This window comes from Microbacterium pollutisoli (assembly GCF_053586795.1).
The window spans coordinates 170613-284500 of sequence record NZ_JBNYWT010000005.1; the positions used below are offsets into that span (position 1 = coordinate 170613).

At 71.2% G+C, this 113888-nt stretch carries 103 protein-coding genes (2 of these 103 cut by a window edge); 38 read left to right on the forward strand and 65 right to left on the reverse strand.

Annotated features, from left to right (window positions below; all coding sequences use genetic code 11):
- Positions 1–930 carry the 3' portion of a homoserine O-acetyltransferase MetX gene (metX, locus tag ACQ143_RS12390; RefSeq protein WP_449571007.1) on the forward strand. 273 nt of this gene lie to the left of the window's left edge, so 930 of the gene's 1203 nt are visible here — the last part of the coding sequence; the start codon falls outside the window, past its left edge; the stop codon is at positions 928–930.
- A 1-nt stretch (position 931) separates the two neighbouring features.
- On the opposite strand, the gene ACQ143_RS12395 is transcribed toward metX, so the two are convergent.
- From ACQ143_RS12395 to ACQ143_RS12410, 4 genes are read right to left on the reverse strand one after another with little or no spacing between them, the layout of a single operon-like run.
- A complete protein-coding gene (locus ACQ143_RS12395) occupies positions 932–1654 on the reverse strand; it encodes an NUDIX hydrolase (protein WP_449571008.1) in 723 nt (240 codons plus the stop codon).
- A complete protein-coding gene (locus ACQ143_RS12400) occupies positions 1651–1959 on the reverse strand; it encodes a thiamine-binding protein (RefSeq protein WP_449571009.1) in 309 nt (102 codons plus the stop codon). Before ACQ143_RS12400 ends, ACQ143_RS12395 begins: the two co-directional genes overlap by 4 nt.
- Positions 1960–1974: 15 nt before the next feature.
- Complete coding sequence (locus ACQ143_RS12405; protein ID WP_449571010.1) at positions 1975–3195, reverse strand: glycosyltransferase 87 family protein; 1221 nt, start codon at positions 3193–3195, stop codon at positions 1975–1977.
- A 30-nt stretch (positions 3196–3225) separates the two neighbouring features.
- Complete coding sequence (locus ACQ143_RS12410; RefSeq protein WP_449571011.1) at positions 3226–4083, reverse strand: ADP-dependent NAD(P)H-hydrate dehydratase; 858 nt, start codon at positions 4081–4083, stop codon at positions 3226–3228.
- Positions 4084–4138: 55 nt separating this feature from the next.
- Between ACQ143_RS12410 and ACQ143_RS12415 the strand changes: the two genes are divergently transcribed.
- The gene (locus tag ACQ143_RS12415) at positions 4139–5224 is read left to right on the forward strand and encodes an NADH:flavin oxidoreductase/NADH oxidase (protein WP_449571012.1); all 1086 of its coding nucleotides are present in this window, start codon (positions 4139–4141) and stop codon (positions 5222–5224) included.
- Between the two features lie 5 nt (positions 5225–5229).
- On the opposite strand, the gene ACQ143_RS12420 is transcribed toward ACQ143_RS12415, so the two are convergent.
- The 3 genes from ACQ143_RS12420 to guaB1 form a co-directional block, all read right to left on the reverse strand.
- Complete coding sequence (locus ACQ143_RS12420) at positions 5230–6282, reverse strand: hemolysin family protein (RefSeq protein WP_449571013.1); 1053 nt, start codon at positions 6280–6282, stop codon at positions 5230–5232.
- The gene (locus tag ACQ143_RS12425; protein ID WP_449571014.1) at positions 6279–7601 is read right to left on the reverse strand and encodes a hemolysin family protein; all 1323 of its coding nucleotides are present in this window, start codon (positions 7599–7601) and stop codon (positions 6279–6281) included. Before ACQ143_RS12425 ends, ACQ143_RS12420 begins: the two co-directional genes overlap by 4 nt.
- Positions 7602–7762: 161 nt before the next feature.
- The gene (gene guaB1 / locus ACQ143_RS12430; protein WP_449571015.1) at positions 7763–9220 is read right to left on the reverse strand and encodes a GMP reductase; all 1458 of its coding nucleotides are present in this window, start codon (positions 9218–9220) and stop codon (positions 7763–7765) included.
- Between the two features lie 177 nt (positions 9221–9397).
- Between guaB1 and ACQ143_RS12435 the strand changes: the two genes are divergently transcribed.
- On the forward strand, positions 9398–13063 hold the full coding sequence (locus ACQ143_RS12435) for a multifunctional oxoglutarate decarboxylase/oxoglutarate dehydrogenase thiamine pyrophosphate-binding subunit/dihydrolipoyllysine-residue succinyltransferase subunit (protein WP_449571016.1): 3666 nt from the start codon (positions 9398–9400) through the stop codon (positions 13061–13063).
- A gap of 28 nt (positions 13064–13091) precedes the next feature.
- Entirely contained in the window at positions 13092–13976 is an 885-nt protein-coding gene (locus ACQ143_RS12440; protein WP_449571017.1) for a diacylglycerol kinase family protein, read from the forward strand.
- A 12-nt stretch (positions 13977–13988) separates the two neighbouring features.
- Here the strand turns inward: ACQ143_RS12440 and ACQ143_RS12445 are convergent, their stop codons facing one another.
- Together ACQ143_RS12445 and ACQ143_RS12450 are read right to left on the reverse strand one after the other, a co-directional pair.
- Positions 13989–14234, reverse strand: coding sequence for an anti-sigma factor family protein (locus ACQ143_RS12445; RefSeq protein ID WP_449571018.1), 246 nt, complete (start codon positions 14232–14234; stop codon positions 13989–13991).
- The gene (locus ACQ143_RS12450) at positions 14231–14890 is read right to left on the reverse strand and encodes a sigma-70 family RNA polymerase sigma factor (RefSeq protein ID WP_449571019.1); all 660 of its coding nucleotides are present in this window, start codon (positions 14888–14890) and stop codon (positions 14231–14233) included. The genes ACQ143_RS12445 and ACQ143_RS12450 overlap by 4 nt, the downstream gene beginning before the upstream one ends.
- A gap of 49 nt (positions 14891–14939) precedes the next feature.
- Between ACQ143_RS12450 and aroA the strand changes: the two genes are divergently transcribed.
- From aroA to bcp, 3 genes are read left to right on the forward strand one after another with little or no spacing between them, the layout of a single operon-like run.
- Entirely contained in the window at positions 14940–16277 is a 1338-nt protein-coding gene (aroA, locus tag ACQ143_RS12455; RefSeq protein ID WP_449571020.1) for a 3-phosphoshikimate 1-carboxyvinyltransferase, read from the forward strand.
- Positions 16278–16293: 16 nt separating this feature from the next.
- Positions 16294–17328 (forward strand): ribosome small subunit-dependent GTPase A, encoded by a 1035-nt coding sequence (gene rsgA, locus ACQ143_RS12460; protein WP_449571021.1) that lies wholly within the window; start codon positions 16294–16296, stop codon positions 17326–17328.
- 23 nt (positions 17329–17351) lie between these two features.
- Positions 17352–17816, forward strand: coding sequence for a thioredoxin-dependent thiol peroxidase (bcp, locus tag ACQ143_RS12465; protein ID WP_449571022.1), 465 nt, complete (start codon positions 17352–17354; stop codon positions 17814–17816).
- 36 nt (positions 17817–17852) lie between these two features.
- Here bcp and ACQ143_RS12470 read toward each other — a convergent pair whose 3' ends face one another.
- Positions 17853–18245, reverse strand: a complete 393-nt coding sequence (locus ACQ143_RS12470; protein WP_449571023.1) for a histidine kinase — start codon at positions 18243–18245, stop codon at positions 17853–17855.
- A gap of 239 nt (positions 18246–18484) precedes the next feature.
- Between ACQ143_RS12470 and ACQ143_RS12475 the strand changes: the two genes are divergently transcribed.
- Positions 18485–18733 (forward strand): WhiB family transcriptional regulator, encoded by a 249-nt coding sequence (locus tag ACQ143_RS12475; protein ID WP_239282073.1) that lies wholly within the window; start codon positions 18485–18487, stop codon positions 18731–18733.
- 28 nt (positions 18734–18761) lie between these two features.
- Here the strand turns inward: ACQ143_RS12475 and ACQ143_RS12480 are convergent, their stop codons facing one another.
- The 3 genes from ACQ143_RS12480 to ACQ143_RS12490 are packed head-to-tail and all read right to left on the reverse strand — an operon-like array spanning position 18762 to position 22153.
- On the reverse strand, positions 18762–20249 hold the full coding sequence (locus ACQ143_RS12480; RefSeq protein WP_449571024.1) for a sensor histidine kinase: 1488 nt from the start codon (positions 20247–20249) through the stop codon (positions 18762–18764).
- Between the two features lie 9 nt (positions 20250–20258).
- The gene (locus ACQ143_RS12485; RefSeq protein WP_449571025.1) at positions 20259–21527 is read right to left on the reverse strand and encodes an AAA family ATPase; all 1269 of its coding nucleotides are present in this window, start codon (positions 21525–21527) and stop codon (positions 20259–20261) included.
- Positions 21524–22153 carry a hypothetical protein gene (locus tag ACQ143_RS12490; RefSeq protein ID WP_449571026.1) on the reverse strand — a complete coding sequence of 210 codons (630 nt, stop codon included), beginning with the start codon at positions 22151–22153 and terminating at the stop codon, positions 21524–21526. The genes ACQ143_RS12485 and ACQ143_RS12490 overlap by 4 nt, the downstream gene beginning before the upstream one ends.
- A gap of 116 nt (positions 22154–22269) precedes the next feature.
- Here ACQ143_RS12490 and ACQ143_RS12495 point away from each other — a divergent pair, with 116 nt between their 5' ends.
- Entirely contained in the window at positions 22270–22551 is a 282-nt protein-coding gene (locus ACQ143_RS12495; RefSeq protein ID WP_449571027.1) for a helix-turn-helix domain-containing protein, read from the forward strand.
- Positions 22552–22557: 6 nt separating this feature from the next.
- Here the strand turns inward: ACQ143_RS12495 and ACQ143_RS12500 are convergent, their stop codons facing one another.
- Positions 22558–23163 carry a hypothetical protein gene (locus tag ACQ143_RS12500; protein ID WP_449571028.1) on the reverse strand — a complete coding sequence of 202 codons (606 nt, stop codon included), beginning with the start codon at positions 23161–23163 and terminating at the stop codon, positions 22558–22560.
- 130 nt (positions 23164–23293) lie between these two features.
- Between ACQ143_RS12500 and ACQ143_RS12505 the strand changes: the two genes are divergently transcribed.
- On the forward strand, positions 23294–23713 hold the full coding sequence (locus tag ACQ143_RS12505) for an Rv3235 family protein (RefSeq protein ID WP_449571029.1): 420 nt from the start codon (positions 23294–23296) through the stop codon (positions 23711–23713).
- A gap of 3 nt (positions 23714–23716) precedes the next feature.
- Here the strand turns inward: ACQ143_RS12505 and ACQ143_RS12510 are convergent, their stop codons facing one another.
- From ACQ143_RS12510 to ACQ143_RS12520, 3 genes are all read right to left on the reverse strand, one after another.
- Positions 23717–24940, reverse strand: a complete 1224-nt coding sequence (locus ACQ143_RS12510) for a pyridoxal phosphate-dependent aminotransferase (protein ID WP_449571030.1) — start codon at positions 24938–24940, stop codon at positions 23717–23719.
- A 47-nt stretch (positions 24941–24987) separates the two neighbouring features.
- The gene (gene secA, locus ACQ143_RS12515; RefSeq protein WP_449571031.1) at positions 24988–27774 is read right to left on the reverse strand and encodes a preprotein translocase subunit SecA; all 2787 of its coding nucleotides are present in this window, start codon (positions 27772–27774) and stop codon (positions 24988–24990) included.
- Between the two features lie 81 nt (positions 27775–27855).
- Complete coding sequence (locus tag ACQ143_RS12520; protein WP_449571032.1) at positions 27856–28542, reverse strand: helix-turn-helix transcriptional regulator; 687 nt, start codon at positions 28540–28542, stop codon at positions 27856–27858.
- Positions 28543–28614: 72 nt separating this feature from the next.
- On the opposite strand from ACQ143_RS12520, the gene ACQ143_RS12525 reads away from it, so the two are divergent.
- Together ACQ143_RS12525 and ACQ143_RS12530 are read left to right on the forward strand one after the other, a co-directional pair.
- Positions 28615–28932 carry a DUF2249 domain-containing protein gene (locus ACQ143_RS12525; protein ID WP_449571033.1) on the forward strand — a complete coding sequence of 106 codons (318 nt, stop codon included), beginning with the start codon at positions 28615–28617 and terminating at the stop codon, positions 28930–28932.
- Positions 28933–29018: 86 nt separating this feature from the next.
- Positions 29019–30347: a hypothetical protein gene (locus tag ACQ143_RS12530; RefSeq protein WP_449571034.1), complete on the forward strand. Its 1329-nt coding sequence runs from the start codon at positions 29019–29021 to the stop codon at positions 30345–30347.
- A gap of 48 nt (positions 30348–30395) precedes the next feature.
- On the opposite strand, the gene hpf is transcribed toward ACQ143_RS12530, so the two are convergent.
- The 5 genes from hpf to mtrA form a co-directional block, all read right to left on the reverse strand.
- Complete coding sequence (gene hpf, locus ACQ143_RS12535) at positions 30396–31055, reverse strand: ribosome hibernation-promoting factor, HPF/YfiA family (RefSeq protein ID WP_449571035.1); 660 nt, start codon at positions 31053–31055, stop codon at positions 30396–30398.
- Positions 31056–31141: 86 nt separating this feature from the next.
- Positions 31142–31813 carry a ComF family protein gene (locus ACQ143_RS12540; protein WP_449571036.1) on the reverse strand — a complete coding sequence of 224 codons (672 nt, stop codon included), beginning with the start codon at positions 31811–31813 and terminating at the stop codon, positions 31142–31144.
- A 90-nt stretch (positions 31814–31903) separates the two neighbouring features.
- A complete protein-coding gene (locus ACQ143_RS12545) occupies positions 31904–33583 on the reverse strand; it encodes an LpqB family beta-propeller domain-containing protein (RefSeq protein WP_449571037.1) in 1680 nt (559 codons plus the stop codon).
- A complete protein-coding gene (gene mtrB, locus ACQ143_RS12550; protein ID WP_449571038.1) occupies positions 33580–35262 on the reverse strand; it encodes an MtrAB system histidine kinase MtrB in 1683 nt (560 codons plus the stop codon). Before mtrB ends, ACQ143_RS12545 begins: the two co-directional genes overlap by 4 nt.
- Positions 35263–35273: 11 nt before the next feature.
- On the reverse strand, positions 35274–35954 hold the full coding sequence (mtrA, locus tag ACQ143_RS12555) for an MtrAB system response regulator MtrA (RefSeq protein ID WP_449571039.1): 681 nt from the start codon (positions 35952–35954) through the stop codon (positions 35274–35276).
- A 169-nt stretch (positions 35955–36123) separates the two neighbouring features.
- Between mtrA and ACQ143_RS12560 the strand changes: the two genes are divergently transcribed.
- The 6 genes from ACQ143_RS12560 (at position 36124) to aqpZ (ending at position 42384) form a co-directional block, all read left to right on the forward strand.
- Positions 36124–37416 carry a glycerophosphoryl diester phosphodiesterase membrane domain-containing protein gene (locus ACQ143_RS12560; protein WP_449571040.1) on the forward strand — a complete coding sequence of 431 codons (1293 nt, stop codon included), beginning with the start codon at positions 36124–36126 and terminating at the stop codon, positions 37414–37416.
- Positions 37413–38054 (forward strand): DUF4129 domain-containing protein, encoded by a 642-nt coding sequence (locus tag ACQ143_RS12565; protein ID WP_449571041.1) that lies wholly within the window; start codon positions 37413–37415, stop codon positions 38052–38054. Before ACQ143_RS12560 ends, ACQ143_RS12565 begins: the two co-directional genes overlap by 4 nt.
- Positions 38051–39193 (forward strand): DUF4350 domain-containing protein, encoded by a 1143-nt coding sequence (locus ACQ143_RS12570; protein WP_449571042.1) that lies wholly within the window; start codon positions 38051–38053, stop codon positions 39191–39193. The genes ACQ143_RS12565 and ACQ143_RS12570 overlap by 4 nt, the downstream gene beginning before the upstream one ends.
- A 50-nt stretch (positions 39194–39243) precedes the next feature.
- The gene (locus ACQ143_RS12575; protein ID WP_449571117.1) at positions 39244–40173 is read left to right on the forward strand and encodes an AAA family ATPase; all 930 of its coding nucleotides are present in this window, start codon (positions 39244–39246) and stop codon (positions 40171–40173) included.
- Positions 40173–41474 (forward strand): DUF58 domain-containing protein, encoded by a 1302-nt coding sequence (locus ACQ143_RS12580; RefSeq protein ID WP_449571118.1) that lies wholly within the window; start codon positions 40173–40175, stop codon positions 41472–41474. Before ACQ143_RS12575 ends, ACQ143_RS12580 begins: the two co-directional genes overlap by 1 nt.
- Before the next feature lie 103 nt (positions 41475–41577).
- Entirely contained in the window at positions 41578–42384 is an 807-nt protein-coding gene (aqpZ, locus tag ACQ143_RS12585; RefSeq protein ID WP_449571043.1) for an aquaporin Z, read from the forward strand.
- A gap of 67 nt (positions 42385–42451) precedes the next feature.
- On the opposite strand, the gene katG is transcribed toward aqpZ, so the two are convergent.
- Genes katG through ACQ143_RS12600 form a run of 3 tightly spaced genes read right to left on the reverse strand, consistent with a single transcriptional unit; the run spans position 42452 to position 46274 of the window.
- The gene (gene katG / locus ACQ143_RS12590; RefSeq protein WP_449571044.1) at positions 42452–44752 is read right to left on the reverse strand and encodes a catalase/peroxidase HPI; all 2301 of its coding nucleotides are present in this window, start codon (positions 44750–44752) and stop codon (positions 42452–42454) included.
- Positions 44749–45225, reverse strand: a complete 477-nt coding sequence (locus ACQ143_RS12595; protein WP_449571045.1) for a Fur family transcriptional regulator — start codon at positions 45223–45225, stop codon at positions 44749–44751. Before ACQ143_RS12595 ends, katG begins: the two co-directional genes overlap by 4 nt.
- Positions 45226–45278: 53 nt before the next feature.
- Complete coding sequence (locus ACQ143_RS12600; protein ID WP_449571046.1) at positions 45279–46274, reverse strand: stage II sporulation protein M; 996 nt, start codon at positions 46272–46274, stop codon at positions 45279–45281.
- A gap of 16 nt (positions 46275–46290) precedes the next feature.
- Here ACQ143_RS12600 and ACQ143_RS12605 point away from each other — a divergent pair, with 16 nt between their 5' ends.
- The gene (locus tag ACQ143_RS12605; protein ID WP_449571047.1) at positions 46291–47157 is read left to right on the forward strand and encodes an RDD family protein; all 867 of its coding nucleotides are present in this window, start codon (positions 46291–46293) and stop codon (positions 47155–47157) included.
- 203 nt (positions 47158–47360) lie between these two features.
- On the opposite strand, the gene ahcY is transcribed toward ACQ143_RS12605, so the two are convergent.
- Entirely contained in the window at positions 47361–48818 is a 1458-nt protein-coding gene (gene ahcY / locus ACQ143_RS12610; protein ID WP_449571048.1) for an adenosylhomocysteinase, read from the reverse strand.
- A 44-nt stretch (positions 48819–48862) separates the two neighbouring features.
- Positions 48863–49069 carry a DUF3499 family protein gene (locus ACQ143_RS12615; protein WP_449571049.1) on the reverse strand — a complete coding sequence of 69 codons (207 nt, stop codon included), beginning with the start codon at positions 49067–49069 and terminating at the stop codon, positions 48863–48865.
- Positions 49070–49227: 158 nt separating this feature from the next.
- Here ACQ143_RS12615 and ACQ143_RS12620 point away from each other — a divergent pair, with 158 nt between their 5' ends.
- Complete coding sequence (locus ACQ143_RS12620; RefSeq protein ID WP_449571050.1) at positions 49228–49665, forward strand: metallopeptidase family protein; 438 nt, start codon at positions 49228–49230, stop codon at positions 49663–49665.
- A gap of 14 nt (positions 49666–49679) precedes the next feature.
- On the opposite strand, the gene ACQ143_RS12625 is transcribed toward ACQ143_RS12620, so the two are convergent.
- Positions 49680–50387 (reverse strand): DsbA family protein, encoded by a 708-nt coding sequence (locus tag ACQ143_RS12625; protein WP_449571051.1) that lies wholly within the window; start codon positions 50385–50387, stop codon positions 49680–49682.
- A 98-nt stretch (positions 50388–50485) separates the two neighbouring features.
- Here ACQ143_RS12625 and ACQ143_RS12630 point away from each other — a divergent pair, with 98 nt between their 5' ends.
- Genes ACQ143_RS12630 through ACQ143_RS12640 form a run of 3 tightly spaced genes read left to right on the forward strand, consistent with a single transcriptional unit; the run spans position 50486 to position 51910 of the window.
- Entirely contained in the window at positions 50486–51211 is a 726-nt protein-coding gene (locus ACQ143_RS12630; RefSeq protein WP_449571052.1) for an NAD-dependent deacylase, read from the forward strand.
- Between the two features lie 9 nt (positions 51212–51220).
- Complete coding sequence (locus ACQ143_RS12635) at positions 51221–51565, forward strand: DUF2200 domain-containing protein (protein WP_449571053.1); 345 nt, start codon at positions 51221–51223, stop codon at positions 51563–51565.
- Between the two features lie 3 nt (positions 51566–51568).
- Entirely contained in the window at positions 51569–51910 is a 342-nt protein-coding gene (locus ACQ143_RS12640; protein ID WP_449571054.1) for an HNH endonuclease, read from the forward strand.
- 18 nt (positions 51911–51928) lie between these two features.
- Here ACQ143_RS12640 and ACQ143_RS12645 read toward each other — a convergent pair whose 3' ends face one another.
- The 4 genes from ACQ143_RS12645 to manA form a co-directional block, all read right to left on the reverse strand.
- Positions 51929–53326 carry a DUF5719 family protein gene (locus ACQ143_RS12645; RefSeq protein WP_449571055.1) on the reverse strand — a complete coding sequence of 466 codons (1398 nt, stop codon included), beginning with the start codon at positions 53324–53326 and terminating at the stop codon, positions 51929–51931.
- On the reverse strand, positions 53323–56163 hold the full coding sequence (locus tag ACQ143_RS12650; RefSeq protein WP_449571056.1) for a glycosyltransferase: 2841 nt from the start codon (positions 56161–56163) through the stop codon (positions 53323–53325). Before ACQ143_RS12650 ends, ACQ143_RS12645 begins: the two co-directional genes overlap by 4 nt.
- A 54-nt stretch (positions 56164–56217) precedes the next feature.
- On the reverse strand, positions 56218–56535 hold the full coding sequence (locus ACQ143_RS12655) for a WhiB family transcriptional regulator (RefSeq protein ID WP_449571057.1): 318 nt from the start codon (positions 56533–56535) through the stop codon (positions 56218–56220).
- 134 nt (positions 56536–56669) lie between these two features.
- Positions 56670–57824: a mannose-6-phosphate isomerase, class I gene (gene manA / locus ACQ143_RS12660; protein WP_449571058.1), complete on the reverse strand. Its 1155-nt coding sequence runs from the start codon at positions 57822–57824 to the stop codon at positions 56670–56672.
- Positions 57825–57862: 38 nt separating this feature from the next.
- Between manA and ACQ143_RS12665 the strand changes: the two genes are divergently transcribed.
- From ACQ143_RS12665 to ACQ143_RS12680, 4 genes are all read left to right on the forward strand, one after another.
- Entirely contained in the window at positions 57863–59263 is a 1401-nt protein-coding gene (locus ACQ143_RS12665) for an O-antigen ligase family protein (RefSeq protein WP_449571059.1), read from the forward strand.
- The gene (locus ACQ143_RS12670) at positions 59260–60582 is read left to right on the forward strand and encodes a hypothetical protein (protein ID WP_449571060.1); all 1323 of its coding nucleotides are present in this window, start codon (positions 59260–59262) and stop codon (positions 60580–60582) included. The genes ACQ143_RS12665 and ACQ143_RS12670 overlap by 4 nt, the downstream gene beginning before the upstream one ends.
- Positions 60583–60658: 76 nt before the next feature.
- Positions 60659–63046, forward strand: coding sequence for a CDP-glycerol glycerophosphotransferase family protein (locus ACQ143_RS12675; protein ID WP_449571061.1), 2388 nt, complete (start codon positions 60659–60661; stop codon positions 63044–63046).
- 36 nt (positions 63047–63082) lie between these two features.
- Complete coding sequence (locus ACQ143_RS12680; protein ID WP_449571062.1) at positions 63083–64483, forward strand: SDR family NAD(P)-dependent oxidoreductase; 1401 nt, start codon at positions 63083–63085, stop codon at positions 64481–64483.
- Positions 64484–64490: 7 nt separating this feature from the next.
- Here ACQ143_RS12680 and ACQ143_RS12685 read toward each other — a convergent pair whose 3' ends face one another.
- From ACQ143_RS12685 to ACQ143_RS12715, 7 genes are all read right to left on the reverse strand, one after another.
- Positions 64491–64742 carry a hypothetical protein gene (locus tag ACQ143_RS12685; protein WP_449571063.1) on the reverse strand — a complete coding sequence of 84 codons (252 nt, stop codon included), beginning with the start codon at positions 64740–64742 and terminating at the stop codon, positions 64491–64493.
- Positions 64739–66313, reverse strand: coding sequence for a class I SAM-dependent methyltransferase (locus ACQ143_RS12690; protein ID WP_449571064.1), 1575 nt, complete (start codon positions 66311–66313; stop codon positions 64739–64741). Before ACQ143_RS12690 ends, ACQ143_RS12685 begins: the two co-directional genes overlap by 4 nt.
- A gap of 71 nt (positions 66314–66384) precedes the next feature.
- On the reverse strand, positions 66385–68388 hold the full coding sequence (locus tag ACQ143_RS12695; protein ID WP_449571065.1) for a glycosyltransferase family 2 protein: 2004 nt from the start codon (positions 68386–68388) through the stop codon (positions 66385–66387).
- Between the two features lie 31 nt (positions 68389–68419).
- Positions 68420–69712 carry a nucleotide sugar dehydrogenase gene (locus ACQ143_RS12700; protein ID WP_449571066.1) on the reverse strand — a complete coding sequence of 431 codons (1293 nt, stop codon included), beginning with the start codon at positions 69710–69712 and terminating at the stop codon, positions 68420–68422.
- A gap of 95 nt (positions 69713–69807) precedes the next feature.
- Positions 69808–70980 carry an acyltransferase family protein gene (locus tag ACQ143_RS12705; RefSeq protein WP_449571067.1) on the reverse strand — a complete coding sequence of 391 codons (1173 nt, stop codon included), beginning with the start codon at positions 70978–70980 and terminating at the stop codon, positions 69808–69810.
- 94 nt (positions 70981–71074) lie between these two features.
- On the reverse strand, positions 71075–72133 hold the full coding sequence (gene wecB, locus ACQ143_RS12710) for a non-hydrolyzing UDP-N-acetylglucosamine 2-epimerase (protein WP_449571068.1): 1059 nt from the start codon (positions 72131–72133) through the stop codon (positions 71075–71077).
- Between the two features lie 42 nt (positions 72134–72175).
- On the reverse strand, positions 72176–73318 hold the full coding sequence (locus ACQ143_RS12715) for a glycosyltransferase (RefSeq protein WP_449571069.1): 1143 nt from the start codon (positions 73316–73318) through the stop codon (positions 72176–72178).
- A gap of 107 nt (positions 73319–73425) precedes the next feature.
- On the opposite strand from ACQ143_RS12715, the gene ACQ143_RS12720 reads away from it, so the two are divergent.
- The gene (locus tag ACQ143_RS12720) at positions 73426–74751 is read left to right on the forward strand and encodes a glycosyl transferase (RefSeq protein WP_449571070.1); all 1326 of its coding nucleotides are present in this window, start codon (positions 73426–73428) and stop codon (positions 74749–74751) included.
- Positions 74748–75188, forward strand: a complete 441-nt coding sequence (locus tag ACQ143_RS12725) for a hypothetical protein (RefSeq protein ID WP_449571071.1) — start codon at positions 74748–74750, stop codon at positions 75186–75188. Before ACQ143_RS12720 ends, ACQ143_RS12725 begins: the two co-directional genes overlap by 4 nt.
- 18 nt (positions 75189–75206) lie before the next feature.
- Here ACQ143_RS12725 and ACQ143_RS12730 read toward each other — a convergent pair whose 3' ends face one another.
- The 11 genes from ACQ143_RS12730 to ACQ143_RS12780 are packed head-to-tail and all read right to left on the reverse strand — an operon-like array spanning position 75207 to position 87644.
- Positions 75207–76409 (reverse strand): hypothetical protein, encoded by a 1203-nt coding sequence (locus tag ACQ143_RS12730; RefSeq protein WP_449571072.1) that lies wholly within the window; start codon positions 76407–76409, stop codon positions 75207–75209.
- Positions 76406–77575 (reverse strand): glycosyltransferase, encoded by a 1170-nt coding sequence (locus ACQ143_RS12735; protein WP_449571073.1) that lies wholly within the window; start codon positions 77573–77575, stop codon positions 76406–76408. The genes ACQ143_RS12730 and ACQ143_RS12735 overlap by 4 nt, the downstream gene beginning before the upstream one ends.
- 50 nt (positions 77576–77625) lie before the next feature.
- Complete coding sequence (locus ACQ143_RS12740) at positions 77626–79428, reverse strand: ABC transporter ATP-binding protein (RefSeq protein ID WP_449571074.1); 1803 nt, start codon at positions 79426–79428, stop codon at positions 77626–77628.
- Positions 79425–80564: a glycosyltransferase gene (locus ACQ143_RS12745; protein WP_449571075.1), complete on the reverse strand. Its 1140-nt coding sequence runs from the start codon at positions 80562–80564 to the stop codon at positions 79425–79427. The genes ACQ143_RS12740 and ACQ143_RS12745 overlap by 4 nt, the downstream gene beginning before the upstream one ends.
- Positions 80564–81550: a Gfo/Idh/MocA family oxidoreductase gene (locus ACQ143_RS12750; RefSeq protein ID WP_449571119.1), complete on the reverse strand. Its 987-nt coding sequence runs from the start codon at positions 81548–81550 to the stop codon at positions 80564–80566. Before ACQ143_RS12750 ends, ACQ143_RS12745 begins: the two co-directional genes overlap by 1 nt.
- Complete coding sequence (locus ACQ143_RS12755; RefSeq protein ID WP_449571076.1) at positions 81547–82644, reverse strand: DegT/DnrJ/EryC1/StrS family aminotransferase; 1098 nt, start codon at positions 82642–82644, stop codon at positions 81547–81549. Before ACQ143_RS12755 ends, ACQ143_RS12750 begins: the two co-directional genes overlap by 4 nt.
- Complete coding sequence (locus ACQ143_RS12760) at positions 82641–83252, reverse strand: acyltransferase (RefSeq protein ID WP_449571120.1); 612 nt, start codon at positions 83250–83252, stop codon at positions 82641–82643. The genes ACQ143_RS12755 and ACQ143_RS12760 overlap by 4 nt, the downstream gene beginning before the upstream one ends.
- 46 nt (positions 83253–83298) lie before the next feature.
- The gene (locus ACQ143_RS12765; protein WP_449571077.1) at positions 83299–84492 is read right to left on the reverse strand and encodes a glycosyltransferase family 4 protein; all 1194 of its coding nucleotides are present in this window, start codon (positions 84490–84492) and stop codon (positions 83299–83301) included.
- On the reverse strand, positions 84489–84932 hold the full coding sequence (locus ACQ143_RS12770) for a DUF2304 family protein (RefSeq protein ID WP_449571078.1): 444 nt from the start codon (positions 84930–84932) through the stop codon (positions 84489–84491). Before ACQ143_RS12770 ends, ACQ143_RS12765 begins: the two co-directional genes overlap by 4 nt.
- Positions 84929–85678 (reverse strand): glycosyltransferase family 2 protein, encoded by a 750-nt coding sequence (locus tag ACQ143_RS12775; protein WP_449571079.1) that lies wholly within the window; start codon positions 85676–85678, stop codon positions 84929–84931. The genes ACQ143_RS12770 and ACQ143_RS12775 overlap by 4 nt, the downstream gene beginning before the upstream one ends.
- A 22-nt stretch (positions 85679–85700) precedes the next feature.
- On the reverse strand, positions 85701–87644 hold the full coding sequence (locus tag ACQ143_RS12780) for a DUF6541 family protein (RefSeq protein WP_449571080.1): 1944 nt from the start codon (positions 87642–87644) through the stop codon (positions 85701–85703).
- Positions 87645–87732: 88 nt separating this feature from the next.
- Here ACQ143_RS12780 and ACQ143_RS12785 point away from each other — a divergent pair, with 88 nt between their 5' ends.
- A complete protein-coding gene (locus ACQ143_RS12785; protein ID WP_449571081.1) occupies positions 87733–88587 on the forward strand; it encodes an NAD-dependent epimerase/dehydratase family protein in 855 nt (284 codons plus the stop codon).
- 1 nt (position 88588) lies between these two features.
- Positions 88589–89287: an IspD/TarI family cytidylyltransferase gene (locus ACQ143_RS12790; protein WP_449571082.1), complete on the forward strand. Its 699-nt coding sequence runs from the start codon at positions 88589–88591 to the stop codon at positions 89285–89287.
- Between the two features lie 24 nt (positions 89288–89311).
- Here ACQ143_RS12790 and ACQ143_RS12795 read toward each other — a convergent pair whose 3' ends face one another.
- From ACQ143_RS12795 to ACQ143_RS12835, 9 genes are all read right to left on the reverse strand, one after another.
- On the reverse strand, positions 89312–90049 hold the full coding sequence (locus ACQ143_RS12795; protein ID WP_449571083.1) for an ABC transporter ATP-binding protein: 738 nt from the start codon (positions 90047–90049) through the stop codon (positions 89312–89314).
- Positions 90049–90924 carry an ABC transporter permease gene (locus ACQ143_RS12800; protein ID WP_449571084.1) on the reverse strand — a complete coding sequence of 292 codons (876 nt, stop codon included), beginning with the start codon at positions 90922–90924 and terminating at the stop codon, positions 90049–90051. Before ACQ143_RS12800 ends, ACQ143_RS12795 begins: the two co-directional genes overlap by 1 nt.
- A gap of 93 nt (positions 90925–91017) precedes the next feature.
- Positions 91018–93528 (reverse strand): cell wall-binding repeat-containing protein, encoded by a 2511-nt coding sequence (locus tag ACQ143_RS12805; RefSeq protein WP_449571085.1) that lies wholly within the window; start codon positions 93526–93528, stop codon positions 91018–91020.
- Between the two features lie 102 nt (positions 93529–93630).
- Positions 93631–94755, reverse strand: a complete 1125-nt coding sequence (locus tag ACQ143_RS12810) for a glycosyltransferase (RefSeq protein ID WP_449571086.1) — start codon at positions 94753–94755, stop codon at positions 93631–93633.
- 19 nt (positions 94756–94774) lie between these two features.
- Entirely contained in the window at positions 94775–96172 is a 1398-nt protein-coding gene (locus ACQ143_RS12815) for an LCP family protein (protein WP_449571087.1), read from the reverse strand.
- Between the two features lie 56 nt (positions 96173–96228).
- Complete coding sequence (gene purE, locus ACQ143_RS12820) at positions 96229–96696, reverse strand: 5-(carboxyamino)imidazole ribonucleotide mutase (RefSeq protein ID WP_449571121.1); 468 nt, start codon at positions 96694–96696, stop codon at positions 96229–96231.
- Between the two features lie 134 nt (positions 96697–96830).
- Positions 96831–97955: a 5-(carboxyamino)imidazole ribonucleotide synthase gene (locus ACQ143_RS12825; RefSeq protein ID WP_449571088.1), complete on the reverse strand. Its 1125-nt coding sequence runs from the start codon at positions 97953–97955 to the stop codon at positions 96831–96833.
- Between the two features lie 91 nt (positions 97956–98046).
- On the reverse strand, positions 98047–98601 hold the full coding sequence (locus ACQ143_RS12830) for a PH domain-containing protein (RefSeq protein ID WP_449571089.1): 555 nt from the start codon (positions 98599–98601) through the stop codon (positions 98047–98049).
- Between the two features lie 62 nt (positions 98602–98663).
- The gene (locus ACQ143_RS12835) at positions 98664–99446 is read right to left on the reverse strand and encodes a biotin--[acetyl-CoA-carboxylase] ligase (RefSeq protein ID WP_449571090.1); all 783 of its coding nucleotides are present in this window, start codon (positions 99444–99446) and stop codon (positions 98664–98666) included.
- A gap of 169 nt (positions 99447–99615) precedes the next feature.
- Here ACQ143_RS12835 and ACQ143_RS12840 point away from each other — a divergent pair, with 169 nt between their 5' ends.
- Together ACQ143_RS12840 and ACQ143_RS12845 are read left to right on the forward strand one after the other, a co-directional pair.
- The gene (locus ACQ143_RS12840) at positions 99616–101187 is read left to right on the forward strand and encodes an acyl-CoA carboxylase subunit beta (protein WP_449571122.1); all 1572 of its coding nucleotides are present in this window, start codon (positions 99616–99618) and stop codon (positions 101185–101187) included.
- The gene (locus tag ACQ143_RS12845) at positions 101184–101405 is read left to right on the forward strand and encodes an acyl-CoA carboxylase subunit epsilon (RefSeq protein WP_449571091.1); all 222 of its coding nucleotides are present in this window, start codon (positions 101184–101186) and stop codon (positions 101403–101405) included. The genes ACQ143_RS12840 and ACQ143_RS12845 overlap by 4 nt, the downstream gene beginning before the upstream one ends.
- Positions 101406–101639: 234 nt before the next feature.
- Here the strand turns inward: ACQ143_RS12845 and ACQ143_RS12850 are convergent, their stop codons facing one another.
- From ACQ143_RS12850 to ACQ143_RS12865, 4 genes are read right to left on the reverse strand one after another with little or no spacing between them, the layout of a single operon-like run.
- Complete coding sequence (locus ACQ143_RS12850; RefSeq protein WP_449571092.1) at positions 101640–102716, reverse strand: hypothetical protein; 1077 nt, start codon at positions 102714–102716, stop codon at positions 101640–101642.
- Positions 102713–103951, reverse strand: coding sequence for an ATP-binding protein (locus ACQ143_RS12855; protein WP_449571093.1), 1239 nt, complete (start codon positions 103949–103951; stop codon positions 102713–102715). The genes ACQ143_RS12850 and ACQ143_RS12855 overlap by 4 nt, the downstream gene beginning before the upstream one ends.
- Positions 103941–104609 carry a response regulator transcription factor gene (locus ACQ143_RS12860; protein ID WP_449571094.1) on the reverse strand — a complete coding sequence of 223 codons (669 nt, stop codon included), beginning with the start codon at positions 104607–104609 and terminating at the stop codon, positions 103941–103943. Before ACQ143_RS12860 ends, ACQ143_RS12855 begins: the two co-directional genes overlap by 11 nt.
- Positions 104610–104614: 5 nt before the next feature.
- Entirely contained in the window at positions 104615–105976 is a 1362-nt protein-coding gene (locus tag ACQ143_RS12865) for a class I SAM-dependent RNA methyltransferase (protein ID WP_449571095.1), read from the reverse strand.
- A 31-nt stretch (positions 105977–106007) separates the two neighbouring features.
- Here ACQ143_RS12865 and ACQ143_RS12870 point away from each other — a divergent pair, with 31 nt between their 5' ends.
- The 3 genes from ACQ143_RS12870 (at position 106008) to ACQ143_RS12880 (ending at position 109015) form a co-directional block, all read left to right on the forward strand.
- Positions 106008–106664 (forward strand): Maf family protein, encoded by a 657-nt coding sequence (locus tag ACQ143_RS12870; RefSeq protein WP_449571096.1) that lies wholly within the window; start codon positions 106008–106010, stop codon positions 106662–106664.
- A 77-nt stretch (positions 106665–106741) separates the two neighbouring features.
- Positions 106742–108508 carry an acetyl/propionyl/methylcrotonyl-CoA carboxylase subunit alpha gene (locus ACQ143_RS12875; RefSeq protein WP_449571097.1) on the forward strand — a complete coding sequence of 589 codons (1767 nt, stop codon included), beginning with the start codon at positions 106742–106744 and terminating at the stop codon, positions 108506–108508.
- A gap of 39 nt (positions 108509–108547) precedes the next feature.
- Positions 108548–109015, forward strand: a complete 468-nt coding sequence (locus ACQ143_RS12880) for a hypothetical protein (RefSeq protein WP_449571098.1) — start codon at positions 108548–108550, stop codon at positions 109013–109015.
- An 8-nt stretch (positions 109016–109023) separates the two neighbouring features.
- Here ACQ143_RS12880 and ACQ143_RS12885 read toward each other — a convergent pair whose 3' ends face one another.
- Entirely contained in the window at positions 109024–111243 is a 2220-nt protein-coding gene (locus ACQ143_RS12885) for an FG-GAP-like repeat-containing protein (RefSeq protein ID WP_449571099.1), read from the reverse strand.
- Positions 111244–111376: 133 nt separating this feature from the next.
- Complete coding sequence (locus tag ACQ143_RS12890) at positions 111377–112828, reverse strand: NAD(P)H-quinone dehydrogenase (RefSeq protein WP_449571123.1); 1452 nt, start codon at positions 112826–112828, stop codon at positions 111377–111379.
- Between the two features lie 61 nt (positions 112829–112889).
- Here ACQ143_RS12890 and ACQ143_RS12895 point away from each other — a divergent pair, with 61 nt between their 5' ends.
- A complete protein-coding gene (locus ACQ143_RS12895; RefSeq protein ID WP_449571100.1) occupies positions 112890–113720 on the forward strand; it encodes a purine-nucleoside phosphorylase in 831 nt (276 codons plus the stop codon).
- Positions 113717–113888, forward strand: the 5' portion of a protein-coding gene (locus ACQ143_RS12900) for a phospho-sugar mutase (RefSeq protein ID WP_449571101.1). 1502 nt of this gene lie beyond the right edge of the window; 172 of the gene's 1674 nt are visible here — the first part of the coding sequence; its start codon is at positions 113717–113719; its stop codon lies off the right edge, out of view. The genes ACQ143_RS12895 and ACQ143_RS12900 overlap by 4 nt, the downstream gene beginning before the upstream one ends.

Here is a 113888-nt window from a genome sequence, read left to right on the forward strand (position 1 = left end):
CGCGGACCGGCCGGCCCGGGGCACCCCACCGACGGCTGGTGGGGCGACGTCGTCGGTCCCGGCGCCCCGGTCGACACCGACCGCTGGTTCGTCGTCGCCCCGAACATCCTGGGGGGATGCCAGGGCTCCACGGGCCCTTCGAGCATCGCCCCGGACGGCTACGAATGGGCCGCCCGGTTCCCGTACCTCACGATCCGCGACCAGGTCGCCGCGCAGGTGCGCCTGGCCGACGCGCTGGGCATCGAGCGCTGGGCCGCGGTGATCGGCGGTTCGATGGGCGGCATGCACGCCCTGGAGTGGGGCGTCGGCCACCCCGACCGCCTCGAGCGCCTCGCGGTGCTGTCCGCGCCGCCGGTGACCACGGCCGACCAGGTCGCGCACAACTCACTGCAGGTGGCCACGATCCAGATGGACCCGCGGTTCGTCGGCGGCGAGTACTACGACGCCGGTGACGGCGACGGCCCCCACCGCGGCCTGTCGCTCGCCCGGCGGGCGGCCATGCTCAGCTACCGCAGCGACACCGAGCTGAACCAGCGGTTCGGCCGCACCTGGCAGTCGGGCAAGAGCCCGCTCGGGCACGGCGGCCGGTTCGCCGTGGAAAGCTACCTCGACTTCCACGGCAACAAGTTCACCCGCCGCTTCGACGCCAACTCGTACATCACCTTGGTCGAGGCGATGAGCTCGCACGACATCGGCCGCGACCGGGGCGGCATCGACGACGCCCTCGCGCGGGTGACCGCCCGCACGCTCGTGCTCGGGGTCGACAGCGACCGCCTCTTCCCCGTCGACGGGCAGCAGCGCATCGCCCGCGGCATCCGCACGACCATCGACGACGACGCCGTCGTGCTGGCCAGCGACTACGGCCACGACGGGTTCCTCATCGAGACCGACGCGGTCGGCGTCCACCTGCGGCGGCTGCTCGAGAGCTGAGTCAGCTGCGGGTGTAGACCCAGGGCAGCGCGGACATATCCAGCCGATGCCGCTCCGGCGCGGTGGCATCGGCGGGATCTGCCACCGCGTCGTACTCGCCGTCGCCCTGCCACAGCAGCACCGCCCCGGCCGCCCCCTTGCGGGCCACGGTCTCGAACTCGCGCACGCCGCTGAGCCGGGCCGCCGCGACGATGTCGGCCACGGTGTCCTGCCCGGCGAGGTCGTGCAGCGTCACCCATGTGGGCGGGTACAGCGTCAGTTCGCCCCGTCCGTGACGTTCCAGCGCGTCGGCCGGCCGCATCCACTCCGCGCGCACGGCCTCGTCGGCGGCGAGCACCGGCTCCCCGCCGGGGTCGGGCGCCACGAAGAACCAGGTGCGGATGCGCAGGGTGACGCTCGTGGGCGGCACCCACCTGCTGAACGGCTGCAGCGCATCGCGCGTGAGCGTGAGACCGGTCTCCTCGTGGGTCTCGCGCACGCCGGCGGATCGGGCCCGCTCCTCCTCGCCGGCGCCGGCGTCCTGCGATTCGATCTTGCCGCCGGGGAACACCCATGCCCCGGCGAAGCTGCCCCGATCGGGGCGCTCGATCATGAACACCTCCGGACCGGCCGCCGTGTCCCGGGCGATCACGACCGTGGCGGCCACCGGGATCTCCCGCGCCTCGGGGTCGCCGGCGGTGTCGGTCATGTCGGCCAGCACCCGCGCGACGCGGTCGACGGTCACGGCGCCTCCTCGATGGCCTGTTCCAGCCGGGCGATCTTGCCGTCGAGCTCCCCGGTGTAGCCGGGGCGGATGTCGGCCTTCAGCACGAGCGAGACCCGCGAACCGTACGGCAGGACCGCGTCGGTGGCGGCCTTGACGACACCCATCACCTCGTCCCATTCGCCCTCGACCTCGGTGAACATGCTCGTCGTGCGATGCGGCAGTCCCGACGCGCGGACGACCTGCACGGCGGCGGCGACCGCGTCGTGGACCGAGCCGTCGGCGCGTCCGGTGCCGCTGGGGGCGACGGAGAAGGCGATGAGCATGGGAACCTCCGGTTCTCAGGGGATGGATGCCGGGCGCGCGGCGCCCAGCCGGGGGCGGACGGGCACGCGCACCAGGCGCACGACCATCCACGTGAACAGGACGATGAGCAGCGCGTTGCGCAGCGTGAGAACGCTGACGGCGACCGGCTCGGGGTCGAGGAGTCCGGCGTACAGCAGCGGATACACCAGGTGGGTCAGCAGGGCGATGGCCCCGCCGAGCACGGCCGGGCGGAGCCAGCGGCGCCGGTCGATCACGAGGCCGATCACCAGCGGCGGGATCAGCCACGACGCGTACTGCGGCGAGCCGACCTTGTTGCACACGATGAACCCGGCCGTCAGGGCGAGCGACAGGGTCGGGAACAGCCGGGCGAAGCCGGCACCGCGCAGCGCCTGGATGCCGCCGGTGACCGCGACGGCGGCCACGACGGCGATCAGCACCGGCGTCATCGCGGCGATCACCGGGTCGATGTCGGTGCCGGTCACCTCGAACGTGAGCAGGTCGTTCGAGTAGTACACCCAGAATCCGTCGATCCCCGACAGCGCACCCCACAGGTACGGCGTGCTCACCGGCGCCTCGATCTGCAGCCCGCGCGTGCCCTGGTCGGCGATGAAGCCGAACAGGTGCGCGCCGCCACCGGCGAGGATGACCCCGGCCATGGTGAACACCGTGACCAGCGCCGCCCCGCCGACCAGGGCCGCTCGGCGCCGCGCGGCGACGACGGCCGCGGCCAGCACGGCCGCCGGCCACACCTTGATCCAGGTCGCCACCGCCAGCAGCACCGACGCGATCCAGGGCCGGCCGATGAGCCACAGGCACGCGACGATGACCAGCGGCACCGTAAACGCGTCGAGCCGGTACATCCCGATCGGCCCGAGCAGGGCGAGGTAGCCGAGCCAGAACGCGGCGGCGGTCGTGCGCCCGCGGGAGTGCGCGCGGCCGACCAGCACCGCGAACCCAGCCGCGTCGACGAGGGTGATCAGCAGCGCCCAGGCGACGGTGTACCCGCCGAGGGGGGCCAGCAGGTGCGCGAGCAGCAGGGGTGCCAGCGCCAGCTGCGGGTAGACCCAGGGGCTGTCGATGCCGACGACGCCGGTGCCGGCCAGCGCCGCGGCCGACCACGGCTCGTACACCCGGTACACGTCGCCCATCGGCTCGTTGGGCAGCACGAAGCCGAGCACGGCCACCCACACGTGGACGATGACGAACGCGCTCCAGAGCAGGGCGCGTCTCGACATGACCCCCATCCTACGAAGACGTCCGCCGCCTCACGCCGACCCGTCCTGCCGGGCGGACAGCAGCGCGCCGACGGCGGCGGCCACGTGGTGCGCGACATCGAGCGCGACGACAGGGCCGCCGGCGTGCGCGGCCGAGGCACGCTGTGCCGCCGCGCCGTGCAGCAGCGCCGCCGTCGCCGCCGGCGCACCGAGATCCTCGACCGTGAGCCGCCCGCCCTTCTGCTCGGCGGCCGCCTGCGCGCCCGCCACGAGCGCGCCCACGATGCCGCCCAGCACGTCGCCGGTGCCGGCGGTGGCCAGCCAGGAGGTGGGTGCCGCCACGTGCGCGATCCAGCCGCCGGGGGTGGCCACGAGCGTGTCGGATCCCTTCAGCAGCACCGCCACACCCAGCTCGGCCGCCGTCTGGACGCACGCGCGCACCCGGTCGTCGTCGGCGGCCAGGCCCGCCTGGCGCCGCAGGCGCGCGTGTTCGCCGGCGTGCGGCGTCACCAGCACCGGTGCGGTGGCGCCGGGCACCAGGTCGAGGGCCCCGGCGTCGACGACGACGGGCACCTCCCCGGCGAGGATCTCGCGCAGCGCCGCGGTCTCGGCCGGGGTGCGATGGTCGGCATCCGTCCCCGAGCCGATGAGCCACGTCTGCACCCGCCCGGCGACGGTGACCGTCTCCGGGCGCCGCGCCAGCACGAGCGCGGACGCCGGCCCCGTGTAGCGCACCATGCCGAGCCCGGTCCGCCACGCTGCCTCGACGCCGAGCACCGCCGCGCCCGGATACCGCTGTGACCCGGTCCGGACGCCCAGCACACCCCGCGAGTACTTGTCGTCCGATGCCGTCGGCGCCCGCAGGTGCCGCGCGGCGACGGCTGCCGTGAACAGCGGGAGGGTGGCCATGGCGTTACCCTAGCGGCGCGACCATCTCCCCCGACACCGCCGTGAAAGGCCCCGTATGAGCCTGCTGATGTCCCCGTTCGACCTCGGACCCCTCACCGTCCGCAACCGCCTGTGGGTGGCGCCGATGTGCCAGTACTCGGCGGTCGACGGGATGCCGGGCGACTGGCACCATGTGCACCTCGCCCAGTTCGCGTCCGGCGGCGCCGGGCTCGTGCTCGCCGAGGCCACCGCGGTGCTGCCCGAGGGGCGCATCTCCCCCGACGACACCGGGCTGTACACCGATGCGCAGCGCGACGCGTGGGCGCCCATCGCCGCGGCGATCCGTTCGCGCGGTGCCGTGCCCGGCATCCAGCTCGCCCACGCCGGACGCAAGGCCTCGACGTGGGCGCCGTTCGCTCCCGAACACGGTTCGGTGCCCGCCGCGCGCGGCGGCTGGCAGACCGTGGCACCGTCGGCGATCGCCTTCGAGGGGCTCGCCGAGCCGGTCGCCCTGGACCTGGCCGGCATCGACGCCGTCGTGGCCGCCTTCGCCGCCGCAGCCCGGCGCGCGGTGGCCGCGGGGTTCGCGGTGCTCGAGATCCACGCCGCGCACGGCTATCTGCTGCACCAGTTCCTCTCGCCGCTGTCGAACCACCGCACCGACGAGTACGGCGGCTCGCTGGAGAACCGGGCCCGGCTGCTGCTGCGGGTGGTGGAGGCCGTGGCCGCGGCCGCTCCGGAGGCGACGCTTTTCACGCGGTTCTCCGGCCGGGACTGGGCCGACGGCGGCTGGGACGAGGCGCAGACCGCCATCGTGGCCGGTTGGGCGGCGGAGCGTGGTGTGCGTCTGTTCGACATCTCCAGCGGAGGCCTCGTGGCCCACCAGCGGATCACGACCGGCCCGGGGTATCAGGTGCCGATCGCCGCCGAGGTGCGGCGCCGCACCGGCCTGCCGGTCAGCGCCGTGGGCGAGATCACCGACGGCCCCCAGGCCGAGCAGATCCTGGCCGCCGGCGACGCCGACGCGGTGCTCGCGGGCCGGGAATGGCTGCGCGACCCGCACTTCGCGCTGCGCGCGGCCACCGAGCTGGGTGAGACCGACGCGGCGCCGTGGCCGCCGCAGTATCTGCGGGCACGGCCACGGCGCGTCGCGGTGGGGTGAGCGGGTCAGAACCCGCGGCGGGTCGCGTCGTGCACCTCGCCGACGAGCTCCTCGATGATGTCCTCGAGGAACAGCACCGCGGTCGTCTCGCCGGCGGCGTTGCGCACCTGCCCGAGGTGACGGCTGGCCCGGCGCATCAGCGCGAGCGCGTCCTCGAGGTCGGTGGTCTCGGTCAGCGGCACCATGCGGTGGATCCGCTTGGGCTTGACCGGCTCGGTCGCGACCGCGGCATCCGCCCCCTCGGCCTCGCGCAGCACGTCCTTCAGGTGCACATAGCCCAGCGGTGCGCCCTCGTCGTCGACGATCACGTAGCGCGAGAACCCGTGCTTGGCGACGGCCCGCTCGATCTCGTCGGGCGTCGTCGTGGCCGGCAGGGTCACCAGCTGCGACAGCGGGACGGCCACGTCGGCTGCCTTCTTGTCGGTGAACTCGACCGCCGCCGCGACCGCGCCCGACGCGTCGTCGAGCACGCCCTCGATGCGGGACTGGTTCACGATCGTGGCGACCTCGTCGAGCGTGTAGGTCGAGGCGGCCTCGTCCTTGGGCTCCACGCGGAACAGGCGCAGGATGTGGTTGGCGATCCAGTTCAGGCTCGCGATGACCGGGTGGAAGAGCTTCGACACCCACACCAGCGGGGTCGCCAGCAGGAGCACCGCCCGGTCGGGCAGCGAGAACGCGAGGTTCTTCGGCACCATCTCACCGAACACGACGTGCAGGTAGGAGACCAGAACCAGCGCGATCGCGAAGGCGACGCCGTCGATGACCACCTCGCCCCAACCGGTCAGTCCCAGCGGGACGGCGATGAGGTGGTGGATCGCCGGTTCGGAGACGTTCAGGATCAGCAGCGAGCAGATCGTGATGCCCAGCTGGCTGGTCGCCAGCATGAGCGTCGCGTGCTCCATCGCGTACAGCGCGGTCTTGGCGGCCTTCGAGCCGTTCTCGGCGAGGGGCTCGATCTGTGAGCGCCGCGCCGAGATGACGGCGAACTCGGCGCCGACGAAGAAGGCGTTGAGGACCAGCAGGACCACCAGCCATGCGATTCCGGCCCAGTCGTTCATCGCTGGTCACCTCCCTCGGGCTCGTCGGGGCGCGGATGCGGGGTGAACCTCACCCGGTCCACGCGGCGCCCGTCCATGCGCTGGACGGTGAGGGTGCCGTCCTCGATCTCGACGTCGTCGCCGACGACGGGGATGCGTTCCAGCACGGACATCAGATAGCCGCCCACGGTGTCGTACAGGTCCCCTTCCGGGACGCGGATGCCGGTGCGGTCGAGCAGCTCGTCCGGGCGCAGGTCGGCGGGGAAGACCACCCCGTCCGCCAGCCGGACGATCCCGGCCCGGCTGCGGTCGTGCTCGTCGAGCACCTCGCCGACGATCTCCTCGACGAGGTCTTCGAGGGTGACGACACCGGCGGTGCCGCCGTACTCGTCGACGACGACGGCCATCTGGTACCCGCGGGCCCGCAGTTCGGACATGAGTGAGTCCAGGTGCACAGCCTCGGGCACCCGCAGCGGCTCCTCGGCGATCGCGGCGGCCGGCACGTCGGCGCGCCGCTCGCGCGGCACGCTGACGGCCTGCTTGAGGTGCGCGATGCCGATGATGTCGTCCAGCGACTCGCCGTAGACGGGGAAGCGGCTCAGGCCCGTGCGCCGGGCCAGCTGGACGACGTCCTCGACGCTGTCGCCGGCGGCCACCGCGTGCAGGCTCGGGCGCGGGGTCATGACGTCGGCGGCGCTCAGGCGCGCGAAGTTGAGGGTCCGGTCCAGCAGCGACGCGGTGTCCTGCTCGAGCAGACCGGCGTTGGCCGAACGCCGCACGAGGCTGGACAGCTCCTCGGCCGTGCGGGCACCCGACAGCTCCTCTTTCGGCTCGACCCCCATCGCACGCAGGATGCCGTTCGCGCTGCCGTTGAGCAGCGAGATCGCGGGGCGGAACACCGTCGTGAAGGCCACCTGGAACGGCAGCACGAGCTTGGCGGTCTGCCGCGGCACCGCCAGCGCGAAGTTCTTGGGCACCAGCTCGCCGATGATCATCGAGAAGATCGTGGCGATCGAGACGGCGATGACGGTGGTGATCGGCCGCACGGTCGCCTCCGGCAGGCCCCACCCGATGAGCAGCGGAGCCATCAGGTTCGACAGCGCCGGCTCCATCGTGTAGCCGGTCAGCAGCGTCGTCAGAGTGATGCCCAGCTGGGCGCTGGACAGGTGCGTGGAGGTGATCCGCAACGCTTTGATCGTCAGCGCCAGCCGCGACTCACCGGCCGCCTGGCGCGACTCGAGGTCGGCACGGTCCAGGTTCACGAGCGCGAACTCGCTCGCGACGAACAGGCCTGTGCCGACGGTCAGAAGGAGCCCCACGCCCAGCATCACATAATCCATGACGCGTCACCCCCGGTCATCTCGGGGAAGGGGCGGTGGGGCGGGCGTCTACTACTGGGAGGGTCGTCCATTGTGCGACAGATCCTACGGCATGCGACTGTGTATTCCGCGCCCGTGCGGGCGTGCGCGGGCGGCACCCGCGCGCCCGCGGGCGCGACCGGTCACCAGCTGACCGGGAGCGCCTTGCCCTCCTCGTAGCCGGCCGCCGATTGCAGGCCGACGACGGCGCGTTCGTGGAACTCGGGCACCGTGGCGGCACCGGCGTACGTGAACGACGAGCGGACGCCGGCGGTGATCATGTCGATCAGGTCCTCGATGCTCGGCCGCAGCGGGTCGAGGTAGATCTTCGACGAGGAGATCCCCTCGGCGAACAGCTCCTTGCGCGCCCGTTCGTACGGATCGAGGCGACCGAACCGCTCGTGCACCGCCTTGGTCGAGGCCATGCCCCACGACTCCTTGTAGACCCGGCCCTGCGGGTCGGTCAGCAGCGTCCCGGGCGCTTCGATCGTGCCGGCGAACCACGAGCCGACCATGACCGAGGCGGCACCTGCCGCCAGCGCCAGTGCGACGTCGCGCGGATACCGCACGCCGCCGTCCGCCCACACGTGGGCGTCGGCCTTCGCCGCCGCCTCGGCCGTCTCGAGCACGGCCGAGAACTGCGGCCGGCCCACGGCGGTCATCATCCGCGTCGTGCACATCGCGCCCGGACCGACCCCGACCTTGATGATCGTGGCGCCCGCGTCGGCGAGGTCGTAGACGCCGTCGGCGGTCACGACGTTGCCGGCCGCGATCGGCAGTCGCAGGTCGAGGCCGGCGACCTGACGGAGCGCGTCGAGCATGCCCTCCTGGTGCCCGTGTGCGGTGTCGACCACGAGCACGTCCACGCCGGCGTCGGCGAGCGCCTGCGCCTTGGCGGCGACGTCGCCGTTGATCCCGACGGCGGCGGCCACGATGAGCCGCCCGTCCGCGTCGACGGCGGGCCGGTACAGCGTCGACCGCAGCGCGGTGCGGCGGGAGAGGGTGCCCACGAGGAAGCCGTGGTGCAGCACGCACACCGTCTCCGCGTCGGCGGCGACGATGAGGTCGAAGGCGTGGCGGGCGTCCTCGATGTCGTCGGCGTCGATCGAGGCGGTGCGCCCGCGGGTGAGGTCGCCCAGCTGCGCGTCGGGGAGCGCCGTGCCCAGCCGGGTGGCCGAGACGACGCCGAGGATGTCGTCGATGTGGATGCGGGGGCCGGTGGCCGCGGTCACCACGATGCCGTAGCCCTCGGCGGGCGGCAGCAGTCGTGCCGCGTCGGCCACGGTCGCCTGCGGGGGCAGCACGAGCGGGGTGTCCCACGCGACCGGCTGGTCCTTGACCCACCGGATCGCGGCGTCCAGCTCCTGCAGCGGCATGTCCTGCGGGAGCACGGCCAGCCCGCCCCGCCGGGCCAGGGTCGCCGCCAGCCGGGCGCCGGTGACCGAGTTCATGTTGGACGCCACCAGCGGCAGGGTCGCCCCGGTGCCGTCGTCGGGTGCGAGATCCACATCCAGGCGGCTGCCGACCCCCGATCGGCGCGGCACGAGGAACACGTCGGAGTACGTGAGATCGACCGTCGGCCGTGCGTCGAGGAACTGCATGTTCCCACGGTACTTCCTGCGCTGCCGATCCTCACCGGAATCGGTGGATGCCGCGTCCGCGCACGCGCGCTGCGGAAGTCGGCACGGCAAACCTGGGATACCCTTGAAGGACGCGTGCACGGGGGCGGGAAAGTGCCCCGCACGAACTGATCTTCACAGATGAAAGCAGGCGAAACCGTGTCCAGTCCGACGACCGGCGTGGGTACTTCGAGCGACGGCGAATTCGGGGCCAATGAGTGGCTCGTCGCCGAGATGTACGAACAGTACGTGAAGGACAAGAACTCCGTGGATCAGGCATGGTGGCCGATCCTGGAGTCCTACCGTCCCGACCAGCCGACGACGACGGCGCCGGCGACGGCCGAGGCACATCCGGTGACCGCCCCGATCCCGGTCGTGGGTGCGCAGCCGGTGGCCCGCACGACGGCGCGGCCGGCCGCCCCGCAGCCCATCCCCGCGCAGGCGCCGAAGGCGGCCCCCGCCGAGGAGAGCGAGGCCGGTGAGGATGTCGTCACCCCGCTGCGCGGGATGACCAAGACCCTCGCGGCGAACATGGACCAGTCGCTCACGGTGCCCACCGCGACCAGTGTCCGCACCATCCCGGCGAAGCTGATGATCGACAACCGCATCGTCATCAACAATCACATGTCGCGCACGCGCGGCGGCAAGGTGAGCTTCACCCACCTGATCGGGTGGGCGCTCATCCAGGCGCTGAAGGTCTTCCCGAGCCAGAACGTCGCCTACGCCGAGGTGGACGGCAAGCCGTCGGTGGTGGCCCCGGCCCACGTGAACCTGGGCATCGCCATCGACCTGCCCAAGCCGGACGGATCGCGTGCGCTCATGGTGCCGTCGATCAAGCGCGCCGAGTCGCTCACGTTCAACGAGTACCTCTCCTCGTACGAGGACCTGGTCAAGCGCGCCCGGGCCAACAAGCTCACCGCCGCCGACTTCGCCGGCACGACCATCTCGCTGACCAACCCGGGCGGCATCGGCACCGTGCACTCGGTGCCCCGCCTGATGAAGGGCCAGGGGTGCATCATCGGCGCCGGCGCCCTCGAGTACCCGGCCGAGTTCCAGGGATCGAGCGAGAAGACGCTCGTCGAACTGGGCATCGGCAAGACCATCACGCTGACCAGCACCTACGACCACCGCGTGATCCAGGGCGCCGGGTCGGGCGAGTTCCTCAAGATCGTCCACGAGTTGCTCATCGGGCAGCGGGGCTTCTACGAGGGCATCTTCGCGGCGCTGCGCATCCCGTACGCCCCCATCCACTGGGGCACCGACATCAACGTCGACCTCGCCGAACGGGTCGACAAGACCGCCCGGGTGCAGGAGCTCATCAACTCGTTCCGCGTCCGCGGGCACCTCATGGCCGACATCGACCCGCTCGAGTACGTGCAGCGCACGCACCCCGACCTGGAGATCGAGTCGCACGGCCTGACCTTCTGGGATCTGGACCGCGAGTTCGTCACGAACGGGTTCGGCGGCAAGCGCCAGATGAAGCTGCGCGACATCCTGGGCGTCCTCCGCGACTCGTACTGCCGCACGATCGGCATCGAGTACATGCACATCCAGGACCCCGCCCAGCGCAAGTGGTTCCAGGACAACGTCGAGGTCAAGTACGAGAAGCCCAGCCACGACGAGCAGCTGCGCATCCTCGGCAAGCTCAACCAGGCCGAGGCGTTCGAGACGTTCCTGCAGACCAAGTACGTCGGCCAGAAGCGGTTCAGCCTGGAGGGCGGCGAGTCGCTCATCCCGCTGCTGGACGAGATCCTCCAGGGCGCGGCGGCGAGCGGCCTCGACGGCGCGGCCATCGGCATGGCGCACCGCGGACGCCTGAACGTGCTCACCAACATCGCGGGCAAGACCTACAGCCAGATCTTCCGCGAGTTCGAGGGCTCGGTCGCGATCGGCTCGAAGAGCGGTTCGGGCGATGTGAAGTACCACCTGGGCACCGAGGGCACCTTCGTCGCCGACGGCAAGGAGGAGCTGCCCGTCTACCTGGCGGCCAACCCCTCGCACCTGGAGACCGTGGACGGCGTCCTCGAAGGCATCGTGCGAGCCAAGCAGGACCGGATGCCCATCGGCTCGTTCTCCTGGCTTCCGATCCTCGTGCACGGCGACGCCGCGTTCGCCGGCCAGGGCGTCGTGGTCGAGACACTGCAGATGTCGCAGCTGCGCGCCTACCGCACCGGCGGCACGGTGCACATCGTCGTCAACAACCAGGTCGGATTCACGACCCTGCCGCAGGACGGCCGCACGTCGGTGTACGCCACCGACGTGGCCAAGACGATCCAGGCGCCGGTGTTCCACGTCAACGGCGACGACCCCGAGGCCGTGGCCCGGGTCGCCGAGCTCGCGTTCCGCTACCGCCAGGAGTTCAAGCGCGACGTCGTGATCGATCTGGTCTGCTACCGCCGTCGCGGCCACAACGAGGGCGACGACCCGTCGATGACCCAGCCGCTGATGACGAACCTCATCGAGGCGAAACGCTCGGTGCGGCGCCTGTACACCGAGGCCCTCGTCGGTCGCGGTGACATCACCGAAGAGGAATACGAGCAGGCCAAGCGCGATTTCCAGGACCGCCTGGAGGTCGCCTTCGCGGAGACGCACGCCGCCGAGACCGGATCCTCGGGGATCGTCACGGCCGCGGACACCGGCGCCGTGGACGTCGCCGTGGGCGAGCCGGAGACCACCGGCATCCCCGCCGACACCATCGCCAAGATCGGGGACGCGTTCGTCAACAAGCCCGAGGGCTTCACGGTGCACACCAAGCTGCAGCAGCTGCTCGACAAGCGCCGCGACATGAGCCGCAACGGCAGCATCGACTGGGCCTTCGGCGAGCTGCTCGCGTTCGGGTCGCTGCTGATGGAGGGCACCAACGTGCGGCTGGCCGGCCAGGACGCCCGCCGCGGCACGTTCGTCCAGCGCCACGCGATCATGCACGACCGCGCGAACGGCCAGGAATGGCTGCCGCTGGCGAACCTCGTCGAGGGGCAGGGCCGGTTCTACGCCTACGACTCGCTGCTGAGCGAGTACGCCGCGATGGCGTTCGAGTACGGGTACTCGGTCGAGCGCGCCGACACCCTGACGCTGTGGGAGGCGCAGTTCGGCGACTTCGCCAACGGCGCCCAGTCGGTCATCGACGAGTTCATCTCCTCGGCCGAGCAGAAGTGGGGCCAGCAGTCGAGCGTCGTGCTGCTGCTCCCCCACGGCTACGAGGGCCAGGGCCCGGACCACTCGTCGGCGCGCATCGAGCGCTACCTGCAGATGTGCGCGCAGGACAACATGATCGTCGCGCGGCCGTCCACGCCCGCGTCGTACTTCCACCTGCTGCGTCGGCAGGCGTACTCGCGGCCGCGGCGCCCCCTCGTGGTGTTCACACCGAAGGCGATGCTGCGACTGCGCGGCGCCACCAGCGCCGTCGAGGACTTCGTCTCGGGCCGGTTCCAGCCGGTGCTGGACGACAACCGCGGCATCGACCGGTCGGCGGTCACGCGCGTGCTGCTGCACGCGGGCAAGATCCACTGGGACCTGCGCAGCGAGCTCGAAAAGCGGCCCGATCCCTCGATCGCCCTCGTCCGCCTCGAGCAGTTCTACCCGGCTCCGATCGAGCAGCTCAACGCCGTGCTCGACCAGTACCCGAACGCCGAGCTGGTGTGGGTGCAGGACGAGCCCGAGAACCAGGGCGCGTGGCCGTTCATCGCGCTCGACGTCATGGAGCACCTGAAGGGCCGCACGGTGCGGCGCGTCTCGCGCCCGGCCGCCGCCTCGACGGCGACAGGTTCGGCGAAGGTGCACGCGGTGGAGCAGGCGGCCATCATCGAGCAGGCGCTCGCGCGGTAACCCCGCGAGCGGCGCCCCACGCCCAGGCATGCGCGTCGCGCTGCTGGTGAACCCGACCGCGCGCAGCGGCACGGGTCGCAGCGCGGCGCGCCGCGCCGAGGACCGGCTGCGCGCGCACGGCATCCACACCACGACGATCGCCGCGGCCGGTGCCGCCGAATCGGACCGCCTGCTGCGCACCGTGCTCGACGACGGCGTGGACGCGGTGCTCGTCGCCGGCGGCGACGGCACCGCCCACCTGGCGATCCAGCAGCTCGCCGGCGGCGACGTGCCGCTGGGGATCATCCCCGTGGGCACGGGCAACGATCTGGCCACCACACTGGGGCTGCGCGACCTCGACGCCGTCGGTGCGGCCGACGCGGTGCTGGCCGGGCGCACCCGCACCATCGACCTGGCCCGCGTGAGACGCGCCGACGGGAGCGTGCTCCGGTACGGCACGGTGCTGGCCGCCGGTTTCGACTCCCGCGTGAACGACCGCGCGAACCGCATGCGCTGGCCGCGCGGCGCGATGCGGTACAACATCGCGCTGCTGATCGAGTTCGCGCTGCTGCACGGCGTGCGCTTCACCCTCGAGATCGAGGGCGCCGACGGCACCGTCGAGCGTCTCGAGGACGACCTGGTGATGGCGACCGTCGGCAACGGCCGCACCTACGGCGGCGGCATCCCCATCTGCCCGGATGCGGACCTGGGCGATGGGCTGCTCAACCTCGCCCTGGTCCGCCCGGCCGGGCGTCTCCACCTGCTGCGACTGCTGCCGCGGGTCTACCGCGGGACGCACACCTCGCTGCCCGAGGTCTCGACCCGCCTCCATGCACGCGGGGTGACCGCGTACGCCGACGGCGATGCGTTGGGCGATCTGCCCCTGTCGGTCGAGGTCGAACCGGCGGCGCTGACGGTGTTCACCCCGGCGTAGGAGCCGGCGGGCTCAGTGGTGCGTGGCCTGCTCGGCGCGCAACCGGGCCAGCACCTGCGTGCGCAGCTCCTCGGGCGCCGTCTCCTTGCAGGCACGGGCCACCACGTCGGTGAGGGTGCGCGCCACCAGCGCCTCCTGCTGGCACTCCGGGCAGCTCTCCAGGTGCTCCCGGATGTCGGAGTGCTCGGTCTTGCAGACCTCGTTGCGCAGATACTCCTCCAGGTCCTTCTGCGCCTTCTCGCAGCCGCAATCGCTCATTTCCCGCTCCCTGTGGCCGGCACCTCGATGCCGCGCTCTCGTGCATAGTCGGCCAGCAGATCACGCAGCATCCGCCTGCCACGGTGCAGACGGCTCATGACCGTGCCGATCGGTGTCTTCATGATGTCCGCGATCTCCTGATACGCGAACCCCTCCACGTCGGCGAGATACACCGCCAGACGGAAGTCCTCGGGGATCGACTGCAGCGCTTCCTTCACGACGGATGCCGGCATGTGGTCGATGGCCTCGGCCTCGGCCGACCGGGAACTGGTCGCCGTGGTGATCGACTCGGCGCCGCCGAGCTGCCAGTCCTCCAGCTCGTCGATCGTGCCCTGATACGGCTCCCGCTGCTTCTTGCGATACGTGTTGATGTAGGTATTGGTGAGGATGCGGTACAGCCACGCCTTCAGATTGGTGCCCTGGGTGAAGGAGTCCCACGCCGCGAACGCCTTCACGAACGTCTCCTGCACCAGGTCGGCGGCGTCGGCGGGATTGCGCGTCATGCGCATGGCCGCCGCGTACAACGGGTCCATGAAGGGCAGCGCCTGCTCTTCGAACTGGGTGCGCGGATCTTCGGCCGCCTGCTCGTCCATCACCGACCAGTCTATGTCCGGGTGCGGATCGACCCGCAGGGGCCGCTCGACCGTCGCGATCATGACACTCCCTCCGGTCGACCGACGCATACCTTCAGTAGGCTAGGAACCGATGACAGCCCCCGGGTATTCCCCTCAGCCCTCGGTCGCCGGCACCACGTGGCCCGCACCGTCCGCCACCGCGCCCGTGCACGCCACGGTGACCGTGCCCGGTTCGAAGTCGCTGACCAACCGCGAACTCGTCCTGTCGGCCCTCGCCGACGGCCCGAGCCTGCTCGTCTCGCCGCTGCACTCGGACGACTCCGAGCACATGATCGCCGCACTGCGCGCCCTGGGCGTGCAGATCGAGACGGTGCCCGGCGAGGGTGAGTTCGGCCCCGACCTGGAAGTCACCCCGCTGGCCGCCTTCGCCGGCGACACCACCGTCGACTGCGGCCAGGCCGGCACCGTCATGCGCTTCGTGGCTCCGCTGGCCGGCTACGCCGTGGGCGACGTGGTGGTCACCGCCGCCGAGAACGCGCTGCACCGCCCCATGGGCTCGATGATCAAGGCGCTGCGCGAGATCGGCGTCGACATCGACGACGGGGGCAGCTGGACACTGCCGTTCACGGTCCGCGGACGCGGTCACATCCGCGGCGGCGAGGTCACCATCGACGCGAGCGCCTCAAGCCAGTTCGTGTCGGGACTGCTGCTCAGCGCGCCGCGGTTCGACGTCGGCCTGCGCCTCACGCACGAGGGCGAACGCCTGCCCAGCCAGCCGCACATCGACATGACGATCGAGGCGCTGGCCCGGCGCGGGGTGCACGTCGAGCGCCCCACCCCCCACGAGTGGCTCGTACCGGCCGGGCACCTCCGCGGCAAGGAGATCGCGATCGAGCCCGACCTGTCCAACGCGGCGCCGTTCCTGGCGGCCGCGGTGGTCACCGGCGGCGCCGTGACGGTGCCGGGCTGGCCCGCACACTCGACCCAGCCCGGGGGCCTGCTCTCCGACATCCTGTCGCTGCTGGGCGCCCGCACCTCCCGCCGCGGGGGCGCGCTGACGGTCACCGGCTCCGACCGCATCGCCGGTGTCGACCTCGACCTGTCGGCCGCGAGCGAGCTGACGCCCGTGCTGTTCGCGATCGCCGCGTTCGCCGACGCGCCCACCACGCTGCACGGCATCGGCCACATCCGCGGGCACGAGACCGACCGCATCGCCGCGCTGACCACCAACCTGCGGGCACTCGGCGGCGAAGCCGAAGAGCTCCCCGACGGGATCCGCATCCTCCCCCGCCCGCTGCACGGCGGCGTGTGGCGCGCCCACGACGACCACCGCATCGCGCAGGCCGGTGCCGTGATCGGACTGCGCGTGCCCGACGTGGCCGTCGACGACATCGGCGCCACGGCCAAGACGATGCCGCAGTTCCCCGAGCTGTGGCAGCGCATGCTCGCCGGAGACGCGGCACGGTGACCACAGCAGGCTCGGCATGAGCTGGTTCGACGTCGATGACGACGAACCCGAGTTCGATGAGTCCGATGTCCGCGTCCGGCCCAATCCCAAAGCGAACCGGCCGCGCACCAAGCGGCGCCCCGCGCACGCCGATGCGCACATCGCCCGGGTGCTGGGGGTCGACCGCGGCCGCTACACGGTGCTCGTCGACGAGGACGGCCCAGCCGAGCGCCGGGTGCTGGCCAGCCGCGCCCGGGAGCTGCGCAAGCAGCCGATCGTCAACGGCGACCGTGCCCGGGTCGTGGGGGACGTCTCCGGCGACGAGGGGACCCTCGCGCGCATCGTCGGCATCGAGCCGCGCACGTCGCTGCTGCGCCGCAGCGCCGACGACACCGACCAGGTCGAGCGCATCATCGTCGCCAATGCCGACCAGATGCTCATCGTCGTGGCCGCCGCCGATCCCGAGCCGCGTCCGCGCCTGGTCGACCGGTACCTGATCGCGGCGCTGGATGCCGGCATCCACCCGCTGCTGGTGGTCACCAAGACCGATCTGGCCGATCCGGCGGATTTTCTCGCGAACTTCGAGGGCCTCGACGACCTCGAGGTGCTCACCAGCGGCACGGGGCGGATGCCGGTGGCCGAGATCGGGGCCCGACTGGTCGGCCACGCGACCGTGTTCGTGGGGCATTCCGGCGTCGGCAAGTCCACGCTCGTCAACGCGCTGATCCCCACCGCTGCACGGGCCACCGGGCATGTGAACGAGGTCACCGGGCGCGGCCGCCACACCTCCAGCTCGGCGGTGTCGCTGCGCTATGAGGGCGAGGGCGGGCGGGGCTGGGTCATCGACACCCCGGGGGTGCGCTCGTTCGGCCTCGGGCACGTCGATCCGGCGAACATCCTCAAGGCGTTCACCGACCTCGCCGTCGTGGCCGAGGACTGCCCGCGCGGCTGCACGCACCTGCCCGACGCCCCGGACTGCGCCATCGCCGAGGCGGTCGCCGACGGGCGGTTGGGCGACCGCGGCGCGGCGCGCCTGGACTCGCTGCAGCGCTTGCTGGCGACCTTCTCCTGACGGCGAGCTCCTAAGCTGGGGGCATGGCTGAGCTCACGACCGGATCCCCCGCGCCCGATTTCACCCTCGTCAACCAGGACGATACGCCCGTGCGTCTGTCCGACCTGCGCGGCGGCGGCGTGATCCTGTTCTTCTACCCCGCTGCCATGACGCCCGGCTGCACCACCGAGGCGTGCGACTTCCGCGACTCGCTCGCGCCGCTGCAGGCGGCCGGCTACACGGTGCTGGGCATCTCGCGCGACGAGCCGGCCAAGCAGCGGGCGTTCCGCGAGCGCGACGGTCTGACCTACGACCTGCTGAGCGACCCCGACCACTCGGTGCACGAGGCGTACGGCGCGTGGGGCGAGAAGATGAACTACGGCAAGACGGTCGAGGGCGTCATCCGGTCGACGTTCGTGATCGACGCCGACGGCACGATCGCGCACGCGCTGCGGAACGTGAAGGCGACCGGCCATGTGGCACGGCTGCGGCGGCTCCTCGAGGTGTGACCGCTCAGCCGCCGGCCTGAGGCCGGAGACGCCGGCTCAGTCCGGCGACGACGCGTTGCGTGCGCCCGCGGCGCGCACCCCCAGCACGAGGCACACCAGCACCACGACGGCGGGGATCGCCAGCTGCAGCCCGAGCACGGGCTGGCCGTACGATCCGGTCGCCGCCCCCAGGGCGACGGCGAGGATCAGCAGCTGTGTGACGATGCCGCCCGACCGGCCCCACGACGATCCGCGCCAGGTCGCGACCGCGAAGGCGAGCACGGCCGCCGCGCCGATGGCCGTGAGCACGATCAGCGCGAGCGAGGTCGACAAGAATCCGGCGTCGCCGCCGACCAGCGCGACCGTCTCCCAGCCGACGATGATCAGCAAGGCCAGGCCCTCGAGTGCGAGCAGAACGGCGGCGATGCGTTCGGCGGGGGTGATCCGCATGGGGCTCCTCGAATGGGGAGGCGACCAGGGAACACCCAGCGAAACCCTAGGATTCCGCCGAATTAACCCTTGATTCACCTCACTGGGCGTGCGACGATTGAGGGAGCGTGTGCTCCCACAGCGCAGTGGGGCGAGCCTGGGCTCGCACACCCACCAGGGTATCGGACCTCACGTCATGTGATGTTCGCTCCCATCACCCGAATTCCCCACTTCCCCATCCCGCATCAAGGAGCACCCCTATGGATTGGCGCGACAAAGCCGCCTGCCTGACCGTCGACCCCGAGCTGTTCTTCCCCGTGGGCAACACCGGCCCGGCGGTCGACCAGATCGAGAAGGCCAAGGCGGTGTGCGCCCGGTGCACGGTCACCGAGGTCTGCCTCCAGTACGCCCTGGAGACCGGTCAGGACTCCGGCGTGTGGGGTGGCCTGTCCGAGGATGAGCGTCGCGCCCTGAAGCGCCGCGCCGCGCGCGCCCGCCGCGCCAGCTGACCCCGGCCGGCGGTGACCGCCGCGGCGGTCACGACCTCGAGATGTACCGCAGCGGGATGTCGATCGTCACCTCGGTGCCGCTGCCCACCAGCGTGTGCCAGTCGATGGTCCCCCCGAGCTCACCCTGAATGAGGGTGCGGACGATCTGCGTCCCCAGCCCGCGACCGACCTGTCCCTCCGGCAGCCCGACTCCGGTGTCGCGCACACTGACCGCCAACCGGTCCTCCGTACGATCGGCGACGATCTCCACGTCGCCCTCCTTGTCGGCGAGCCCGTGCTCGACGGCGTTGGTGACCAGTTCGGTCAGCGCCAGCGCCAGCGGTGTCGCGTACTCGCTGGGCAGCGTGCCGAACTCGCCCGTCTTGTGCGTGCGGGCGCGTGTGTTCGGCGCCGCCGCGACCTCGGCGACGAGTTTGAGCACCTGGTTGAACACCTCGTCGAAGTCCACGTCCTGGGCCAGCCCCGACGCGAGGGTGTCGTGCACGACCGCGATGGCCGAGACCCGCCGCATCGCCTGCGTGAGCGCCTCGCGGGCCTCCTCGGAGTGCGTGCGCCGCGCCTGGATGCGCAGCAGCGACGCCACCGTCTGCAGATTGTTCTTCACCCGGTGGTGGATCTCGCGGATCGTCGCGTCCTTGGTGATGAGCTCCTGCTCCTGGTGGCGGATCTCGGTGACGTCGCGGCACAGCACGATCGCACCGATGCGCGTGCCGTGGTCCTTCAGCGGGATCGTGCGCAGCGACACGGTCACCCCGCGGGCCTCGAGGTCGGCGCGCCACGGCGCGCGGCCGGCCATCACGATCGGCAGCGACTCGTCGAACTGGCGGGAGGCGGGTAGGATCTGCGTGGCGACCTCGATGAGCGACTCCCCCTCCAGTTCGTCGTCGAAGCCGAGCCGGTTGAAGGCGGACAGGGCGTTCGGGCTCGCGAAGGTCGTCACCCCGTCCACGTCGATGCGGATGAGCCCGTCCGAGGCGCGGGGGGCGCCGCGCCGCGGCGACGTGGGCGCGGCCAGATCGGGGAACTCCCCCGACGCGACCATGCCGAACAGGTCGTCGGCGCAGTCGTTGAAGGTGATCTGCTGCCGTGACGGCGTCCGTGCCTCGCCGAGGTTGGTGTGGCGGGTGAGCACGCCGATGATGCCCGGCGCCTGACCGTCCGTGGCCGGCTCGCGCACGATCGGCACCGCGCGCACCCGGGTCGGCGTCTCCTCGAACCAGTCCGGCGACGCCGAATCGACGATGCGGGCCTGGGTGAACGCCTCGGTGACCTGCGTGCGCCACTGCGGCCGCACGAGGTCCCCCACGATGTCGCGATAGAACAGGGTCGCGGCACCCGACGGGCGGGTGTGGGCGACGGCGATGAACGAGTCGTCGGGTGTGGGCACCCAGATCACGATGTCGGCGAAGGCCAAGTCGGCCAGGAGCTGACCGTCACCGGCCAACCGGTGCAGCCATTCGACATCGGCTGCGGTGGAGCGGCCCTGGGCGTAGAGGAGATCGCTGAGCGTCGACACGCCTTCAGCCTACGGGGCCCCGGCCGCCGAGACGGCACGCGCCGGGCGTGCGGCGGGCAGTCGCCGACGGCGCTCGCGCCGCTGACCTGCGGCGCGCTCGGGAGCCGCGAGGGTCTCGCCGACGAACCGGCGCACCGCCGCGGTCAGCGACGACCGCGGCGACGTGTGCGCGACCGGCCGCGCCGCCAGCAGCGCGGCGTCGACCGCCTTGCCGTCCCACGGCACGAACCACACCTCCCCCACCCCCGCGAACCGCTCGAGGGCGCGTCGCACCTGGCCGCGGGCGTCGATGCCCAGGGCGCCCGGCCGTGTCTTGTTGACGAGCACGCGCACCGGCGTCGCCCCCACGGCCGCGCGCAGCTCGGCGTGGGCGCGGACGAACCGCGCGACGCTGACCGGGTCGGCGGCGACGACGGCGACGATGACGTCGGCGGTGCCGAGGGCCGCGAGCGTCGCGGCGTTGCGGCGCGGACCGTCGAGGTCGCTGACGATCTCCTCGTCGCGCTCCAGCGGTGCGGCCACGTCGACGACGATGTCGTCGGCCCAGTCGCGGCAGGTGTCCAGCGCCGCGCGCACCCGCCCATCGGACAGCTCCGGCCAGCGCCCGGGCCGGTTCAGCCCAGTGAGCACCTCGACCTCCCCCAGCCGGGTCGAGATGCGCGCGAGCTCGGCGAGCGTCAGCGCGCCGCGCTCCGCCTGGCGACAGGCCGCGGCGAACCCCGGCCCCTCGTCGGCCAGGCCCGTCGCCAGGGCGAGGGACGGGGCGTGCGAGTCGGCGTCCACGAGAGCGACGCGGCGCCCGTCGCGGGCCAGCTCGCATGCCAGTTCCACGGCGACCGTGGTGCGCCCGGGGGCGCCCTCGGTGCCCCACACGGCGATGACGCGGCCCCGTTGGGCCGGCTCCGGGTCCGGCACGGATGCCGGCGGTGCGCGCAGCTCGCCCGCAGACACGTCGACATCGAACGCCGCCAGCCCGAACATCCCGGCCAGGCGCCGGTCGTCGTCGCGGGTGCACAGCGGGGCGATGCGCACGCCGAACCGGTCGCACGTACGGACCAGCTCCGCGGTGAGGGTCGCGCGGCCGGCTTCGACCACCAGCAGATCGGCGCGGGAGAGCTCGGCCAGCAGCTCGGCGGCCTCGGGCCCCGCCATGGCGTCGGCGACCGCGGCGGCGGGGGCGGCGGCATCAACCACCGTCCGCACCTGCGCGCCGTCATCGGTCAGCCGCTGCACGACCGCGCGGGCGCGGGCCGTGTCGACGGCCGCGATGACCCTCATCGGCCGCCCCCGACAATCGGCACCACCGACAGCCGCGCATCGGCGGCGACGGCCGCGAGCGTGTCGGCCACCGCGGAACGGTCGATGACCAGTTCGAGCGCGGTGCCGGCGGTGCCCATCATCGAATCGTCGCGGGTGACCGACACCACCGTCGCGGAGGGCACGAGGATGCGCGGCGTGTCGTACTCGCCGCGTTCGAGCTGCGGGGCGGCCCACACCTCGACCACCGACCCGGTGGCGACGGCACGCGGCACCTCACCGGCGCTGCGCAGGCTGACGGTGGTGGTGGCCGCCTGATCGGCGGTGCCGACGGCCGTCAGCGGCACGAGCTCTCCCACCTCGATGGTGCGCACCGCGACGGCGTCCGGTTCGAGCGTGGCCGGGCCGGCGTAGACCTCCCCCGCCGACCCCAGCGCCACTTCGACCACCCGCAGGTCGGCGGCCGTGATCGGGTCGCCGGGCACGATCGTGTGCGCCGCGGCGAACACCGGGGCTGTCTGCCGCGCGGCGGCCACCACCAGCCACACACCCGCGATCGAGGCGACGATCAGCACGACCCCGAGCAGGAAGCGGGCATCGGCCCAGAACGCGCGCGGTCGGGGGCGGGCGACATCGGCTGCGGTCATGCCCTCATGGTGCCGCAGCGCCGCGACCGGCCGCGGAGGTTATCCACAGGACGGGCTTATCCACAGGCTCGGCGAATCGGCGCGCCGTCCGGTCCGCTCCGACGCATAATGGCCACATGCCCGACACGCCCACCGACGCCGCGCGCATGCTCGCGCCTGCGCAGGTGGCCGACGCGCTGCAGCTCGAGGTGGACGAGGTGATCGCCCTCGTGCTCGACGGACGTCTGCGCGGCGCGAAGCTGGGGCGTCCGGCCCGGTGGCGGATCGAGGCCGCCAGCGTCGAGGACTACCTGGACGACCAGGCGGAGGAGGCGCGTCGCATCGCGCTGTGGCGGGAGTCGAACGCGGCGAGCTTCCCCGAGCTGTGGGGCCGCGGGCCGGTCCGCAACCCGGACTGATCACCGTCAGGCCGGGCTCGCCGCAACATCCCACCGCACGCTCAGCACGGCCGGGTACGGGACCATCCGGTACCCGGTGACCAGATCGGTGCGCCGCGGGGTGCCGGGCTCGTGCAGGGCGAGGTCGAGGTGGTCCTCGCCGGCGCGGTCGATCGTGCCCGCCAGGCGCCGGCCGGACACCGAGACGATGACGGCGGCGCGTTTGCGGACGAGGTCGCGCAGCACGAACCCGAAGCTCATCCGCTCGGCCAGCCGCGACGGCGGCGCCGCCGCATCGCCGCGCGCGCTGCGGAGCACGTCGGCGTGCGGAAGAGTGATCGCGGTGATCGCGGACAGCGGCACGAGCACGCCGTCGGCGCGCCGCGTCTGCTCGGCCACCACGACCCAGTCCGCGCCCACCCCGGTGAGCCGCCCGGCGACCGTGGTGCCGTCGGACAGCTCGAGCACGGGTGCCGCGGCCGCGTCGTCGCCGAGGACGACCAGCAGCCGGTCCCGCAGCCGCAGCCGCGCCAGCCGCAGACGTTCGGCCTCGGTGTCCAGCGCGGCACGCTCGGCCTCCCATTCGGAGTCGAGCTGGTCTTCGAGGTCCTCGAAGAATCGTTGCCACCGCACCTGCCAGACGGTAGACGATCAGCGGCGGGCCGCGCCGCCGTTATCCACAGGTTGGAGGATTCTCATGCGGGCGCCGCGGCCGATGTGCTCTACTCGGGCCCACGGAAAACCCCCTCCAGAGAGGCATCGCATGGCTGCGCCCCGCTCTCCACGCGGATCCGGACTCGCCGCTGAGGAGTACTTCGCCCCGCAGCGGACCACCGCCGCCGAGCTGCCCGACCCCGACCCCCTCCTGCGCAACCTCACGATCGGCGTCCTCGAAGTGCTCGCCGGCGCACGCGAGGTCGAGCAGCTCGCCCGGTGGCTCGGCGAAGACGCCTTCCGCGCGCTGGTGACCCGGGCGAATCTGTCGGCCCGCGCACGCAGCGCCCGGGGCGTGCCGTCGGCCGTGCCGGCCTACCGGGTCATGTCGGTGCGCTGCCACTCGCCGGCCGACGGTGTGGTCGAGGCGGTCGTGATCGTGGCCGGGCCCGCACGCACCCGGGCGGTGGCGATCCGCCTGGAAGGCTGGGATGCCCGGTGGCGGGCGACCTCGCTCGCCCTGCTGTGACCGCTACTGCCGGTACGACGACAGAAAGTTGCCCAGCCGCTCGATGGCCTCGGTGAGCACCCGCGCCTCGGGCAGGGTGACAATGCGCAGGTGGTCGGGCGTGGCCCAGTTGAACCCGGTGCCCGGCACGAGCAGCACATGCTCGGCGACGAGGAAGTCGTAGACGAGCTTGCTGTCGTCACGGATGTCGTGCACGTCGGGGTCGAGGCGTGGGAAGGCGTACAGGGCCCCGCTGGGCTTGACGCAGGTGACACCGGGGATGGCGGTCAGCGTCTCCCATGCGGCATCCCGCTGTTCGTGCAGGCGTCCGGTGGGCGCGATGAGCCCGTCGATGGTCTGCATACCGCTGAGCGCCGCCTGTACGGCGTACTGCGCGGGCACGTTCGGGCACAGCCGGGTGGATGCCAGCAGCTGGATGCCCTCGAGGAATCCGGCCGCGTGCTTCTTCGGGCCGGTGATGACCATCCATCCCGAGCGGTAGCCCGCGACGCGGTACGTCTTGGACAGCCCGTTGAAAGTGAGGCACAGCAGGTCCGGGGCGAGCGTGGCCAGCGGGATGTGCTCGGCGTCGTCGAACAGGATGCGGTCGTAGATCTCGTCGCTCAGCAGCAGCAGGTCGTGTTCGCGGGCGATCTCCACGATGCCCTCGAGCACCTCACGCGAGTACACGGCGCCGGTGGGGTTGTTCGGGTTGATCACGACGATGGCCTTCGTTGCCGGGGTGATCTTGGACCGGATGTCGTCGAGATCCGGCATCCACCCGCTGCTCTCATCGCACGTGTAGTGCACGGGCGTGCCGTCGGCCAGGCTCGTCATCGCCGTCCACAACGGGTAGTCGGGGGCGGGGATGAGCACCTGGTCGCCCTCGTCGAGCAGCGCCTGCATGGTCATCGTGATCAGCTCGGACACGCCGTTGCCGAGGTACACGTCGTCCGGGTCGAACTGCGGGAACCCCTCGAGCTCCTCATAGCGGGCGACCACCGCGCGGCGGGCCGACATGATGCCGCGGCTGTCGCTGTAGCCGTGCGCGTACGGCATGGCCTCGATCATGTCGCGGACGATCTGGAAGGGCGCCTCGAAGCCGAAGACGGCGGGGTTGCCGGTGTTCAGTTTGAGGATCGTGTGCCCGTCGGCCTCGAGCCGGTCGGCCTCGGCCAGCGCTGCCCCGCGGATCTCGTAGAGGACGTCCTTGAGTTTCGACGATTGATCGAGGATGCGAGGGCTCATCCGTTCAGGATATCGCCGCCCACCGGTGGCCGATCGACCACCGGTGGCTACTTGCGGCGCCCCTGGGCCCGGCGCTGGGCACGATTCTGCGGTGCCGGCTGACTGTCACCGGCCACCGGCTGACCGAACGCCCCGCGCTGCTGCTCGGCGGGAGCGGCTGCCGGCGCGGAGGGGGTGGCCGCCCGCACCTTGCTGGTCGCCGCCTGCTGCACCTGACCGCGGTCGTTGCGCACCTCGACCTCGCCGGCGTCGTTGGAGGCGGTGTACTGGAGCTTCTGCGTCTCGACCGTGGGCGTGGCCAGGCCCTTCGCCTCGACCTGACCGTCGCCGGTCTGCCGCACCTCGACCTCGAGGTTGTAGAGGAAGCCGACCGACTCCTCCTTGATCTGGGCCATCATGGCCTGGAACATCTCATAGCCCTCGCGCTGGTATTCGATCAGCGGGTCGCGCTGGGCCATGGCCCGCAGGCCGATGCCGTCCTTGAGGTAGTCCATCTCGTAGAGGTGGTCGCGCCAGCGACGGTCGAGCACCTGCAGCACGACGCGGCGCTCGAGCTCGCGCATCGCCGCGGAGCCGAGCTCCTCCTCGCGCTTGGCGTACGCGATCTTGGCGTCCGAGGTGATCTCGCGCTTGAGGCCCTCGGCGGTGATCCGCCCCTTGTGGCCGCTCTCGGCCACGACCTCGTCGATGGTCACCCCCACCGGGTACAGGGTCTTCAGCTCGGCCCACAGGGCGTCGAAGTCCCAGCTCTCGGTGTGGCCGCTGGCGGTGTGGTCGTCGATGATGGCGGCCACGGCATCCTCGATGAAGTGCTGCACGCGCTCGGAGAGGTCGTCGCCCTCGAGCATCTGGCGCCGGTCGGCGTAGATCGCCTCACGCTGCCGGTTGAGCACGTCGTCGTACTTGAGGACGTTCTTGCGGATCTCGGCGTTCCGCGCCTCGACCTGCGCCTGGGCGCTCTTGATCGCGCGCGAGACCATGCCCGACTCGATCGCGACGTCGTCGGGGAAGTTCGTCCGCGCGAGGATCGCCTCGGCGGCGCCGGACTGGAACAGCCGCATCAGGTCGTCGGTCAGCGACAGGTAGAACCGGCTCTCGCCGGGGTCGCCCTGACGGCCCGAGCGACCGCGCAGCTGGTTGTCGATGCGGCGTGATTCGTGGCGCTCGGTGCCCAGCACGTAGAGCCCGCCGGCCTCGAGGACCTTCGTGCTCTCCTCGGCCACATGGTCGCGCATCGCCGCGTAGACCTCGTCCCACGCGGCCTCGTACTCCTCCGGCGTCTCGATCGGGTCGAGTCCCCGGGACTTCATCTCCTGCACGGCGAGGAACTCGGCGTTGCCGCCCAGCATGATGTCGGTACCGCGGCCGGCCATGTTGGTCGCGACGGTGACGGCGCCCAGGCGTCCGGCGCGCGCGACGATCTCGGCCTCCCGCGCGTGGTTCTTCGCGTTGAGCACCTCGTGCTTGACGCCCTTCTTGGCCAGCAGCCGCGACAGGTACTCGCTCTTCTCGACGCTGACCGTGCCCACCAACACCGGCTGACCGCTCGCGTGCCGCTGGGCGATGTCCTCGACCACCTGGGCGAACTTGGCCTGCTCGTTCTTGTAGACCAGGTCCGGCTGGTCCTTGCGGATCATGGGCTTGTTCGTCGGGATCGGGACCACGCCGAGCTTGTAGGTCGACATGAACTCGGCCGCTTCGGTCTCGGCGGTGCCGGTCATACCCGCGAGCTTCTCGTACAGGCGGAAGTAGTTCTGCAGCGTGACGGTCGCCAGCGTCTGGTTCTCGGCCTTGACCGGAACCCCTTCCTTGGCCTCGATGGCCTGGTGGACGCCTTCGTTGTAGCGGCGGCCCACGAGGATGCGCCCGGTGTGCTCGTCGACGATCATCACCTCGTCGTTCATGACGACGTAGTCGGTGTCGCGCTTGAACAGCGCCAGCGCCTTGATCGAGTTGTTGAGGAACGAGATGAGCGGGGTGTTCGCCGACTCGTACAGGTTGTCGATGCCGAGGTAGTCCTCGACCTTCTCGATGCCCGGTTCGAGCACGCCGACGGTGCGCTTCTTCTCGTCGACCTCGTAGTCGACGCCCGCCTCCAGCGTGCGCGCGATCTTCGCGAACTCGACGAACCACCGGTTGGCCTCACCGGACGAGGGGCCGGAGATGATCAGCGGCGTGCGGGCCTCGTCGATGAGGATCGAGTCGACCTCGTCGACGATCGCGAAGAAGTGACCGCGCTGGACGAGGTCCTCCTTGCGCCAGGCCATGTTGTCGCGCAGGTAGTCGAACCCGAACTCGTTGTTGGTCCCGTAGGTGATGTCGGCGCTGTACTGCTGACGCCGCACCTCGGGGGTCTGCCCGGACACGATGGTGCCGGTCGTCATGCCCAGGGCGCGGTAGACGCGGCCCATCAGCTCGGCCTGGTAGGAGGCGAGGAAGTCGTTGACGGTGATGACGTGCACACCCTTGCCGGCGATGGCGTTGAGGTAGACGGCGAAGGTCGCGGTGAGGGTCTTGCCCTCACCGGTCTTCATCTCGGCGATGTTGCCCAGGTGCAGTGCCGCGCCACCCATGATCTGCACGTCGTACGGACGCTGGCCGAGCGTGCGCTTGGCGGCTTCGCGCACGGCAGCGAACGCCTCCGGCATGAGCTTGTCGAGGCTCTCACCGGCCTCGTACCGTGCGCGCAGCTCGGTCGTCTCGCCCCGCAGCTCCTCGTCGGTCAGCTGCGCGTAATCCTCCTCGAGGGCGTTGACGGCCTTGACGACCTGCTGCAGCCGGCGCAGCACGCGACCTTCACCGGCGCGGAGCAGTTTCTCGAGAGGGTTGGCCACGGAGGATCTCCATCTGTCGGGTTCGGCCGACGATCCGCGCCGACCCGTGCCGGCGCAGGCGCGCGGGCACACCGTCCCATGTTATCCGGCTGTGACCTTGGCGTGCACTGTGGACGCCGCACGCACGTAGAGCGCGCAGCGCCCCGGCGCGATGAAGGGCACCAGGTCGGCTTCGGCGTCCGAGCCGACCGCCTCCAGCACACCGTCGACCATGCCCACGTGCACGGCGCAGACGATCTGTGGATGCCGGACGGCGGCCGCGATGAGCGGGCACCGGTGCAAGGTCACGGCATCCCCGTCGTCCTGCGGGGCGAAGCCCTGCTCGGCCATCACCGCCACGACCCGCTCCCGCGCCTGGGCGTCATCGGCGGCGGGAGTGACGCCGACGCCGATCCCGCGCCCCCACCCGCGCCCGGCGTCACGCGCCTCGGCGACCGGGTCGGCGCTCGTGCGCGCCAGCGTGTCGGCGAGGACACCGGCCAGGGCGGCGTACGGCGAGGCCGGTTCGGGGACGACCGCCCGCCACAGCCAGGCCGGGCGGCCGCGGCCGTCCACGGCCGCCCGCTCCCGCGTGACGTACCCGTCGGCGAACAGATGCTCCAGGTGCCCGCGCACCGTGTTCTCGTGCAGCCCGGCCGCCCGCGCGAGGGCACCGATCGCCACCGGCGCGGCCTGCGCCTCGATCATGCGCAGCAGCATCTCGCGCGTCGACGAATGCCGCCGCCCGGTGGCGGCGGTGCGCCGGCGCGCAACCGAGTCATTTTCCACGGGATTAAGTGTAATAAACTCGGAACACAGACACCGCCGCGACCCGCGGCGCGACAGCGAACAGGAGCAGTCATGGCCGGAATCGAGATCCACACCTCCCGCGACGAGGCCGTCGACCAGCGCCCCGGTGGCGGCGGCTGCGCATGCGGTGAGCACGACGACGAGGTGCCCGTGCTCGACGTGCAGACGATCCCCCACGCCATCCGCCACGCGGCGATCTTCGGCGCCATCGAGGGCCTGGCACCCGGCGGCGCGATGGTGATCTCGGCCACCCACGACCCGGTACCGCTGCTGAACCAGCTCGCGCAGCGCTACGGCGGCGCGTACACCACCGAGTACGGCGAGCGCGGGCCCGAGCACTGGCGCATCCTCATCCGCCGCGCGGCCTGAGCCACCGGACGGCCCGGCCCGGTGGGGATGCGAGTGCTCCGCATCCCCACAGCCGCGACGGCACGGCTTCGACCTAGGATCGATTCATGGCCGGATTCTGGGGAAGACGCAAGCGTGAGACCGAGCAGCAGCAGGCGGAGGATGCCGAGCTGACCCGGCACGCCGACGCCGCCCTCGTGCGTGCCGACGAGCGCGTGCGCCTGGTCTCCGATGAGCTCGCCTACGCCGAGATCGAGCTGGGGCGGGACGCCACCGGCGACCTGCGCGCGGCGCTCGAGTCGGTGCGGCAGCACCTGGGCGAGGCGTTCCACCTCAACCAGCTGAATCACGACGACATCCCCGACACGTCGGAAGAGCTGCGCACCCGCAACGCCCGCATCGTGCAGCTGTGCGAATGGGCCGAAGACCTGCTCGACGACCGGACGAGTGCGCTGGCCGCGCCGATCGAACGCGCACGCCGGGCTCCGGAGATCGTCGCGGGCATCCGCCGCGACGCCGAACGGCTGCGCGAGCGGCTGCCGCACACTCAGGCCACGACCGAACGGCTCGCGACCCGCTATTCGGCGGGGGCCCTGCGGAAGGTGTCGGGCAACGCGGCCGAGGCGGCCCAGCTGATCGAGTTCGCCCTGCACGGGGCCGACGTGGCCACCGACCGCCGCGAGAGCGGACAGCGCGAGCAGGCGAACCTCGCCCTGGAGACCGCCATCGAGGCGGTGCGCCGCGCCACCACCCTCATCGACGCCGTCGACCAGTTCGAAGTCGAGGCGCTGCGGGCGGAATCGACCCTCGCGGCCATCGTCGAGGACTCGCGCGAAGACCTGGCCACCGCCCGGGACGTGGCCGACGTGCCCACCGTCGCCGCGGCGATGGCGGCGCTGGAGACGGCGCTGCAGGAGCTGACGCCGCCCGGTTCGAAGCCCGACCCCTTCGGGGAGCTGACCGCGCTGCGTCAGGCCAATGCGGCGCTCGACGCCGCGGTCGACGCGGCGCGCGAACGCGCGGCCCGTCCGGTCATCCCCGAGGCGCACGTGCGGCACGCCCTCGACGACGCCGACCGACAGCTCGGGGTGGCGCGCAGCGTGATCTCGGGCCACCGCGGCTGGATCGGCGCGGACGCCCGCACCCGCCTGGCCGAGGCCGAGCGCCTCCGTCTCGATCTGGGTGCGGCGGGCGCCCCGATCCCCGAGGAGTCGCGGGAGCGCGCCCTGGCCGACGCCCGGCGCTGCGCGCTGCTGGCCGCCGAGGCGCTGCAACTGGCGCAGCGCGACATCGATCAGTCGCGGCCCGGCGGCCCGGACGACTGGAACTCCGGCTGGGGCGGCCGCGGCGGCCGTCGCGGCGGCGGGGACAACCTGGTCGGCGGCATCCTCGGTGGGCTGGTGATCGGCAGCATCCTCGACGGCATCTTCGATTAGCCGGTGCGACGTGCGGCCGGGAGCGGAGCGCTCCCGGCCGCCGTCGTGTCAGGACGCCAGTTCGGCCGGAGCCGCCGTCGTCGTCAGCGAGATGACCCCGTAGTCCCAGCCCTTGCGGCGGTATACGACGCTGGGCTGATCGGTGCGGGCGTCGATGAACAGGAAGAAGTCGTGTCCGACCAGCTCCATGCGGTCCACGGCCTCCTCCACCGACATCCACTCCGCGTCGAACCGCTTGGTGCGGATGACGACGGGCGTGTAGTCCTCTTCGTCCTCGTTCCCGGTGATGAGCGGGACCTCCCCCGTCGCGACCGCGCGGATCACGTCGACGGATGCGGGCTGGACATCGATGCCCTTCAGCGTGCCGCTGCCCTTCTCGAGCTTGGCGCCGCGGGGGTGGTTGCGGGCGTCGACGCGCTTGTCCTTCGCCCGGCGCAGCTGCTCGGCCATCTTGTCGACGGCCAGGTCGAGGGCGGCGAACTTGTCGCCGTCGACGGCCTCGGCGCGGACGATGGGCCCCTTGCCCGTGAGGGTGAGCTCGACCGTCTCGTCTTCGCGAGTGCCGTTGTGGTAGGCGCGGTGGGTGACTTTGACGTCGAGTCGCTGGGCGCGCGGTGCCAGGGTCTGAATGCGCGTGGACTTCTCCTCCACGACGGTGCGGAACCGATCTGTGATGTTCACACCCACGCCGACGATGCTGGTTTCCATCCCTGACCTCCTTGTTCCGGTCCACCCGGTCAAGGGCGGACCACGTTCGCCTTGTCCCCCCACGGTAGCCCGCCCGCCCCCGTTAGTCACGCACGATCTGCCGGTTCAAATCCCGCGTCCGGCCACCGGCGCTCCGTCGCGGCGACGGTGGCCGCACCGACCACCTCGGCCCCTGCCGCGCGCAGCACCCGTACGGCCTCCCGGAGGGTCGCGCCGGTGGTGATCACGTCGTCCACCACCAGGACGCGCCGGCCCGCGACGGAGCGCGCCCGCAGCGTCCCGCGCACATTCTCGGCGCGCGCGGCACGGTCGAGGCCGCGCTGGTCGGCGGCCACCCCGGCCGGCCGCAGCAGCCGGTGCGGCGCGAGCCCGGCGCGGCGGGCCAGCAGCTCCGCGACCCGGTACCCGCGCCGGCGCAGGGCCGCCCGCGACGAGGGCACCGGGACCACGATCGCGGCCGGGTCGAAGTCGGCGGCGGCCGCGCGCAGCAGCGCCCCCAGGGGCCGGGCCAGACCCGTGCGCCCGTCCTGTTTGCACGCGCGGATCACCCGCGCGGCCACCCCGTCGAACGGCACGCCGCTGCGCACGAGCACGTCATCGACGCGCCGCACCACCGGCCGCGGGCGCAGCCGCCGGCGGCACGCGTCGCACAGGCTCACATCCGGCGCGTCACACCCGGCGCAGGAGACCGGGAACACGAGCGAGAGCGCTTCGGCGAGGCTGGCGCGCACCACAGCGGACACGGTGGGACTCGGCATCACCCCATCGTCGTGGCCGCTGTTGCGCGCGGACCCACCCGGCCCGGATCTGTGGAGACCCGCCCGGTCGGGCCGGCTGGGGAGGAAGGGTCAGTTCAGCGTGCCCTGCTGGGCGGCCAGCACGAGGATGCCGGTGGCCTGATGCTGCCAGTTGGCCCCGCGCTGCACGTACAGATTGCCCTCGGCGTCGCGCAGACGCACCGCACCGGCCTGATTGCCGCCGCTGACGGCGGTGAGGTCGCTGGGCGCCCGCAGCTGGGTGGCGGGCCCGCCGGTGGGCACCTGCACGACGAAGCCCTGTTCGGAGGCCTGACCGGCCACCGCCAGCGTCTTGCCGTCGAGCCAGGCCAGATCGATGCCGGCGCCGGGCAGCTGCGCGAGCAGCTTCGCTTCGCTGAGTTCGATCGGGGTGCCCTGTTCGTCGCGCACGATGCCGGCGACCCACACCGACGGCTGTGTGCCGTCGAGCACGACGGCGGCCACGCGGGTGCCGTCGCGGGCCACCTGCATCGCCCAGACCCGCAGGGCGCCCGGCCAGGCCCCGGCGACCTCGACGAAGCTGCCGTCGGGTGCGCCGGCGACGACGCTGTGCGGATCGTCGGCCGGCACGGTCCAGATGTAGCCGTACGGGTCGATCGTCGGGGCCACGAGGCCGGCGCGGCTGTCGACATCGGTCACCTCACCGCCGGCCTGCACCCGCACCACCGTGCCGGTGCCGGTCTGCACGGCGGCCGTCCGGCGGTCGGCGTTGAGCTCGATCGCCGTCGCGCCCACGTCCAGGATCGTGTCGGACAGCTCGGCGATCGCTTCGATCTGCGTCCCGGACAGGTAGCCGAACTCTTCCTCGGTGAGCACGAGCGGACGACTGTCGATGACCATGCGGGAGACCGGGACCGCCTCGGCGACGAGGATCTGGTCGTCGACGAGCATGTCCACGCCGAGGATGCCGGCTGTCTCCAGCGACTCCTCCAATTGGGTCTGCATGCGGTCGAGGACCTGCTGGTCGAGCCCGCGGGCGCTGCTGCCCAGCGACACCTCGGCGACGCCCGAGCGCTCCGGCACGGCGCTCTGCGCCAGGCCGACGGTGGACGAGAACGCGGACACGACCGCGTCGGCCAGCCACGGGCTGGGGGCGCCGTCCACGAGCGCCTGCGCGATGCGGGTCACCGCGTTGGCCGCCGGGAACCACCGGATGTCGGGGATCAGCCGCGACCAGGACGCGTCGAAGTACATCACCTCGTAGCGGTGGAACACCGACTGGAACCGGTTCTCGTCCAGGATGATGCCGTCGGGCGCCTGTGCGATGCGCCACTGGTCGCCGACCTGCGCGAGGCCGAAGGTGAAGGGGATCTCGCCCTCACCCGAGACGGTGTAGGCGCCCGTGGCATCCACGGTCGCCTCCGCGCTCACCGTGACGGTGATCTGGCCTTCCTCACCTTCGGTCAGGCTGCGAGAGCCGGATTCGTAGATGGTGACACCGGCCTGCGGCTTCCACACCTCGCGGGCCTCGTCGGTGAGGAACTCCTGGGCGATGGCCCAGCCGCCGCGCGGCCCGGAGCCGGCGGCGATGAACCCCTCGACGATCTGCGCCGGGGTGGCGCCGGGGGCGGGGCCGGCCGGCACGAAGGAGACGTCGCCCTGGCCGCTGTCGTCGGTGACCGGGCGCCCGGCGTGCACCGGACCGGTGACCGGCAGCCCCGCGCAGGCGACGAGGGCGAGGGCGGCGAGCGCGGCCAGCATCGCCGCGCCGAGCGTGCGCAGACCTTTCATGAGCGTCCCTCCCATGCTGCTCCGGGAATGTCGATCGGCTGCGTGTGTCCGAGGTCGTCCAGCGGGGCGCCGTCGTCGCCGGGGTCGAGCGGGACGGGCGAGGCCCCGGCGAGGTCGCCGGGCTGGCGGGGCAGGGTCAGCACGAAGTTCGTGCCGCGGCCGGGTTCGGACCACACTTCGAGCATGCCCCCGTGCAGGCGCGCGTCGCCCAGCGCGATCGACAGGCCCAGGCCGGTGCCGCCCAGGGTGCGCTTGCGGGACGGGTCGGCGCGCCAGAACCGGTCGAAGACACGCTCGGCGGCCTCGGCGCTCATGCCCAGCCCGTAGTCGCGCACCCCCAGCGCGACCGCCTGCTGGTTGCTGTCGACGGTCACGACGACCGGACGGCCCTCACCGTGCTCGATCGCATTGCCGAGCAGATTGCGCACGACCCGGCGCACGCGCCGCGGATCCATCTCGACCGGCGAGTACCCGCCGGGGGCGACCAGGCGCACGTCGGTGTCGTGCTGCTCGGCCACCTGCTGCATCGAGGCGATGACATCCTCGGCCAGGTGCGCCAGGCTCGTCGGCTCGTTCTCGAGCTGCACCGACCCGGCGTCGTACCGGCTGATCTCGAGCAGGTCCGTGAGCAGGGTCTCGAACCGTTCGACCTGGGCGTGCAGCAGTTCGGCGGCGCGCGCGGTGACCGGGTCGAACTCGGCGCGCTGATCGTTGAGCATGTCCGAGGCCAGGCGGATGGTGGTCAGCGGAGTGCGCAGCTCGTGCGACACGTCCGAGACGAAGCGCTGCTGCACGAGCGACAGGTCGGCCAGCTCCTTGATCTGCGCGGCGATGCTGTCGGCCATCGCGTTGAACGAGCGGCCGAGGGTCGCGAACTCGTCCTCGCCCTGCACCGGGAGGCGCACCTCGAGGTCACCGGCGGCCAGTTTCGCGCTGGTCTCGGCGGCCTGCGCGATCGGCACGGTCACCGACCGGAGCACGAACCACGACACGGCGCCGATGAGCACGACCAGGGCGATGCCCACGCCCCACAGCGTGACCTGCACGAACTGCAGCGTCGCCGCCTCGGAGCCCAGGTCGTACGCGAAGTACAGCTCGTACGGGCCGGCTTCGGGCACGATGATCTGCTGACCGACCGCCATGCCGGGCAGCTCACCGTCGTCGGTGGGCACCGCGATCGACTGCCACCACTGCTGCCCGGCTTCCGTGCGCACCGCCGCGCGCAGTCCGTCGCTGAGCATGTCGGCGGTCAGCCCGCCGGCCTCGAAGTCCTGCGGGGCGATCGTCGACGGCTGCGTCGAGATGCGGAACGCCGCCATCATGTCGGTGCCGGCCTGGCGGAGCAGGGTCTCGCGCACCCGGTCCATCAGGATCTGCAGCGCCACCGGGTCGCCTTCGACGACGGCCGCGTCCAGCGTGGTCTGCGCCGTCTGGGCCGCGCGCCCCGCCGCGGACTGCACCTGTTGGGCTCGGGAGTCGAACAGGTCGTTCTGGATCGCCAGGGCCATCCACACGAGGGCGACCAGGATCGTCAGCGCGGTCAGGCCCAGGGTCAGGGCGAGGGTGCGGAACCGCAGCGAGCGTCGCCACGCATGGGTGAGCCGGGTGGGCCATGCCCGCCAGTCGCGCCAATCGGTGACGATCGCGCGGCCGGTCGTGGTGACGGTGGCGGTGGGCACGATGCGCCCCGTCACACCACCGCGCCGGCGCGGTACCCGACGCCGCGCACCGTCGTGACGATCTTGGGGTTGTCGGGATCGACTTCGACCTTGGCGCGCAGGCGCTGTACGTGGACGTTCACGAGCCGGGTGTCGGCCTTGTAGTGGTAGCCCCACACCTGCTCGAGCAGCATCTCGCGGGAGAACACCTGCTGCGGCTTGGACGCCAGGGCCACCAGCAGCTCGAACTCCAGGGGCGTGAGGGCGATGATCTCCTCGCCCCGGCGGACCTCGTGCGCGGCGACGTCGACGGTGAGGTCGCCGATGCGCAGCGTGTCGCCGGCGGGCTGGCTGGCCGGCCGCAGCCGGGTGCGGATGCGGGCGACGAGCTCCTTCGGGTTGAACGGCTTGACGATGTAGTCGTCGGCGCCCGACTCCAGGCCCCGCACGACGTCGGCGGTGTCGGTGCGGGCGGTGAGCATGATGATCGGCACGCCCGACTCTGCGCGCACGCGCGTGCAGATCTCGATGCCGTCCATGCCCGGCAGCATGAGGTCGAGCAGGATCAGGTCGGGGCGCTCGGCCTTCCACACGTCCAGCGCCGCGGCACCGTCTGCGCAGAACGCGGTCTCGAAGCCCTCGGTACGCAGGACGATGCCGATCATCTCAGCCAGGGCGGTGTCGTCGTCGACCACCAGGATGCGCGATGCCATAGGTCCCGTTCGTCCTTCGGATGCGGCGGATGCCGGCGCGCCGCACAGGCGCGCCTCCACAGTATCGGACATGCGCGTCGCCGGCGCCGTCGGACACCCGTGAGAGCGGTGCGGGCAGAGCCGGATATGCCACGATAGGACCAGCCACGCCGACCTGCGAGGAGGGACCGTGACGGCCTACCCGACGTGGACGCCTGCGCCCAGGCCGGGCATCATCCCCCTGCATCCGCTCGGATTCGGCACGATCCTGGGCCGTTCCTTCACCGCCCTGCGGCAGAACCCGCGGGTGCTGCTCGGGTTCGCGCTGGTCGTGCAGACGGTGGCGACGCTGCTGGTGGCCGGTGCGATCGTCGGTCTCACCTTCTACTCCCTGTCGCGGTTGGCGGCGGTCGACCCGGGCAGCGAGGACTTCGACACCGTGATGGCCGGTTCGATCGCCTTGATCGGCATCGGCACGTTCGTGCTGAGCGTGCTGTCCACGGTCCTGGTCGTCATCGTGCAGGGCATCGTCGTCGCCGAGGTCGCGCACGCCGTCGTCGCCGAGAAGCGGACGCTGGGACAGCTGTGGCGACAGATCAAGCCGGTCGCCGGTCGGCTCGTCGGCTACGCGCTGCTGCTGAGCCTGGTGGTCACGGTGGTGGCGGGCGTCGCCATCGGCCTGCTGGTGCTGCTGGCCCAGGCGGCGCTGCCTGCGGTCATCGTGCTGAGCGTGCTGCTGTTCCTGGCCGCGATCCCGCTGGTGCTCTGGCTGACCGTCAAGCTGCTGCTCGTGCCGGCGACGATCATCATGGAGCACGCCACGATCCGCGCCGCCGTGGTGCGCTCGTGGGTGCTCACTCGCGGCCGGTTCTGGTCGAGCCTGGGCGTGATCGTGATCATCTCGCTGACCTTCGGGTTCATCGGGCAGGTGGTGAGCATCCCGTTCACGTTCGCGACGGTCGCCGTCACGTCGGTGTTCACCCCCACCGGCGACCCCGACGTCCAGGCGCTCATCGCCCTCGTGCTCGGCTCGCTGGCGACGCAGGCGGTGGTGGTCCTCATCCAGTCGATGGCGCTCGTGGTCACCGCCACGGCCACCGCGCTCATCTACGTCGACTGCCGCATGCGCCACGAGGGCCTCGACCTGGATCTGCTGGCCTACGTCGATGAGCGGGATGCCGGGGGCACCGACCTGCCCGACCCGTACCGCCGGCACATCGGCCGACGGATCGGGCCGCGCCCGCCCGGGTACGGCTACGGCCCCGGCGCGCCGGTGCCGTACCCCGCGGCGCCCGGATACGTCCCGATGCCGCCGTACGGGCCGGGTGCCGGATCCGCGCCGTACCCTCCGGCACCCGGGTCGCCGCCGTCCGGACCGTCCGTCGCAGGACCGGCACCCGACCCCCGGCCGCAGACACCGCCCGCGGGCCCGCCGGCCGCTCCCCCGCCGACGCAGTGGACGCCGCCCGGCGGGCACACGTGACGCCGATCCCGGCGGCGCCGCCGCTGGCGCCCGACGGCGACCAGGCCCGGGAATGGGCAGAGGCCGAGCTGGCCGACCCGGTGTACCGGGCAGCCGAGCCGACACCGTTCGACCGGTTCGCGCAGGCGGTCGGCGACTTCTTCGCGAACCTCTTCTCCGGCAGCCTGCCCGAGTCGTTCGCGCCGTGGTTGGCGGTGGTGGTGGCCGTCGTGATCGTGGCGGTCGTGATCGCCGCGGTCGTCGTCTGGGGGCGGCCACGCCCGGTGGCACGGTCCCGCCGGGCGTCCGCGGTGCTGGCGCACGACGAGACGGTGGCTGCCGCCGAACTGCGCCGCCGCGCGGAGGCCGCCGCCGCTGCCTGCGACTGGGACGACGCGATCGTGCTGCGGTTCCGGGCCCTCGCGCGCGAGCTCGCCGAGCGCACCCTGCTCGACCCGGTGCCGGGCACCACCGTGCACGGCTTCGCACGGGCCGCCGCCGCGCTGTTCCCCGCCGAGAAGGCCGCGCTGGCCGAGGCGGCCGCCGCCTTCGACGACGTGCGATACCTGCGGCGGCCGGGCACCGAAGCCGCCTACCGTCGACTGTCCGACCTCGACCGGCGGATGCGGCGCGCGCCCGCCGAGGCGGTGCCGGCATGACCGTGCTCGAGCGGCCCGCGGTGCGACGCCGCGCCGTCGGCGGGTGGGTGGCGATCGGGGCGGCGCTGCTGGTGGTCGGTGCGGTCGCGGCCGCCATCGCCGGCATCGCCCGGCTGCCCGCCCAGGGCCTGCTCGACCCCGACGCGGCCGGTCCCGACGGGGGGCGCGCGCTCGTGCAGATCCTCCGCGGGCAGGGCGTCGACGTCACCGTCGCCCGCAGCCGCGAGGCGGCGGTCACGGCCGCCGGCGCCGGCACGACGCTGGTCATCACCGATGCGACCGTGCTGGGCGACGCCGATCTCACCGCGCTGGCGGACGCCGCCGAGGACGTCGTGCTCATCGACCCGCGCGCCCGTGATCTGCGGGTCCTGTTCGACGGCGCCGCGCCCCGCGGGATCGGCGACGGCGCCGCCGAGCCCGCGTGCCCGGTGGCCGAGGCCCGCCGTGCGGGGGCGATCAGCCCCGGCCCGGTCTTCACGGCACCGGCGGGGGTGACCGGATGCTATCCCTCGGGCGCCGGCTACGGTCTGCTCGTGCGCGCGACCGACACCGGGCGCCTCGCCGCCGTCGACGGCACCGCCCTGTTCCTCAACGAGCACCTGGCCACGGCCGGCAACGCCGCCCTCGCCCTGGGGCTGATGGGGCGCCACGCCGACCTGGTCTGGTACCTGCCCGACCCGCTCGCCGACGGGGGCGGAGAGCCGGCGACGATCGGCACGCTCACCCCCGAGTGGGTGACCCCCGCCATCGCCCTGGCGGTCCTGGCGGCGCTGGCGGCCGCGGTGTGGCAGGGGCGCCGGTTCGGTCCGCTCGTTGCCGAGACGCTGCCGGTGACCGTCCGTGGCGCCGAGACGACCGCCGGCCGTGCGCGGCTGTACGCCCGGGCCGGCGACCCCGGCCACGCGATCGACGCGCTGCGCATCGCCGCCCTGCAGCGGCTGGCCCACCGCCTGGGGCTCGGGCCCGCGGCATCCGCCCCGGAGATCTCGGCGGCCGTCGCCGCGCGGGCGGGCATCGACCCGCGCATCGCCGCCGAGATCCTCATCGACCGCGTCCCCCGGACCGACCGTGAGCTGGTCGACCTGTCCGACCGCCTGCACGACCTCGAACACGCCGCCACCGAAAGGACCCGCCTGTGAGCTCCGAAACCCCCGCCCGGCCCGCCGACGACGATCAGCTGCGCGAGGCGATGAACCGCGTGCGGCAGGAGGTCGGCAAAGCGGTCGTCGGCCAGGACGGCGCCGTCACCGGACTGCTGATCGCGCTGCTGGCCCGGGGCCACGTACTGCTGGAGGGGGTCCCCGGCGTGGCCAAGACCCTGCTGGTGCGCGCGTTCAGCCGCGCCCTCGGCCTGGACACCGCCCGCGTCCAGTTCACGCCCGACCTGATGCCGGGAGACGTGACCGGCTCGCTCGTCTACGACGCGCGGTCGGGTGAGTTCGAGTTCCGCGACGGACCGGTGTTCACCCACGTGCTGCTGGCCGACGAGATCAACCGCACGCCCCCCAAGACCCAGGCGGCGCTGCTGGAGGCCATGGAGGAGCGGCAGGTCTCCGCCGACGGCGTCTCGCGCCCGCTGCCCGACCCGTTCCTGGTCGCCGCGACGCAGAACCCCGTCGAACATGAGGGGACGTACACGCTGCCGGAGGCGCAGCTGGACCGCTTCCTGCTCAAGCTCGTCATCGACGTGCCCGACCGTGACGCCGAGGTGGCGGTGCTGCGCCGCCATGCGAGCGGCTTCCGTCCGCGCGACCTCGCCGCGGCGGGGGTGGATGCCGTGGTCGACGCCGCGCAGATCCATGCGGCCCAGCGGGCGGCGGCCGCCGTGACCGTCTCGGACGACGTGCTCGGCTACGTCGTCGACCTCGCCCGGGCGACACGGCAGTCGCCGTCGGTGCAGCTGGGTGCCAGTCCGCGCGCGGCGACCGCGCTGCTGGCGACGGCCGGTGCCTGGGCGTGGCTGGGCGGCTACCCCGCGATCACGCCCGATCACGTGCAGACGATGCTCGTGCCCACGTGGCGGCACCGTCTGCGGCTGCGGCCCGAGGCGGAGCTGGAGGCGGTGTCGGTCGACGCCATCCTGACCTCGGTGCGGCAGCAGACCCGCGTCCCGGTGTGATGTTCGTCTCCGGACGTCTCGCGCCGGCCGTGGCGCTCGGCATCGTCCCGGTCATCGTCCTGTCGGCCGCCGGCGTACCGGCCTGGGGCGTGGCCGCGGTGTGGACCGCGCTGGTCGCCGTCGCCGTCGCCGTCGACGTCGCGACGGCGGCGGACCCGCGCCAGGTGGAGGTGCAGCGCCGCATCCCGGCGCGCGCGCTGCGCGACGAGCCCGTGGTGACGACCCTGCTGCTGCGCAACACCGGCATCCGTCGCCTCCGTGGGCAGGTGCGGGACGCGTGGCAGCCGACCGCCGGGGCCGGGGCCGACCGGATCGGCGTGGACCTGCCGCCAGGTGAGCGCCGCGCCGTCACGGTACCCCTGCGTCCCCGCCGACGCGGCGAACTGCGCAGCCCGTTCGTCGTCGTGCGCTCCCGGGGGCCGCTGGGGCTGGCCGGGCGCCAGGCACGCATCGACGCGGTCGGCGCCGTGCGGGTGCTGCCGCCGTTCACCGCGCGCCGGCACCTGCCGTCCCGACTCGCGCGGCTGCGGGAGCTCGACGGCAACACGAGCGTTCAGGTGCGCGGCCAGGGCACCGAATTCGACAGCCTGCGCGAATACGTGCGTGGCGACGACGTCCGCTCCATCGACTGGCGGGCCACCGCCCGGTCGACCACCACGATGATGCGCACCTGGCGTCCCGAGCGCGACCGCCACGTGGTCATCGTCATCGACACCGGTCGCACCGCGGCCACACGCGTCGGCGACGGCACCCGGCTGGATGCCGCGATGGAGGCGGCGCTGCTGCTGGCCGCACTGGCGGCACGGGCCGGCGATCACGTGCACCTGGTGATGTTCGACCGCGTCCTGCGCGCGCGGGTGACGCGCGTGGCCGGCGCGGCGCTGCTGCCCGCCCTGGTCGACGCGATGGCGCCGGTGGAGCCGCAGCTGCTGGACACCGACTGGGATGCGGTGACCACCCAGGTGCGGGCGCTCACGACACGGCCGTCGCTGGTGGTCCTGCTCACGGCCCAGGATGCCCCCGAGGCGGCGCGCGGCTTCCTCGGGTCGCTGCCGGGCCTGACCGCGCGCACCCAGGTGGTCGTCGGCAGCGTCACCGCCGCCGACCCCGGCCGCGCCCGCCCGACGGACGCGGCCGGGGTGTACGCCCAGGCGGCGGCGGCCCGCGCCGACGCCGAAGCCGAAGCGGTGGCTGCCGCCGTGCGCCGCGCGGGCGCCGACGCGGTCACCGCCGGGCCGGACGAGCTGCCGCCGCGCATCGCCGACCGTTACCTCGCCCTGAAGGCCGCCGGGCGTCTGTGACCCCGCCGCCAGGCCGGTGACGAAAACCGTGCGCCTGCAGCGCGAAGGGGCCGATCGGGGGCAGAATCAGCGCGAGAGGTCCGTGACGCGAAAGGACGCACCCATGAGCAACGATCCGGTCCCCGACCGCCCTGCCGTTCCCACGCAGGAAGCACACACGCCACCCCCGGGCGGACCGTCCACGGGCGTCAAGCTCGCCGCCGAGGCGACCGGCACGTTCGTGCTCGTCTTCGGGTCGCTGAGCACCGCGCTGTTCGCCTCCGACTTCGGCACCGGCTCCAACGGCAGCTCGCTGGGCGTCGGCTTCCTCGGTGTCGCACTCGCGTTCGGCCTCACCGTGTTGATCGGCGTCTACGCCTGGGGCCCGATCTCCGGCGGTCACTTCAACCCCGCCGTCACCCTGGGCCTGGCCGCGGCCGGACGCTTCGCCTGGCGCGACACCATCGGCTACATCGTCGCCCAGATCGTCGGCGGCGCGGTGGGCACGACGATCATCGTCCTGATCGGCATGTTCGGGCCGGCCGGCTGGCTGTCGAACGCGCAGGCGTCGGGCTTCGCGAGCAACGGATTCGATCAGCACTCCCCCGGCGGGTTCGGGCTGGGCGCGGCGATCACCGCCGAGATCGTGTTCACGGCGATCTTCGTCCTCGTGATCCTCGGTGCCACGCACCGCACCCGGGGCACCGCCCACGCCGGCATCGCGATCGGGCTGACGCTCACGCTCATCCACCTGGCATCCATCCCCATCGACAACACCTCGGTGAACCCGGCGCGCTCGATCGCCGCGGCCATCTACGGCGGCGTCGACGCGCTCAGCCAGCTGTGGGTGTTCCTCGTGTTCCCGATCGTGGGCGCTCTGCTGGCGGGGTGGCTGCAGCGCGCCCTGTTCGACAGCCGCGCCGCCGGCTGAACCTTTCGGAGACGACCCAGGCCCTGCTCCCCCCAGAGGGAGCAGGGCCTGGTGCTTGTGCGCCGGATCAGCGGTGCAGGTCGAACCGGTCGAGCTCGGTGACCTTGCCCCACGCGGCGACGAAGTCACGCACGAACTTCTCGTGCGCGTCGTCGGAGGCGTAGACCTCGGCGAGGGCGCGCAGCTCGGAGTTCGAGCCGAACAGCAGGTCGACGCGGGTACCGCGGCCGATCAGCTCGCCGGAGCCGATGCGACGCCCCTCAAAGGCGTGCTTGCCCGGGTCGAGCGGCTTCCACTCGTTGCCCAGTTCCAGCAGGTTCACGAATACGTCGTTGCTCAGCACGCCGGGGCGGTCGGTGAACACGCCGTACTCGGAGCCGTCCCAGTTGGCGTCCAGGGCCCGCAGGCCGCCGACCAGCACGGTGGTCTCGGGCGCGGTCAGCGTCAGCAGGCTCGCCTTGTCGATGAGCAGGTGCTCGGCCGGCAGGGTGGCCTCGCGGCTCAGGTAATTGCGGAAGCCGTCGGCGACCGGCTCGAGCCACTCGAAGGACTCGACGTCGGTCTGCTCCTGCGAGGCGTCGGTGCGGCCCGGGTGGAACGGCACGGTCACCTCGACGCCGCCGTCGGCGGCCGCCTTCTCCACCGCGGCGTTGCCCGCCAGGACGATGAGGTCGGCCAGCGACACCTTCTTGCCGCCGGTCTGCTCGGCGTTGAACGCCGCCTGGATCTGCTCGAGCACCGGGAGCACCTTCTGCAGACGGGCCGGGTTGTTGGCCTCCCAGTCCTTCTGCGGGGCCAGCCGGATGCGGGCGCCGTTGACGCCGCCGCGCTTGTCGCTGCCGCGGAACGAGGATGCCGCCGCCCAGGTGGTCGCCACCAGGTCGGCCACCGACAGGCCCGACGCGAGGATGCGCGCCTTGAGGTCGGCCGCGTCGGCGTCGTCGATGAGCTCGTGATCGACGGCCGGCAGCGGGTCCTGCCAGATCAGGTCCTCCTGCGGGACCTCGGGTCCGACGTAGCGGCTCTTCGGCCCCAGGTCGCGGTGGGTCAGCTTGAACCACGCGCGGGCGAACGCCTCGGCGAACGCATCCGGGTCGTCGCGGAAGCGCCGCGAGATCTTGTCGTACTCGGGGTCGGTGCGCAGCGCGATGTCACTGGTGAGCATGCGCGGCTCCTGGCGTCCCTCGGAGTGGGCCTTGGGGACCATGTCGGCGCCGGCGCCGTGCTTGGGGTGCCACTGGTGCCCGCCGCCGGGACCGGTGAACAGCTCCCACTCGTAGGCGTAGAGGATGTGGAAGAACTCGTTGTCCCAGCGGGTCGGGTGGTAGGTCCAGGTGACCTCCAGGCCCGAGCTGATCTGGTCGTCCTTCTTGCCCTCGCCGAAGTTGTTCTTCCAGCCCAGGCCCTGCATCTCCAGGCCCGCGGCCTCGGGGCTCTCCTCGAGGTACGAGTCGGGTGCGGCACCGTGGGTCTTGCCGAAGGTGTGACCGCCGGCGATCAGCGCGACCGTCTCCTCGTCGTTCATCGCCATGCGGGCGAACGTCTCGCGGATGTCACGCGCCGACGCGAGCGGGTCGGGTTGGCCGGCCGGGCCCTCGGGGTTCACGTAGATGAGGCCCATCTGGACCGCGGCGAGCGGCTTGTCGAGGTCGCGCTCGCCCGAGTAGCGCTGGTCGTCGCCGAGCCAGGTGGTCTCCGCACCCCAGTACACGTCGTCGTCCGGCTCCCACACGTCGGGGCGGCCGCCCGAGTAGCCGAACGTCGTGAAGCCCATGTCCTCGAGCGCGACGTTGCCGGCGAGGATGAACAGGTCACCCCACGACAGCGACTGGCCGTACTTCTTCTTGACGTCCCACAGCAGGCGCCGCGCCTTGTCGAGGCCGGCGTTGTCCGGCCAGCTGTTCAGCGGCGCGAAGCGCTGCTGCCCGGTGCCGCTGCCGCCGCGGCCGTCGGTGACGCGGTAGGTTCCCGCCGAGTGCCAGGCCATGCGGATCATGAGCGGTCCGTAGTGGCCGAAGTCCGCCGGCCACCACTCCTGCGAGGTGGTGAGCACCTGCGCGATGTCCTTCTTCACCTCGGCCAGATCGAGCGCCTCGAACGCCGCGACATAGTCGAAGTCGGGGTCGAGCGGGTTACGCGCCTCGCTGTTCTTGGCGAGGATCTTGAGGTTGAGCTGGTTCGGCCACCACACGTGGTTGGCCGAGCCCTGGGTCGGGTGGGGCTGGGCGTGGATGACCGGGCACTTCGTCGCTTCCGCAGCCTGGGCCTGCTCGGTGTCGATGACAGCGGTCGAATGGTCGATGCCGCTGACATCCTCACCGATCGGCGCGGTGGCCGGATCAGCGATCGTGGGGTCGAGTTCCGTCATGGAGTTCCTTCCTCGGGGTGGGTGGATGCCGGTCGCTCGGCCGCGCACGCGGGGCACAGGCCCCAGTACGTGACCTCAGCGGAAGTCAGGGTGAAACCGCGGTCGTCGGCGGGCACCAGACAGGGCGCCGCGCCGATGGCGCAGTCGACGTCTTCGACGGCGCCACAGCCGTTGCAGACCAGGTGGTGGTGGTTGTCGCCCACGCGCAGTTCGAAGAGCATGGGCTTGCCGGCCGGTTCGATCCGTCGGACGAGCCCCGCATCGGCGAAGTCGCCGAGGGCGTTGTAGACCGACTGCCGGCTCGTCCGGGGCAGGCGCTGCTCGATGTCGGCGAACACCGCGTCGGCGCTGGCGTGCGGGTGGCTGGCGAGCGCCTCGAACACCATCGTGCGCGACTCGGTGACGCGCAGCCCGGCCGCACGCATCATCTCGGCGGGAGCCGGGTGCTGTCCGGTCGGGGCAGGGGCGGTCATGCCTCCATCTTATCGGCTTGTTTTGAATAGATCAAAATAAGCCGGGGGCGTGGTCACCCCGCGACGAGACGCGCCGTGCCCGCCTCATACTCGGTGAGATCGCCCGTGTCGCCGGCGCGCGCCGCGCGCCCGCCCACCCCGACCATGTACCCGACGAAGGCCGCCAGCGCCGCGGTGCCGATGCCGATCTTGACCGGCCAGGGCCAGGGCGCGGCGGTCACGAACCCCTCGATCAGCCCGGCCACGGCCAGGGCGAGCACGAGGCCGATCGCGATCGTCGCCAGCGACCGGCCGGCGGCGGCGAGCGCGGCCAGGCGGGTGCGCGGTCCGGGCGCCACCCAGGCCCAGAACAGGTGCAGCCCGGCGGCGGCCGCGACGAAGATGCAGGTCAGCTCGAGCTGGCCGTGCGGCGCGATGTAGAGGAAGAACACGTCGCCGCGGCCGTGCGCGAACAGCACAGCGGCGGCCGTGCCCACCGAGACGGCGTTCTGCATGATGACCATGACCGGCCAGACGCCGGTGACGCCGAACAGGACGCACTGCGCGGCGATCCAGGCGTTGTTGGTCCATACCGTGCCGGCGAAGACCGCGGCGGGGTTCTCGCTGTAGTACGCGGTGAACCGGTTCTCGGCGTAGTCGGCGAGGCCGGCTTCGTCGCCGAGGGCGGCGAGCACGGCCGGGTCCCGCGCGATCCACGTCGCGGCCAGCGCGCCGATCGCGAGAAACCCCAGCGCGATCACCAGGGTGGTCCACCGCACGCGGTAGAGAGCCGCGGGCAGCTGCCGGGCGAAGAAGCGGGAGACCTGGCGCAGCGGGTCGTCGCCGGCGCCGGTCAGCCGCAGCCGGGCCCGGGCCAGTAGTGTCGACAGATGATCGCCGACCAGGCTCCGGCCGGCGGAGGTCTTGATCTCGGCCAGGTCGGCGGACGCCGCGCGGTAGCGGACGACGAGCTCGTCGATCTCGCGGCCCGACAGTCGACGCGTCCGCCCGAGCTCGTCGAGGCGGGCCCACTCGGCGCCCCGCGCCGCCGTGAGCGCGTCGAGGTCCATGCGCTTTACTGTACTCATGCCCGCTCCCCCCGTGCCCGCTGCACCGGGGGCCTCGGCGGCGCCGAGCCGGACGGTCGCGATCCAGCACGATGAGGTGCTCACCGGCGAGGCCGTCGCGCTCGACGTGCAGCCGGTCGGGTACTTTCTGAGCGCCCTCGGTGCCCTCATCGACATGCTGGCCGGGCTCGCGCTGCTGGTCGGGTTCTGGTTCGTGGCCGGCTGGGTCTCCGGGGGGAACCTCGCGCTGTCCCCCGCCTTGGCCATCGGCGCGGTCGCGGTCGTGACCGTGGTCGTACCGACCGCGGTCGAGACGGCCAGCCGGGGCCGCAGTCTGGGCCGTCTGATCGTGGGGTCGCGCATCGTGCGCAGCGACGGCGGGGCCGCCGGTTTCCGCCATGCCTTCATCCGCGCGCTGACCGGCGTGCTCGAGCTGTGGTTCACGCTCGGGGCCGTCGCCGGCGTGGTCGGCGCGTTCACGCCGCGGTCGCAGCGGCTGGGCGACCTGCTGGCGGGCACCTACGCCGAACGCACGCGGGCGCCGCGGCTGCCGGCGCCGGCCGGTGCGGTGCCGCCCGGGCTGCGCGATTGGGCGGCGATCGCCGACGTGGGCCGGCTGCCCGACCGGGTCGCGCGGCGCGCGGCGCAGTTCGTACAGGGCGCCGGGCGCCTCGAGCCCGCCTCGCGGCTACGGGCGGCCGCGGCGATCGCGGACGAGGTGCGTGCTTTCGTGGCGCCGGTGCCGGCCACCGACCCCGAGACGTTCGTGCGGGCGGTGGTGGCGGTGCGCCGCGACCGCGAGTACGCCTCGATCCAGCTCGAGAACGCCCGGGTGGCCCGGCTCACGACGGGTCCGCACGGACTGCGCGGGTTCCCCGAGCGCTGAGCACCTGCATCCGGGCGTCGGCATCCGCGCGCTGAGCGCCGCCGTCCGCCGGCATCCGAACGCCGCCATCCGCCGCCGAGCCGCCTACCTCGGTGCGGGCCGCCTACCCCTGTGCGGTACAAAGCCCGGCGGCTCGCACGCATCTAGGCGGCTCGCGCATCCGGGCGGAGGGGGCGCCAGGGCGCGGATGGGAGGCGAGGCGCTCAGTAGCGGTAGTGGTCGAGCTTGTAGGGACCGTCGACGGGCACGCCGATGTAGGCGGCCTGTTCCTCGGTCAGTTCGGTCAACTCGACGCCGAGCGCCGGCAGATGCAGGCGCGCGACCTTCTCGTCGAGGATCTTCGGCAGCGTGTAGACGCCGACCGGGTACTGGTCGATGCGCTGCCACAGTTCGAGCTGGGCGAGCACCTGGTTGGCGAACGACGCGCTCATGACGAAGGAGGGGTGGCCGGTCGCGTTGCCGAGGTTCAGCAGGCGGCCCTCGCTCAGCACCAGCACGCTGCGCCCGGTGGGCAGCCGCCACTCATGCACCTGCGGCTTGATCTCGACCTTCTCGACACCGGGCACGGCCGCGAGCCCGGCCAGGTCGATCTCGTCGTCGAAGTGGCCGACGTTGCCGACGATGGCGAGGTGCTTGAGCGCGAGCAGGTTCTCGACCGTGACCACGCGCGTGTTGCCGGTGCCGGTGATGAGGATGTCGATCTGGTCGGCGACCGTCTCGAGCCGGGCGACCTGGTAGCCGTCCATCGCCGCCTGCAGGGCGCAGATGGGGTCGACCTCGCCGATGATGACCCGGGCACCCTGGCCGCGCAGCGCCTCGGCGGCCCCCTTGCCCACATCGCCGTAGCCGACGACGTAGGCGACCTTGCCGCCCATCAGCACGTCGGTGGCGCGGTTGATGCCGTCGGGCAGCGAGTGGCGGATGCCGTATTTGTTGTCGAACTTCGACTTGGTCACCGAGTCGTTCACGTTGATGCCGGGGAACAGCAGTCCGCCGGCCGCATGCAGCTCGTAGAGGCGGTGCACACCGGTCGTGGTCTCCTCGGTGACGCCGAGGATGCCGGATGCCATGCGGGTGAACCGCTGCGGGTCCCGCGCCAGCGAGGCGCGCAGCGTGTCGAGCACGACGCGGTACTCGGTGGAGTCACCGGGCGCGGCGTCGGGCACCGCGCCGGCCTTCTCGAACTCGACGCCCTTGTGCACGAGCAGGGTCGCATCGCCGCCGTCGTCGAGGATCAGGTTGGGGCCGTCGAAGCCCTCGGCCGACCAGTCGAAGATACGGTCGGCGAACGCCCAGTACTCCTGCAGCGTCTCCCCCTTGTGCGCGAAGACCGGCACCCCGGCCGGGGCGTCGACCGTGCCGGTGGGCCCGACCGCGACCGCGGCGGCGGCCTCATCCTGCGTGGAGAAGATGTTGCAGCTGGCCCAGCGCACCTGTGCGCCCAGCGCGACGAGTGTCTCGATCAGCACGGCCGTCTGCACGGTCATGTGCAGCGACCCGGCGATGCGGGCGCCGGCGAGCGGCTGCGACGGTCCGAACTCCTCCCGGAGCGCCATGAGACCGGGCATCTCGTTCTCGGCCAGGCGGATCTGGTGACGGCCGGCCTCGGCGAGGGTGAGGTCGGCGACGGCGAAGTCGTGGGTGGTGACGGCGGCGGGCATGCGGCCATTCTCCCACGCGGGCTGCCCCGCTGCGCCGGCCGCGGTCAGGCCCGCAGCGTCTCGTGCCGGACGACGACCCAGCCCCGGGGCACCGAGAGCCGGTCGGTGTGGATCGCGCACAGGTCGTGGGCGTGCGGGTCGTCGCCACCGCCGAGCGGGCCGACGGCCGCCATCTGGTCGCCGTAGTCGTACGTCAGCGTCGTCACGGCCTCACGGGCGCAGCCGACCTTGGAACACAGTCTCTCGAGCATCGCTCCGACGCTATCGGCCACCGCGCCCGGCCGGCGGATGCCGCGCCGGGACCGGACGGCATCCGCCTCGACGCGTCGCGCGACCGGCGTCGACGTCGCCCCGTGCGGCGCCTGCCCGGCATCCGCTCGGCGCAGGCCCGGACACCTAGGATGGACGCATGATGAGGCGGCGGGCACGCACGACTCCGCGGCGCGGACGGCCGGCGCGACACGACCGGCACGGGCGCGTGGGACGCAGCCCCGTCGTCCGGCCCCCGCTGCCGCCCCTCGAGACGCGGATGGACCGGTTCGATCTGACGGTGGCGACCTCGGCGGACTTCCTGCGCAGCGGCTGGCCCGAACTGCGCGACGTGCGGTTCGAGGTGGGCATGATGCCGCCGGCCTCCGACGACGACGGCATCCCCCGTTGGACGGTGCTGCGCGAGCAGAAGCGCATCATCCTGTACCGGCTGCCCATCGAGCGGCTGAGCCGACTGCACCGCGACGACGACCTGCACCGCCGCATGATGATCGAAGGCTGCGTCTTCCGCGCCGCCGCCGAGTACCTCGACCGCGACCCGTGGGACCTCGGTCCCGAGCGCTTCCGCTACTTCTGATCCGGGCGGCCGGCTCAGCCCGCGAGGCCCGCGGCGATCGCCGCGCTCAGCCGCTCGGCGTTGGTCTCCCGGATCTCGAACACCGCCCCGTCGACGACGAGGATCGGCACGCCCTGGACGACCTGGTCGGTGCCGGCGATCGTGCGGCCGATCCAGTGGTCGTTGGATGCGGCGACCCACTCGGCGAAGCGCTGCGTGTGGACGGCATCGGCGATGTCGGCGGTCACGCCCGCCTCGGCCGCCAGCGCGAGGATGTCGTCATCGGTGGGGGCGCCGGCATCCGAGACCTGATGACCTTGCAGCAGCGCGTACAGCGCGGGCACCGCGTCGGCCTGCCCCGCGTCGGCCGCCGCCGCCAGCGCATTGGCGGCACGCGTCGACCAGTCCGTGTCGTCGCCGCGCTTGGCGCTCACGAAATTGAGCGGGTGGATGGTCAGCGTGATGTCACCGGCGGCCACGGCGCCGGCCAGCACATCGCCGGTCTCGGCTTCGAGCAGCGCGCAGTACGGGCACGACAGGTCGGTCCACAGCGCGACATCGACCGGCCCGTCACCGGTGGCGATCCCGTACCCCTCGACGTGCGCGGGGGCGGTCACGGCGGGCGTCGCCTCGCCGGGGGCGGTGGATGCCGGCGGCTCGGCGGTCGCGCCGCAGCCACTCAGGGCGAAGACTCCGACCAGGAGCGCGGTGAGCAGGGCGACGGGGGTACGGCGGTGGCGCATGATCATCCTCAGTGGTCCGACCATTCACGGTACGCGAACGCGTGCGCGGCCCACCGGGCGTGAGGCCGTGTAATTTCGTGTTCAGGTCAGGAGGTCCCATGCCACCGCGCGTCGTCGTGCTCACCGGAGCGGGCATCTCCGCCGAGTCCGGCCTGGCGACCTTCCGCGCCTCGGACGGGCTGTGGAATCAGCACCGCGTCGAAAACGTCGCCTCGCCCGCCGGGTTCGCCCGCGATCCCGATCTCGTGCACGACTTCTACGATCGGCGGCGCCGCGAGGCGGCGGCGGCCCGGCCGAATGCCGCGCATCGCGCGCTGGCCGAACTCGAGCGGCGCCTGCCCGCCCGCGGGCACCGGTCCGGCGTCGTGATCGTGACGCAGAACGTCGACGACCTGCACGAACGCGCCGGTTCGCGGCAGGTCGTCCACATGCACGGCAGCCTCGCGAGCGCCCTGTGCGTCGCCTGTGGGGCCCGCACCGCCTGGCACGACGATCTGGCGCCCCGCCCGCCCTGTCCGCACTGCGGGGCCGCGGCGCTGCGCCCGGACATCGTGTGGTTCGGTGAGCCCGTCTACCACGCCGACACGATCGACGCCGCCGTCACCGCGTGCGAGTCGCTCGTGGTGATCGGCACCTCCGGCACGGTGTGGCCGGCGGCGGGTCTGGCGGCCCTTGCCCGCGAATGCGGCGCCAGGACCACCCTCGTGAACCTGGAGCCGTATCCGGACGACGCCGACTTCGACGAAGTGCGGCTGGGGCCGGCCGGACAGGTGGTGCCCGCGCTCGTGCGTGAGCTGCTCGCCGCAGAGGACCCCACGACGTAGGCTGACGGCATGCATCGCCTGTTCACGATGAGCTTCGGCGCGATCTACCCCCTGTATGTGACCAAGGTGGAGCGGAAGGGCCGCACCCGTCAGGAGCTGGACGACGTGCTCACCTGGCTCACCGGGTTCGACGCCGCCGAGCTCGCCGGCCATGTGGCGGCCGGCACGACACTGGCCGCCTTCTTCGAGAAGGCGCGTCTGCACCCGAACGCGGGCCTGATCACCGGCGTGATCTGCGGCATCCGGGTCGAGGACATCGAAGATCCGCTCATGCAGAAGATCCGGTACATGGACAAACTGGTCGACGAGCTCGCCCGCGGCAAGAAGATGACGTCCATCCTGCGTGCGGCGTAGCCGATGGCCGTCAGTCAGACCCGGCGCGCACGGCTGTCGCGCAAGCGCGCCCGACGGGTGGCCGCGGCCGACAACGACCTGACACCCGACGAATGGGAGTCGCTGCAGGAGGCCTGGGGCGGGTGCGCGTACTGCGGCGCCGCCGGGCCCGGCCTGCAGAAGGACTGCGTGCAGCCCCTCTCGCGCGGCGGCCGCTACACTCTCGGCAACGTGGTCCCGGCGTGCCGCTCGTGCAACGCGAGCAAGGGCAACGGCGAGGTCACCACGTGGCTGCGCCGCAAGCGGCTCGACGAGCGCGCCTTCCTTCTGCGGCACGCGCAGATCCTCGCCGCTTGGTCCCGGTGAGGCCGGGGCCACGCCGCCCTACTGCACGTACACCTCGACGGCCGCCGTCGCGGCATCCCCCGGCTGGACGGGGTATCCGCCCAGTCGCCCGTCGTCGCTGAAGGTGACACCGGCGCGCAGGGCGTCGCCGTCCGGCTGCAGCTGGTACACGGCGCCGGCGCGCAGCGGATAGCGCGTCGAGCCGCCTGCGGGCACGCCCACCTCGACCGGTTCCCCGGCGCCGGCGTCGGGGACGATGCGGGCGGTGACCTCGGTCGTCGTGTCGTTCGTGAGGGTCAGCACCGGCGCCGGGCCGCGGGCGACCGCGAACAGGCTCGGCACCCCGATGGTGTCGGCCGCGACGTGCCAGGCGAAGTCGTCGCCCTCGCCGTAGCCGGTCGCCTCCCACAGCGCCGCGGTCAGCGGCGTGTCGGCGCTGACGCGCGCGGTGTAGGTGCCCGGCTGCAGTCCGTCGAGGTCGAGCTCCAGCGGCACCGCTGCCGTCAGCGGCACGATCCGGGTGTCGACGACGCCCCCGCCGACGCGGCTGATCTCGACGGTCGCCTCGGTGTCGGCGGCGGGCGCGAGCATGCGCAGGAGGGTCGTGGTGTTCGACGCCCCGGCATCGCCCGGGGCGCGGACCACCGTGAACCCGGGGATGACGGCCGTTTCCGCCGGCGCGGCACTGGGCCCCACCTGATCGAGCCCGGTGGGCACCAGGGTGCGGGTGATGGATGCCTGCAGGGTGGCCCGGACCGGGGCTCCGGAGGCGGTGACCCGCACGACCGGGCTGTTCTCGCCCAGGGCGAGGGATGCCAGGGGGACCACCCGCTGCGTCCCGGCCGGCACCAGGATGTCCCGACCGGTGGCCGGGACGGTCTCGCCGAGGGCACCGTAGACGGTCAGTTCCACCCGGGCCGGCACGTCACCGGGGTTGGCCAGCATGACGAGGTCGCTCGCCCCGGTCAGGCCGCTGCCGCCGACGAGCCAGGACTCCATGAGCGGCGGCGCGCACGCCGACGCGGCGAAGCCGCTGAGGTCGTCGTCGGAGATCTGGGCGGAGCCGGCCGCGGCGACATCGGTGCGGGTGCGACCCTCCGGGGCCGCGCGGAGCACGAGCGGCCCCTCTCCCTCGATCACATCGGGCGCCGCCAGCCGCTGCTCGTCCGGCTCCCGGCTGCCGCCGGACGCGACGGTGATCCGCGGCACGGCCGCATCGGTCAGGCCGGCCGCATCCGCGGCATCCCGACCCAAGGCCAGCACCGGCCCGCTGCACGCCAGTACCGACGCTTCGGGCGCGGGGACGGCGCGTACCGACAGCGGCTCCCGCGCGGCGGTGGGCCAGGGCGCGGTGACGGCGAACGCGATGCCGGTGACGAAGCCGGCGGTCACCACGACGCCGGCGACGAGGCCGATGCTGCGCGTGAGTGCGGTCACCTGATCACCTGCTCTCGGACGGTGGCGCCCACGACGCGGGGCTTGCGGCGCGCCTGGCGCCGGGTCGCCCCGGTCGGCAGCGCCAGCAGCAGCGCGACGACGACCACCCCGAGCTGGAAGGCGGCGATGCGCGCGGCGACGGCGGCGGTCTCGGGGTCGGCGGTGCGCACGCCGACGTCCTGTGCGACCCGCCAGAGACTGCCCTTGTCGGTGTCGCCGACCGCGTCGAGCCCGTCGCGCTGGTCAAGGGCCGACTCCGCCACGAGGCGCAGGTTGCGCGCGAGGTCGGTGTCGTCGCGCGGCGGGGCGAGGATGACGAAGGCGATATGGTGATCGGCCAGGCGGGCGACCACGTCGGTGGCGGAGTCGGTGAGCAGGTCGGCGGTCAGTCGCGCCATCGCGACGTCGTCATCGGTGACGGTCGTGCGCGCGGACTGGAGCGTCGTCTGGCCGCCCAGCGTGGCGCTGCCGCCCCACACGACGCTCGTCGCGACGCTGCCGTCGGATTGCGGGGCGAGCACGATCGTCCCGCTGCCGGCGCGTCCTTCGGCGGCGACGTAGGCGGGGAGGGTGCTGACCGGACCGCTGGTCAGGACGCTCGCCTCCCGCGCCGGGGCGGTGAGGGCCGGCACCGACACGACGGCCAGCGCCAGCACGACCAGCAGTCCTCCGGCCAGTCGGACGGGGCGTGCCCGCGGGTGCAGCCCCGGCAGCAGATCGAGCGCGAGCAGGGCGGCGCCGAGCAGCCCCGCCCAGGCGAGGCTCAGCGCACCGCCCGGCCACAGGGTGACCGCGTCCGGGCCGGACGCGGCCAGGGCCACCCCCGCGGCGAGGAAGGCGGTCACCAGGCCCGTGGCGGCCGTGAACAGCAGGGTCACGGCGACCATCGGCCGGGCGGTCAGAGGCGCCAGCACCGCGCAGAGCAGCAGGGGCGCGATGAGCAGCGGAACCCACCAGATCGCGGCGCCGTCCCCGAGGAACGCGCCCCAGCCGCCCGGATCGGCGGTCGGGAAGCCGACGGCCAGCAGCAGTCGGCGCGCGGCGTCGACGATCGGTTCGGTCGCGCCGAAGGGCACACCCGGGTCGGCGAAGACGCTCCAGTAGTCTCCGTCGCGCACCCGGTGCACGACGAGGGGGGCGAAGACGACGGCGGTGGGGACGGCCAGCCACAGGATGCGGGTGATGCCGCGCCCGGAGCGCAGGGCCGCGGTCAGCAGCATCATCAGCACCCACACCAGGGCGAAGGCGGGGGCCAGCGACGGCGCGCAGGCGATGACGGCGGCCAGCAGCAGCGACGCGATGCCCGCGCCCGACCAGGACCGGTGCGCCACCGCGCCGGCGGCGAACAGCCAGGGCAGCAGCAGGTGCACGAGCACGCCGGTCGGCCGGCCGGTCACGAGGGCCGCCAGGAACGTGGGGGCGAGCATCCAGGCGATCCCGCCGAGCACCCGGAGGCCGGCGCGCTCGGTCACCCGGGTCGCGGCGATCCACCCGCCCAACGCCGCCAGCGGCAGGGCGAGCAGCCACAGCACGACGACGGCGCGGGAGGGCGCCAGGGGCCACAGCGACCCGATGAGGGCGACGACCGTGCTGAACGGGTCGGCGGGGCCGACCGTCTCCCAGCCGAGGGGGCGGGCGCCGTAGGCCGCGTCGGTCCACAGCTGCATCACGGTCGCCCGCAGCGGCGCGAGCGCCCCGCCGCCCAGTGCGGGCCAGGCCAGCAGGGCGGGGAATACGGCCACCGAGACGACCAGTGCGCCCAGCACGAGCCAGGCGCCGCCGCCGGTGAAGAAGTGGAGATCACGGCGGGCGTGGTCGCCGCCGTCCTCGTCGAGCCGCTGCCGCAGCTCGCGCCCGGTCACGCGCAGCGCGGCGATGCGGTTCCACCCGGCGCGGCGGGTGCGGCGGATGCCGGCGCGGGCCCGGCCGATCGATGCGAACTGCAGCAGCACCACGATCGTGGCCGCCCATTCCGGCGCGATGAGGGCCGGCTGCTTGGCCAGCAGGTGCCCGACCGAGCGCACGACGGCCAGCGGGAGCAGCGACAGCCAGTGCAACACCACCGTCACCGCCGGGGCATACACGAGCCGCCGGTGCAGTTGCGCGGTGCGCTCGGCGTAGGCGCGCCGCACCCGTCGGGCGAACCCGTCGCCGATCGGAGTGCCGGCCACCCCGTCGCCGGCCACCGCGATGCGGGCGCCGGGCACCAGCGCCACACGGCCGCCGGCGAGCCGGGCGCGTACCCCGAGGTCGAGCCCTTCGTCGGCACCGGCCAGCCCCGGGTCGATGCCGTTGAGGGTGCGCCAGGCGTCGGCGCGCACGAGCACGCCGCGCACGTCGGAGGCGAGGACGTCCTCGGTGGCGTCGTACTGCCCCTGGTCGAGTTCCCCGTCGACGAGCCCGATCGTGCGGCCGCCCTGTGTCATCGACACGCCCAGCGACACGATGCGGTGGGGGTCGTCCCAGCGCACGAGCTTGGGCGCGGCGACGCCGACCGTCGGCGACATCTCCAACGCCCCGGCCAGAAGCCGGAGCGCTTCCGGTTCGGGGGCGGTGTCCTGGGCGAGCAGCCAGATCGCATCCCCGGCCACCCGGCGGGTGGCCAGCTTCAGCGCCTGCGCGTACGAGGTGGCGTGCGAGGTCGTGATGACGCCTTCGGCGCCCGATGCCGCGGCGATCCCGCGCAGCGTGTCGTCGGCGCCGCACAGCACGAGGGTGAGCGCGTCGACGGGGCGCGTCTGCGCGGCGAGCGCGGTCAGCGTGCGCTTCAGATGGACGTCGGCGGGGATGCGCCCGTCGGGGCGCACGACCAGCAGTGCGTGTACTCGGGCGGGCATGTCCCGGTCAGCCTAGATCGCACGCGGAGCACCGCGCGCGATTCGCTCAGATCGTCAGCCGGCGCGTCGCTTCAGCTTGCGACGCTCGCGCTCGCTCAGCCCACCCCAGATGCCGAATCGCTCATCGTTCTGCAGCGCGTACTCGAGGCACTCGCTGCGGACATCGCAGGCCGTGCAGATGCGCTTGGCGTCACGGGTCGAGCCGCCCTTCTCGGGGAAGAACGCCTCCGGGTCGGTCTGTGAGCACAGCGCGTCGGACTGCCAGGCCAGGGCGGTGTCGTCGTCTTCGACGGGCCGCCGGACCCCCGGCACTCCGAGATGAACCGGGTCGACGAACCAATTTTCGGGAACGCCGGAGCGGTAACCCGTCATGTCGCTCTCCCCCCTGTATTACCCACGCGAGCTGCGTGTACGGATAATTACACTCTTGTCATTCGCCGGGGTCAAGTCGCAGATGCTAAAGCCTCAACCGTGGATTGAACCTTCATGACGCGCCCCGGCGTGTCTCAGCTCGGCAACGATCCGGGCTGCGCGACGAACAGCTCCCCGCTGCCGGCGACCTCGACGGACCGCTCGTCACCGGTCACGAACACCGCTTGACCGGGGCGGAGGGTGCGGCTGGTCGCGCCGGCGGCGACCTCGACGGTGCCGGCGGTCGCCAGGGCGATGGTGGGGCCGGTGACCGCCACCGAGTGGGGCTCGCCGGCCCGCGGACTGACCCGGGTGAGCCGGAAATCGGCCACGCCCACGTCGAAGACCTCGACGCCGTCGGCGTGCTGCGGCCGCACCAGCGGCGGGGTGCCGGGGATCGTGTCGATGATGCGCAGCAGTTCGGGCACGTCGACGTGCTTGGGAGTGAGTCCCCCGCGCAGCACATTGTCGCTGGCGGCCATCAGCTCGACGCCGAGGCCGTCCTGGTAGGCGTGCAGCACGCCGGCGGGGGCGAACACCGCCTCGCCGCGGCGCAGCTGCACCAGGTTCATGAGCAGCGCCACGACGATGCCGGGGTCACCGGGGAAGTCGCCGGCGATGCGCCGCAGCACGGCCAGTTCGTCCGCGAAGTCGGGGTGGGTGGCATCCGTGAGCGCCGCGGCGATGTCGTCCACCTCGGCCTGGGCGTGACCCGACAGCGCCCACGCGATCGTCTCGCGCAGCACGGCGGGGCCGTCCCCCTCCTCCTCCAGGCGGGATGCCAGGGCCACCACACCGGGCGTCTGCGCCAGCGCGCCGACCAGCCGCCGCGTCTGCGCGAGCGGGCGCAGGCCCACCAGCGCGCGGAACACGTCGCTGAGGGCGACGATGATCTCGGGCTTGTGGTTGTCGTCGCGGTAGGTGCGGGCGGCGGCGTCGCGGGCGATGCCGGCGGCCTCCTCACGCGCGAAGCCCTCGACGGCCTGCGCCTTGGAGGGGTGCGCCTGGATCGACAGGGACGAGCCGGTGGCCAGCAGCTTGAGCAGATACGGCAGTGTCCCGTCGCCGCGGGCGGCCAGGAACGCGTCCAGCGTGGAGCCGTCCGCGAGGTCCGACGGGTCGCCGGGGTGGTCGCCGTACCAGACCTCTGCTTCGGGGACGCCGGTGGGGGTGCGGCCTTCCAGGGCGGGGATGAGGGTCACCGACCCCCAGGCATAGTCACGGGGCTCGTTCGAAAGGGGGATCAGCACCCCCTCAGCCTAGACACGGCCGCGATAGCCTTTCAGCGATGGCGATCCACACGAAGCATCCGGTCGCGACGCCGCCCACGGCACCGGTGCGGGAGAAGACCGGGCACCTGCTGCTGCGCGGCTGGTGCATCTTCGTGCTGGCCGCCATCATCGCCGGCACGGGGTGGCTCATGGCCTTCGGCACGGTCGGCGCGGCGATCGCCGGGGTGGGCACGGCTGTCGTCTCGATCACGCTGTGGCTCGTGCTGCGTCCGGTCGTGCAGTGGCGGCGGCTGCCATGGCTGGCGGTCTGGTATGTGGCGTGGGCCGTGGCGTCCCTCCTGTGGACCCAGTGGCCGGCGGCGACCGAGCTCACGCTCGTGCTGCTGCTGACCACGACCGTGCAGGCGATGTTCGTGGGGGCCGTGCTCACGTGGCGTGAGCTGATCCGCGCGGTCGCGTCGGCGCTGAAGTGGATCGTCGCGCTGTCGCTGGCGTTCGAGCTGTGGGTGTCACTGGTGTGGGGTGGCCCGATCCTGCCGGGCTTCGTGCGTCCCGACGGTCCGGTCGACGACCCGATCGTGTATTGGTCGCGGGACAACCTGTTCGACGGCGGCCGCATCCAGGGCATCTTCGGCGACGCGAACTCGCTCGCCTACGTCTCCCTGCTGGCGATCGTCGTGTTCGCGCTGCGCTGGGCCAGCCGCCCGCCGCGGCGTCCCCTGCTGATCGCGTGGATCGCGGTCGCGGCCTACCTGTTCTTCCGGGCGGGCTCGGCCACCGCGTACCTGGCGGCGGTGGGCGTGGTCGTCGTGCTGGTCACGGCGCTGCTGATGCGCACCGCCCAGCGTCCCGGCGGCCGCACACGGTTCTATCTCGCGTACATCGTCGTGGCCGTCGGCGGTCTGTCGGTGCTGTGGCTGGCGCGCGATGCGATCTTCGCCATGCTCGGGCGCTCGTCCGACCTGACCGGCCGGGAGGGGATCTGGCAGACGGTGTGGGAGCGTGCCGTGCAGCACCCCGTGATCGGATGGGGATTCTCCACTCCGTGGGTCCCGACCGACCCCGGCTTCGACGGCTGGATCATCGATCACGGAGTGACCGTCATGCAGGCGCACAACATGTGGCTGGACGTGTTCCTCCAGCTCGGCGCGGTCGGCGTGGCGCTGATGGCGCTGACCTACCTCGCGTTCATCTGGCGGTCGTGGTTCTTCGCCGTCGACCGGCCGCGCTGGGACATCGTGGCCGACCGCCCCTACTCCCCCCTCACGCTGCTGCCGACGCTCACCGGCGCGATCCTGCTCGTGCAGGGCCTGGCCGAATCCGGACCTCTCCTGGGCTGGGGCTGGTTCTTCGTGATCATGTTCGCGTTCAAGATCAAGCAGGCTCCGCTGATGGGGCGCGGACCGTCGGAGCAGCGGCTCACCGGCGAGCAGGGCGAGCGGCTGTCGGCCCCATGAGCCGCGCCACCACCCCGCCCGCCGCCGTCGTGGCGCTGCTGCGATCGTCGCCGGTGGCCTCCGCGTTCGCGACGACGACCGTGGGGGCGCTGTTCGCGACCGAACTGCTGCGCAGTCTCATGGGCGACGCGGGGTACGGGGCGATCATGGTCGGCCTGAGCGTGATCGGCGCGGCGATGCTGGTGGCGCGCCGCCGGGAGTGGCGCTGGTTGGAGCTGATCCCGACGACGCTCGTGGCCCTCATGCTGTGGCTGCTGGTCACGACCGTGTGGGGGCGGGAGACCGGCGAGAGCGTCATCGGCTGGTTCGCGCTGGCGGCGCCCACGTTCTTGGCCGTCGTCGTGGCGCAGTTCCGCGACACCCTGCAGACGGTGCGCACCACCGGCGACGTGCTGCGGGTGCTGCTGACGCTGTCGCTCGCGCTCGAGGTGTTCGCCGGCATCCTCATCGACATGCCGATCCCGTTCCTGGGCATCGGCGGCAACATCGCCGAGGGCGGTCCGGTGCAGGGCATCTTCGGCACCCGCACCGCGCTGGGCGTGGTGACGATCATCGCGCTGATCACGTTCCTCGTGGAGTGGCGCACCCGCTCGGTCGCCCCGGGCCTCGCGCTGTACTCGGTGACTCTGGCGGGCGTGCTGGCGGTGTTCACGCAGTCGCCGATCGTGCTGGTGATGGCTGTCATCGCCGGCGGCGCCACCGGCATCCTGGTGCTCGTCAGACGCACGCCGGCCCGGCGTCGCCCGACCGTGCAGTGGGTGATCGCGTCGCTGGTGGTGGTGGGACTCGTGCTGGTGTACGTGCAGCGCCGGCCGCTGGTGTACTGGCTCAACGCCGAGCCCGACTTCCTCACCCGGTCGCGCCTGTGGAACGAGATCCTCGACCTGTCGGAGGTCCGTCCGGTGCAGGGGTGGGGATGGGTGGGCACGTGGCCGGACGGGATCATGCCGTTCACCTTCCTGCGGTATCTCACCGGCACCGACCACGGCTCGGCGCTGAACGCGTGGATGGACATGCTGCTGCAGGCCGGGGCGGTCGGTGTCGTCCTGCTGCTGGCGTTCGCCGGCCTGGCACTGGCCCGCTCCTGGATGACCGCGTCGGAGCGCCGCTCGACGGTGTATGTGTGGGCGCCGCTGGTGCTGATCACCCTGCTCGCCGACTCGATCGTCACGAGCGCGCTGCTGGGCGGCTTCAACTGGTTCCTCCTGGTGGTGTGCGCGACGCGCGCCTCCCTGGTGAAGGGCTGGCGCAGCGGCATGGATGCCGGGGCCGGCACGGGTGGGGACGGGCTGCCGCCGCAGGCGTCGTCACAGCGCTGAGCGCGGGCGCCCAGGGGCCTCGAAGCGCACACGAATAGAATCGAACCTTCCGACCCGACCCGATCTGGAGGTTTCCGTGCGTCGACTCCGCGGATTGCTGCGCCGGAGCGCGTTCCTCCAGAAATCGCGGTTCCTCCCCTACATCGCTCTGTACGCGATGTGGCGCCTGCGACCGATCGTTCCCGGACGCATCGTCTTCCTGTCGGACGCGCGGGACGACTTCTCCGGGAACTTCGCGTTCCTCCGCGACGAGGTGCGACGACAGGATCCGGCCGCGGAGATCATCGGCGTGTTCAAGCCCAAGCTGCGCGCCCGCAGGCCGCTCCGCGACGCGTGGGCTCTCCCCCGGCTCATGGCCACGGCACAGACGATCGTGCTCGACGATTTCTATCCGCTGGTGTACCCCCTGCGCATCCGCCCCGAGACGCGACTGGTGCAGGTGTGGCATGCGGCCGGAGCGTTCAAGAGAGTGGGGTGGAGCCGGTTCGGCCTCGCAGGCGGCCCGCTGCCGGGCTCGTTGACTCATCGCAACTACACCGACGCCACGGTCAGCAGCGAGCGGATCCGGGCGGACTACGCAGAGGCCTACGGCATCGACATCGCACGCGTGCACGCGCTCGGTGTGCCCCGCACCGACGCGTTCTTCGATCCCGACCGCGTCGCGGCCGCGGAGGCCGCGGTGCGGGCGCGCTATGACATCCCCGCAGACCGTAAGATCGCACTTTTCGCACCCACCTTCCGCGGCGACGGACAGCTGAGCGCCTACTTCGACGTCGACAGCGTGCCGTGGGCTCGTCTGGTCGAGGAGCTCGGCGACGAATGGGCGCTGCTCGTGAAGATGCATCCGTTCGTCACGCCCCTGGATGTGCAGCGCCCCGGCCTGGCCGGCGTGATCGACGTGACGCGCGACCGTGAGATGACCGAGCTGATGATGGCGGCGGATGTCCTCATCACGGACTACTCCTCGGCGATCTTCGAGTATGCCCTTCTGCGCAGGCCGATCGTGTTCTTCTGCCCCGATGTGGCGGAGTACACCGCCGACCGGGATTTCTACCGGCCGTTCGACAGCTACGTCACCGGTCCTCTCGTGACCGCAGGCACCGAGCTCGCCGCGGCCATCCGCACGGCCACGCCCGCCGACGCCGCCGGATTCCTCGCGGAGCATATGGCCGCATGCGACGGTCACTCCAGCGAACGGATCGTGCGCGAGCTGCTGCTGAACCCCCGCGCCGTCGTGCGCCGCACCGCCGTCGCTCCCGGCGGCGCGCCCGAACCAACCCGCACCGAAGGCCGCATGCGCCTTCGTCTCGCGGTGGCCGCAGCGGCCCGGGTCAGCCTGCGGGCGATCTACGCTCCGCTCAAGCTGCTGCCCGCGCGCCGCAAGGTGGTCATGATCAGCCGCGAGCACCCGACTGTGCCGGACGACTTCCGTGACATCGCCGCCGCCGTACGCGCTGTGGATCCGTCGATCGAGATCGTGACCCTGGTCAAGATGGTGCCCCCCGGCATCCTGGGCAAGCTCGCGTACGCCGCGCACATGGTCGCGCAGCTCTACCACCTCGCCACCGCACGGGTCCTCATCATCGACACCTACGCGATCGTCGCGAGCGTGCCGCGCCACAAGAAGGATCTGACGGTCATCCAGATCTGGCACGCCCTGGGCGCTTTCAAGAAGTTCGGCCTCAGCATCCTCGGCCGCCCGGAAGGGCGCGACGCCCGGTTGGGGGCGGCCATGCGCATGCATGAGGGGTACGACATCGTACTCACGAGCGGCGCCGACTGCCGTCCCGCCTATGCGGAGGCATTCGGCACCGCGGTCGAGAACGTCCGCGTGGCGCCGTTGCCGCGGGTCGACCGGCTGCGCGACCCCGAGGTGCGCCGCCGGACGCGCGAGCGCATCTTCGCACGGCATCCCCACCTGCGCGACGGTCCGGTGGCCGTGTTCGCTCCGACGTTCCGCCTCGACGGCAGTGTGTCCGTGGACGCCGTGTCGCTGACCACGGCCCTGGCCGCCATCGGCATGCACACCGTCGTGAAACTCCACCCGCTCATGCAGGGACGCTTCGGCGCAGTCGTCGACACGGCAGAGGGGTTCTCGACCCAGGAGATGCTGGCCGTCGCCGATCTGTTCATCACGGACTACTCGTCGACGCTGTATGAGGCCGCCCTCGTCGGCGTCCCCAGCTATTTCCTCGCACCCGATCTGGATGACTATCTGGACTCACGCGACTTCTACCTCGATTACCGCACCGATTTGCCGGGTCCCATCGTGCGCACGGTCGACGAACTCGTCGCCGCGGTCGCAGCGGGTGCGGCGACCACGGACGATGCCGAGGCGTTCGCGCGGCGTTGGGTCCAGGTTCCCGGCGACGCCGAGCCCGAAGCCGGAGCCACGCCCTGCGCCGACGCGATCGCGACGATGGTCGTCTCGGCTGTGGCTGGTCGCACCGCACCGCCCGCCTAGGATGGAGTGTCGCCCGACGCCGAGCTGAGGAGTGCCATGACCGAGACGTCGCGAACTGTCGCCGTGGTGCTGGCCGGCGGTATCGGCGTACGTGTCGGACTGGGGATCCCGAAGCAGCTGATCAAGATCGCCGGCAAGGCGATCGTCGAGCACACCCTCGAAGCCCTGGACGCGCACCCGCTCATCGACGAGGTCGTGGTCATGATGAACGCCGGGTCCATGTCCGAGCTGGATCATCTCCTGACCGGCGAGCGGTTCGGCAAGCTCACCCGGATTCTGCCCGGCGGCGAGACCCGCAACGACACCACGCAGCTGGCCATCGCGGCGTTGGACGGCGACGACACGAAGGTCCTCTTCCACGATGCGGTCCGACCGTTCATCGACGACCGCATCATCCGGGACTGCGTCCACGCCCTCGACACCTATGACGCCGTCGACACCGCGATCCCCTCCGCCGACACCATCATCCAGGTCGACGACTCCCGACTGATCACCGGCATCCCCGACCGTTCGACGCTGCGGCGCGGTCAGACTCCGCAGGCCTTCCGTCTGGGGACCATCCGCCGTGCCTACGAGATCGCCGCGACCGACCCGGACTTCCGCGCGACCGACGACTGCGGTGTGGTGTTCCAGTACCTTCCCGACACACCGATCTTCGTCGTCGACGGCACGCCGGAGAACATGAAGGTCACCGAACCGATCGACGTCCACATCGCAGACAAGATCTTCCAGCTGCAGTCGGCCAGCCTGGCGATGGACACTCGCATGGACCGGCTGCCCGATCTCCGCGACCGCACGGTGGTGGTGTTCGGCGGCAGCTACGGGATCGGCGCGAGCATCTGCGAGCTGGCCGCGAATGCGGGAGCCCGCGTGTTCGAGTTCAGCCGCTCGACGACCGGGACCGACGTGCGCCGAACGGACGACGTGCGGGATGCCCTGTCCGCCGTCGTGGAAGAAGCCGGGTCCATCGACATCGTCGTCGTGACCGCCGGCGTCCTGCGGATCAGCCCCCTGGTCGAGGCGCCCGCCGAGGACCTCGCGGACACGATCGAGACCAACCTGCTCGCACCCGTGCTCATCGCCCGGGAGGCGTTTCCGCATCTGTCGGCCACGGGTGGGCAGGTGCTGCTGTTCACGTCGAGTTCCTACACGCGCGGTCGCGCCGGATACGGGGTGTACTCCGCGACGAAGGCAGGGGTGGTCAACCTCACCCAGGCGTTGTCCGAGGAGTGGGCGCCGCACGGCGTTCGCATCAACTGCATCAACCCGCAGCGCACCCACACACCGATGCGCACCGCCGCATTCGGCGAGGAGCCGCCCGGCACCCTGCTCGAGCCGGCCGACGTGGCGCGCGTCTCGTTGAACGTCGCCGCATCCGACCTCACCGGTCAGGTGGTCACCGTGCAGGTGGCGGCGATGCAGGCTCAATCACGCTGACGGCCGGTCATTCGTCGGCGGCGTTGCGCAAGGGGTTCTCGCGCTGAAGCCGTTCGAACAGCAGGTCGTACAGTTCGACCACGCGACGGTTCTCACGACGCAGTTCATCGACCTGGGCGCTGAGGTCATGCAGCTGCTGCTCGTAGCGCAGCAGGATATCCGCGGCCGATCCGTCGGCATCCAGCACCGAGAGACGCTGCAACCGGGTGTACGCTGTGGGAGCGATTTTCTCGCCCAGCTTGCGCAGGTACTTTCTCATCTCGCGTCCTCGTCCCTCTCGTTCTTCCAGCTGTCCCGATCTTGCGCCCAGCGCGGTGCGGCGCGGACGACGGCGGTCGCGGCACGCCGCCAGCCGTGGTCGGACCGGCGGATGCTGCGATGCAGACGCACGATCTCCAGACCGTTCTCCGCCAGTTCGCGCTGGAACTTCTCAATCGGATAGTGCCACGTGCGCGGATCCGCACGCACGTATGCGCTCGTGCGGTGGGTGTCGAAGCTGAGGACGGCGACCGTCTCGTCGCGCAGGACCATGCGCAGCAGCAGAAAGATGTTCTGCCGGTTGGGGTGTGTGAGCCCGTGGAGGACGTCGTTGCAGAAGACGAACCACGGCTGCCGCGAGTCCACGAGGTTGGCGCCGAGTTCCAGCATCGCCGGGCGGTCGTTGGCGTTGATCCGCCACCAGGTCACGTCGTGCGCATCGTTGGATCGCGCCACCCGCAGCGCTTCGAAGCTGAAGTCGGTTCCCACGACCTGATGCCCGGCCGCGGCGAAGGTCTGCGCCCACCGGCCATCGCCGCAGCCCAGGTCCAGCACGCGCGACTGCGGGGGCATCCGGTCCATCAGGCGTCGTGCGTTGAGGTGGCCGCCTCGCGAGCCGCTCGCGAGATCCTTGCCCTGCCAGTGCTTCTCCCAGAAGAAGCGGCCGCGGTTGAAGACACCGAACCACGTCTCGAAGCGCTGTTTCGTGCCGCGATCGACGATGAACTTGAAGGTGGGGTCGGGGACGCGCCAATTCTCGCCGTACGCGTAGGCGAGCCACGCTTCGGGGTTGGCCGGCGCGGGCAACGGAACGCCGTTGACATCGATGTCGCGCGTGGGAACGAGGTCGTCGCGCGACACCGCGTCGCTGCGCAGGGCGAACGGCTGACAGTACATGCCCTCGTGGAAGAAGCCCGTGAACACGTCGATGTAATGGTCGACCTGGCCGGCCTCATCGAAGAAGACCAGTTCGAGCTGCGCGAGACTGTGGCGAGCCACCGCGTATCCGGCGTCGGTGAGCCGGCGCTCCATGTCGTAGCTGATGCGGCCGAGTTCGGCAGGGTCGTCCGAATCGGCGAGGAAGGCGAAGTCGATGTCGTCATCATGCGGAAGCAGTTCGCCGCCGCGGACCATGCCCAAGAGCGTGCCGCCGACCAGATACACCGGATATCCCCACGACTGCAGGTCATCGGCCAGACGCCGGGCGCTGCGCACCAGGCGCGACGCGACGTCGCTGTCGCTTCCCTCCAGCACCGGTCCCAGCCGGTCCCACTTGGTCATCGCGAGCCACTGACCCCGCTTGTCGGTGAGCGCGAGACGGGTGCGCGTGGTGCCGAAGGCGACGTCGGCCGTGCTGAGCAGCCGGCCGGAGCTGGTGTCGTGGAGCGTGAGCCGTGTCCGGCCGTCGAGGCGAGTGCGTATCGGTGCCGGCCACCTGAGGGTGATCCGCCCGTCGACAGCCGCCGGAACCGGAACCGACCAGACCCGATGGTCGTCGAATCGGACGTCGACCAACTGCACACCGCCGAGCTCGTCCTCTGACAGCACGATGCCGCGCCGGTTTGCTCTCATTCCGACGATCTTATGCACCGGATCGATGAAGTTCCTGTGAGGTGTGGTCGCGTGATGGGTGGAGATGCGTGTCAGCGTCGACGTGGGTACAGGCGGCGTACGGCGCGCCTCGCCCGTCCGAGAACCCGCCGCAGCTTCGCTGATGCCGAGGGTGCGACGCGGGATGGCGGCTGTGCCGGTCCGGGGGTCAATCGGTCGGCGGCCACCCACCACCGCCGGCCCCGTGGGTGCGCACCACCGACGCGCACCAGCGCCGAACGCCAGCCGTTCGGAAGCTCCGCCTCGAGGACGAGACGACCGCCACGCACCGCGAGGACGGCGGGCACCTTGCGGTAGCGGGAGGCGGGAAGAAGCCGATCGACGACCGACCATGCGATGCGTCGCGGCGCCATCGGCACGGTCACGTCGAATTGCGCACCATCCTCGTCGCCGTGGGCATCCTGCAACGGGATCGTCAGGAGGGTGCCTGTGCCGACGCGCGCCGTTGAGGATTCAGCCGCCGGCATGAGCCGCGCGACGGCGTCAGCGGGTCGGCCGAGCGACAGGGTCAGGTTGCCGTCGGCGTTCGTGTACACGACGCGCAGCCGGCCGCCGGAGGCGTCGGCTGACGGCTCGAGGGTCGACCGCAGCCGCGGCTGGCTCGGTGTCCCTGCGAGGGTGCAGCGGACGTTGAAGTCCCACAGCCCGTCCTCCAGACGTCGGCCGAACTCGACTGCGTCCGCGTCGACGGCCGCGCGCACAGCCACCCCGAATGTCACCGCGCCGTCAGGGCGGTCCACGATCGAGGTCTCGTGCGTGCTGGGCGTCATCCACGTGATCCGGGATGCACGCGAGCGCAGACCGATCTCCGCGGCGGCTGTCGTGACCTCCTCCGTCACGTCGAGATCGCCGTCCGTCAGGGCTGCGCCATAGTCGGGCGGCAGCGCCTTCAGAATGCGGTCGCCCGCCCGCCGCAGGGCCGGAACACGGCCCGCCGGCGATGACCATTCCACCGCGACGTCCAGTTCCAGACGCCCGTGATTCCACCGCGCAGCCTGTGCGCGCCCCCACCCGGGGATTCCGGGGTCGTGGACGGGAAGCCGCTCCAGCAGAGAACGGGCGTCGGCCGCCAGCAGACGTGCCCGGATACGGCCCGACGCATTGAGCCGGTCATCGAGGCGTGAAAGCGAGAAATCCTGCTGCAGCGCACGGCAGTGTTCGTAAATGCGGTCCTGCTCGGCGGCGGGTCGGCGGGTGTAGGCGGCGTTGAACGACGAAAGGATCCGAGAACGGTACTGGTGTGCCAGGAGAAGGTCGCGAGCCTTCTCGTGCGTGCTCCCGTCGAGGTCCTCCACGGTGGCGGCGAACACTTCGCGCAGCCAGTACCAGAATTCCTCCCCGGAGCGGAGAAAGCCCTTCGATCCGCTGCCGGGTGTCATGTACCAGTGGTAATAGGGGACGCTTGCCAGTGTGGATATCGTCCGGGCATGGCGGGCCACGCGCATGTTGAAGAAGATGTCCTCCCACATGACACGCCCGCCCTCCCGGAAGCGGATGCCGTGCGCGTCGAGGAACGCCCGTCGGTACAGCTTGTGCGGGTTCATCGGGATGAGCGGGTGTTGGTCGGTGCGATCGGTGGATTGGGCCAGGTCGGCGCGATACGTGTCGATCGCCCACGAGGCATCGTGGGTGCGGGCTTCCTTGCCGTTGACCACATCCGCCTCATGCTGCTTTGCGAACTCGTAGGCGGCCCGCAGCGCGTCGGGGTAGAGAAGGTCGTCGTGGTCCATGTAGGCCACGTACTCGCCCCGGGCAAGGTCCGTGCCGACGTTGCGCGGCTTCGATGGCCACCCGGAGTTTTCGATGCGCTCCACACGGACATGAGGGCGCAGGGAGCGGATCTCGAGCAGACGGTCGTATGTGTCGTCGGGCGAGCCGTCGTCTACGAAGATGACCTCGAAGTCGGACGGCGACATGGTCTGCGCATCCAGGGATTCGACGAGCCGGTCCAGGCCCTCGCCCGAACGGTAAGTGGGGACGATGACAGAGACCTTCAGCACACCCGGAACTCTATCCCGGCCTCCGTGCGATGACATGGGCACCCGCGGAGACACACGGAATCGGAGCTCAGGCGGCGCCGACGACGATGCGGGGCGTGCCCGCCCAGCGTTCCGGATCGGTCGCGTTGCGCCCGTCGACGAGGAGTCGGATGCCGGGGATCTCAGCCGCGGTCAGCTCGCGGTAGTCGGCGTGGTCCGTCTGCAGCACGGCCACGTCCGCACCTTCCCCCAGGGTGTGCGGCTCGAATCCGAGGGCCCGCAACTCCTGGTCCGTGTAGAGCGGGTCGTGCACCGTGACCTGCGCCCCCCGCGCCTGAAGCGCTTCCACCGTGGGGAACACACCGGAGAACGCGGTCTCCTTGACGCCACCCCGGTAGGCCGCCCCGAGCACCACCGCCCGCAGACCCTGCAACGACCCCAGCACATCCGCGGCCTGGGCGACCAGACGCTCCGGCATCGACGCGTTCAGCAGCCGAGCGGTGCGCACGATGTCCGCATCCGGGTCCGTCGACAGGTACAACCGCGGGTACACCGGAATGCAATGGCCGCCCACGGCGATCCCCGGCCGGTGGATGTGACTGTACGGCTGCGAGTTGCACGCCTCGATCACCTGGTACACGTCGATCCCGTGCTCGGCCGCGAACAGACCGAACTGGTTCGCCAACCCGATGTTCACATCCCGGTACGTCGTCTCGGCCAGCTTGGCCATCTCCGACGCCTCGGCACTGCCCAGATCCCACACCCCGTTCGCGCGCGGCAGATCCGGCCGCTCGTCGAACTGGAGGACAGCCTCATAGAACTCCCGCGCGCGCTGCGCGCCCTCCTCCGACAGCGCCCCGATCAGCTTCGGGTACTTCCGCAGGTCGGCGAACACGCGCCCGGTCAGCACCCGCTCCGGAGAGAACACCACGTGGAAGTCAGCTCCTTCGACAAGGCCCGATCCCTCCTCGAGCATCGGCTTCCACCGGCCCCGCGTCGTCCCCACGGGAAGCGTGGTCTCATACGAGACCAACGTGCCCGGCGTCAGGTGCTCCGCCAACGACCGCGTCGCAGCATCCATCCACGCGAAATCGGGTTCCCACGTCTCGTCGTCCACGAACAACGGCACCACGACCACGACCGCATCGGCGCCCGGAACGGCCTCCGCGTAGTCCGTCGTGGCACGCAGCCGACCTGCCGGCACCAGCCGCGCCAGCTTCTCCTGCAGACCTGCCTCCCCCGGGAACGGCTCCACCCCGGCGTTCACACTGGCCACCGTCGCCGCGTTCACGTCGACGCCCACCACGTCGTGACCGGAATCGGCGAACTGAACGGCGAGAGGAAGGCCGATCTTACCCAGGGCCACAACAGCGATGCGCATGGGTTCCAGTCTATGCGGCGCGGATCACCACACCGCGCGGTGCCGCTGCGCCGGTGTCCCCCGAAAGCGGCCGGTCATGGCACCGCGAGCGCGGCTCACCGCGGCGCGGCTCCCCACGTCGAGGGCAGCTCATCAGTGTTCGAGATCGGAGGGCCGGCGTGCTGCCGCGGTCGGTGTCGCAGGCGACGGGCGACCGACTTCGACAGACGGTGGGCGGGGCGCTCGATCAGCAGATAGAACAGCGGCGTCACGACCGCGGTGCCTGCCATGGCGACGAGCACGGCCATCTGCGGATCCTCAGGCAGCGCGTAACCGGCCGCCACCACGATCGGCTCATGGACGAGGTACAGGCTGAACGAGAGGAGCCCGAGGATCCGCAACGGCTTCACTTCGAGAAAGGAGGCGAACGTCGGCGAAGCGAAGGCGAGCACCACGAACAGGGATGACCCGATCAGGATCAGGCCGACACTCCCGTCGATGAGAACCTGTGGCGCGCCGACGGCGAAGAGGATCCAGCGCGACATGGAGGATACGACCGCGATTCCGATCGCCGCAGCCGAACCGAACGCACCCAGTCGCCGGCACAGTCGGACGATGTCGTCGCGGCGGACGGCGAGCACCGCGCCGATCACGAACATGGGCGGATAGATGAGCCACGGCTCGTGGACGACACCGCCGAGGGTGCTCATCCCGATCGATCCGACCGCGATCACCGTGTGCAGGCGGGGCAGCCGGATTGCCACCCAGATCACCAGCGGCAGCGCGAGCGAGAACAGAACCTCCCACTGCAGTGACCACAACGGCGAGGCGATGCCGCCGCTGTCGGTGATGAGGGTGAGGTCCTTCGCGAGCATCTCCGGTGAGATCTCGGCGGGACGTCGGTTCAGCCACTCGCTGTCGGTCTCGCCACTGCGTGGTGCGATCACGAATGTCAGGGCTGCGAAGGCGACGGCGCCCCACACCGGGAGATACAGGCGGAGCAGTCGGCTCGGGTAGTACGACCGCCAGGCGTAGCCACGGCCTGCCGCCGCGGGCGCGGTCAAGACGAATCCGCTGAGCACGAAGAAGATGTAGACGCCGGACTTGCCCTCCCAGAGCAGGTGCAACGGTGTGACGATCAGCCACCACTGCACGCTGCCGACGTCCGGCACGGTGGCGCCGGCGAAGTGTGGTGCGGCCAGGGAGGGGAAGACGAGGGCCGCGTGGTGAAGCAGCACGGTGACCGCCGCGAGCCCTCGCAGTCCGTCAAGCGAGCTGATCCGATGCACCCGGGAAGTCTAGGTGCGGTCACCTGGGGATTCGCACACCCACGGCCGGGGGTGAGAGCCCTCTCACCCGGGTGTCATCCGAGCACGTGACGTATCAGCGCAGCAGCTCGGCGATCACCCGTTCCGCCGCGTTGCCGTCGCCGTAAGGAGCGGCGTCGGTGTCGACGGGACGGGACCTGGTGAGGCCGGCGATGATCTCCTCGGCGGTGTTCGCGAGCACGTTCCAGCCGATTTCGACGGTCTCGACCCACTCGGTTTCGGTCCGCACCGTCGTGCAGGGCACGCGCAGAAGAAAGGCCTCCTTCTGCAGGCCGCCGGAGTCGGTCACCACGCCGGCGCTGTCGAGCACGGCAGCGAGCAGGTCCGCGTAGGCCAGCGGCTCGTGCACCCGCAGCGCGCCCCGGTCGAGGTCGATGCCGTGCTGGGCTGCCTTCGCGACGACGCGGGGATGTGCGAGCAGCACGACGGGCTTTTCGAGGGACGCCAGGGCGTCCGCGATGAGGGCGAGGCGGACCGGATCGTCGGTGCTCTCGGCCCGGTGGATGGTGGCAACGTAGAACGTCCCGCGCGCGAGACCGAGCTCCCGGGCGAGCGTCGACCCGCCCTCGGGCAAGCGGCCCCGATGCTCGACGAGGACATCCGTCATGACATCACCGACGAGGACGGTCCGGTCGGCGAGGCCCTCCGCGGCGAGATGGTCGACCGCCACCTGGGTCGGCGCAAGCAGCAGATCGGCGGCGTGATCGGTCAGAACGCGATTGTGCTCTTCCGGCATCCGCCGATTGAAGCTGCGCAGTCCGGCCTCCAGGTGCGCCACCGGGAGATGCAGCTTGACCGCGCTGAGGGCGGCCGCCAGTGTCGAGTTGGTGTCGCCGTACACGAGGACCCATTCGGGTCGATGCGCGAGGAACACCGGATCGAGCGCCCCGAGCATGGCACCGGTCTGCACCCCGTGCGAGCCTGACCCGACGCCCAGGTGAACGTCCGGAGCCGAGATGCCCAGTTCGGTGAAGAACACGTCCGACAGCATCGGGTCGTAGTGCTGACCGGTGTGCACGATGACGTGCTCGACTCCAGCGGCTCGCGCCGCCTTGTCGATCGGCGCGAGCTTGACGAACTGAGGGCGGGCGCCCACGACGCTGACGATCTTCACGTTCGCCGAGTCTACGTGGCTCTTTGTCGGCCCCGCCCGGTGTCAGGAGCCGACCAGTGAACGCAGGATCCCGCGGGCGACGTCGCGCTCATTGTCGAAACTCAACGCGCGCGCAGCAGTGTGCGCGTTCACCTTGAACCGGGCGACGTCGGCGGCGCTCAGCGATTCCAGGCTGCGCACGCACGCCTCGACGCTGAAGTTTTCGGCCACGACCCCGAGCTCGTGGCTGTTCACCACATCGACCATCTCCACGGTGGGTCCGATCGCGATCGCGAGGCGGGCCTGAACGTAGTCGAAGAGCTTGTTCGGCAGCGTGAGCCGCGCGTTCGTGTGCACGGGTGGAATCCAGAAGACACCGACGTCATAGTCGTTGAGCGTTCCGGGCAGGTCGTCGGGCGCGACCGGATCGTTGAATCGGATGCGGCCGTCGTCCCCTGCCCGCGCGCGCAGTTCACCGAGGTACTTCCCCCCGTCGGCGGCGGGCACGAGATAGAGGTCGAGGGTGAACCGTTCGTCGAGCAGCTTCACCGCGTCGATCATCAGCTCGAGGTTTCGGCCGTGCACTGCTCCGCCCGAATGGACCAGCCGGATGCGATCGGGTGGCACGGTGGTCGGCTCGAGGTCGGCGAAGGGTGCGGCGTTGCGCATCACTTCGGCACGCACGCCGAAGTCGCGCGCGTAGAGTTCGGCGATCCGGCCGCCCACGGTCGTGATCGCGGCAGCCCTCGGCAGGTACCGGCGGCACAGGTGCACCATGAACGGCGCGACGAGCACCCTCCACGCCGGCACGTGGGTGCGCTCCTCGGGAGCCCACTCGTGCATGTCGGCCCACACCGGGGCATCACCGGCGAGGGCGAACGCGAGCGCGAGCACCCGCGCGTCGTTGGCGACGACGAGGTCGAACCGTTCGCCCTCGAGCGCGCGGCGCGCGAAGGCGACTCCCGGCGCGGCGAGCTCGACCGAGCGATGCGCGTGCAGGGCGAGCCGCAGCACACCCAGCGGTGTCTGAGGCAGAGACAGGCGGTCGTCGGGTACTCGCACGTGACGTGCAACGCCGGGCGGCGGACCGCCGTAACCGACGGTCGTCACGTCACCGAATTCGGTGAGCACGCTCAGCTGCCGCAGAACCCGCGCATCACGCTCGATGGGAGACAGCGAGATGCAGAGGATCCGGGCGCGCGACACGATCTCCAGTCTAGGGAGCAGGGTGCCGACACCCGGTGCGCTCGGACGGCCGTCACCACGGGGCCACGACCGGGGGGCGCAGTCAGCAACGAAATAGGATGAACTCCATGCCGCCGCACCTGCTCTACGTCGCATGGGGATACCCACCGTCGCGCGGCAGCGGGGTCTATCGCGCGTGGGCGACGGCGAACGAGTTCGCCCGCGCGGGGTGGCACGTCACGGTGCTCACTGTGCCGCGCGAGACGTTCACGATGTCGACCGGCACCGATCTCACGCTCGAGCAGGCGATCGAACCGGGCATCCGAATCGAACGCGTGCCCTTCTCGTCACCGGCGTTCGACACCGACCTGCGCACGTGGTCGTGGGCGCGCGCACAGGTCCCCGAGCTGTGGAACGGCTGGTCGTACTGGCGAGCGCAGCGCTCCTTCCCGGAGAAGGGCTATGGCGGCTGGCGCCGCACCCTCGAGGCCGCGGCGCGCCGCATCCACGCGGCCGACCCCGTCGATCTCGTGATCGGCACCGCGAACCCGAATGTCGATTTCATCCCGGGATGGACGCTGCACAATGAGCATGGCGTGCCGTACGTCATGGACAACCGCGACGCCTGGTCGCTGGACATCTATTCGGGCCGCCGGATCGTCGACCGCCGCAGCCGCGCGGGACTGTGGGAGCGGCGCCTGCTCGAGAAGGCGCAGGAGATCTGGTACGTCAATGAGCCGATCCGCGAGTGGCACGCCGAGCAGTTTCCCGAGTCGGCTGCGCGAATGCACGTGGTGCAGAACGGTTACGACGTCGAGCTCGAGCGGGCCGAGACCGACGACGCCATCCCTCGCGCATCGCTCACTTTCGGGTACATCGGGACCATCTCGGCGGCGATCCCCGTCTCCGAGCTCGTCGCCGGCTGGCGGCGCGCGCGCGAGCGTTCACCGCTGGTCGCCGCCTCGCGCCTGCATCTCTACGGGTACCTCAACCATCTCGGTATTCCGGGAGAGAACATGACCCGTGCGATGAGTGCTTTCGGAGAGAACGACATCCACTACCTCGGTCCGGTCCCGCGCGCCGACGTCGGGCGCGTGTACGGTACCTTCGACGCCTTGGTGCTGACGTTCGGTGCCGGTCGCTACATCACCGGCGGCAAGGTCTACGAGTACGCGTCGACCGGTCTGCCGATCGCCTCCGTGCACGATCCGGTCAACGAGACGTCGCGGATCCTGTCCGATCACCCCGGGTGGCACGGCGCTGCCGGCCTCGAGCCGGACGAGGTCGCCGACGCGATCATCGCCGCTGCCGAGGACGCGGCCGTGCAGACGGTCGCGGACCGCCGGGCCGTCCGCGACTCCGCGCGTCGATTCGCCCGCGGCGCACAGCTGCAGCCGCGCATCACGGCGCTGGGCGAGGTCGTCGAGGCGCGGGGGGTGCGAGGGCGGCCATGAACGTGGTCCTGATCGCGCCGTCGGGCGCCGTAGGGTCGGCACTCGATCGCTTTGAGCTCGCGGACGGCGACCGCGTGACGGTGGTCTCCGCGGTACCGATCGATATCCAGACGTCTGCGGTGGATACCGTGGTCTTCCCGACCGCGATGGGTCCGGTCGGAAGCGCGTTCGCCCGATTCCTGTCGTCGAGCGTGCTCGGACGGAACCTGCAGCGCATCACGCCGCTCGACGGCGGGCGTCGGATGGCTCGTCGCGCGCTGCGCGACGCGCGGGTGCGTGAAGCGGTGGTCACAGCGGACCTCGTGGCCGTCCTGGAACGTGACGGCATCCTGACCGGCTGGCGGGCGCAACGTCGCTGGGCCCGGCCCGCGACCCCCGTGGTGTTCGGTGCCGCGCCGGCGGAGACGATCCTGAAGGCGCTGCGTGCCGGCGCCTGACCGCGTCACCGCGATGGCTCAGAGGCGATCGACGCCCAAGAAGGGCGCAAGCACCCGGGCAGAGCGCGCCCCGTCATGCACCGACCGCACGTACGCCGCCCCCTCGGCCGCCGTCTCGCGGTAGCGGGCGCGTTCGGCCAGCACAGCACGGATCGTCGCACCGACATCGCTCATGCGACTTTCGACGATGGGCAGATGCAGCCCGGTCTCCCCGGCCACCCTGTCCCGCACGTCGTCCGACACATGTCCGATGACCACACGCCCCGCCGCCATCGCCTCGCACGCCGCGACCCCGTAGTCACCGAGGCGGAACTGGTCCAGCACGATGTCTGCGTCTCGGTAGACGTCCGGCATCTGAGCGGACGGCACATGACCGGGGCGGCGGTACTCGATGACACCCTCGGCGGCCAGCGTGCTCAGGTCGGCGTCGATCGAGTCCGCCCCTTTCATCGGTGAGTTGCTGGGCGCGTACACCACGATCGGCACGTCCCGCTCGAGGACGGCGGTCGTCGAGGCCCAACGCTGCGGGTCCACCACCACCGGCAGCCACCGCGACCGCTCGACGTCGAGCTGGCCCGGGGTGGAGACGAAGACCGGGAAGTCGGTGCGGGCGACGAACTCGCGGTTCCTGCGCGCGTTGCGTTCGTGGATCGCGATGCGGTCGGCCGGATAGTCACCCTGGGCGCCGAACGGCGAGTCCTCGACCCGCGCCGCGTGCTCGCTCGGGAGTCGGATGTCGGTGCCGTGCCACAGCAGCCCCACCCGCACCCCCGCGCGCTGCAGCTCCTGTGCGACCTCCCGCGGCGTGCGGAACGGCACGGATCCATATGCGTAGCGGCCCGACTCCAGCAGAAGGTGGGTGAACCCGTTCCTGATCGCGTCGCGCTGGCGGTGACGCCATTGGCGCGCGAGGGTGTATCCCGTCGCCGGAACGCAGACGTCGGCGGGAAAGGAGAACCGTGCGGTGCCGGCGTCGGTGACCATCAGGTTGACCGCACCCACACCGTCGAGCCGCTCAGCCGCTCGTGCCCATGCGGTCCCCTGACCGGCGGAGTTCACCGGTCCGATGAGGAGGCGCACGGGCGTCTGCGGCGCCCGGGCGATCGGCATATCGTCGGGATCCCATGACAGCGATCGCGGCACCATCCGCGCGAGGACCCGGTCGGGCAGCGCACCGGCGACGGACCGGATCGCCGAACCGAGAAGACCGTGCGGTGTCATCGTCCGCCTCGCGGCTTCGCACGTCGGGCCGCCGCCCGCTCGGATATGCCGCGCAGCGCCCGCAGCCAGCCCTCGTTCTCGACCTCGGCCGAAAGGCGTCGGGCGTTGGCATCGGCGATGCGCTTGTAGGCGTCGATCTGCTCTTTCGTCAGCGCGTCGATCGTCGCCGCGATGGAGGCGGGGGTGAAGTCCTCCGTGACGACGCCGTGGCCCGTCTCCTGTACGAAGCGCGCCATCTCCGGAGACGGCCCGACGATCGTCGCCAGCCGCCCCTGGATGAAGTCGAACAGCTTGTTGGGCAACGACCACATCAGGTTGAACGTCCCGGTGCCGAGCACGCTGATCCCCACGTCGTACCGAGCCACCGTCGACATCAGCTCGGAGTAAGGGACGGGGGGCAGCACACGCACGCGTCCACCCGTGCCTGCCGCACGCTGCTCGAGTTCGGCGAAGTACTTCTCGTCACTCTGCACGAGGTACATATCGAGGGTCGCCCCATTGGTCGCCTGAGCGACCCCGTCGATCATCCATTCCAGCTTGCGTCGAGACGCAGCGATGCCGGAATGCACGAGCCGCGGCGGCCAGGCGGTCTCCTGCACGGCGCGGTCGTGGAACGGGGTCGTGTTGCGGACGACTTCGGAACGGAATCCGAACTCCCGCTCGTACTCCTCCGCCAGGCCGGGACCGACGGTCGTCCAGGCGTCGGCTTTCGCGACGTAGGTGCGGATGATCCACTCGATGTAGGGGCGCGCCCGCCGGTGCCAGTAGGTCTCCGGACCCAGTACGCGGGAATGGTACTCGTGCAAGTCGACGAGGATGCCGTCCCTCGGGCGTACCTTCATCGCGACCGGGGCGGCGATCTCCTCGTCGGCAAGCACGAGATCGAACGTCCGCCCCCGCAGCTTGCGCAGGGCTTCACGGATGCCGGGCCGCGTCCAGAGGGTCCACCGATACAGGCCGAGCGCGAGAAGCCGCCCGTCCCAGCTCCGGACCGGTCCCTTCACCTCGAGATACTCCACCGCGGCGGACGGCGCCGGCCCGAAGCCGCAGACCGTCAGCTCGTACTCGTCTTCGAACAGCTCGATCTGGCGCAGCACGCGCGCATCACGATGGATCTGCGAGAACGACACGATCAACAGACGTGTGCGGTTCCGATCAACGACCACGGTGTCCTCCCATCCGGTCGACGAGGCCCTTCCCCGCAGCATGCCCGGCGTCAGCCCCGGTCATGCTTCTCCGCGAGGCCGGCGAGTGCCGCCTGATGGGCGAAGTCGTCGTCAGCGGCGATCAGTTCGTCGAACGTCCCCAGGGACACGATCCGACCGTCACGCATGTGGGCGATCTGATCGAAGCCTTGGATCGTCGACAGACGGTGCGCGACAGCGATCACGGTCACCTCACCGTGCAGCTCCTGGATGGCACGGGTGACGGCGGCTTCGGTGCGCACGTCGAGGGCGCTGGTGGCCTCATCCAGCACCAGCACGAGCGGATCCGCGTACAGGGCCCGGGCGATGCCGATCCGCTGCCGCTGCCCGCCAGACAGACTCATTCCTCCGTCCGCGATCTGCGAGTGGATGCCGCCCTCACGCTGTCCGATGACGTCCCACAGCTGAGCGCGGCGTGCGGCGCGTTCGACCCGCTCGACGTCGAAGCTGTCGTCCCACACCAGGGCGATATTCTGAGCGATCGTGCCCGCGAACAGCGACACCTCCTGCGGCACGTAGCCGACTCGGCTGCGCCAGTCGGCGAGCACCTCGTCGAGCGGTTCGCCGTCGACCAGGATGCGGCCGCTGGTGGGCGAGAGCAGGCCGAGCAGCAGGTCGATCAGCGTCGACTTGCCGGCGCCCGAGCGACCGGCGATTCCGAGGGTCTCCCCCATGCGTATCCGGAGAGTGACGTCGCGCACTGCCGGCTCCTGGGCGTCCGGGAACGTGAAACCGACGTTCTCCAGGAGCAGTTCTCGAGGCTCGGACGGCAGTGGCTTGTCGCCCAGGTGCTCCTGCGCCGCACGATAGTCCTCGGCCTTCTCCATGTCGGAGATCATCAGGTCCACGAAGGATCCGGTCGACACCGTGCGCGTGATGACGGTCTGGAACCCGGTGAGCGCCGGGACGAGGCGGAACCCTGCGATGCCGAACAGCGCGACGGCGCCGACCATCGCTTCGACGCTGTGCTCCGGGTCCATGAGGTAGGCGGCACCACCCGTGAGCAGGAAGCCGCCGATGACGGCGGAGTCGAAGACGAAGCGCGGGACGCCGGCGAGGAAGTTCGAGTTCGCACGGGCACGGGCGAGCAGATCACGTTGCCTGCGGACCACGGACTCGGCCTCGTCGATCTTGTCCCGCAGGGTGATCTCCTTCAGCGCACCGACCATCCCGCCCACCAGCCGGGCGACGCGGATCTGCGAATCACGCGCCACGCGGGCGGCCTGACGGGTGCGTCCACCGAGGACGAAGTACTGCAACGCAGCGATGCCGCCGAGGTAGACGAGCGCGACGACGGCCGTCGCCGGTTGCGCGACGAAGATGACGACGACGACGCCGACCGAGGTCATCAGCATGCCCGGCACCGTTGTCACCGGCAACAGGAAGCCCGAGATGACCTGCCCCACCCCGTTCGCCAGCTGCACCACTTCGGCGTTGGTCCTCGCGAGGCGGTCAGTCCAGGGCGCGCGGAGATATGCCGCGAGCAGGGTCGCGCCCACCTCGACCTCGAGCGAGGAGAACCGGCGTGTCGCGATCCACGTCAGCCACAGGTTCGCCGCGGACTTGAGGATCACCACCGCGGACAGGATCAGGATCAGCCAGACGATCGCATCACCGGGGATGACGCCGATGAGCGGCAGCGCCAAGTCTGTGCCCGCGACCGCCGCCGCGAGCACGACGGCCAACGCGAGCAGGGCGACGACGTCGACGATCGACAGCAGCGCCGACACGATCGAGTAACCGATCAGGAACCGGCGGGACTGGGCCGGCAGGAAAGGCCAGAGACGTCGAAGCAACCGGACGATCTGTGTCATCTGCTCTCCTCCGCACCCAGGAAGGGACCCAACACCTGCGCGGCGTGGGTCCCATCATGAAGTCGTGTGACGAACTCGGGACCACGACCTGCCAGGTCGCGGAAGCCTGCCCGATCGGCGAGCATCCGCCGGATCACGTCACCGATGTCGTCGATGCGCGCCTCGACGATCGGCAATGCCATGCCCGCTGTGCGCCGGACGACCTCGCGATGGCGATCCGAGACATGGGCGACCACGACGCGACCCGCGGCCATCGCCTCGCAGGCGGCGACCCCATACCCGCCAATCACGAAATGGTCGAGCACGATGTCGGCATCACCGTACAGTGCGGGCATGTCCGAGGACAGCACTCCGCTGACCTCGCGATATTCGATGAGTTTCTCGGCGTCGAGGGCGCGGAGCGCCGGTGCGATGGATTCGGAGCCTTTCAGACCGGCACGACTGGGCGCATGCACCACGACCGGACGCATCCGTTCGAGCGCGGTGACGCGCGCGGCGCGCCGCCAGGGTGTCGGGTCTACGACGACCGGCAGCCACGTGGCGTCCGGAAGGAAGTCGAGCAGGTCGGGCGTCGACACGAAGACCGGACAACCGGCCGTTCGCGCCAACTGGTGATTGCGCGCCGTCGTCGCCTCGAGCTTGCCCGCTTCGGGGTACCGGCCCTCGATGAACGGAGAATCGGGTTCGAGCTCGGCGTGCCGGTGCGGTGTGCGGATATCGGATCCGTGGAACAGCAGCCCGACGGCGAGACCGGCGCGCCGCAGCTCGGGGATGTGTGCGTCGGCATCGCCGCGCCACAGCCCCTTCCCCGACTCGATGAGCACATGGGTGAAACGCTGCAGAACGTCGCGCCGCTGTCGCTTCCGCCACACGTAGTTCTGCGAGTAGTCGAGTGATGCCACGCGCCCATCCGCCTCGAACCGGAAGCGATCGTCGGAGGGCTGAATGGCGAATGCACACGCGGAAACCCCGCCGAGCCGCTCTGCGGAGCGCGCCCAGCGGAACCCCTGACCGGCCGAGTTGGTCGGACCGATCAGCAGTCGCACCGGTGATCGTCGGCTGGACGGACGCGGGATGCGTGCGGTCCGCCAGCGCCACCGGATCCCGGTCGCGAGCGCGGTGAGGGGGTCGGCCATCACACGGCGACGCTGGTATCGCGTCGGGCAGAGTCGAGTGCGGCCTCGATGACGGTGAGCGTGCGCAGCCCCTGTTCCATGGTGACGACGTCGCTGGGGTTGCCCAGGACGGCGTCGCGGAAAGCCTCGTGCTCGACACGGAGGGGCTCGCGCTTGGGGAACGCGTAGCGGGTGACGTCGCCCTCGGACACTCCGCGGAAGGAGGATACGGACTCCCATTCCAGGGGGATGGTGCCGTTGGCGTGGAAGGTCAGATCGCCGGTGGCGGTGTCGGCGACGTATGCGCCCTTCTCACCGGTGACGATCGTGACGCGTTCCTTCATGGGGCTGAGCCAGTTCACGAGATGGTTGACGATGACCCCGGAGGTGAGGCGCCCCGTGATCGCGACCATGTCCTCGTACTCACGGCCGGACTTGAACGTGGTCTGCGCGAACACCGTCTCGTACGCGGATTGAGCGACCCACGCCGTCAGGTCCACGTCGTGCGAAGCGAGGTCCTTGGCAACACCCACGTCGGCGATGCGGGAGGGGAACGGACCCTGCCGACGCGTCTGGATCTGGTACACCGCACCGAGCTCCCCGGCCTCCAGACGGCGTCGCAACTCTTGGAGCGCGGGGTTGAATCGTTCGATGTGTCCGACCGCACCGACCAGGCCGGCTGCTGTGAACGCTTCGGCCATGCGCTCTCCGGCCTGGACCGAGTCGGCGATGGGCTTCTCCACGAGGGTGTGCACTCCCGCGGAAGCGAGCTTCAACGCGGCATCCTCGTGGAACCGGGTGGGAACCGCGACGACCGCGATATCGATGCCGGTCTCGATCAGCGCGTCGATGTCGGGCAGCACCGGCAGCGCCCCGGCCACGCCGTGAGGGTCGCCACCCGGGTCGGCGATGGCGACCAGATCTACGCCGTCGAGCTCACGCAGCACGCGGGCATGATGACGACCCATCATGCCCACCCCCAGCAGCCCCGCCCGCAGCACCATCAGGCGCCCGCCCCGGCGACCGCGTTGACAGCTGCCACGATGCGGTCCAGGTCTTCCTGCGACAGCGAGGGGTGGACCGGCAGCGACACGACTTCACGCGCCGCTCGCTCCGTCTCCGGCAGATCCAGTCCCGGCGCATACGGCGCCAGCGACGGCAGGCGGTGGTTCGGGATGGGGTAATACACGCCCGACCCCACCTGGTGTTCGTTCTTCAGCGCGGTCACGAACCCGTCCCGGTCCTCGGGCACCCGGATCGTGTACTGGTGATACGCATGCACCGCGCCCTCACGCACCGGCGGCACCACCACGCCCTGCAGGTGCGCGTCCAGGAACGCCGCATTCTCCTGCCGGGTTCGCGTCCAACCGTCCACCTTGGTCAGCTGCACGCGCCCGATGGCCGCGTGGATGTCGGTCATCCGCGCGTTGAACCCGATCACCTCGTTCTCGTACTGCCGCTCCATGCCCTGATTGCGCAGGAGTCGGGCCCGTCGCGCGATCTGCTCGTCAGCGGCAGCGATCATGCCACCCTCACCGCTGGTCATGTTCTTCGTCGGATACAGCGAGAACATCCCGAACGCGCCGAACGTACCCACCTGCCGGCCGGCCCACGACGCGCCGTGCGCCTGGGCCGCATCCTCGAACAGCATCACGCCGTGCTTGTCGGCGATCGCCCCCAGCTGGTCCATCAGCGCCGGATGCCCGTACAGATGCACCGGCATGATCCCCCGCGTCCGCTCGGTGATCGCCGCCTCCACCGCCGCGGGATCCAGCGTGAACGTGTCCGGCTCGATGTCTGCGAAGACCGGCGACGCACCGGTCAGAGCCACCGAGTTACCCGTCGCCGCGAACGTGAACGACGGCACGATCACCTCATCGCCCGGGCCCACCCCCGACGCCAGCAGCCCCAGATGCAGGCCCGCAGTGCCCGAGTTCACCGCAACGGTGGCACGCCCCGCGACGAAATGCGCGGAGAACTCCGCTTCGAACGCCGCCACCTCCGGCCCCTGCGCGACCATCCCGCTGCGCAACACCCGGTCGACGGCCTCCCGTTCCTCCGCGCCGATGATCGGCTTGGCCGGGGCAATGAACTCGCTCACGCCAACTCCTCCTGCAGGTTCCCATCGATCTCAATGAAACGTTCGCCCGACACCGGACACACCCACACCCCGTCATCGGCCATCGCGAGCGGGTGCCCGGCCTTGCCGACCCAGCCGATCCGACGGGCCGGAACCCCCGCGACCAATGCGAACGCCGGCACGTCCTTGACCACGACCGCGCCCGCAGCCACCATCGCCCACTCGCCGATCACCACCGGCGCCACGCACGTGGCCCGAGCACCGATCGACGCGCCGCGCCCGATCGTCACGCCCACCGGAACCCAATCGTGCGCGCTCTTCAGCGAACCATCGGGGTTCACGGCCCGCGGGAACGTATCGTTCGTCAGCACCGCGGCCGGCCCGACGAACACGCCGTCACCCAACCGGGCGGGCTCGTACACCAGCGCGTAATTCTGGACCTTGCAGTGATCGCCCATCACGACCCCTGTGCCGATGTATGCGCCACGCCCCACGATGCATCCCGCACCCAACCGCGCATCCTCACGGACCTGGGCCAGATGCCATACCGATGAGCCCGCGCCCACGACAGCCGACGGCGACACATCCGCTGAATCGACGATTCGAACGGCTGCTTCCGGACTTTCCACGCTGCGGCGCTCCTCGTACGCACCCTTGGCGCTCTCGGTTTCCAGTCTAGCCACGGCCACCACGCCATCCCCGACCCCGCAGCGCCGTGAGAACAGCGCCCGCCGCACGCTGTCCGACCGCTGACAGGGACACATTCTGAGACGCCCACCGCGCACGGTCGCCACGTCGTGCGTCGCTGACGCCATCGGCTTCCTCATGCAACAGCCCCCGCATGGCGTCCGCGACCTCCGCCGCCGAGAAGCCGACCGCCGTCCCCAGGCCGGCGTCGCGCACCAGCTGCCCACCGACCTCCGCCCCGGCGAAGATGACGGGCGTGCCACACGCCGCAGCCGCGTACGTCTTCGTCGGTCGCGCGAAGTCATACCCGATGCCGGGGACGATCGACACCAGCGAGGCGACAGCTCCCCGGATCCAGGCCGCAGATTCCTGGGGCGGCACCACACCGCCGAAGTGCACGCGACCGGGAACGAGCTGCGCAGCCAGCCGTCGCAGCTCCTGTTCGACCGCGCCCTGGCCGAAGAACCGCAGGCCGACTTCAGGATGCTCGTCCGCCACCTGTGCGAACGCGCGGATGAAGACGTCGGGCTGCTGCCACTCGGACATCGTCCCGGTGTAGACGAAGTACCGCTCGCCCGGCGAGCGTGGCTCCACGTCCGGTGAGAACAGCGCGGTGTCTATGCCGTTGCCCACGGTGTGGACGCGTGCGGCGTCGGCACCGAGCGCGATCAGTCGAGCGGTCACCTCATCGGACACCGAGATGACGGCGGCCGCTGCGCGCAGCGCGCGTCGTTCCATCCAGCGCATCAGCCGGACCACCACGGGGCGCACACCCATGCTGATCACGCCGTCGGTCCACACGTCGGCCGCGTAGTAGGCGAAAGGTCGGCGTCGCAGCCACGCGACAGCGGCGATGACGAGGGCGGTCGTCGGCGGTGACTCCGCGACGGCCACGTCGAACCGACGGCCGATGACCCGGAGGGCCAAGGGAGCGTCGAAGCTCAGATACTGCAGGTAGCCACGGACGTTGCCGCCGCGATCGCGGAGCACGGGCCAGCGCGACACGCGTATCCCGGGCGGGTCGGCGACGCCGGCCGCGCGCCGGGGTGGGGTGCTGGTGATGACGACGACATCGGCACCGGAGCTCTTGAGTGCGCGGGCCAGCGCACCGAGCCGAAAGGCTCCCGCGCTGACCTCCGGAAGGAACAGGCGCGAGGCGATCACCACCCTCGGAGAGCTCATCGGTCGTCGTCCCGATCGCGATCGCGGACGGGTCCGTCGGGAGCGGTCGGGCTCTGCGCGGAGTCCTCGTGGCCGCGCGCGCTCACCTCGGGTGTGGCTTCCAGACGACGCAGCCGCTCGTCGTGGAATGCCGTCTGCTCCGCCAGCGCGCGGAGCTTGTCCTCGATGCGGGTGAGTTCCGCGCCGTACTGCAGGCTCACCAGGAACAGCAGTGCGATCGCGATGAAGAAGACGAGGTTCGTCGGCACCGCGATCCCCAGCAGTCGCGCTGCCCACGAGAGCGTCTGGGGGAACACGGCGACGACCAGAGCCAGAATGCCCCCGACCAGCCACCAGATCGCGTGACGCTCGCGCAACGTCGTACGTCGCATCAGCTCGATGATCGCGATGAGCGCGACGACCGCGGCGGCGATACCGAAGACGTAGGTGGCAGTGGTCATGACGATGCCTCCTTCCCGAGGCCCACACGCTCGATGCGGACACGCGGTCGCATGAGAGCCAGCAAGAAGGCGATGCCCGCCCGCATCAGGTAGACCGTGGCCCGCACGGGGTGTTGCGACGGGAGACCGGCTTGTCGTTCGCGCATGGCGATCGGGACGGGTCGGATGCGCAGCCCGGACCGGGCTGCGATGACCAGCGCCTCCACCGTGTCGCCCAGGTACTCCGCCGGGTAGGTGTGCGCGAACAGGGCGACGGCGCGCGGGCCGGTTGCTTTGAAGCCACTGGTGACGTCGGGCAGTCGCTGGGCCGCGACGAGGCTCACCGCGCGGGCCAGCACCCGCATCGCCCACCTTCGCGGCCCTCGCGCCGCATAGTCCCCCGTGCCGGCGAAGCGCGAACCGATCACGATGTCGGCATCCCCCAAGCCGGCCAGCAGTTCCGGGATGTCGCGAGGGTCGTGCTGGCCGTCGGCGTCGACCTGCACGACGACCGGATAGCCGTTGTCGCGCGCGAATCGGAACCCTGCGCGCATCGCACCGCCGACGCCCAGGTTGAAGGGAAGGGCCAGAACGCGTGCGCCCGCATCCCGGGCGACGGCCGCCGTCGCATCGGTGGACCCGTCGTCCACGACGAGACAGAGCGCGTCGGGCACGGCGTCGCGGACCTCCGCCACGACGCGACCCACCGACGCCTGTTCATTCAGGGCGGGGACCACGACCAGGAGGGGAGGAATGGGGCCGGGCACGTCAGTCGATCCTAGTCTGGCGTCAGTCATCGCACGCCGTGACCCGCCAGAGTGACGCGGCGCCCTGGGAATCGACCAGCTCGAACCCGGGCACTCCTTCGAATCCGGTGAAGCCCGCCATCTGCACCCGCCCCGTGCCGGGATCACCGAGTCCGAAATCGAGCACGTACGACATCCCCAACTCGGTCACGGCCGCACAGACCTCCGGGTCGGTCGCAGCGTCATGCAAGCGCTCGGCCACCAGCGCGTAGGCGCTGCTGCGTGGGATCTGCCACTTCGCGGGGAAGACGTCCACCCCCGACAAGGCGTACCCGAAGGCCGCACCGGCGCCGGGATTGCCGACCACCCGCGCCCCGGGCTCCACCGTCTGAGGAAGTCGCAGCAGCAGCGCCCTCTCATCCGTGCTCAGCCACGTGTCCTCGTCGATGACGAAGCGCGACCGGGTCTCATCCACACCGTTCGCGACGTGGTGACGCTGCACGACCGGTTGGATGGCGACGCCGGCGGCGAGGACGACCAGCACGGCACCGAGCGCCCCGGCTTCGGCGACGCGTGCGGCGTCGGTGCGCCGGACCCTCCGGACGATCCCATCGGTGAGCGCGACTGCTCCCATCGCCGCGAGCGGTATCGTCACCGCGGGCAGAAGCGCGGCCAACCGATAGGTGTCGCCGTACCACGGGCCCACCAGCGGCAGCCGGACGCTCGGGGTGTCGACCGCCGCCGCGACCCCGTAGAGCAGCGCGAACGCGACCCAGGCCAGCGCGATCCACGTCGTCCGGCGCCGCGTCAGGGCGACCACCCCGCCGACCAGGCCGAGCACGGAAACTGCCCACACCGTGGGAGTCCCGGCGTAGCCGGAAGAGGCGAGGTCGAGGAGCGCGCGGCCCGGACTGCGCACCGCGCCCCAGTAGTCGGCGGTGACCAACTCCGACATCCGCCACCACAGCGCACTCGACGCCACAACCCCCACCGGCACGGCGATCGCGACGATCCAGCGAGAACGGGTCGACAGCTGTCGCCACACCTCCCACGCGGTGACGGCCGCGAACACCCCCACCATCACCAGCCATGCCAGGATCACCGACGTCTGGGCCATCGCAAGAGCGAGCAGCGCCATCCCGGCTCCCACGATCAGGGCGGCGCCGCGTCCCTTCCAGACCTGATCGCGCCGGCCGTCACCGACGAGCTGGACCACGACCGCCGCACCGGCGGGCAGGAGCGCAACCGCGAGCAGGTAGGAGTACAGAATGCCGTACTGCACGAGCAGCAGCGGGAACGCGATGAGAGCGGGGCTCAGCGCCGCGGCGAATGCGCCGGCCGCCCGACGACCCGTGATCGCCTGTGTCAACCACGCCACCCCGACAGGCCACACGACGGCCGCCACCACTAGCGTGAGAACGTTCGTCGACTGCGGGATCCCGGCGCCGGAGTACGTCGAGATCAGAGAGGCCACGGCGTGCCACGCCCCCGGGTAGAAGGCCCCCCGCGCTTCCGGGTCGACCAGCCCTCCGAGGCCGAATGGCGTCGCGGTGGCGTGCGAGAGGATGGCCCTCACCGCTCCGAGGTGGAAGGGCGCGTCGTTCGACTGCGACACGTTGTCCGGCGCACCGATGTAGGCCCCGACGCGCAGGGCTCCGATGATCACACCGCCGGCGAGACCCGCACCCAGGAGCCCCCGACAGCCCCGCGCCGCCTGGGGGGATGCCGGCACCCCCAGAATCCGGGAGGCGACGACGCAGAGGGTCGCGAGCAGCACGAGGCCGACCGCGGCGGTCAGACCGTTCCAGGCCACGCCGACAAAGGGGAACAGGATCGCCAGCAGGACGATCATGGCGATCGAGGCGACAGGCGCGAACGCCCATTGCGCGAGTCGGCGCAGCCCGAGTGCGCGCGCGGCGACCACGCCCGGGACGAAGAGGATCAACCCGGCGACCAGGAACGTCCACCACTCCAGTGCCCAGGCCATGACGATTCTCCGGTCGGCGCGGCGCGGCGCCGCAGATCTGCAACGATTCTATGAGCCCCCGAGGCCACACCCTGGGGAACCTCTCAGGATGACATCTAGAATTGAGCCGCACCTGTCCCGACATCGAACGAACGAGGTCTCTCTGCGTACCGCACTCATCGGACACACGGGATTCGTAGGCTCCAATCTTCTCGACGCGTCCCCCTTCGACGATCTGTACAACACCGCCAACATCGACGAACTGGCCGGCCGAGAGTACGACCTCGTCGTATCGGCGGGTAACCGCGCCGACTCCCACCGGATCAACAACCACGGCGCCGAAGACCTGGCGGAGATCGACAAGCTCGTCGACACGATCAGCTCAGCCCGCATCGGCCGGCTGGTGCTGATCTCAACCGTGTGTGTCTATCCCTGGGGCGGCGCCCCCGATGAGCACACGCCGCTCACCCCGACGGGATTGACTCCTTACGGCGCGAACCGTCTGCACCAGGAGCGCCGCCTGTCGGATGCTTTCGACACCTTGATCGTCCGGCTTCCCCAGCTGTACGGCGCACGTCTGCGCAAGGGTGTCGTCCATGACCTCGCCAACGACTACCGCGTCGAGCACATCGACCCCGACATGGCGTTCCAGCACTACGACGTGCGCCGTCTGTGGCGCGACATCACCACCGCGCTGGACGCGGGACTCACGGCGGTGAACATCGCGACGCCGCCGCTCAAGAACGCCGACCTTGCGCGTGAAGTGTTCGGACGCGACATCAGCAGCCAGGTGCCCCCGGGTCCGCCCTCCCCGTTCGCGCGCATGTACACCCGGAACATGACGACCGCGCACGCGGAGCTGTTCGGCGGACGTGGCGCATACCTGCAGAGCGAAGCCGAGGAGTTGGACGGGCTGCGACGCTTCGTCGCCGAGGCCCAGAGCACACCGGCCGAGGAAGGGTGACATGTATCGAGGGCATCGGATCTCCGCGATCATCAACTGCGCGGGGAAGGGCACACGCTTCGGCAGCAACAAGCTCCTGGTCGAACTGGGTGGCAGCACCGTGCTGGAGAAGACCGCCCGCGCCATGTGCGTACCCCTCTTCGATGAAGTGATCGTCACGGTCAGTGAGGACAACGAGGCGTTGTACCGGCGCATTCTGATCGAGGAGGCGGGGCTGCCCGTCACGCTGGTCGTGGGCGGCGCCGAACGGCACATCTCCGCCCATCGCGGGCTTTCGGCGACCTCCGGCGACATCGTCGTGGTCCATGACGGTGTCCGCCCGTTCGTGACGGAGGACCTGATCGTCGCCACCGTCGATGCGGCGATCGAACACGGTGCGGCGATGCTCGGCACTCCCAGCACCGTCCAGGTCAAGCTGGTCAATGACGAGGGCTTCATCGAAGGGTCATTGGACCGTGCGCATTCGTGGCTCGGCCAGACGCCGCAGGCGTTCGTCCGCGGGCACCTCGTCGAGGCCTACGAGCGGGCTCTGGCCGACGGATATACACGTGTGAGCGACGATGCCGACCTCGTCGCCGAGTATTGCGGGATCCCGGCGAAGATCCTGCGCGGCCACGATCACAACATCAAGATCACCACTCCCCAGGACCTGGGGACCGCCCGGATGATCGAAGAGGGCCGCGCCGACGCGGACGAGTGACACGGTCCGTCGGCGTCCGCGCGGTCAGCCCTCGAGGACCTCGAGCGCTTCGTCGATCGGCCCGTCGAAGACCGCCTTGCCCTTGGTGAGGACGATGCCGCGCGTGCAGAGCTCCTTCACCTGGCCCTTGCTGTGACTGACGACGATCATCGTCACCCCGCGCTCGGTCAGCTCTTTGAGCTTCGCCGTGCACTTGGCGCGGAACGGCGCGTCGCCCACCGCAAGGACTTCGTCCACGAGAAGGACATCGAGCTCGACATGGATGGCCACGCTGAACGCGAGCCGCATGAACATGCCCGATGAATAGTGCTTCACCTCTTGATCGATGAAGTCACCGATTTCGCTGAAGGCGACGATGTCGTCGAAGCGTTCCTTGGTCTCGTGCTCGCTCATCCCGAGGATCGCCGCGTTCAGGAACACGTTCTCGCGTCCGGTCAGGTCGGGGTGGAAGCCCGCGCCCACTTCGATGAGTCCGGCGACCCGCCCCCGCGTGAAGACGCGTCCTTCATCGGGCTCGAGGACCCCCGAGATGAGCTTGAGCGTCGTCGATTTCCCGGACCCGTTCAATCCCATGATCGCCACGGATTCTCCCTCACCGATCGTGAAGGAGACATCTTCCAGTGCCCGGAACTGCGTCGCGCGCACGGGTCGACGTCGGATGAGGTTGATGAACGCTTCCCGCATCGACTTGGTCGATCGCTTGTTGAACCACTTCGAGACGTGCTCGACGATGATACGAGGCTGAACCGGCGCGTTGCTCATCACAGGTCCTGCGCGAAGGTGCGTTCGAAACGGCGGAACACGAACTGACCGAGGGTGAGCGTGATCGCGATGATCGCGAGCGCGGCCGCGACGTACCATCCCATCGCGGGCGGCCAGCCCAGCCAATCGGGCGGATCGACCGCCGGCTGCCAGAACGCGTGGTGGAAGAATTCCACGGCGACGGTGATGGGGTTGCTCATGTAGAGATGGAACAGCCAGGGGACGTCGCGGGTGACCTCGGCCACCATCACCCACGTGTAGAGGATGGGAGACGACCAGGTCGCGACGGTGCGCACGATCTCGACGACATTCGTGGCGTCTCGGAATCGCACGTTGAAGGCGGAGAAGAAGAGACCGAGCCCCATGATGAAGGAGACGGCCACCGCCATCCCCGCCAGCGCCAGGCCGACTGATGCGAACGACGGAATCCAGCCGAACAGGAAGATGCAGACGATGAGCAGGATCGCCAGTTGCGGCAGGAAGTGGATGAACGAACCGGTGATCGCCGCGATGGGGAAGAGCTCTCGCGGAAGGTAGATCTTGCGCACGAGGGCTTTGTTCTCGACGATCGAGCGCGTCGCGGATCCGAACGCCTCGTTGAACAGGTTGACGATGACGATGCCGCTGAACAGGTACAGGGGGAAGGCCTCGACGTTGCGGTGCATGCCGAGCACCTGCCCGACGACGAGGTAATAGACGAGGAACTGGATCGTCGGCCGGACGTATGACCAGAACCAGCCGAGGACGGAGTTCCGGTATCGCACCGAGGTGCTCCGGCCGATCAGCAGTCGCAGGAGGTACCGGTAACGGAAGACGTCGGCCAGTCCGCGCCCACGCCCAGGCGTGTCGAAGGCGCTGTAGTCAATAGTTGTCACGGGTATCCTCGGTGGCCGCCGGATCGCTGTCCTCGGCCAGCCAACGGCCATAATAACCGACCCGACCTTGCAGATCGCGGCGCGCCGGGCGCGTCAGCATCGCAGGAGTCGGGCGACCTGACCGTCCAATGCCCCCGTGCCTCCGACGACGGTGACCGAGGAGGTGCGGGCCTCCAGGAGGAAGTCCGCGAAAGTCGGCGACGCGCATGTCGCCACCGACACCGCCAAGGGTGCCCCTGTGGCAGCGGCCAGCACGGAACCGGCGAGGGCGTCGGGGAAGTCGACGCCCGTGGCGACGACCGCCGAGCTCGCCCCGCGGGGGAACGCGGCGCTGTTGAGCGCTGCATTGGTGGCGTATCGGTTCGCCCCGCTGTATCGGTTCACCGCCATCTTCCGCCCGACGAGCTGGTCGGCGATGCTCTGGGAGACCACACCGGTCCCGCCCACGATCACGACCTGGGAGGTCTTCAACGAGGTGAGCAGCGACATCGTGGCGCTGTCGAGTGCGTTCGCCCCGCCGCGTGCCAGGAGCACGGGCGCGCCCTGCGCACCGGCGACGGCGGCGGCGCCGAGCGCGTCGGCATAATCGCTTCCCGTGGCGAGATACACCGTCGGCGCCGTGCCGTAGGCCGCTGCGACCGCTCGCGCGGTCGCGTAGCGATCGGCACCGGAGATCCGCTCGACGACGGTCTTGGCACCGAGGGTCGCTTTCACCCGGTTCGTCACCCGTTCACCGAGGACGCCCTTCCCGCCGACGAGGACGACCTTCTTCGGCGCCAGCTGCTTGAGCGCGGCGACGGTCGAGGCGGGAAGGTCGGTTGCGGTGGCCAACAGCAGCGCTGCGCCCTTCGCCGCCGCCAACGGCGCGACCGAAAGGGCGTCGGCGAAGTCCGCTCCGGTGGCCAGGTAGACCGTGTCCGTACCCGACGGGTAGGTGGTCCTCGCCACGGCAGCAGCGGTCTCGTACCGGTCAGCCCCCGAGACCCGCGTGGCACGGACTCCTGTCGCCGTCGCGGCGGTCGAGGTCTTGTCGACGGTGCCTTGGCCGGGCACCTTGGCGCTCACGGTGACGGTGAGCTTCTTGCCCGCATCGTCGTTGGTGACGCGATATGTGGCCGACGTCGCACCTGCGACCGGCTGCCCGTCGCGCTTCCACTGGTAGGAGAACGAAGAGGGCTTCGGATACCACGTTCCGGTCTTCGCCGTCAGCACCTGGCCCGCCGTGGGAGTCCCGGACACCGTCGGAGCCGGCGTGAGCACGGCGTCCGAGAGGTAGTCGCTGTGCGCCCAGTAGGTCGATCCGGAGATCCGGATCGTCCACCATGCACCGTAAGTGGCGACGCGTTCGTACACTTCACCCTGTCGGATCAGCGTCTTACCCGTCTCGCACGCGGTCGAAGGCGCCTTACGCGCATTGAGCTCCTTCGTGGTGACGGCCACGTACCCGCTCGAGCCGTCGATCGCTTCGGAGGTGGGGACGACACACGGCGAGCTGCTGCCGGCCGGAGCATCCTGCTTGGCATCGAGGTACTCGGACGCGACCCACAGCTGCTTGCCCCCGGAGCTGATGCGCGTCCACATTCCGTACGCGCCCGTGATCGTGACGCTGGCGCCCTTGCTCAGCGAGGAGATCCCCGTGGTGCATTTCAGTGTCGGAGCGGTCCGGACATTCAGCGAGTTCGTACCCGTGACCTTCGCAGTGCCGGACCGCACTTCGACATCCGCGGCCGGCGGAACCGTGCAGGCCGAAATCTGCGCCGGCGCCCCGGTCGAGCTGCCGCTGCCCGGCGCGAACCAGTTCACGTAGAAGTTGTAGAAGTTGCGATTGCCGTACGTCGAGCAGTCGTCCCCGATGCCGGTCCCGGCGGCGAGCGCGGCGACGTTGGGCCGGTACGGCGTGTAGATGTAGAGGTTGGCGGTGGCCTGGTTCTGGATGTACACCTTCGAGGTGCCGCAACTCGAGTCTGGGTCCCACTTGATCGTGTTGACCCGACCGGGCCGGTAGTTGTACCAGCTCGGGTTCTGCACGTACACCTGCTGCTGTCGGGCGCCGAGGTAGACCTGGTTGACGAAGCCCGCCGCGGCGGCGTCGCAGGGCGCCGTGTCGGGGCAGCTCTGCCCCATGGCGGCGCGGTACGCCCATTCGTCCGGTGCGGTCTTGGTCACCAATCCCTGCTCCTTCTGGAGCATGACGAGGATCACCTTCTGGCTGATGCCGCAGGCCTTGCCCACGTCGGCGATGATCTGCGCAGCGGTCGCGTTCGACCGCGCTGCGACCTTCTTGCAGTACCGGTCAGCCGCCTTCTCCGGCAGGTTCGTCTTGAAGTTCTTCAGACACGGCGGGTCACCCGCCTTCGCCCGGCAGGTGGTGACTTTGCCGTTCAGGAAGGTCTGCACTTCCGCCGCCGTCATCGCGTCGCCGTCGAAGAACGCCTCGTCACTGATGATGAAGCCGCCCTCCAGGATCGAGCCGGGGACATCGGCGGCCTGCGCCGGCGCGGCGGGGCTGAACAGGGCCAGCATGCCCGCGATGAGAGCGACCGCGACGGTGCTGACGGTCGCTTTCAGAAACGACGCAGAGCGCCGACGGGGGGCATCGAGCATGTGACCATTGTGACGGAAGTAAAGCGTCGTTACCACTCGTGCACACAGATACCCTGAAGGACACGCCGTTCCTGGCCGGCTGCCAGCGGGGCATCGCTCCGCTCACAGGTCCGCGTGCAATTGCCAGACGCGCTCGGCGGCACCCGCCCAGGAGAACGCCCGCCCGCGGTCACCGGCCAGCACCGCCCATCGCTCGACAGCGGCTCCCGACCCCAGCACCTCCCCCACCGCGGCGGCGAGCGCAGCCGGGTCGTCGGGGTCGGCCAGCAGTCCGCCGTCGACGACCACTTCGCGGTGGACGTCGCTGCCGGCGGCGACCACCGGCACGCCGACCCGCATCGCCTCGATCAGCCGCCAGGGGAACCGGGTCGTGGTCGACGGTGCGATGAACACCAGGGCGCCGCCCAGCACCGCGCCGCGGTCGAAGGCGTCGAGCACGCCTCGCACGTGCAGGCGGCCCTCGCCGATCCCGGCATCCACCGCCTGCTGCACGATCGCCGGCTCGTCGCCGGCGGGAGCGTCGATCACCACGACGGGCAGATCGGTGCGATGTGCCGCGATCGCCGCGAAGGCGTCGGACAGGCGAGCGGATGCCGCCGCGGACCCGCTGAGCAGGATGCACCCTTCGGGGACGGTGAGTTCACGCCGTCGGCCGACCTCGTCGGACGGCACCCGGAAATCTTCGATCGGGGCGCCGGAGATGACCCGGATGCGGTCACCGAATCCCCCGAGTCCGCTCAGGCGTGCGGCAGCGGCGTGGGTCGGCACCACCACCGCGTCGGCGTGCTTGGCGGCGCGTTTGAGCATGGCGCGATGCCACGCGACGGCGCTGCGCGACATCTCGTCGGGGCGCTCCCACGCGTCGAGATCCCAGAGGGTCACGACCGTCTGATCGTGATCGTGGATGCGGTCATGCTTGATCAGGGGCGCCATCAGGGTGGGTGCGTGGATCAGGCCGCCCGCAGCGCCCGATGCCGCGCCGAGCTGCCATGCCGTCGCCAACTCGCGACGCGGCAGACGCAGTCGCGTGATGTCGGCGAGCCCCGGCACCGCCGTTTCCAGGGTGTCGGCGGCATCGGCTCCTGCGGCCGGCACGATCGCCTCCACCACGCAGCCCGACGGTGCGGTGGCCACCAGCGCCCGGCCGAGCTCACGCGACGCCGCCGCGAGATCCGCGTCGACGGGGCTCACCACCTGGTCGAGCACGACGCGCAGGGAGACGGTCATGCCCAGAGCCTAGCCATGCTCAGCCCGCCGGAGTGGGGCTCGGCGTCGGTGGGTGCAGCGCGGCATCCACCATCTGGTGGATGGCCTCGAAGTCCGGATTGTCGGGGTCGACGTCGTTCTCGAGGGTCAGCTCGATGGTGGCGACCTCGTGCTCCTTGGCCTTCAATGCGAGTTCGGCCAGGTACGGGATCATCGTGTCGGGGATGTCGGTGTTCACGACCTGGGCCCCCGCCTGGGCGATGCTCTGGAAGTTGGTGAGCACATTGGCCGGGGTGAACTGTGCGAGGATCGCCGTCTGCAGCTCGCGCTGACGCTTCATCCGGTCCCAGTCGCTCGTGGTGTACCGGGAACGGGCGTACCACTGCGCCGTCTCACCGTCCATCCGCTGGGTGCCCGTTTCGATCCACCCCGTGATGCCGGACAGCGACCCGTCCGGCTCCTCGTGCAGCGCACCGGTGGGAAGCCGCTCGTCGACGGTGATCTCCACGCCTCCCAGCGCGTCGATGAGCGCTGCGAAGCCGTCCATGTCGATGAAGACGAAGTACGGGATCTCGATGCCCAGAACCCCTTCGGCCGCGTCACGCGTGGCTTCGATGCCGGGCGTGGATCCGATCGAGGCGGCATCCGGATACAGCGCGTCGCCGTCGAGACACAGCCCCACCTCGGTGTTGAGCTGGTTGATCTTGTTGTCCCAGCCGCACGTGGGGTGGGCGCGGCCCTCGTGCCCGTCGGGGTAGCGATCCTGCATCGGCCCCTCCGAGAACGGCACGTCGCGCATGTCCCGGGGGATGCCGGTGATCGTCATCGCGCCGGTATCGGCGTTGACCGAGACGACCGAGATGCTGTCGAACAGCATGTGGTCGCGGCCCTTGGCACTGTCGGCGCCGAGCAGCAGGAAGTTGTAATAGCCCTCGGAGGGCGGAACCGAGGGTCCGCCGCCGAAGACGGACCCGATCGTCTCACGCGTCGTGGCGACGTAGCCGGATGCCGCCAGCGCCACGCCGGAGGGGATGAGCGTCACGATCGCGGCGAGCACGGCGACGCCGATGCGGGTGGCGGGCCGCAGAGCGACGAGGTGGGCCAGCCGCAGCGTGTCGATCGCGAGCACGACCCACAGCAGTGCGTAGCCGATCAGCAGGATCTGTGCCACCAGCAGCGCGACCCCGTTGGTCGCGACGGCCACCAGAGCCGGGCGCCACGCCAGCCCCAGCAGCAGCCCGACGATCAGCAGCGCCCACATCGCGAGGGTGGCCACGAGGCCGACCCGGCCGAGTCTGCGGCTGCCGGCGAGCACCTGCGCGGCGCCGGGGATCAGGAAGCCGGAAAGGACCAGCCACCAGGCCCGCCGTCCCATGACGTCGGTGTCGCGCACGTCCGGGTGTCGCAGCGGGCGGGCGTCGACCAGCGAGTGCGTCACGCGCGCGGGGGTCCGAGGTCCGGACGCAGGGGCGGGGCGGGGCGGGCTCGACACGCTCACAGCGCGTCCTTCAGCCGCCGGTTCTTCTCCTCGACCTGCGCCTCGAGCGTGCGGGCATACTCTTCGATGGCATCGCCGTATCGCGGGTCGGCGGCACCGAGGATCCGCGTGGCGAGCAGACCGGCGTTCTTCGCGCCGTTGATGGAGACGGTCGCGACCGGGATGCCCGCGGGCATCTGCACGATGCTCAGCAGGGAGTCGAGTCCGTCGAGGGTCGCCAGCTGCACGGGCACACCGACCACCGGCAGGGCCGTGACGGAAGCGAGCATGCCCGGCAGGTGCGCCGCTCCGCCGGCGCCGGCGATGATGACCTGGAGGCCGCGACCGCGCGCCTCACGCCCGTAGCGCAGCAGCTTGTCGGGGGTGCGGTGGGCCGAGACGACCTCGACCTCGTGCGGGATCCTCAGGTCGGTCAGGGCCTGTGACGCGTCGCTCATGACACGCCAGTCCGAGTCGGATCCCATGACGACGCCCACCAGCGGGGTCTCGGACGAGTGCAGCGGGCGATTCACCCGACCAGGCTACGGCGCGCACCTGCGAACTGCCCGCAACCACACGCCCCGCCTCCGCGACCGCCCCTGCCCGCGGCTTCGGCCGTTCAGGAGAACTGCGCGGCGGCGGCGCGGGCTTCGTACGCCACGGCGTCCAGGTCGTCGCCGGTGGCGTTGACGTGGCCGACCTTGCGGCCGGGGCGGGGCGCCTTGCCGTAGGTGTGCACCTTGACGGCCGGATGAGCGGCCAGCGCGCCGGGCACCCGGTCTTCGAGCGTGCCGTCGACGGGGCCGCCGAGGATGTTCACCATCACCGCCCAGGGCTGACGCGGGGAGGGGTCGCCGAGCGGGAGGTCCAGCACGGCACGCAGATGCTGCTCGAACTGGCCCGTCACGGCGCCGTCCTGGCTCCAGTGCCCGCTGTTGTGCGGGCGCATCGCCAGTTCGTTGACGAGCAGCCGCTCGTCGACCGTCTCGAACAGTTCGACGGCGAGCATCCCGGTGACCCCCAGGCCCTCGGCGATCGTCGCGCCGATGCGGGCCGCGACCTCCGCCAGGCGATCGGAGGCGTGGGGTGCGGGGGCCAGCACTTCGGCGCACACGCCGTCACGCTGCACGGTCTCGACGACCGGGTAGCCGACCAGCTCGCCCGAGGGCCGGCGGGCGACCTGCTGCGCGAGCTCGCGCGTGAACGCGACGAGCTCCTCGACCAGCAGCTGCTCCCCCGGTGCGAGCCGGTCGATCCAGTCCGCCGCCTCTGCGGCATCCGACACCACGCGCACGCCCTTGCCGTCGTATCCGCCGCGCGGCGTCTTGACCACAGCGCGACCGCCGTGCGCATCGAGGAACGCCTGCAGTTCAGACCCGTCGGAGAACGCGGCCCAGTCCGGCTGCGGCATGCCCAGCTCGTCCAGCCGCGCGCGCATCTGCAGCTTGTCCTGGGCGAATCGCAGCGCATCCGGCCCGGGGTGCACCGCGACACCGGCGTCCACCAGGGCCCGCAGCACCTCCTGCGGCACATGCTCATGGTCGAAGGTCACGACATCGACGTCCGCGGCGAACGCGGCGACCGTGTCGCGGTCACGGTAGTCGCCGACCGCGGTCGCGGCCAGCTGCGCCGACATGCCGTCCTGCTCGGCGAGCACCCGCACGTCGATGCCGAGTTCGACCGCCGGCGCGATCATCATGCGCGCCAGCTGCCCGCCGCCGACGATTCCGACCCGCAGTGCCATGGTGCTCCCTTTCGTCCCGTCCATCTTCGCGTACGGACACCCCCGGTGACGCACGTCGGTCGGGCCGGCCGCTGGATGCCGCGGGTCCGCCTCAGCGATCGCCGTCGACGAGCGGGATGCTGTGCGAGTCGCGGTGCGCGAGGATCTGACTCACCTCGACCTGATCGGCGAGCACCTCGTGCACGAGACGCACGGCGGGGATGTTCACCATGCGCAGCGGCTCGTCGACCCCGTTGGAGAGGATGAGGGTCCCCGATCCGAGGAGGCGCTGCAGCGGACCGCGCCGCTCATTGATCGTGTACCCGCGAGCATGCAGGATCTCGCTGCGCCGTCGGCCGATCAGACCCCGCTGCTCGACGACGCGGCGGGTGGTGATCGTGTACGTGTGGGCGAGCCAGCGCAGATACGGCAGGACGGCCAGCAGCAGGACGAGCACGCCCGCCGCGCACCACAGCATCCAGTCCTCCCACGGAGCCGGAAGGTTGCCGGTGAAGTAGCCCACGGCTCCGGCGACCGCGATGAGCACGAGCGCCGACCACAGCAGGCGGCGCGCATGCGCCCGGAGCCGCGCGATGCGGAGCTCGGGCGTCGCCGCACCCGGAGCCGGCGCGAACGGCCTGCCGTGGTATGCGGTGGGCTGGGTCACACCCCCATTGTGGCGGGGCGCATCGGCGTCGCGCTCGGCGGCACGCCGCAGGCGACGTGGACTCAGCGCACGTGCACGACGTCGCCGGCGGCGACGACGGTCTCGACCCCGCGGGAGGAGACGATCAGCCGCCCTTCGGCGTCGAGCCGTTCCGCCCGCCCGTCGAGCAGGGTGCCGTCGGGCAGATGCACCTGTACCGGCGACCCGATAGTCGCGCACAGCTGCTCGATACGACGGCGCAGCGCCGTGCTGTCGCCGCCGGCCACCGCCAGCTCCGCGATGTCGTCTCGCAGAACGGTGAGGAAGTCGGCCAGCAGCCGGTCCTCGTCCGCGGTGTGGCCGCCGGCCGCGAACGACGTCGCGGTCGGAACCGGCAGGTCGGCGGCGCGCATGGTCGTGTTGACGCCGGCACCGACGACGACCGCCTGCGGGTCGCCCGGCATGACCTCGGCGAGGATGCCGGCGATCTTCAGTCCGCCGACGAGCACATCGTTCGGCCACTTCAGCCGCACGTCGGCCTGCGGCAGCTGCGCCGCGATCGCCCGGGTCATCGCGGCGCCGGCGATCAGCGGTATCCAGCCCCGCGCGGCGGTGGGCACCGCCGCGACCCGCAGCAGCACCGACACCGCGAGGGCCGAACCCGGCGGGGTCGTCCAGGTGCGGTCCAGTCGGCCACGCCCGGCGCGCTGGTCCCGCGTGAGCACCACCGACAGGTGCGGATGACCGTCGGGATCATCGGCCGCGTCACGCAGCAGCTTCGCGTTGGTCGAGTCGACCGTCTCGATCAAGTGCAGGCGCGGGGTGACCGCAGCCGCCTGCGGGTATCCGTCAGCGGGAAGCGTCATGCACGTCACCCTACGCGGCGGGCCGCCGGCCGGCATCCACCCTGTCCACACGCGGGCCCCACGCGACCGGTCAGGAATCGCACAGTGGGTGCGATGTTCCGTTGTGCCTGTCCGCCAACTCATCCCTGCGCCGCCTCGCTAGTGTGGAACGGTGACCGATCAGCCCGACATGTCCACGACCGCCGGCAAGATCGCCGACCTCCGAGCCCGTTACGACGAAGCGGTCGTGGCTGCCGAGGCGGCATCACGCGAGAAGCAGCATGCGAAAGGCAAGCTCACCGCCCGCGAGCGCATCGAGCTGCTCGTCGACCCGGGCTCGTTCACCGAGCTCGACGAGTATGTGCGCCACCGCACGACCGCGTTCGGCATGGACCGTGCCCGCCCCTACGGCGACTCGGTCGTCACCGGCACGGCGACCATCCATGGCCGCACGGTCGCCGTGTACGCACAGGACTTCACCACCTTCGGCGGGTCGCTGGGCGAGGTCGCGGGCGAGAAGATCATCAAGGTGATGGAGTTCGCCCTGCGCGCCGGGTGTCCGATCATCGGCATCCTCGACTCGGGCGGTGCGCGCATCCAGGAGGGCGTGGTGGCCCTCGGCAAGTACGGCGAGATCTTCCGCCTGAACACGCAGGCGTCCGGGGTGATCCCGCAGATCTCGATCATCATGGGCCCCGCCGCCGGCGGCGCCGTGTACTCCCCCGCACTCACGGACTTCGTGATCATGGTCGACAAGACCAGCCAGATGTTCGTGACCGGGCCCGACGTCATCAAGACCGTCACCGGCGAAGACGTCGGCATGGAGGAGCTCGGCGGCGCGTTCACGCACAACAGCCGCTCCGGCGTCGCGCACTACCTGGCCGAGGACGAGGACGACGCACTGGACTACGCGCGCTCGCTGCTGAGCTACCTGCCCGACAACAACCTGTCGGAGGTCCCCAGCTACGAGAACGAGTTCGAGTGGGAGACCACCGACAGCGACCGCGTGCTGAACACGGTCATCCCCGACTCCCCCAACCAGCCCTACGACGTCCACACCGTGATCGGGCATCTGATGGACGACGGCGACTTCCTCGAGGTGCAGCCGCTGTTCGCCCCCAACATCGTCATCGGGTTCGGCCGCGTCGAGGGGCGCACCGTGGGCGTCATCGCCAACCAGCCGTCGCAGATGGCCGGCACTCTCAACATCGATGCGGGCGAGAAGGCGAGCCGGTTCGTCCGTTTCTGCGATGCGTTCTCGATTCCGATCGTCACGCTCGTCGACGTTCCCGGCTACCTTCCGGGCACCGACCAGGAGTGGACCGGGGTCATCCGCCGCGGCGCGAAGCTCCTGTACGCCTACGCGGAGGCCACGGTGCCGCTGGTGACCGTCATCCTGCGCAAGGCCTACGGCGGCGCATACATCGTCATGGGCTCCAAGCAGCTGGGCGCCGACATCAACCTCGCCTGGCCGACCGCCGAGATCGCCGTCATGGGCGGCCAGGGCGCGGTGAACATCCTCTACCGGGGGGAGATCCGCAAGGCCGAGGAGAACGGTGAGGATGTCGCAGCCGTGCGCGCCCGCCTGGCGAGCGAGTACACGTACAACGTCGCCTCACCGTTCCTGGCTGCTGAACGCGGCGAGCTGGACGGCATCATCGAGCCGGCACAGACCCGCGTCGCCGTCGCCAAGGCGCTGCGCGCCCTGCGCGGCAAGCGGGCCAGCCTGCCGCAGAAGAAGCACGGTAACATCCCGCTATGAATCGGGAGGACACGCCCGCCACCGCGGGACTGCCGCTACGGGTGCGCCGCGGCGACCCGACGCCCGAAGAGCTCGCAGCCGTCATCGCCGTGGTCACCGAGGCGTACGAGACCGAGGCCGAATCAGCCGTGGTCGAGGAAGAGCCGGCGATGAGCGCCTGGCAGATCTCGGCCCGGTCGCTGCGCGAGCCGCTGCGCCGCGAACTCGGCTGGCGTTGATGAGACCTTTCTCATAGGGATTCCCTGTTTGTCCCCCAAAGTACCTACAGACAGGCTGGGAGACCCTGTCGCAGAATGGAACTGCTGGAACGCTTCTGCGTTCGGTTGACTGTTCTGACAGTCGACCTGCGAGCCGGTTTTCGGGTAACCGCTCGCTGGGCGAGGGGCGGGCGGCTTCGCCGCCCCTCGCCTTCCTCTCTTCTGAGACCTGGGTCTCTCCGGGTCGTCGGGCCTTCAGGCCACGGGCGGTTCGTCGTCCGCGGCGCCGGGGCGGCGGATCTCGTGCCACAGGTCGACCTGCTCGTCCGCTGAAGGGTCGTCCGCACGTCGTGACCGGCCCACCACGGTGACGGCGATCTGCGGATGGGAGGAGGTCCGGATGTACAACCGCTCGGAGGACGCCTCTTCCAGCGCCGCTGCGAGTTGGGCGCGGACCGTCTCCATCGCCTCGTCGTCGATACCGTCGAGGCCGCCCTCGTCCAGCACGGTGACCACCGCTCCGCGGCGCCGCGCGGCTTCGAGCTGACCGCGCACCGCGTCGTCGAGCAGCCGTCGTCCGCGCAGGTCGTCGCGCAGCCGGCCCTCGGCCAGCCGGGCGGTCTCGCGCTCGTCGTCGTCGAGCGCGCCGCCGCTCTCGACCGTGCGCACGAGCACCGGACCGGCGACGGCCAGCGCGCGCTGCACTTGGGTGCGGCGCTCACGACGCCGGCCGTCCTGCGCGGCCAGCCACTCGCCGGCGGCACGCTGCAGCTCGGTCAGGTCGGCGGTGTCGCGGGCAGCGCGCTCGACCAGGCGGCTGATGATCTGGGCGACCCCGACCCACACCACCGCACCGACCACGCCGAGGGCGAGCGCGTCGCTGAGACCGATCCACACGATCGCTTCGATCGAGAGCACCGCGACCCCGACCCACGCGGTCCAGGTTCGGCGGCGCACCATCACGATGGTCATCAGCGCGCTGATGCCACCGAGACTCCACGTCGCGTACGATTCCAGCCGCGCCTCAGGGCCCGCGGCGAACCACGTCGCGGCCGGGACGATCAGCGCGTTCGCGACCGCGAGCACCGCGGCCCACGCCGGCAGCAGTGACCGGCGCCCGAGCCCGGCGGTGAGCGCCGATGCCGAGTCGGCCTGCCAGACGCCCGTGTTCCAGAAGATGCACAGCCAGGTCGTCGCGAGGAACAGCGCGAGGGCCGCGATGAGGATGATCGGGTAGCGCGGGGGCAGTGTCCACAGCAGGCCGCCCACCGCCAGGTACGCCGTGAACGCGACGGCGAGGCCCGACAGCACCGAGCGGACGGACAGGTTCATCGCGGCTGCTCCCACGAGATGGTGACCACGGTGCCGCCGGCGCCGCTGTCGATCGTCGTGTGCCCGGCCACCGCCGCGACGCGCGCCACGATCGAGGCGCGGATGCCGAGGCGGTCGACGGGGACCGCGTCGGGGTCGAAACCGTCGCCGGTGTCCGAGACCACGAGTTCGATGCCGTCGGGGCGTCCGCACAGCCGCACGGCCAGTCCCGCCGCGCCCGCGTGCTGCACCGCGTTGGCGACGGCCTGGGTCGCCGCGAGTGCGAGCGCGCGGGCCACCCGACCGGGAACGCCGGGTGCATCGTCGTCGATCTCGCGGACGACATCGAGCGTCACCCCGAAATCGGCCGCCGCGGCAACGATCTCATCGGCGATGGATGCCGGCGGCACCGGGGCGTCCGGCCCCTCTTCGACATCGCGATCGGCGTTGGCGAGCCGGGTGAGCGCTTCCCGTGCCATCGACGCCGCGAGCGCCTGCTCGCGCGCGGTCTCCGCGCGTTCGGCTGCGATAAGGGCGGCCAGCACGCTGTCGTGCATGAGCGCGGCCACCGCGACCCGCTCCTCCTCCGCCGCGGCCGCGGCGGCCGCCTCGGCATAGGAAGCCACGGCCTGCGCCCGGGTGCGATCGATGCCCACGGCGACCGATCGCAGCATCCATCCCAGTGTCAGCACCACGCCGGCGAGGATCAAAGCGAACACCACGTCCAGCACGACCAGCACGATCTGGTCGCTGCGGAAGTCGATCTGGTACAGCCGGACCGCGCCGTACAGCAGCGGCACCAGCAGCGCCCACAGCACTTGCAGGGGGATGCGGAAGGCGAGCACGGCCGCGGTGGTCGCGATGTTCAGCAGGTACCAGATCCACGGCTCCTCGCTGACCTCGGCGGCGATGCCCGCCGTGGCGGCGGGCCAGGCCAGCAGGACGAGCACGAACGCGACAGCGAACGCGCCGCTGGCGGCGCGGGCGAGCACACCGACGATGCAGCCGAGGATCATGATCGCCAGCGGGAGGAACGCGATCAGCATCAAGGCGAGATGCCACTGCGCGTGCTCCTGCACCGACCCGAGCGCGTTGAGGAACGACTGGACACCGACGACCGTGCTGCCGAAGGCCACGGAGATGCGGGCGATGCGTTCGACCCGCCGCTGCGTGAACGCCTCGGCGCCACCGGTCAGATCGCCGAGGGCACGACGGAGCGCGGGGTCTGCCGGCAGCCCGATCGCGTCAGCTGTCACCGGCGCCGTCCGCGTGGCCCTCGGCGACGAGACCGTCCTCCATCGCACGCCGCAGCAGATCGACCTTCGTGGGCGCGGGTCGCCCCACCTCGACGTACTTCACGCGCACCCGCGTGATGTTCTCCTTCGCCGTCGAATAGGCGATCCCCAGTCGGTCGGCGACGGCCTTGAGCGGCAGTCCGGCCGCGTACAGCCGCAGCACGTCCCGTTCCCGCGCCGACAGCTGGGCATCGGCGAAGGCGCGGTCCCCGTCCACGGCGCTGGCCCATTCCACGTTGTCGAGCGGCTCGCCGCGCGCGACGGTGCGGATCGCGTCGATCACCTCGTCGATGCGCGACGACTTGCTGATGACGCCGGCGGCCCCCGCCGCGAGCGCCTCCCGCACGGCGGCGGGCCGGTCGGCGACACTGTGGATGATCACCGGCGAACCGTCGCGCACCAGCCGGGTGACGTTCTCGGTCACTGTCGTCCCGTCGCCGAGCGTCAGGTCGAGCACGACCACGTCCGCCGGCGGCGACGCGGAGAACGCCCGCCAGTCGAGGTATGCGCGCACGGTGCTGCCGGAGAACACGACCTGTTTGGTGGTCGTGCGCGCGCAGGCGGCTTCCAGGCCGAGCCGCACCGACTCGTGATCGTCGATCAGGGCCACCCGTGTCATGCCGATCAGCCTATCGACGCGGCACCCTCCCGCGTCAGGACGGTGACGGCCTCCACGTGGTGCGAGTGCGGGAACAGATCGATCGCGCGCACGGTGTCGGCGGCGTAGCCGTGTGCGGCGAAGGTCTTCAGGTCGCGGGCGAGCGCGACCGGGTCGCACGCGACATAGACGACCCTGCCGGGGGCCAGCCCTGCGATGCGCTCGACGACGTCGCGACCGGCGCCGGCGCGGGGCGGGTCGAGGACGACGGTCCCGCGTGCCAGCTGGGCGCGCTGGGCCGGGGATGCCGTGGCCCGGAGCCGGTCGAGCCACCGGTCGACCCGACCGGTCTCCGCGCGCGCACCGACCCAGTCGGCGAGGTTCTCCCCGGCGTGCTCGGTGGCGCGGGAGTCGGACTCGACGGTCGTGATCCGCGTGGCGGATCCGCCCCGGGTGGCCACGGCCGCGGCGAGCAGGCCCACCCCGCCGTAGAGGTCGAGGTGCCAGCCGTCCGGGTCGAGCGCGCCGACAGCGTCGCCGACGACGTCGCTGAGGGTCGTCGCCGCCAGACGGTGCACCTGCCAGAAACCGCCGGCATCCACCCGGAAGGCCCTCCCGGCCACCGATTCGAGGACGACGTCGGTGGCGGCGGGGTCGACGCCCCCTCCCCCGCGGCGCGGCGCGGGACGGGCGGCCACGCCCTTCGACCGCCGTGCGCGGACGGGAGGGGCACGATGTGACTCCTCACGCCGGACGATCGTCCGGACGCGGCCGTCGGCGGGCTGCACGAGATCGACACGGCCCGGGCCGGTGACGCGCGTGTCCCGGGCCGCGGCAGCGATCGCCGCGGTCGCGAGGGGCAGGTCGTCCACCTCGATGACGCGGTGGCTGCGGGCGGCATAGGGCCCGACGCGGCCGTCGTCGTCGACGTGGAGACTCACGCGCGTGCGCCAGCGGGTGCCGTCCGCCGACTCCGTCGCGATCGTGGTGCCATCGGCGGCGCGGGCGGGGTGGGCGACCTCGATGGTGACCGGGAGGTCGAGGCCGCCGATGCGCGTGAGCGCGTCGCGCACGACGCGCAGCTTCAGCTCCCGCTGGTGCTCGAGGGCGATGTGCCCGAAGTCGGCACCGCCGGGCCGTTGCTCGGGCGGTGTCGACACGTCGGCCGGTGCCCACACGTGCGCGCGTCGGTGCGCGGAGGCGTCGAGCACCTCGAGCACGTCGCCGCGCCAGAAGGACGCCTTGTGGGTGTCGGTGAGCCGTGCCCGCACCCGTTCCCCCGGGATCGCGTCCGGCACGAACACGACGCGCCCCTCGTGGCGCGCGACGAAGACGCCGCCGTGGGCGACATCGGTCACGTCCAGGTCGATGAGATCTCCGGCATCCATCCCCCGACTCTCGCACAGGTAGCGTGGGGGAATGCGCGTGTGCCTGGCCTCCACCTCTCCCGCTCGCCTCATGCTGCTGCGTCAGGCCGGCATCGAACCGGTCACCCGGGCGCCGCAGGTCGACGAGGACGCCGTCATCGCGGCCGTGACCGCACATGAGGGCCGGGAGCTGTCGCCGCAGGAGCACGTGCTCCTTCTCGCGCGGCGCAAGGCCGCGGACGTGGCGGCGTCGCTCACCGCGAACGAGCCGGGCTTCGACGGCATCGTCATCGGCGGCGACTCGATGTTCGAGATCGGCGACGAGGTGCTGGGAAAGCCGTATCGGCCCGAGGTCGCCGTCGCCCGGTGGCGTGCCATGCGGGGCCGCACCGGCATCCTGCACTCCGGGCACAGCGTCTTCCGCATCGCGCCGGGCGCCGAACCGGTCGAGGCCCATGCCGTCGCGGAAGCATCGGTGACCTTCGCTGCGGATGTCTCCGACGCCGAGATCGCCGCCTACGTCGCCTCGGGCGAGCCGCTGCAGGTGGCGGGGGCCTTCACCGTGGACAGCCTCGGCGGCGCGTTCATCGAGCGGGTGGAGGGCGACCCCTCGACCGTGGTGGGCATGTCGCTGTCGACGCTGCGGCGCCTCGTCGGCGAACTCGGCGTGGTCTGGACCGACCTATGGGTCCGCCCCGAAGCGTCGTAGACTCCCCCAACGATTCCGGCATGATCTTGTGCGAGTGATCCAAAGAACCACCCGCCCGGCTCGGTAGGCTCGAACCCATGCCTCATATCGCCAAGGTGCTCATCGCGAACCGCGGCGAGATCGCCGTACGTGTCATCCGCGCCGCTCGGGACTCCGGCAAGGCCTCGGTCGCGGTGTACGCCGACCAGGACCGCGACGCCCTGCACACGACTCTCGCCGACGAGGCCTACGCCCTCGAGGGCACCACGAGCGCCGAGACGTACCTGTCCATCGAGAAGATTCTGTCGGTGGCACGCCGCTCCGGCGCCGACGCGGTCCACCCCGGCTACGGCTTCCTCGCCGAGAACGCCGACTTCGCGCGCGCCGTCATCGCCGCGGGACTCACCTGGATCGGCCCGTCGCCGGAGGCCATCGAAGCCCTCGGCGACAAGGTCACCGCCCGCCACGTCGCCGAGAAGGTCGGCGCGCCCCTCGCCCCCGGCACCCCCGGCCCGGTCTCCGGTGCCGACGAGGTCGTCGCGTTCGCGAAGGAACACGGCCTGCCCATCGCGATCAAGGCGGCGTACGGCGGGGGCGGACGCGGCCTGAAGGTCGCCCGCGAACTCGACGAGGTCGCCGAACTCTTCGAGTCCGCCACCCGTGAGGCGATCACCGCGTTCGGGCGGGGCGAGTGCTTCGTCGAGAAGTACCTCGACAAGCCGCGGCACGTCGAGACCCAATGTCTGGCCGACGCCGAGGGGACCGTCGTGGTCGTCTCCACCCGCGACTGCTCACTGCAGCGCCGCCACCAGAAGCTCGTCGAAGAGGCCCCCGCGCCGTTCTTGAGCGACGAGCAGAACCGGGTGCTCTATGAGTCGTCGAAGGCGATCCTGCGCGAGGTCGGCTACGTGGGCGCGGGCACCTGCGAGTTCCTGATCGGCGCCGACGGCACCATCTCCTTCCTCGAAGTGAACACTCGCCTCCAGGTGGAGCACCCGGTGTCGGAGGAGGTCACCGGCCTCGACCTGGTGCGCGAGCAGTTCCGCCTCGCCGAGGGCGGCACGCTCGACGGGCACGACCCGGTGGCCACCGGGCACTCGATCGAGTTCCGCATCAACGGCGAGGACCCCGGTCGCGGCTTCCTGCCGCAGCCCGGACGCATCCACGTCTTCAAGACGTTCGGGGGACCCGGCATCCGCCTCGACTCCGGCGTGACCGCCGGGGACAGCGTGTCGGGCGCGTTCGACTCGCTGCTGGGCAAGATCATCGTGACCGGGCGCACGCGCGCCGAGGCCCTCGAACGGGCGCGCCGCGCGCTGGACGAATTCGAGGTCGCCGGCATGCCCACCGTGCTTCCCTTCCACCGGAAGGTCGTGCGCGACCCGGCGTTCACCGCCGAAGGGCGGGACTTCGGGGTGTACACGCGGTGGATCGAGACCGAGTTCGACAACGACATCCCGCCGTGGGACGGCGAGGCCGAAGCACCCGAGGCTCCCGAGCCCCGGCACACCGTCGTGGTCGAGGTGTCGGGGAAGCGCCTCGAGGTCAGCCTGCCCGACCGCATCGTCCAGCCGCCGACCCATGTGGGCCGCCCCGTGGCCGTGCCCCCGTCCCGCCGCTCGCACACGACGGCGGCGTCGGCCGGCGCGTCGGGCGACGCGGTGAAGTCGCCCATGCAGGCGACCATCGTCAAAGTGGCCGTCGAAGAGGGCCAGCACGTCGTCAAGGGCGACCTGGTGGTCGTGCTCGAGGCGATGAAGATGGAGCAGCCCCTCCAGGCGCACAAGGACGGCGTGATCGGCGCGATCAACGCCAACCCGGGCACGACGGTGTCGGCGGGCCATCAGCTGCTCACCATCTCCTGACCGGTGGGGTTCGGCGGCCCGGTGGCGTACCGTGAAGGAGTGAACGCTCGCCGCACCGCCGTCGCCGCGGTATCCGCCGGTCTGCTGCTGCTGACCGGGTGCGCCGCCGAGCCGTCGGTCGACCTCGACGACGCCCGGGCGTGGATCGAGACCGTCGAAGCGGCCGAGTCCGACGGACCGGGGGGCGCCGGGACCGCGTCGATGCAGATCCCCGGCCCCACCGGAGACGAGCCCGCCGTCACCGCCTTCACCTTCGACGCGCCCACCGTGATCAAGCGCGTGGACGCCCGGTGCTTCGGCGGCGGCACCGCCGAGCTCACCGTGTCACTGACCCCCGCGGAGGGCGCCGAGTACCCCAGCGCCGAGGCGACCATCCCCTGCGATCAGGAACCGCACGGTATTCCGTTCGATGCGGAGCCGGCGTCCGGCGCCTCCGTTCAGGCGACCGGCAGCGCCGAGACGTACCTGCACGTCACGCTCATCCAGGAGCTGGTCGTCGAGCGGTGATCAGCCCGTCAGAACGCGATCGTCCGCGGATGATGTGCGACCCTCCAGCTGCCTGACGAACGGTCCCAGCCGAACGCCTTCGCCCAGTGTGCGGCGGCACCGAAACGCGAACCCGTGCTCAGCGCGACGTGTACACCGTCGTGGGCGAATCCCGCGATGTCGGCGCGACCGTCGCCGTTCATGTCCACCACGGTGCGCGGCATCCACCCCAACGTCCATTCGCGGGCGCCGAAGTCCATGGTCCAGCGCGTCATCCGACCGAATGAGCTCCCCGTGTTGAGTGCGACATACGCGCCGGAGCTCCCGAAACCGACGATGTCAAGCCTCCCGTCGCCGTCGACGTCGGCGAGCGTGCGCGGGTGCTGGTCTGTGCGCCACGAGCCGGCGAGTGCGGACGATCCGAACTCGCTCGACCACAGCACGGGATTGCGGAAGGAGGTGCCGGTGTTGAGCGAGACGTATGCTCCCCGGCCGCCGAAGCCGATGATGTCAGGGCGACCGTCCCCGTTGAGATCCGTCACGTAGCGCGGATGCGTATCCGCCCGCCACCCCTGACTGTTGGCGAAGTTGGCGACCCATCGTTTCGGGGTCGCGAAGCCGCTGCCCGTGTTCCGGGCGACGTACACCCCACGGTTCCCGAATCCCACCAGGTCCGCCAGCCCGTCTCCGGTCACGTCGACGACGGCGCGGGGATTCTTGGACTCGACCCAGCCGCCCGCGGCCGGCGCAGACCCGAAGATCCGTGCCCACTGCGCGGGAGCCGCGAACGAGGACCCGGTGTTGCGCGCGACATAGACCCCGGCATCGGCGAAGCCGACGACATCGGGCCGCCCGTCGCCGGTGACATCCACCACGACCCGATGGTGGATGCCGGTGCGCCAGCCGTGCTGGGTCCCGAAACCGGTCACCCACCTGCGCGGGCTGTCGAACGAACCGCCACTTCCGGCAGCGACGTACACACCGGCGTCGGCGAATCCGACGATGTCCGGGCGATCGTCGCCCGTGACGTCGAGCACCATGCGCGGGTGGTGCGCGCGCTTCCAGCCACCTGCCGTGCCGAATGTCCGGATGCCGAGTCGGTGGCTGCGGAGGACGGACCCGCTGTTGAGCGCGGAGTACACGCCCGGCGAACCGAAGGCGACGAGATCCGGCCGGCCGTCGGAGTTCAGATCCGTGTCCCAGGTCGTGCCCTCGGCGTAGTCGTCGATGCCGTTCCCGTTGCTGTCGGGCAGCGATCGGCTCGACGACGGCCCCACCCGTGAGGACGCCCGCAGGCAGCACGTGACGCCGCGCGAGGTCAGCACCGTGGAACCCGACAGGTTACGCCACACGCCGTTGTAGGCGCCACTGGAGTCGCGGAGCGTGTAGTTGTCGAACTGGATGCCGCTGACGGCCACGTAGTGCCGTTTGCCCGTGGGCACGTCCACGGCCGCGTTGAGGATCGACAGATGCACGTGCGGGCTGCTGCCGGGGGTGCCGCCGCAGGGCAGGGTCTGGCCCGCACGGCCCAGCACCGTCCCGGCTTCCACCCACTTGCCGACGAGGCTCGATCGGGCACCGGTCAGGTGGTAGTACTCCGACATCCACCCCCCGCCGTGGTCGACGCCGAGGAACCAGCCGTTGCTGCAGGTGACGCGGTAGACGGTGCCGGCGGCGACCGCGCGCACGTTCTTGTCGCTCGAGCTCAGCGGCGCGAAGTCGATGGCGCCGCGGTGGATGCCGTCGCTGTCGGCGTGCGAGCCGCTCGCCCCCCACCGCTGGCCCGGCGCGAAGGGCAGCTGGAAGACGGGTTGCGGACCGTATTGCGGGACGGTCAGGCGCATCGTGGTCATCGGCAGGTCCGATCCCGGCGGCAGCTCCCGCGTGAGCGGCTCGGTCGGTCCGTCGTTCTCGTGCGCGTGGTCCGGTTCCGGACTCGGCGTGGGCGCCGGCGTGGGCGTCGGGCTGGCCTCGGTTGCCGGCTCGGGAAGCGGCGCGGGCATCGGCAGCGGCGTCGGATCGGGTGTCGGCGACGGATCGGGCGACGGCGACTCGGACACCGACGGTGTGGGGGTGGGTTCCGGCGTGGGGTCGGCGGACGGGTCCGACGGGCTGGGCTCCGAGCTCGGGCTCGGCGCGGCCGCCGAATCGCCGGGGACCGCTGCGCCGGCCGGTGCGGCCGACGCCGCCTCGCCCAGGGCCGGGCCGAAGGGCAGCAGAGCGGTCACCACCACGGCGACCGTCCACACACCGATGACTGTCCTCGTGGTTCGCCGCATCCGTCCTCTCCGGGTCTCCCCAGGTCGAGCCCCAGACTCGGCTTCCAGGCTATGTCACCGGGAGATGCGGGGGCGCGGGCTTGACGGCCACGACCCCGACCCGCTAAGCGTCCGGCAGTTCGGCCCGGTTGACGAGGTGCATGGCCCGCGTCGCGTCGGTGATGCTCCCGGACAGCGACGGATACACCGCGAACACCCGCGAAACCTGATCGACCGTCAGTCGCCGTTCGACGGCGATCGCGATCGGGTAGATCAGCTCCGATGCGCGCGGCGCGACGATCACCCCGCCCAGCACGGTCCCCGACCCTTGATGGGCGATGATCTTCACGAAGCCGTCTTTGACGCCCATCATCTTCGCGCGGGCGTTCGCCGCGAGCGGCAGCTTGTACGCGTAGCCGTTCACGACGCCCGATTCGATGTCCTTCTCCTGCAGCCCCACGGTCGCGATCTCGGGGGCGGTGAAGATGTTGGCGGTGATGCGCCGCTGCTCCAGCGGGATGACGACATCGCCCAGCGCGTGGAAGATCGCGGTGCGGCCCTGCATCGAGGCGACAGATGCCAGGGGCACGAAGGTCGTGCAGTCGCCGGCGGCGTAGATGTTGGGCACCGAGGTGCGCGCCACGCGGTTCACCTGGATGTGTCCCGAGTCGGTGAGTTGGATGCCGGCTTCGGCCAGTCCGATGCCCGCGGTGTTCGGCACCGAGCCGACCGCCATGAGACAGTGGCTGCCTTCGATGGTGCGGCCGTCGGACAGGGTGACGAGCACCCCGTCGCCGGAGCGCTCCACCTTCTCGGCGCGCGATTTCGACAGCACGGTCATGCCGCCGCGCTTGAACACCTTCTCCAGCACCGCCGCGGCGTCCTGGTCCTCCCCCGGGAGGACCCGGTCGCGGCTGGACACGAGCGTGACCTTCGCGCCGAGGTTCATGTACGCCGAGGCGAACTCGGCGCCGGTCACCCCCGACCCGACCACGATCAGATGCTCGGGCAGCGACTTCATGTCGTACAGCTGGGTCCAGGTGAGGATCCGTTCACCGTCGGGCTTGGCCGCCGGGAGCTCCCGGGGGGATGCCCCGACGGACACGACGAGCGTGTCGGCTTCGACACGGTCGAAGTCGGTGCCGCCCGCGTCGGTGGACACGACCACGGCGTGCGGGCCGTCCAGCCGTCCCGAGCCGGAGATGATGCGCACGCCGGCTTCGATCAGCTGGGCGCGCATGTCGTCGGACTGCTGACGCGCCAGCGCGAGCAGCCGACGGTTGACCGCCGCGAGATTGATGGCGATCTCGGGCTTGAGCGGCGCCCCCGAGCTGCCTTTCGCGAACAGCTGCACCCCGAGGTCCGACGCCTCGGAGATCGCCACCGCGGCGTCGGCCGTCGCGATGAGGCTCTTCGAGGGCACGACGTCGGTGATGACGGCCGATCCCCCGACGCCGGCACGCTCGACGAGGGTCACCTCGGCTCCGAGCTGGGCGGCGGCCAGCGCCGCCTCGTATCCGCCGGGGCCACCGCCGAGGACGGCGACGGACTGGGTGCGCTCGAAGCTCAAGGACATGGCATCCATTCTTCCAGCCTCCCGCCTGTGCCACGACGCCCGCCCCTTCTAGAGTGGTGCCATGTCCGACACGATCAATCCCCTCGACGATCCGGCCGCCGACCCGTTCGAGGTCGCCGCCCGCGCAGCCGAAGACATCGCGCGGCTCACCGGCGTCGAGCGACACGACATCGCCCTCACGCTCGGCAGCGGCTGGGGCAAGGCCGCCGAGCTCATCGGCGAGACCACCGCGACCGTGGCCGCCACCGAGGTCACCGGATTCAGCAAGCCGGCGCTGGCCGGGCACGTCGGGTCGCTGCGCTCGATCGTGACCGCCCGGGGGCGCCGGGTGCTGGTCATCGGTGCCCGCACGCACTTCTACGAGGGGCACGGGCCGCGCCGCGTCGTGCACAGTGTGCGCACCGCCGCCGCGACCGGCGCGAAGATCATGGTGCTCACCAACGGCGCCGGCGGCATCAAGCACACGTGGAAGCCGGGCCAGCCCGTGCTCATCAGCGACCACATCAACCTGACCGGCGCCTCGCCGCTGGAGGGCGCCACCTTCGTCGACCTCACGGACCTGTACTCGCTGCGGCTGCGCGACCTCGCGCACACCGTCGACCCGTCGCTGGACGAGGGCGTGTACTGCCAGTTCCGCGGCCCGCAGTACGAGACACCCGCCGAGGTGCGGATGGCCAAGACCATCGGCGGGCACATCGTCGGCATGTCGACCGCGCTCGAGGCGATCGCCGCCCGCCAGGCGGGCATGGAGGTCCTCGGTCTCTCGCTCATCACGAACATGGCGGCCGGCATCCAGACCACCCCGCTCAGTCATCAGGAGGTCATCGAGGCGGGCCGGCAGGCGGAACCGGTGATCTCGGACCTGCTGGCCCGCGTGATCGGTCAGCTGTGAGCAGCGTCGACGCGGCCCGCGCGTGGCTCGCGCAGGACCCCGACCCGGTGACACGCGCCGAGCTGGAAGAACTGCTCACGCGCGCGGATGCCGGGGACCCGGCCGCCGTCGCCGACCTCGACGACCGCTTCGCGACGCGCCTCGCGTTCGGCACCGCGGGACTGCGGG

What these genes read in the sequence shown, in the direction of transcription:
- ACQ143_RS12685 (WP_449571063.1), bottom strand. Translation starts at nt 64,742, where the DNA reads ATGAGAAAGTACCTGCGCAAGCTGGGCGAGAAAATCGCTCCCACAGCG.
- ACQ143_RS12630 (WP_449571052.1), top strand. Translation starts at nt 50,486, where the DNA reads ATGCCACCGCGCGTCGTCGTGCTCACCGGAGCGGGCATCTCCGCCGAG.
- ACQ143_RS12845 (WP_449571091.1), top strand. Translation starts at nt 101,184, where the DNA reads ATGAATCGGGAGGACACGCCCGCCACCGCGGGACTGCCGCTACGGGTG.
- ACQ143_RS12485 (WP_449571025.1), bottom strand. Translation starts at nt 21,527, where the DNA reads ATGAGGGTCATCGCGGCCGTCGACACGGCCCGCGCCCGCGCGGTCGTG.
- ACQ143_RS12700 (WP_449571066.1), bottom strand. Translation starts at nt 69,712, where the DNA reads ATGCGCATCGCTGTTGTGGCCCTGGGTAAGATCGGCCTTCCTCTCGCC.
- ACQ143_RS12665 (WP_449571059.1), top strand. Translation starts at nt 57,863, where the DNA reads ATGGCGATCCACACGAAGCATCCGGTCGCGACGCCGCCCACGGCACCG.
- ACQ143_RS12860 (WP_449571094.1), bottom strand. Translation starts at nt 104,609, where the DNA reads ATGACACGGGTGGCCCTGATCGACGATCACGAGTCGGTGCGGCTCGGC.
- mtrA (WP_449571039.1), bottom strand. Translation starts at nt 35,954, where the DNA reads ATGGCATCGCGCATCCTGGTGGTCGACGACGACACCGCCCTGGCTGAG.
- ACQ143_RS12730 (WP_449571072.1), bottom strand. Translation starts at nt 76,409, where the DNA reads ATGACACCGCACGGTCTTCTCGGTTCGGCGATCCGGTCCGTCGCCGGT.
- ACQ143_RS12745 (WP_449571075.1), bottom strand. Translation starts at nt 80,564, where the DNA reads ATGGCCGACCCCCTCACCGCGCTCGCGACCGGGATCCGGTGGCGCTGG.
- ACQ143_RS12530 (WP_449571034.1), top strand. Translation starts at nt 29,019, where the DNA reads ATGGCCGGATTCTGGGGAAGACGCAAGCGTGAGACCGAGCAGCAGCAG.
- aqpZ (WP_449571043.1), top strand. Translation starts at nt 41,578, where the DNA reads ATGAGCAACGATCCGGTCCCCGACCGCCCTGCCGTTCCCACGCAGGAA.
- ACQ143_RS12655 (WP_449571057.1), bottom strand. Translation starts at nt 56,535, where the DNA reads ATGACGGGTTACCGCTCCGGCGTTCCCGAAAATTGGTTCGTCGACCCG.
- ACQ143_RS12605 (WP_449571047.1), top strand. Translation starts at nt 46,291, where the DNA reads ATGCCCGCTCCCCCCGTGCCCGCTGCACCGGGGGCCTCGGCGGCGCCG.
- ACQ143_RS12805 (WP_449571085.1), bottom strand. Translation starts at nt 93,528, where the DNA reads ATGCTCGATGCCCCCCGTCGGCGCTCTGCGTCGTTTCTGAAAGCGACC.
- ACQ143_RS12770 (WP_449571078.1), bottom strand. Translation starts at nt 84,932, where the DNA reads ATGACCACTGCCACCTACGTCTTCGGTATCGCCGCCGCGGTCGTCGCG.
- guaB1 (WP_449571015.1), bottom strand. Translation starts at nt 9,220, where the DNA reads ATGCAGTTCCTCGACGCACGGCCGACGGTCGATCTCACGTACTCCGAC.
- ACQ143_RS12890 (WP_449571123.1), bottom strand. Translation starts at nt 112,828, where the DNA reads ATGTCCTTGAGCTTCGAGCGCACCCAGTCCGTCGCCGTCCTCGGCGGT.
- ACQ143_RS12795 (WP_449571083.1), bottom strand. Translation starts at nt 90,049, where the DNA reads ATGAGCAACGCGCCGGTTCAGCCTCGTATCATCGTCGAGCACGTCTCG.
- ACQ143_RS12725 (WP_449571071.1), top strand. Translation starts at nt 74,748, where the DNA reads ATGAACGTGGTCCTGATCGCGCCGTCGGGCGCCGTAGGGTCGGCACTC.
- ACQ143_RS12475 (WP_239282073.1), top strand. Translation starts at nt 18,485, where the DNA reads ATGGATTGGCGCGACAAAGCCGCCTGCCTGACCGTCGACCCCGAGCTG.
- ACQ143_RS12405 (WP_449571010.1), bottom strand. Translation starts at nt 3,195, where the DNA reads ATGTCGAGACGCGCCCTGCTCTGGAGCGCGTTCGTCATCGTCCACGTG.
- bcp (WP_449571022.1), top strand. Translation starts at nt 17,352, where the DNA reads ATGGCTGAGCTCACGACCGGATCCCCCGCGCCCGATTTCACCCTCGTC.
- ACQ143_RS12410 (WP_449571011.1), bottom strand. Translation starts at nt 4,083, where the DNA reads ATGGCCACCCTCCCGCTGTTCACGGCAGCCGTCGCCGCGCGGCACCTG.
- ACQ143_RS12490 (WP_449571026.1), bottom strand. Translation starts at nt 22,153, where the DNA reads ATGACCGCAGCCGATGTCGCCCGCCCCCGACCGCGCGCGTTCTGGGCC.
- ACQ143_RS12470 (WP_449571023.1), bottom strand. Translation starts at nt 18,245, where the DNA reads ATGCGGATCACCCCCGCCGAACGCATCGCCGCCGTTCTGCTCGCACTC.
- ACQ143_RS12680 (WP_449571062.1), top strand. Translation starts at nt 63,083, where the DNA reads ATGACCGAGACGTCGCGAACTGTCGCCGTGGTGCTGGCCGGCGGTATC.
- ACQ143_RS12650 (WP_449571056.1), bottom strand. Translation starts at nt 56,163, where the DNA reads ATGCCCGCCCGAGTACACGCACTGCTGGTCGTGCGCCCCGACGGGCGC.
- ACQ143_RS12600 (WP_449571046.1), bottom strand. Translation starts at nt 46,274, where the DNA reads ATGGACCTCGACGCGCTCACGGCGGCGCGGGGCGCCGAGTGGGCCCGC.
- ACQ143_RS12525 (WP_449571033.1), top strand. Translation starts at nt 28,615, where the DNA reads ATGGCCGGAATCGAGATCCACACCTCCCGCGACGAGGCCGTCGACCAG.
- ahcY (WP_449571048.1), bottom strand. Translation starts at nt 48,818, where the DNA reads ATGCCCGCCGCCGTCACCACCCACGACTTCGCCGTCGCCGACCTCACC.
- ACQ143_RS12635 (WP_449571053.1), top strand. Translation starts at nt 51,221, where the DNA reads ATGCATCGCCTGTTCACGATGAGCTTCGGCGCGATCTACCCCCTGTAT.
- ACQ143_RS12865 (WP_449571095.1), bottom strand. Translation starts at nt 105,976, where the DNA reads ATGGATGCCGGAGATCTCATCGACCTGGACGTGACCGATGTCGCCCAC.
- ACQ143_RS12415 (WP_449571012.1), top strand. Translation starts at nt 4,139, where the DNA reads ATGAGCCTGCTGATGTCCCCGTTCGACCTCGGACCCCTCACCGTCCGC.
- ACQ143_RS12620 (WP_449571050.1), top strand. Translation starts at nt 49,228, where the DNA reads ATGATGAGGCGGCGGGCACGCACGACTCCGCGGCGCGGACGGCCGGCG.
- ACQ143_RS12690 (WP_449571064.1), bottom strand. Translation starts at nt 66,313, where the DNA reads ATGAGAGCAAACCGGCGCGGCATCGTGCTGTCAGAGGACGAGCTCGGC.
- rsgA (WP_449571021.1), top strand. Translation starts at nt 16,294, where the DNA reads ATGAGCTGGTTCGACGTCGATGACGACGAACCCGAGTTCGATGAGTCC.
- ACQ143_RS12505 (WP_449571029.1), top strand. Translation starts at nt 23,294, where the DNA reads ATGGCTGCGCCCCGCTCTCCACGCGGATCCGGACTCGCCGCTGAGGAG.
- ACQ143_RS12420 (WP_449571013.1), bottom strand. Translation starts at nt 6,282, where the DNA reads ATGAACGACTGGGCCGGAATCGCATGGCTGGTGGTCCTGCTGGTCCTC.
- ACQ143_RS12850 (WP_449571092.1), bottom strand. Translation starts at nt 102,716, where the DNA reads ATGAACCTGTCCGTCCGCTCGGTGCTGTCGGGCCTCGCCGTCGCGTTC.
- ACQ143_RS12580 (WP_449571118.1), top strand. Translation starts at nt 40,173, where the DNA reads ATGTTCGTCTCCGGACGTCTCGCGCCGGCCGTGGCGCTCGGCATCGTC.
- ACQ143_RS12540 (WP_449571036.1), bottom strand. Translation starts at nt 31,813, where the DNA reads ATGCCGAGTCCCACCGTGTCCGCTGTGGTGCGCGCCAGCCTCGCCGAA.
- ACQ143_RS12695 (WP_449571065.1), bottom strand. Translation starts at nt 68,388, where the DNA reads ATGTCATCGCACGGAGGCCGGGATAGAGTTCCGGGTGTGCTGAAGGTC.
- ACQ143_RS12670 (WP_449571060.1), top strand. Translation starts at nt 59,260, where the DNA reads ATGAGCCGCGCCACCACCCCGCCCGCCGCCGTCGTGGCGCTGCTGCGA.
- ACQ143_RS12595 (WP_449571045.1), bottom strand. Translation starts at nt 45,225, where the DNA reads ATGACCGCCCCTGCCCCGACCGGACAGCACCCGGCTCCCGCCGAGATG.
- ACQ143_RS12545 (WP_449571037.1), bottom strand. Translation starts at nt 33,583, where the DNA reads ATGAAAGGTCTGCGCACGCTCGGCGCGGCGATGCTGGCCGCGCTCGCC.
- ACQ143_RS12790 (WP_449571082.1), top strand. Translation starts at nt 88,589, where the DNA reads ATGTATCGAGGGCATCGGATCTCCGCGATCATCAACTGCGCGGGGAAG.
- ACQ143_RS12825 (WP_449571088.1), bottom strand. Translation starts at nt 97,955, where the DNA reads ATGGCACTGCGGGTCGGAATCGTCGGCGGCGGGCAGCTGGCGCGCATG.
- ACQ143_RS12840 (WP_449571122.1), top strand. Translation starts at nt 99,616, where the DNA reads ATGTCCACGACCGCCGGCAAGATCGCCGACCTCCGAGCCCGTTACGAC.
- aroA (WP_449571020.1), top strand. Translation starts at nt 14,940, where the DNA reads ATGACAGCCCCCGGGTATTCCCCTCAGCCCTCGGTCGCCGGCACCACG.
- ACQ143_RS12570 (WP_449571042.1), top strand. Translation starts at nt 38,051, where the DNA reads ATGACCGTGCTCGAGCGGCCCGCGGTGCGACGCCGCGCCGTCGGCGGG.
- ACQ143_RS12780 (WP_449571080.1), bottom strand. Translation starts at nt 87,644, where the DNA reads ATGGCCTGGGCACTGGAGTGGTGGACGTTCCTGGTCGCCGGGTTGATC.
- ACQ143_RS12445 (WP_449571018.1), bottom strand. Translation starts at nt 14,234, where the DNA reads ATGAGCGATTGCGGCTGCGAGAAGGCGCAGAAGGACCTGGAGGAGTAT.
- ACQ143_RS12835 (WP_449571090.1), bottom strand. Translation starts at nt 99,446, where the DNA reads ATGACGCTTCCCGCTGACGGATACCCGCAGGCGGCTGCGGTCACCCCG.
- ACQ143_RS12640 (WP_449571054.1), top strand. Translation starts at nt 51,569, where the DNA reads ATGGCCGTCAGTCAGACCCGGCGCGCACGGCTGTCGCGCAAGCGCGCC.
- ACQ143_RS12895 (WP_449571100.1), top strand. Translation starts at nt 112,890, where the DNA reads ATGTCCGACACGATCAATCCCCTCGACGATCCGGCCGCCGACCCGTTC.
- ACQ143_RS12870 (WP_449571096.1), top strand. Translation starts at nt 106,008, where the DNA reads ATGCGCGTGTGCCTGGCCTCCACCTCTCCCGCTCGCCTCATGCTGCTG.
- ACQ143_RS12740 (WP_449571074.1), bottom strand. Translation starts at nt 79,428, where the DNA reads ATGACACAGATCGTCCGGTTGCTTCGACGTCTCTGGCCTTTCCTGCCG.
- ACQ143_RS12495 (WP_449571027.1), top strand. Translation starts at nt 22,270, where the DNA reads ATGCCCGACACGCCCACCGACGCCGCGCGCATGCTCGCGCCTGCGCAG.
- ACQ143_RS12425 (WP_449571014.1), bottom strand. Translation starts at nt 7,601, where the DNA reads ATGGATTATGTGATGCTGGGCGTGGGGCTCCTTCTGACCGTCGGCACA.
- ACQ143_RS12720 (WP_449571070.1), top strand. Translation starts at nt 73,426, where the DNA reads ATGCCGCCGCACCTGCTCTACGTCGCATGGGGATACCCACCGTCGCGC.
- ACQ143_RS12875 (WP_449571097.1), top strand. Translation starts at nt 106,742, where the DNA reads ATGCCTCATATCGCCAAGGTGCTCATCGCGAACCGCGGCGAGATCGCC.
- ACQ143_RS12625 (WP_449571051.1), bottom strand. Translation starts at nt 50,387, where the DNA reads ATGCGCCACCGCCGTACCCCCGTCGCCCTGCTCACCGCGCTCCTGGTC.
- hpf (WP_449571035.1), bottom strand. Translation starts at nt 31,055, where the DNA reads ATGGAAACCAGCATCGTCGGCGTGGGTGTGAACATCACAGATCGGTTC.
- katG (WP_449571044.1), bottom strand. Translation starts at nt 44,752, where the DNA reads ATGACGGAACTCGACCCCACGATCGCTGATCCGGCCACCGCGCCGATC.
- ACQ143_RS12810 (WP_449571086.1), bottom strand. Translation starts at nt 94,755, where the DNA reads ATGACCGTCTCCCTGCGCGTCGTGCTCGACCAGGTGGTGAGCCCCGTC.
- ACQ143_RS12440 (WP_449571017.1), top strand. Translation starts at nt 13,092, where the DNA reads ATGCGCGTCGCGCTGCTGGTGAACCCGACCGCGCGCAGCGGCACGGGT.
- ACQ143_RS12510 (WP_449571030.1), bottom strand. Translation starts at nt 24,940, where the DNA reads ATGAGCCCTCGCATCCTCGATCAATCGTCGAAACTCAAGGACGTCCTC.
- ACQ143_RS12785 (WP_449571081.1), top strand. Translation starts at nt 87,733, where the DNA reads ATGACATCTAGAATTGAGCCGCACCTGTCCCGACATCGAACGAACGAG.
- purE (WP_449571121.1), bottom strand. Translation starts at nt 96,696, where the DNA reads ATGGGATCCGACTCGGACTGGCGTGTCATGAGCGACGCGTCACAGGCC.
- ACQ143_RS12575 (WP_449571117.1), top strand. Translation starts at nt 39,244, where the DNA reads ATGAACCGCGTGCGGCAGGAGGTCGGCAAAGCGGTCGTCGGCCAGGAC.
- ACQ143_RS12615 (WP_449571049.1), bottom strand. Translation starts at nt 49,069, where the DNA reads ATGCTCGAGAGACTGTGTTCCAAGGTCGGCTGCGCCCGTGAGGCCGTG.
- ACQ143_RS12400 (WP_449571009.1), bottom strand. Translation starts at nt 1,959, where the DNA reads ATGCTCATCGCCTTCTCCGTCGCCCCCAGCGGCACCGGACGCGCCGAC.
- ACQ143_RS12450 (WP_449571019.1), bottom strand. Translation starts at nt 14,890, where the DNA reads ATGATCGCGACGGTCGAGCGGCCCCTGCGGGTCGATCCGCACCCGGAC.
- ACQ143_RS12765 (WP_449571077.1), bottom strand. Translation starts at nt 84,492, where the DNA reads ATGAGCTCTCCGAGGGTGGTGATCGCCTCGCGCCTGTTCCTTCCGGAG.